Source organism: Enterococcus gallinarum, from assembly GCF_021496385.1.
GTDB lineage: Bacteria > Bacillota > Bacilli > Lactobacillales > Enterococcaceae > Enterococcus_D > Enterococcus_D gallinarum.
The window spans coordinates 607,501-722,843 of record NZ_CP050816.1 but is presented as its reverse complement, the minus strand read 5'-3'; the positions used below and the strand labels follow the sequence as shown (position 1 = coordinate 722,843).

The 115,343-nt window shown below is 40.4% G+C and carries 111 protein-coding genes, 2 pseudogenes and 1 riboswitch (1 of these 114 running past the window's edge); of the genes and pseudogenes, 24 read left to right on the top strand and 89 right to left on the bottom strand.

Annotation, left to right across the window (positions count from 1 at the left end; genetic code table 11):
- The first annotated feature begins 37 nt into the window (after positions 1-37).
- The 5 genes and pseudogenes from HED61_RS03480 (at position 38) to HED61_RS03460 (ending at position 3,993) form a co-directional block, all read left to right on the top strand.
- Positions 38-493: a VOC family protein gene (locus HED61_RS03480; protein WP_060815327.1), complete on the top strand. Its 456-nt coding sequence runs from the start codon at positions 38-40 to the stop codon at positions 491-493.
- 11 nt (positions 494-504) lie between these two features.
- Positions 505-1,017 carry a ClbS/DfsB family four-helix bundle protein gene (locus HED61_RS03475; protein ID WP_003128966.1) on the top strand — a complete coding sequence of 171 codons (513 nt, stop codon included), beginning with the start codon at positions 505-507 and terminating at the stop codon, positions 1,015-1,017.
- A 1-nt stretch (position 1,018) separates the two neighbouring features.
- Positions 1,019-1,510: pseudogene (locus HED61_RS03470) on the top strand (MepB family protein).
- Between the two features lie 445 nt (positions 1,511-1,955).
- A complete protein-coding gene (locus tag HED61_RS03465) occupies positions 1,956-2,957 on the top strand; it encodes a bile acid:sodium symporter family protein (protein WP_005469846.1) in 1,002 nt (333 codons plus the stop codon).
- Positions 2,893-3,993, top strand: a complete 1,101-nt coding sequence (locus tag HED61_RS03460; RefSeq protein WP_124019099.1) for an iron-containing alcohol dehydrogenase family protein — start codon at positions 2,893-2,895, stop codon at positions 3,991-3,993. Before HED61_RS03465 ends, HED61_RS03460 begins: the two co-directional genes overlap by 65 nt.
- Positions 3,994-4,256: 263 nt before the next feature.
- Here the strand turns inward: HED61_RS03460 and HED61_RS03455 are convergent, their stop codons facing one another.
- Positions 4,257-5,213 (bottom strand): L-lactate dehydrogenase, encoded by a 957-nt coding sequence (locus HED61_RS03455; protein WP_003128957.1) that lies wholly within the window; start codon positions 5,211-5,213, stop codon positions 4,257-4,259.
- 107 nt (positions 5,214-5,320) lie between these two features.
- Positions 5,321-6,289, bottom strand: coding sequence for a TDT family transporter (locus tag HED61_RS03450; RefSeq protein ID WP_005469843.1), 969 nt, complete (start codon positions 6,287-6,289; stop codon positions 5,321-5,323).
- A gap of 151 nt (positions 6,290-6,440) precedes the next feature.
- Between HED61_RS03450 and HED61_RS03445 the strand changes: the two genes are divergently transcribed.
- Positions 6,441-7,280 carry a LysR family transcriptional regulator gene (locus HED61_RS03445; RefSeq protein WP_021150732.1) on the top strand — a complete coding sequence of 280 codons (840 nt, stop codon included), beginning with the start codon at positions 6,441-6,443 and terminating at the stop codon, positions 7,278-7,280.
- 395 nt (positions 7,281-7,675) lie between these two features.
- Here HED61_RS03445 and HED61_RS03440 read toward each other — a convergent pair whose 3' ends face one another.
- The 13 genes from HED61_RS03440 to HED61_RS03380 form a co-directional block, all read right to left on the bottom strand.
- Positions 7,676-8,716 (bottom strand): helix-turn-helix domain-containing protein, encoded by a 1,041-nt coding sequence (locus HED61_RS03440; protein ID WP_124019100.1) that lies wholly within the window; start codon positions 8,714-8,716, stop codon positions 7,676-7,678.
- 258 nt (positions 8,717-8,974) lie between these two features.
- The gene (gene dagF, locus HED61_RS03435; RefSeq protein ID WP_003128951.1) at positions 8,975-9,715 is read right to left on the bottom strand and encodes a 2-dehydro-3-deoxy-phosphogluconate aldolase; all 741 of its coding nucleotides are present in this window, start codon (positions 9,713-9,715) and stop codon (positions 8,975-8,977) included.
- 12 nt (positions 9,716-9,727) lie between these two features.
- A complete protein-coding gene (locus HED61_RS03430; protein WP_029487397.1) occupies positions 9,728-10,819 on the bottom strand; it encodes a DgaE family pyridoxal phosphate-dependent ammonia lyase in 1,092 nt (363 codons plus the stop codon).
- On the bottom strand, positions 10,809-11,915 hold the full coding sequence (locus tag HED61_RS03425) for an amidohydrolase/deacetylase family metallohydrolase (protein ID WP_021150736.1): 1,107 nt from the start codon (positions 11,913-11,915) through the stop codon (positions 10,809-10,811). Before HED61_RS03425 ends, HED61_RS03430 begins: the two co-directional genes overlap by 11 nt.
- Positions 11,916-11,930: 15 nt before the next feature.
- A complete protein-coding gene (locus HED61_RS03420; RefSeq protein WP_029487396.1) occupies positions 11,931-12,608 on the bottom strand; it encodes a DUF4310 family protein in 678 nt (225 codons plus the stop codon).
- A gap of 10 nt (positions 12,609-12,618) precedes the next feature.
- On the bottom strand, positions 12,619-13,398 hold the full coding sequence (locus HED61_RS03415) for a DUF4311 domain-containing protein (RefSeq protein WP_003128944.1): 780 nt from the start codon (positions 13,396-13,398) through the stop codon (positions 12,619-12,621).
- Positions 13,399-13,425: 27 nt separating this feature from the next.
- A complete protein-coding gene (locus tag HED61_RS03410; RefSeq protein WP_003128943.1) occupies positions 13,426-13,776 on the bottom strand; it encodes a DUF4312 family protein in 351 nt (116 codons plus the stop codon).
- Between the two features lie 16 nt (positions 13,777-13,792).
- Complete coding sequence (locus tag HED61_RS03405) at positions 13,793-14,149, bottom strand: glycine-rich SFCGS family protein (RefSeq protein ID WP_003128942.1); 357 nt, start codon at positions 14,147-14,149, stop codon at positions 13,793-13,795.
- A 19-nt stretch (positions 14,150-14,168) separates the two neighbouring features.
- Positions 14,169-14,501 (bottom strand): PRD domain-containing protein, encoded by a 333-nt coding sequence (locus HED61_RS03400; protein ID WP_021150740.1) that lies wholly within the window; start codon positions 14,499-14,501, stop codon positions 14,169-14,171.
- The gene (locus tag HED61_RS03395) at positions 14,501-16,360 is read right to left on the bottom strand and encodes a BglG family transcription antiterminator (RefSeq protein ID WP_029487395.1); all 1,860 of its coding nucleotides are present in this window, start codon (positions 16,358-16,360) and stop codon (positions 14,501-14,503) included. The genes HED61_RS03400 and HED61_RS03395 overlap by 1 nt, the downstream gene beginning before the upstream one ends.
- Positions 16,361-16,910: 550 nt before the next feature.
- Positions 16,911-17,288 carry a hypothetical protein gene (locus tag HED61_RS03390; protein ID WP_231455948.1) on the bottom strand — a complete coding sequence of 126 codons (378 nt, stop codon included), beginning with the start codon at positions 17,286-17,288 and terminating at the stop codon, positions 16,911-16,913.
- Positions 17,289-17,424: 136 nt separating this feature from the next.
- Entirely contained in the window at positions 17,425-17,958 is a 534-nt protein-coding gene (locus tag HED61_RS03385; protein WP_029487393.1) for a DUF3278 domain-containing protein, read from the bottom strand.
- Positions 17,948-18,151 carry a helix-turn-helix transcriptional regulator gene (locus tag HED61_RS03380; protein ID WP_003128937.1) on the bottom strand — a complete coding sequence of 68 codons (204 nt, stop codon included), beginning with the start codon at positions 18,149-18,151 and terminating at the stop codon, positions 17,948-17,950. Before HED61_RS03380 ends, HED61_RS03385 begins: the two co-directional genes overlap by 11 nt.
- Positions 18,152-18,559: 408 nt before the next feature.
- Between HED61_RS03380 and HED61_RS03375 the strand changes: the two genes are divergently transcribed.
- On the top strand, positions 18,560-19,936 hold the full coding sequence (locus HED61_RS03375) for an MATE family efflux transporter (RefSeq protein ID WP_029487392.1): 1,377 nt from the start codon (positions 18,560-18,562) through the stop codon (positions 19,934-19,936).
- 244 nt (positions 19,937-20,180) lie between these two features.
- On the opposite strand, the gene HED61_RS03370 is transcribed toward HED61_RS03375, so the two are convergent.
- Both HED61_RS03370 and HED61_RS03365 read right to left on the bottom strand, forming a co-directional pair.
- The gene (locus HED61_RS03370; RefSeq protein ID WP_003128935.1) at positions 20,181-21,017 is read right to left on the bottom strand and encodes a hypothetical protein; all 837 of its coding nucleotides are present in this window, start codon (positions 21,015-21,017) and stop codon (positions 20,181-20,183) included.
- Between the two features lie 14 nt (positions 21,018-21,031).
- Positions 21,032-21,421, bottom strand: coding sequence for a hypothetical protein (locus tag HED61_RS03365; protein WP_003128934.1), 390 nt, complete (start codon positions 21,419-21,421; stop codon positions 21,032-21,034).
- A 258-nt stretch (positions 21,422-21,679) separates the two neighbouring features.
- Here HED61_RS03365 and HED61_RS03360 point away from each other — a divergent pair, with 258 nt between their 5' ends.
- The 3 genes and pseudogenes from HED61_RS03360 (at position 21,680) to HED61_RS03350 (ending at position 23,441) form a co-directional block, all read left to right on the top strand.
- Positions 21,680-22,870 (top strand): IS256-like element ISLgar5 family transposase, encoded by a 1,191-nt coding sequence (locus HED61_RS03360; RefSeq protein WP_002299749.1) that lies wholly within the window; start codon positions 21,680-21,682, stop codon positions 22,868-22,870.
- 30 nt (positions 22,871-22,900) lie between these two features.
- A pseudogene (locus tag HED61_RS03355) lies at positions 22,901-23,179 on the top strand (ATP-binding protein); the annotation flags it as partial.
- A gap of 70 nt (positions 23,180-23,249) precedes the next feature.
- Positions 23,250-23,441 carry a helix-turn-helix domain-containing protein gene (locus tag HED61_RS03350; protein ID WP_002372651.1) on the top strand — a complete coding sequence of 64 codons (192 nt, stop codon included), beginning with the start codon at positions 23,250-23,252 and terminating at the stop codon, positions 23,439-23,441.
- 44 nt (positions 23,442-23,485) lie between these two features.
- Here the strand turns inward: HED61_RS03350 and HED61_RS03345 are convergent, their stop codons facing one another.
- The 12 genes from HED61_RS03345 to HED61_RS03290 all read right to left on the bottom strand — a co-directional run bounded on the left by HED61_RS03345 (position 23,486) and on the right by HED61_RS03290 (position 36,634).
- Entirely contained in the window at positions 23,486-24,175 is a 690-nt protein-coding gene (locus HED61_RS03345; protein WP_003128931.1) for a Crp/Fnr family transcriptional regulator, read from the bottom strand.
- An 85-nt stretch (positions 24,176-24,260) separates the two neighbouring features.
- Positions 24,261-24,707 carry an organic hydroperoxide resistance protein gene (locus HED61_RS03340; protein WP_003128928.1) on the bottom strand — a complete coding sequence of 149 codons (447 nt, stop codon included), beginning with the start codon at positions 24,705-24,707 and terminating at the stop codon, positions 24,261-24,263.
- 553 nt (positions 24,708-25,260) lie between these two features.
- A complete protein-coding gene (locus HED61_RS03335; protein ID WP_003128926.1) occupies positions 25,261-26,649 on the bottom strand; it encodes a glycoside hydrolase family 1 protein in 1,389 nt (462 codons plus the stop codon).
- Between the two features lie 6 nt (positions 26,650-26,655).
- The gene (locus HED61_RS03330; RefSeq protein ID WP_002372643.1) at positions 26,656-27,633 is read right to left on the bottom strand and encodes an acetylxylan esterase; all 978 of its coding nucleotides are present in this window, start codon (positions 27,631-27,633) and stop codon (positions 26,656-26,658) included.
- Positions 27,633-28,517, bottom strand: a complete 885-nt coding sequence (locus HED61_RS03325; RefSeq protein WP_002372641.1) for an ROK family protein — start codon at positions 28,515-28,517, stop codon at positions 27,633-27,635. Before HED61_RS03325 ends, HED61_RS03330 begins: the two co-directional genes overlap by 1 nt.
- 130 nt (positions 28,518-28,647) lie before the next feature.
- Positions 28,648-29,361, bottom strand: a complete 714-nt coding sequence (locus tag HED61_RS03320) for a GntR family transcriptional regulator (RefSeq protein ID WP_003128923.1) — start codon at positions 29,359-29,361, stop codon at positions 28,648-28,650.
- An 87-nt stretch (positions 29,362-29,448) separates the two neighbouring features.
- Positions 29,449-31,671 (bottom strand): alpha-galactosidase, encoded by a 2,223-nt coding sequence (locus HED61_RS03315; protein WP_029487391.1) that lies wholly within the window; start codon positions 31,669-31,671, stop codon positions 29,449-29,451.
- A complete protein-coding gene (locus tag HED61_RS03310; RefSeq protein WP_002320611.1) occupies positions 31,664-32,269 on the bottom strand; it encodes a hypothetical protein in 606 nt (201 codons plus the stop codon). Before HED61_RS03310 ends, HED61_RS03315 begins: the two co-directional genes overlap by 8 nt.
- A gap of 25 nt (positions 32,270-32,294) precedes the next feature.
- Positions 32,295-33,119 (bottom strand): carbohydrate ABC transporter permease, encoded by an 825-nt coding sequence (locus HED61_RS03305; RefSeq protein WP_002320610.1) that lies wholly within the window; start codon positions 33,117-33,119, stop codon positions 32,295-32,297.
- Between the two features lie 3 nt (positions 33,120-33,122).
- Positions 33,123-34,040 carry a carbohydrate ABC transporter permease gene (locus tag HED61_RS03300; protein ID WP_002320609.1) on the bottom strand — a complete coding sequence of 306 codons (918 nt, stop codon included), beginning with the start codon at positions 34,038-34,040 and terminating at the stop codon, positions 33,123-33,125.
- Between the two features lie 219 nt (positions 34,041-34,259).
- On the bottom strand, positions 34,260-35,570 hold the full coding sequence (locus HED61_RS03295) for an ABC transporter substrate-binding protein (protein ID WP_003128918.1): 1,311 nt from the start codon (positions 35,568-35,570) through the stop codon (positions 34,260-34,262).
- A gap of 122 nt (positions 35,571-35,692) precedes the next feature.
- Positions 35,693-36,634: a glycoside hydrolase family 113 gene (locus HED61_RS03290; RefSeq protein WP_002372634.1), complete on the bottom strand. Its 942-nt coding sequence runs from the start codon at positions 36,632-36,634 to the stop codon at positions 35,693-35,695.
- A 149-nt stretch (positions 36,635-36,783) separates the two neighbouring features.
- Between HED61_RS03290 and HED61_RS16895 the strand changes: the two genes are divergently transcribed.
- The 3 genes from HED61_RS16895 (at position 36,784) to HED61_RS03280 (ending at position 40,139) form a co-directional block, all read left to right on the top strand.
- Positions 36,784-36,915, top strand: a complete 132-nt coding sequence (locus tag HED61_RS16895) for a hypothetical protein (RefSeq protein ID WP_021150757.1) — start codon at positions 36,784-36,786, stop codon at positions 36,913-36,915.
- Positions 36,916-37,383: 468 nt separating this feature from the next.
- Positions 37,384-37,809: an AGE family epimerase/isomerase gene (locus HED61_RS03285; protein ID WP_034705361.1), complete on the top strand. Its 426-nt coding sequence runs from the start codon at positions 37,384-37,386 to the stop codon at positions 37,807-37,809.
- Positions 37,810-38,912: 1,103 nt separating this feature from the next.
- Positions 38,913-40,139: a tyrosine-type recombinase/integrase gene (locus HED61_RS03280; protein WP_029487389.1), complete on the top strand. Its 1,227-nt coding sequence runs from the start codon at positions 38,913-38,915 to the stop codon at positions 40,137-40,139.
- 85 nt (positions 40,140-40,224) lie between these two features.
- Here HED61_RS03280 and rpsI read toward each other — a convergent pair whose 3' ends face one another.
- The gene (rpsI, locus tag HED61_RS03275) at positions 40,225-40,617 is read right to left on the bottom strand and encodes a 30S ribosomal protein S9 (RefSeq protein ID WP_003128901.1); all 393 of its coding nucleotides are present in this window, start codon (positions 40,615-40,617) and stop codon (positions 40,225-40,227) included.
- Positions 40,618-40,632: 15 nt separating this feature from the next.
- Positions 40,633-41,079 carry a 50S ribosomal protein L13 gene (rplM, locus tag HED61_RS03270; RefSeq protein ID WP_301337271.1) on the bottom strand — a complete coding sequence of 149 codons (447 nt, stop codon included), beginning with the start codon at positions 41,077-41,079 and terminating at the stop codon, positions 40,633-40,635.
- A 399-nt stretch (positions 41,080-41,478) separates the two neighbouring features.
- Between rplM and HED61_RS03265 the strand changes: the two genes are divergently transcribed.
- Positions 41,479-42,693: an argininosuccinate synthase gene (locus tag HED61_RS03265; RefSeq protein ID WP_003128896.1), complete on the top strand. Its 1,215-nt coding sequence runs from the start codon at positions 41,479-41,481 to the stop codon at positions 42,691-42,693.
- A gap of 59 nt (positions 42,694-42,752) precedes the next feature.
- Positions 42,753-44,132, top strand: coding sequence for an argininosuccinate lyase (gene argH, locus HED61_RS03260; protein ID WP_029487381.1), 1,380 nt, complete (start codon positions 42,753-42,755; stop codon positions 44,130-44,132).
- 318 nt (positions 44,133-44,450) lie between these two features.
- Here argH and HED61_RS03255 read toward each other — a convergent pair whose 3' ends face one another.
- The 11 genes from HED61_RS03255 to HED61_RS03205 all read right to left on the bottom strand — a co-directional run bounded on the left by HED61_RS03255 (position 44,451) and on the right by HED61_RS03205 (position 52,644).
- Positions 44,451-45,047 (bottom strand): SIS domain-containing protein, encoded by a 597-nt coding sequence (locus HED61_RS03255; protein WP_003128893.1) that lies wholly within the window; start codon positions 45,045-45,047, stop codon positions 44,451-44,453.
- A 15-nt stretch (positions 45,048-45,062) separates the two neighbouring features.
- Positions 45,063-45,536, bottom strand: coding sequence for a PTS sugar transporter subunit IIB (locus HED61_RS03250; protein WP_005469787.1), 474 nt, complete (start codon positions 45,534-45,536; stop codon positions 45,063-45,065).
- Positions 45,529-46,614 (bottom strand): PucR family transcriptional regulator, encoded by a 1,086-nt coding sequence (locus HED61_RS03245; protein ID WP_003128888.1) that lies wholly within the window; start codon positions 46,612-46,614, stop codon positions 45,529-45,531. Before HED61_RS03245 ends, HED61_RS03250 begins: the two co-directional genes overlap by 8 nt.
- An 82-nt stretch (positions 46,615-46,696) precedes the next feature.
- Entirely contained in the window at positions 46,697-47,587 is an 891-nt protein-coding gene (dapA, locus tag HED61_RS03240; protein WP_005469785.1) for a 4-hydroxy-tetrahydrodipicolinate synthase, read from the bottom strand.
- A 3-nt stretch (positions 47,588-47,590) separates the two neighbouring features.
- Positions 47,591-48,007, bottom strand: coding sequence for a PTS sugar transporter subunit IIA (locus tag HED61_RS03235; protein ID WP_003128886.1), 417 nt, complete (start codon positions 48,005-48,007; stop codon positions 47,591-47,593).
- Entirely contained in the window at positions 48,004-48,951 is a 948-nt protein-coding gene (locus tag HED61_RS03230) for a phosphoglycerate dehydrogenase (protein ID WP_003128885.1), read from the bottom strand. Before HED61_RS03230 ends, HED61_RS03235 begins: the two co-directional genes overlap by 4 nt.
- A gap of 21 nt (positions 48,952-48,972) precedes the next feature.
- Entirely contained in the window at positions 48,973-49,812 is an 840-nt protein-coding gene (locus tag HED61_RS03225) for a PTS system mannose/fructose/sorbose family transporter subunit IID (RefSeq protein ID WP_003128884.1), read from the bottom strand.
- Positions 49,809-50,558 carry a PTS mannose/fructose/sorbose/N-acetylgalactosamine transporter subunit IIC gene (locus tag HED61_RS03220; protein ID WP_005469783.1) on the bottom strand — a complete coding sequence of 250 codons (750 nt, stop codon included), beginning with the start codon at positions 50,556-50,558 and terminating at the stop codon, positions 49,809-49,811. The genes HED61_RS03225 and HED61_RS03220 overlap by 4 nt, the downstream gene beginning before the upstream one ends.
- Positions 50,559-50,576: 18 nt before the next feature.
- On the bottom strand, positions 50,577-51,062 hold the full coding sequence (locus HED61_RS03215; protein ID WP_003128882.1) for a PTS system mannose/fructose/N-acetylgalactosamine-transporter subunit IIB: 486 nt from the start codon (positions 51,060-51,062) through the stop codon (positions 50,577-50,579).
- Positions 51,063-51,150: 88 nt separating this feature from the next.
- Positions 51,151-51,780, bottom strand: a complete 630-nt coding sequence (locus tag HED61_RS03210) for a beta/alpha barrel domain-containing protein (RefSeq protein ID WP_029487380.1) — start codon at positions 51,778-51,780, stop codon at positions 51,151-51,153.
- Between the two features lie 375 nt (positions 51,781-52,155).
- On the bottom strand, positions 52,156-52,644 hold the full coding sequence (locus HED61_RS03205; protein WP_003128880.1) for a Dps family protein: 489 nt from the start codon (positions 52,642-52,644) through the stop codon (positions 52,156-52,158).
- A gap of 140 nt (positions 52,645-52,784) precedes the next feature.
- On the opposite strand from HED61_RS03205, the gene HED61_RS03200 reads away from it, so the two are divergent.
- A complete protein-coding gene (locus HED61_RS03200; RefSeq protein ID WP_029487379.1) occupies positions 52,785-53,435 on the top strand; it encodes a hypothetical protein in 651 nt (216 codons plus the stop codon).
- A gap of 43 nt (positions 53,436-53,478) precedes the next feature.
- On the opposite strand, the gene rpoC is transcribed toward HED61_RS03200, so the two are convergent.
- Together rpoC and rpoB are read right to left on the bottom strand one after the other, a co-directional pair.
- Complete coding sequence (rpoC, locus tag HED61_RS03195) at positions 53,479-57,129, bottom strand: DNA-directed RNA polymerase subunit beta' (RefSeq protein WP_003128876.1); 3,651 nt, start codon at positions 57,127-57,129, stop codon at positions 53,479-53,481.
- Positions 57,130-57,222: 93 nt separating this feature from the next.
- Complete coding sequence (gene rpoB / locus HED61_RS03190; protein ID WP_005469779.1) at positions 57,223-60,840, bottom strand: DNA-directed RNA polymerase subunit beta; 3,618 nt, start codon at positions 60,838-60,840, stop codon at positions 57,223-57,225.
- A gap of 439 nt (positions 60,841-61,279) precedes the next feature.
- Between rpoB and HED61_RS03185 the strand changes: the two genes are divergently transcribed.
- Positions 61,280-62,239 (top strand): biotin--[acetyl-CoA-carboxylase] ligase, encoded by a 960-nt coding sequence (locus HED61_RS03185; protein ID WP_029487377.1) that lies wholly within the window; start codon positions 61,280-61,282, stop codon positions 62,237-62,239.
- Positions 62,240-62,339: 100 nt separating this feature from the next.
- On the opposite strand, the gene menA is transcribed toward HED61_RS03185, so the two are convergent.
- From menA to pplA, 3 genes are all read right to left on the bottom strand, one after another.
- A complete protein-coding gene (gene menA, locus HED61_RS03180) occupies positions 62,340-63,299 on the bottom strand; it encodes a 1,4-dihydroxy-2-naphthoate polyprenyltransferase (RefSeq protein WP_029487376.1) in 960 nt (319 codons plus the stop codon).
- A 13-nt stretch (positions 63,300-63,312) separates the two neighbouring features.
- Entirely contained in the window at positions 63,313-64,389 is a 1,077-nt protein-coding gene (locus HED61_RS03175; RefSeq protein ID WP_005469775.1) for an FAD:protein FMN transferase, read from the bottom strand.
- Between the two features lie 249 nt (positions 64,390-64,638).
- On the bottom strand, positions 64,639-65,580 hold the full coding sequence (pplA, locus tag HED61_RS03170) for an extracellular electron transfer flavoprotein PplA (protein ID WP_003128866.1): 942 nt from the start codon (positions 65,578-65,580) through the stop codon (positions 64,639-64,641).
- Positions 65,581-65,848: 268 nt separating this feature from the next.
- Between pplA and HED61_RS03165 the strand changes: the two genes are divergently transcribed.
- From HED61_RS03165 to HED61_RS03150, 4 genes are all read left to right on the top strand, one after another.
- Positions 65,849-67,792 carry an NAD(P)/FAD-dependent oxidoreductase gene (locus HED61_RS03165; RefSeq protein ID WP_005469767.1) on the top strand — a complete coding sequence of 648 codons (1,944 nt, stop codon included), beginning with the start codon at positions 65,849-65,851 and terminating at the stop codon, positions 67,790-67,792.
- Positions 67,793-67,957: 165 nt separating this feature from the next.
- Positions 67,958-68,374: a NusG domain II-containing protein gene (locus HED61_RS03160; protein WP_003128860.1), complete on the top strand. Its 417-nt coding sequence runs from the start codon at positions 67,958-67,960 to the stop codon at positions 68,372-68,374.
- 10 nt (positions 68,375-68,384) lie between these two features.
- On the top strand, positions 68,385-68,945 hold the full coding sequence (locus HED61_RS03155) for a Gx transporter family protein (protein WP_003128859.1): 561 nt from the start codon (positions 68,385-68,387) through the stop codon (positions 68,943-68,945).
- A gap of 11 nt (positions 68,946-68,956) precedes the next feature.
- Positions 68,957-69,943 (top strand): polyprenyl synthetase family protein, encoded by a 987-nt coding sequence (locus tag HED61_RS03150; protein ID WP_003128857.1) that lies wholly within the window; start codon positions 68,957-68,959, stop codon positions 69,941-69,943.
- A 160-nt stretch (positions 69,944-70,103) separates the two neighbouring features.
- On the opposite strand, the gene gor is transcribed toward HED61_RS03150, so the two are convergent.
- The 18 genes from gor to HED61_RS03060 form a co-directional block, all read right to left on the bottom strand.
- Positions 70,104-71,450, bottom strand: coding sequence for a glutathione-disulfide reductase (gene gor / locus HED61_RS03145; RefSeq protein WP_003128856.1), 1,347 nt, complete (start codon positions 71,448-71,450; stop codon positions 70,104-70,106).
- A gap of 212 nt (positions 71,451-71,662) precedes the next feature.
- A complete protein-coding gene (locus tag HED61_RS03140) occupies positions 71,663-72,904 on the bottom strand; it encodes a peptidase U32 family protein (RefSeq protein WP_005469760.1) in 1,242 nt (413 codons plus the stop codon).
- A gap of 12 nt (positions 72,905-72,916) precedes the next feature.
- Complete coding sequence (locus HED61_RS03135; RefSeq protein WP_003128854.1) at positions 72,917-73,837, bottom strand: peptidase U32 family protein; 921 nt, start codon at positions 73,835-73,837, stop codon at positions 72,917-72,919.
- A 303-nt stretch (positions 73,838-74,140) separates the two neighbouring features.
- Positions 74,141-76,615, bottom strand: a complete 2,475-nt coding sequence (locus tag HED61_RS03130) for an ATP-dependent Clp protease ATP-binding subunit (RefSeq protein WP_219645599.1) — start codon at positions 76,613-76,615, stop codon at positions 74,141-74,143.
- A gap of 5 nt (positions 76,616-76,620) precedes the next feature.
- Positions 76,621-77,088 (bottom strand): CtsR family transcriptional regulator, encoded by a 468-nt coding sequence (locus tag HED61_RS03125; protein WP_003128852.1) that lies wholly within the window; start codon positions 77,086-77,088, stop codon positions 76,621-76,623.
- 239 nt (positions 77,089-77,327) lie between these two features.
- Positions 77,328-79,319: a Stk1 family PASTA domain-containing Ser/Thr kinase gene (gene pknB / locus HED61_RS03120; RefSeq protein ID WP_005469756.1), complete on the bottom strand. Its 1,992-nt coding sequence runs from the start codon at positions 79,317-79,319 to the stop codon at positions 77,328-77,330.
- Entirely contained in the window at positions 79,312-80,055 is a 744-nt protein-coding gene (locus HED61_RS03115) for a Stp1/IreP family PP2C-type Ser/Thr phosphatase (protein WP_005469755.1), read from the bottom strand. The genes pknB and HED61_RS03115 overlap by 8 nt, the downstream gene beginning before the upstream one ends.
- A 15-nt stretch (positions 80,056-80,070) precedes the next feature.
- The gene (gene rsmB / locus HED61_RS03110; protein ID WP_005469754.1) at positions 80,071-81,429 is read right to left on the bottom strand and encodes a 16S rRNA (cytosine(967)-C(5))-methyltransferase RsmB; all 1,359 of its coding nucleotides are present in this window, start codon (positions 81,427-81,429) and stop codon (positions 80,071-80,073) included.
- Entirely contained in the window at positions 81,419-82,372 is a 954-nt protein-coding gene (gene fmt / locus HED61_RS03105) for a methionyl-tRNA formyltransferase (RefSeq protein WP_005469753.1), read from the bottom strand. Before fmt ends, rsmB begins: the two co-directional genes overlap by 11 nt.
- Complete coding sequence (def, locus tag HED61_RS03100; protein WP_003128845.1) at positions 82,365-82,856, bottom strand: peptide deformylase; 492 nt, start codon at positions 82,854-82,856, stop codon at positions 82,365-82,367. Before def ends, fmt begins: the two co-directional genes overlap by 8 nt.
- A 10-nt stretch (positions 82,857-82,866) precedes the next feature.
- Entirely contained in the window at positions 82,867-85,266 is a 2,400-nt protein-coding gene (gene priA, locus HED61_RS03095) for a primosomal protein N' (protein WP_003128844.1), read from the bottom strand.
- A gap of 131 nt (positions 85,267-85,397) precedes the next feature.
- Positions 85,398-85,703, bottom strand: a complete 306-nt coding sequence (gene rpoZ, locus HED61_RS03090; RefSeq protein WP_005469752.1) for a DNA-directed RNA polymerase subunit omega — start codon at positions 85,701-85,703, stop codon at positions 85,398-85,400.
- Between the two features lie 5 nt (positions 85,704-85,708).
- Positions 85,709-86,323 carry a guanylate kinase gene (gene gmk / locus HED61_RS03085; RefSeq protein WP_003128842.1) on the bottom strand — a complete coding sequence of 205 codons (615 nt, stop codon included), beginning with the start codon at positions 86,321-86,323 and terminating at the stop codon, positions 85,709-85,711.
- Positions 86,324-86,442: 119 nt separating this feature from the next.
- Positions 86,443-86,724, bottom strand: a complete 282-nt coding sequence (locus tag HED61_RS03080) for a hypothetical protein (RefSeq protein WP_003128841.1) — start codon at positions 86,722-86,724, stop codon at positions 86,443-86,445.
- Between the two features lie 12 nt (positions 86,725-86,736).
- Positions 86,737-87,621: a YicC/YloC family endoribonuclease gene (locus HED61_RS03075; RefSeq protein WP_003128840.1), complete on the bottom strand. Its 885-nt coding sequence runs from the start codon at positions 87,619-87,621 to the stop codon at positions 86,737-86,739.
- 13 nt (positions 87,622-87,634) lie between these two features.
- The gene (locus HED61_RS03070) at positions 87,635-87,850 is read right to left on the bottom strand and encodes a YdbC family protein (RefSeq protein ID WP_003128839.1); all 216 of its coding nucleotides are present in this window, start codon (positions 87,848-87,850) and stop codon (positions 87,635-87,637) included.
- Complete coding sequence (locus tag HED61_RS03065) at positions 87,843-89,501, bottom strand: patatin-like phospholipase family protein (RefSeq protein ID WP_003128838.1); 1,659 nt, start codon at positions 89,499-89,501, stop codon at positions 87,843-87,845. The genes HED61_RS03070 and HED61_RS03065 overlap by 8 nt, the downstream gene beginning before the upstream one ends.
- Positions 89,502-89,581: 80 nt before the next feature.
- Entirely contained in the window at positions 89,582-90,295 is a 714-nt protein-coding gene (locus HED61_RS03060) for a class A sortase (protein ID WP_003128837.1), read from the bottom strand.
- Between the two features lie 229 nt (positions 90,296-90,524).
- On the opposite strand from HED61_RS03060, the gene HED61_RS03055 reads away from it, so the two are divergent.
- Entirely contained in the window at positions 90,525-91,307 is a 783-nt protein-coding gene (locus tag HED61_RS03055) for a hypothetical protein (protein WP_003128835.1), read from the top strand.
- A gap of 39 nt (positions 91,308-91,346) precedes the next feature.
- On the opposite strand, the gene thiT is transcribed toward HED61_RS03055, so the two are convergent.
- From thiT to ispE, 8 genes are all read right to left on the bottom strand, one after another.
- Positions 91,347-91,889, bottom strand: a complete 543-nt coding sequence (thiT, locus tag HED61_RS03050) for an energy-coupled thiamine transporter ThiT (protein ID WP_042620412.1) — start codon at positions 91,887-91,889, stop codon at positions 91,347-91,349.
- A gap of 92 nt (positions 91,890-91,981) precedes the next feature.
- A riboswitch (TPP riboswitch) is annotated at positions 91,982-92,083 on the bottom strand.
- A gap of 142 nt (positions 92,084-92,225) precedes the next feature.
- Positions 92,226-93,200 carry a ribose-phosphate diphosphokinase gene (locus HED61_RS03045; RefSeq protein WP_003128833.1) on the bottom strand — a complete coding sequence of 325 codons (975 nt, stop codon included), beginning with the start codon at positions 93,198-93,200 and terminating at the stop codon, positions 92,226-92,228.
- Positions 93,201-93,301: 101 nt separating this feature from the next.
- A complete protein-coding gene (glmU, locus tag HED61_RS03040) occupies positions 93,302-94,690 on the bottom strand; it encodes a bifunctional UDP-N-acetylglucosamine diphosphorylase/glucosamine-1-phosphate N-acetyltransferase GlmU (protein ID WP_003128832.1) in 1,389 nt (462 codons plus the stop codon).
- A 125-nt stretch (positions 94,691-94,815) separates the two neighbouring features.
- Positions 94,816-95,640: a pur operon repressor gene (gene purR / locus HED61_RS03035; RefSeq protein ID WP_003128831.1), complete on the bottom strand. Its 825-nt coding sequence runs from the start codon at positions 95,638-95,640 to the stop codon at positions 94,816-94,818.
- Between the two features lie 136 nt (positions 95,641-95,776).
- Positions 95,777-96,610: a metal ABC transporter permease gene (locus HED61_RS03030; RefSeq protein ID WP_021150850.1), complete on the bottom strand. Its 834-nt coding sequence runs from the start codon at positions 96,608-96,610 to the stop codon at positions 95,777-95,779.
- Positions 96,583-97,263, bottom strand: a complete 681-nt coding sequence (locus HED61_RS03025) for a metal ABC transporter ATP-binding protein (protein ID WP_003128829.1) — start codon at positions 97,261-97,263, stop codon at positions 96,583-96,585. The genes HED61_RS03030 and HED61_RS03025 overlap by 28 nt, the downstream gene beginning before the upstream one ends.
- A gap of 12 nt (positions 97,264-97,275) precedes the next feature.
- Positions 97,276-98,220: a metal ABC transporter substrate-binding protein gene (locus HED61_RS03020; RefSeq protein WP_219645600.1), complete on the bottom strand. Its 945-nt coding sequence runs from the start codon at positions 98,218-98,220 to the stop codon at positions 97,276-97,278.
- A gap of 235 nt (positions 98,221-98,455) precedes the next feature.
- Complete coding sequence (ispE, locus tag HED61_RS03015) at positions 98,456-99,307, bottom strand: 4-(cytidine 5'-diphospho)-2-C-methyl-D-erythritol kinase (protein ID WP_003128827.1); 852 nt, start codon at positions 99,305-99,307, stop codon at positions 98,456-98,458.
- A 169-nt stretch (positions 99,308-99,476) separates the two neighbouring features.
- On the opposite strand from ispE, the gene HED61_RS03010 reads away from it, so the two are divergent.
- Positions 99,477-99,884 (top strand): Hsp20/alpha crystallin family protein, encoded by a 408-nt coding sequence (locus HED61_RS03010; RefSeq protein WP_005469744.1) that lies wholly within the window; start codon positions 99,477-99,479, stop codon positions 99,882-99,884.
- A 68-nt stretch (positions 99,885-99,952) separates the two neighbouring features.
- On the opposite strand, the gene HED61_RS03005 is transcribed toward HED61_RS03010, so the two are convergent.
- From HED61_RS03005 to HED61_RS02995, 3 genes are all read right to left on the bottom strand, one after another.
- On the bottom strand, positions 99,953-100,705 hold the full coding sequence (locus HED61_RS03005) for a DUF6681 family protein (RefSeq protein ID WP_219645601.1): 753 nt from the start codon (positions 100,703-100,705) through the stop codon (positions 99,953-99,955).
- A gap of 8 nt (positions 100,706-100,713) precedes the next feature.
- Positions 100,714-101,139, bottom strand: a complete 426-nt coding sequence (locus tag HED61_RS03000; RefSeq protein ID WP_003128822.1) for a hypothetical protein — start codon at positions 101,137-101,139, stop codon at positions 100,714-100,716.
- A 169-nt stretch (positions 101,140-101,308) separates the two neighbouring features.
- Positions 101,309-101,860 carry a hypothetical protein gene (locus HED61_RS02995; protein ID WP_219645602.1) on the bottom strand — a complete coding sequence of 184 codons (552 nt, stop codon included), beginning with the start codon at positions 101,858-101,860 and terminating at the stop codon, positions 101,309-101,311.
- A 126-nt stretch (positions 101,861-101,986) separates the two neighbouring features.
- Here HED61_RS02995 and HED61_RS02990 point away from each other — a divergent pair, with 126 nt between their 5' ends.
- Complete coding sequence (locus HED61_RS02990; protein WP_003128819.1) at positions 101,987-102,508, top strand: type 1 glutamine amidotransferase domain-containing protein; 522 nt, start codon at positions 101,987-101,989, stop codon at positions 102,506-102,508.
- A gap of 120 nt (positions 102,509-102,628) precedes the next feature.
- On the opposite strand, the gene HED61_RS02985 is transcribed toward HED61_RS02990, so the two are convergent.
- From HED61_RS02985 to rsgA, 13 genes are all read right to left on the bottom strand, one after another.
- On the bottom strand, positions 102,629-102,922 hold the full coding sequence (locus tag HED61_RS02985; RefSeq protein ID WP_005469722.1) for a hypothetical protein: 294 nt from the start codon (positions 102,920-102,922) through the stop codon (positions 102,629-102,631).
- Between the two features lie 132 nt (positions 102,923-103,054).
- Positions 103,055-104,203: a mannitol-1-phosphate 5-dehydrogenase gene (locus HED61_RS02980; RefSeq protein ID WP_003128816.1), complete on the bottom strand. Its 1,149-nt coding sequence runs from the start codon at positions 104,201-104,203 to the stop codon at positions 103,055-103,057.
- 12 nt (positions 104,204-104,215) lie between these two features.
- On the bottom strand, positions 104,216-104,653 hold the full coding sequence (locus tag HED61_RS02975; protein ID WP_003128815.1) for a PTS sugar transporter subunit IIA: 438 nt from the start codon (positions 104,651-104,653) through the stop codon (positions 104,216-104,218).
- A gap of 12 nt (positions 104,654-104,665) precedes the next feature.
- Positions 104,666-106,429, bottom strand: coding sequence for a PTS mannitol transporter subunit IICBA (locus HED61_RS02970; protein WP_219645603.1), 1,764 nt, complete (start codon positions 106,427-106,429; stop codon positions 104,666-104,668).
- 158 nt (positions 106,430-106,587) lie between these two features.
- Positions 106,588-107,025, bottom strand: a complete 438-nt coding sequence (locus tag HED61_RS02965; protein WP_175413567.1) for a PTS sugar transporter subunit IIA — start codon at positions 107,023-107,025, stop codon at positions 106,588-106,590.
- A 13-nt stretch (positions 107,026-107,038) separates the two neighbouring features.
- Entirely contained in the window at positions 107,039-109,069 is a 2,031-nt protein-coding gene (locus HED61_RS02960) for a BglG family transcription antiterminator (RefSeq protein WP_003128812.1), read from the bottom strand.
- Positions 109,056-110,726 carry a PTS transporter subunit EIIC gene (locus HED61_RS02955; protein ID WP_219645604.1) on the bottom strand — a complete coding sequence of 557 codons (1,671 nt, stop codon included), beginning with the start codon at positions 110,724-110,726 and terminating at the stop codon, positions 109,056-109,058. Before HED61_RS02955 ends, HED61_RS02960 begins: the two co-directional genes overlap by 14 nt.
- A 144-nt stretch (positions 110,727-110,870) precedes the next feature.
- Positions 110,871-112,184, bottom strand: a complete 1,314-nt coding sequence (locus HED61_RS02950) for a C40 family peptidase (RefSeq protein ID WP_003128810.1) — start codon at positions 112,182-112,184, stop codon at positions 110,871-110,873.
- A gap of 187 nt (positions 112,185-112,371) precedes the next feature.
- Complete coding sequence (gene mreD / locus HED61_RS02945; RefSeq protein WP_060815004.1) at positions 112,372-112,881, bottom strand: rod shape-determining protein MreD; 510 nt, start codon at positions 112,879-112,881, stop codon at positions 112,372-112,374.
- Between the two features lie 2 nt (positions 112,882-112,883).
- A complete protein-coding gene (mreC, locus tag HED61_RS02940; protein ID WP_005469711.1) occupies positions 112,884-113,741 on the bottom strand; it encodes a rod shape-determining protein MreC in 858 nt (285 codons plus the stop codon).
- Between the two features lie 146 nt (positions 113,742-113,887).
- A complete protein-coding gene (locus HED61_RS02935) occupies positions 113,888-114,520 on the bottom strand; it encodes a thiamine diphosphokinase (RefSeq protein ID WP_103300536.1) in 633 nt (210 codons plus the stop codon).
- The gene (gene rpe / locus HED61_RS02930; RefSeq protein ID WP_081131189.1) at positions 114,521-115,174 is read right to left on the bottom strand and encodes a ribulose-phosphate 3-epimerase; all 654 of its coding nucleotides are present in this window, start codon (positions 115,172-115,174) and stop codon (positions 114,521-114,523) included.
- Positions 115,175-115,185: 11 nt separating this feature from the next.
- Positions 115,186-115,343: the final stretch of a ribosome small subunit-dependent GTPase A gene (gene rsgA, locus HED61_RS02925; protein ID WP_003128803.1), read on the bottom strand. It continues 727 nt past the right edge of the window; 158 of the gene's 885 nt are visible here — the last part of the coding sequence; its start codon lies beyond the right edge, outside the window — the gene reads right to left on this strand; its stop codon occupies positions 115,186-115,188.

Genomic DNA, 115,343 nt, shown 5'->3' with positions numbered 1-115,343 from the left:
TACAGTTAGTTTATCATAGAGAAAAGGAGAATTGATTTTGGCATCCATCGATGTAGCACTTTTTTTGACCTTAGAAGGAAAAGGAACAGAAGCACTGGCTTTCTATCAGGATATTTTTGATGGAAAACTATTATTTAAAATGACGTTCCAAGAATTTAAAACCCAATTGGCTCCCGATACTGTGATTGAAACTGGCACCGAGCATTGGCTTTCCCACGCAGTACTGCAAATAGGCCAGACGCAAATGCAGTTGACAGATCAACCCATTGATCCTAGGATTCCTTGCCAGCAAGGAAATACCTTGTCATTGAGTGTCATTACGGATACGATCGAAAAAGCACAAACCATTTACGAGAAATTGAGCCAACACCAATTGAGCAAGATCTATCAGTCTCCTATTCAAAATGAATTTGCGGACTTCTACGCCATCTTGCAAGATCCGTTTGGTCTGGTCATTCAAATCACCAAAGAAAAAACACTTTCTGATGAGTAGGAGGAAAATCAATGCGTCAGTATCAAACAAAAGCAGAATTGATCCAAACCATTCAAGACACGTTTCAAAAATACATCACCGAATTTGAAGAGATTCCAGAAGAATGGAGACACCAGCACCATGATGAGGTAGATAAAAGTCCCTCTGAAAATTTGTCTTATCAACTAGGGTGGCTCCATCTTCTATTAGACTGGGAAGCCCAAGAAAAAAACGGCGTTGCTGTGCAAACACCAGCAGCAGGCTATAAGTGGAATCAGTTAGGTGCACTTTATGATCAATTTTATCAGCGCTATGGGCAGCTTTCCCTAAAAGAACAACAACAGCAGTTGACCCAACTGGTGGAGGAACTATGCCAATGGATCAGCACACTATCAGATACCGAACTGTTTGAGCCCGGACAGAGAAAGTGGGCTACAACCAAAGCACAATGGCCCCTGTATAAATGGATCCACATTAATTCAGTGGCGCCATTCACTAATTTCCGAACAAAAATCAGAAAATGGAAACGATTGGTGATGGCCTAAAATGCGGCAATCAGAGAAATTGATGACTGCATTATTGAAGATGCACCATATAGCTGGCCCCACTAAGATTCAAACGGAGAGACAAAACAGCGTATATGAAGGCATGACTTTCGTTGTTGGAAACACGACTTTTCGTAGCCGTCTGGCGAAGAAAACACCAAAGAAAAAAGGCTATTTCACTGCATTGTGGGAGCACCCTCATGAAAAGAATCAAGCTTATTCATTAAGCGGCTATCCAGACAAATGAATGATTACTGTCCTTGATGGCAAGCAAAAAGGTCAATTTGTCTTCCCGTCTTCTGTTCTTGTCGCCAACGGCATCATCAAAACAGAAACAACCGCAGGGAAAATGGCTTTTCGCGTGTATCCACCATGGGTGCAGGACTTAAATCCTACCGCATCCCGAACACAAAACTGGCAAACGCCTTATTTCCTCGATTTATCTGAACCTCTCAAGCAGACTGAAACCCTAGAAAAGTTTTACTTTCAATGAAAAAGGCTTAGAAGATGTCTGCGCTTCTGAGCTTTTTTCTCTCATCCCGTCTCTAATTTCCTTTATTAGCAAAAATCTCATTTTCCCTTTGACAGATTCCAAACTATTTTGTACACTAGATAAAACAATTTAAATATTCTGAAAATTTAGACAAAGGAAGTGATTGAATGACTGTTAGTAGAAGAGAGGCAATTATTTTATTATTATAGTCGGGACTGTTTGAGTATTTTATTCAAAGAGTCCCTATTCACATTGCACCAGAAGAACAGAGAATCTTCTTGGGTGGAATGTTTTTTTATACCCTTTTTAAAGCTTTGCTTGTTGAAAACTTTTGCTGGTAGCTGTGCTGGTTTTCTATTGATTCCTCTGATCCGCAGCATCTCAGGTGTTGGAAACGGTGATAGGATTGCTAGTCCCTTTACGTCAAGATGGAAGGAAAGTCTTAATGAATACAATAAATTCGATTGCCAAATTTGTGAATAAATACCTGATTTATCTCATGGTCCTTTTGATGCTGATCTCCTACCTGTTTCCCCAACCATTTTTGTGGATACCTACGCGCACAACAACGTTACTAAGCATCATCATGTTTTGTATGGGAATGACGTTAAATGTCACTGCTTTTAAAATGGTGGTGATTCAGCCAAAAGCTTTTCTTTTAGGTTTATTGATCCAATTTACCATCAGCCCGCTTGTTGCTTATGGCTTGGCACAGCTTTTCGGATTATCCTCCGGACTGATCATCGGTTTTGTCTTGCTGGGTTCTGTTTCAGGAGGAACCGCCAGCAACGTGATGACCTTCATCGGCAAGGGAGATGTCGCATTGACGGTCTCTTTGACCACTGTCTCCACGCTAATGGCAACGGTGGTGACCCCTTTTCTTGTCTATTTTTTAGCTGGACAGTATACAGAAATCTCATTTTTCGCCATGCTTTTGTCGGTTTTGCAGATGGTACTACTGCCGATTCTTTTAGGGATCATCGTCCATAAGCTTATTGCCAACTATATCGATGCGTGGATGCAGGCTTTTGTCTTAGTCTCTTCCGTCAGCATCCTTTTGATCGTTGCAGGAACCGTGGCGAAAAATGGGGCAGTGATCGTTCAGTCTGGAATAATCGTCATCTTCCTTGTCTTGCTGCATAATCTTATCGGTTACGGTGCAGGCTACGGGATTAGCCGCCTACTAGGTGTCAGTGATCAACAGGCCAAGTCGATCATGTTTCAATTAGGAATGAAAAATACCGGATTAGCCATCTCCTTAGCGAATGCTCATTTCGCCACGATCGCAGCTGCCGTTACTCCAGCTGCTGTCGGCATGATCATTCATCAGATCACAGGACCAATATTAGCGAATATCGTCGCAAAGAAAGAAGGAAAACAATATGAGTCAAAGTATCTTTTTGCCAAATTATACGATCGGAACAGACGCTTACGAAAAAGTAAATGATATCGTTAAAAGTTATGGGACAAAAGCTGTTCTGATTGGTGGAAAAACAGCACTAGCGAAAGCAGAGCACAAAATCAAGTCTGCCTTGACACAAGACGTATTCGTCATTGACAGCCTATGGTATGGTGGAAATTCTACCTATGAAAATGTAGCACGCTTACTGCAGGAAGAAAGTGTCCAAGCAGCAGAGGTCCTATTTGCCGTTGGAGGCGGCCGTGTGTGTGATACCGTCAAAGTCGTAGGTGAGAAATTAGCCAAGCCCGTCTTCACATTTCCGACGATTGGCTCAAATTGTTCTCCCGTTACAGCCGTGTGCGTGATCTACACCGAAGCAGGCGAAATGCATGGCTTGTTCTTTCCTTCAAAACCGCCGGTCCATGCCTTTATTGATACAGCTATTATCGCCGCAGCGCCGGATAGTTACCTGTGGGCCGGCATCGGTGACGCCTTATCGAAAGAAATCGAAGCCACTTTTTCTTCTAGAGGGGATCAATTGGATCATACCGATGCATTAGGCATTCAGATCAGCAAAATGTGCACGGAGCGCTTATTGACCTACGGCACACAAGCGTTGAAAGACAGTGCCGCCAATCGCCCCTCGGATGCCATCCAACAAGTCGTCTCAGATATCATCGTGACCACCGGGTTAGTATCTGTCTTAGTCATCAATGACTACAATTCTGCCATGGCCCATTCGTTCTATTATGGTACGACTGTTCTGGAAAAAATGGAGAATTATCTGCATGGGGCTTCTGTCAGCTACGGCGTTCTAGCATTGTTGATGATGGATCAGCAAACCGAACTCTTTCAACGAGTCTATGCTTTTATGAAAGAAAACAAGCTGCCCGTCTGTTTGGCTGACATGCACCTCAATGCCCAATCGGACTTGGAAGCCATCTTAGATAAAGCCATGACCACCAACGACATTGTTCATGTACCCTATCCCATCACTCGCGAGATGTTCCAGCAAGCCATTCTTGCTGTAGAAGCCTATCATGCCAAACAAGAAAAGCAGCAGTACACTACTATTGGATAAATACCACGAATAAACCAAGAATCTTTCTACCAAAAAAGTAAGCAAAAAAGAGCAGCTCGAGTTGATTCGCGCTGCTCTTTTTCTATTACGGCTTATCAATTAACTAAGGAATTCATTCATTTTCAACTAATCGTGGTCTTATCGGCTGAACAATCGTTGCGCCATTCTACTACCTTTTGGAAATAGTCATTTGTTATGAGAGAGAAACGACTGACCAATTACTTTGGCGGATGATCGCCGATAGTGATAGCATCTCTCCTTTCTCAATGAGTCGTTTTGTCCAGTGATTGGATCACTTCTCTAAGTTGGCTGCAGGATTGGGCAAATTTTTGCTTCTCGGCTGGGTCGATATTCAGCTCAATGATTTCCCGCACCCCTCCTTGGTCAACCACCGAAGGGACACCTGTAAATAGATCCTTTTCGCCGTATTCCCCATCGAGATAGGCAGAGACGGGCAATACTGCTTGCTCATTGTTCAAGATTGCTCGAACGATTCTGGCAACACTCATACCGATACCATAGAAGGTGGCTTTTTTACGATTGATAATCTCATAAGCGCTATTTTTCACCCGATCAGAAATGGTTGTCAGATCTTCGACAGTCAATCGATGGTTTTTGACGATAAACTCTAGCAACGGTTTTCCCCCTACTGTCGTATGTGACCAGACTGCTACTTCAGAGTCCCCATGCTCGCCAATAATGTAGCCATGGATACTTCTTGGGTCAATCTCTAATTTTTGCGCCAATTCTTTACGGAATCTGGTGGTATCTAGCGTTGTCCCAGTTCCAACGACGCGGTTGCTTGGCAGACCCGATGCTTGCCAAGCAACGTGTGTCAATACATCCACAGGGTTAGAAGCAATGACTAAAATCCCATCAAAACCTGACCCCATCACTTCTCTTACAACACTAGTCATGATCCCCGCGTTGACATCGATTAGTTCCAACCGTGTTTGTCCTGGTTTTTGGTTGACACCTGCCGTGATCACCACGATATCTGCATCCTGGCAATCAGTATAGTCGCCAGCCCAAACTTTGATGTTTTCCTGGGCCCATGACATCCCATCCAATAAATCAAGGGCTTCTCCTTCCGCCTTTTCACGATCCACATCGATCAAAACCAATTCATTGATCAGCCCTTGGTTGATCATTGAGTAAGCAATACTTGTTCCTACAAATCCAGTTCCAACGACAACTACTTTTCTACTTGTATTTCTCATATGAACCCACATCCTTTTTTATTATTTAGAAACAATATGACTTTCATTTATCCCGCAATAACAACAATTTTCTTACTCGAACTTACAAAGATACGTCCATTAATACCTTAACATTCATGATCTGCGATCAAACTCTTTGTCTGACTATACAAATGAACGAAGTATTTCAGCAATACATAGCAAACCATTGCGATAGCTAATACTGTTTCAACTATACTCAATAACTCAGTCACTCCAAATAAAATTGGGCGATCCATAAAGAATTGAGAAGACTTGAACATTGCTGTTGCTGAAATGACTAATGGGAATGTGAAGGCTGCATAACTTGGATAAAAGCCAACTTCCAGCATTTTTTTCATGTAAAATACCACGCAGAAATAAATTGCTTGGGACAATACCAGCATCAAAGCTACAAATAAAGCCGATCCTTCTTTAAAGACTGACAGATAGCCAGCTAAACAAAGGGAGCCAGGGGCGGTCAAAATTGTGATCAAAGGTACTGCTGAAGCTTCTGTCATCTTTTGGAACATAATTCGTTTTAGAATCACTGGTAGTAGAGCAAAATATAGAACCAGTGCAATCCATACAACGATTTCCCCCAGTTCTTTGATAAAGACTGCTGATGTATTTGGAATCACTCCAATGCCGACAAAAGTAATAAACCAGCTTGGATACACATATTCCAACGTAATGTCGACAGGTAAAATATGAACGACAACAAAATAAGTCATGAGACCCAAATGCAACCCGATTGATGTCAGCCATAGCAAGTCATTCATCAGTAAATTAGGAAATACTCGCTCCAACACTACCGAGATCACCATCAAAGACATGGTAAAAGTAGGTGCAACAGAAGCGATGATCGGATTTTTCAAATCCGCTAATGTGTGTTTAAATGTGAAAAACAGCTTAAGAAGGAACAATCCCATAATCAAAATACCAATCAAACAAAAGATATTGCCGATTGCTTCGAACCCTTCGGCAAACAATAAATTTCCTAACGAAACCGTTCCTAAAATCAACCCACAAATAGGTATCGGAATTGCATTCAAAAAATTTTTTAGTGCTTGATTCATTGATCCATCCTTTCTGAACGATTAAAAATTTCTATCGTACTTGTGTTATCTTTTGTAGTCATCTATAATATAACCACAAATTAACTATTTGTAAAATAACGATTTTATATATCCGTTATAAATTATATTAATAGAAAAAGGTGGGATTCTTTTGTTTGAACTATTAAAAACATTCGTTGTCGTTTATGAAACTAGGAATTTTAGTGTTGCCGCCAAACAAATGTTTAAGACCCAGCCAACCATCTCCGTCCAAATTCAAAAATTGGAGACCGAGTTAGGGTTCAAACTCTTTGAACGCAAAGGAAAACAATTGATTCTACCCACGAAACAAGCAGAATTCTTGTACCCTAAAGTGGTGGATTCGTTAAATTCGTTAGCTAGTGTCTTTGCACAAGCTAAAAATGCCAAAAATTTCAAGACGGACTGCGTATTGGCTTGCTCCAATACAACTGGTGTTCACCTACTCCCAACGATCATGGGCCAGCTGATCGAACACTTTCCATTCATTGCTTTCGAAATCAAAATCATGAATTCTCAGGAAGTCATTGATGCCGTGGAAGCCAACAAAGCCCATATCGGACTGATCGAAAAAGCCATCGTCTCTCCTTTGATCCAAAAAGAGTTCGTCTATAAAGACGAACTTGTTCTAGCAGGAGATATTGATTCCGATTTCTGGATCCTCAGAGAGAATGATTCCGGAATGTACTATATCAATGAAACGTATCTTTACTCGAATCATTTGAACCCGCAGATCATTAAAGCCAACAATAGCGAAATGATTCTAGCACTACTGGAGAATAACATCGGCAAGTCGATCATTTCCAAACTTGCCCTCACAGACACATTGAATTGGCAAGAACTAGCCCCAGAATACCGTTACCGAGACCTGTTTATTATCCAGAACGTCCAAAGCCCCTACCCAGAAACAGCCGCAGTTTATGATGTGATCAAAGACTTACTGATTCAGCTGTCGGAAGAGGCAGATGCCTAAGAAAACAACACAAAAAGCAGCTCACCTACTGATGAGCTGCTTTTTATTCCTATCTCAAAATTATCTGAAAAAATGTTTTTATTAGGGTGATTAGCAAGGTTGTCAATTATAGATTTCAGCTACAAAACTTAACGCTTTTTTGTCTCTTAAGCATTGGATAATCCCCGGTACACCCTACCAAACAGCAAGAGATAATGAAGCGTTTCAATGATCTGTAAAAATAGCAAGAAGATTTCCTGAATGATTAACCAAATACATTGCCGTCAAATTAACTAACACTTATTTGCTCATTTTATCTTGTTCTTACTTTACCTATTGGAAGAACTTGCATGTCTTTTATGACTAATTGGAACAGTTCTTGTGTCGATTTTTATTACTGGAAAAGCACGCTTTCTTTATCTGCTCTTGCCTACCAACACTTGCCATCGTTCATTCGTCTTCAACCAAGAAAAGGTTTCTTCATCACTAAACATGCGGAATAAATTCTCGTAAAGTTCGTTAACGAAGTTGCTGTCGATTTCCTTAAATGTCATGTGTTCATACAACGTTGAATGGGTGAAATCGTTGATTTTAGCAACACTGGCGAGGATTTTCTCCATTGTTTCTATCGTTCGATCCGCATCCTTTTCTGCAATAGCTAAGTCAATATCACTGGATACCTCGTGATATTCCCCCATTTCAAATAATTTTGCCAATTCTGACTGTTTCTTCACTAGCAGATGCGCCTTTGCTTTATTCTCATCCTTCATCGCCAAAAGATATAATTGTTGGAATACCATACTCATCCTTTGATAACCAGAAAACAGCAGCTCCTCATAAGCTTGATAGGCTTCTGCTACTCGTCCGGTCTTACTGTAAAGATAGGCTTGTTTGATTTTTCTCTCTGGGTTCTGATTGGAAAAATAATGGAGGTAGCTTTCTGCTTTCTCGTACGCTTCTTTTCGTACGTAAAATCCAAACAAAGAATCGGCTGCTCGATTTCTGGTATCTTCATCCCGACTTTCTAACGCCCGTTCGTACCAACGATGAATGTGCTTCTGGTATGTTTCTTTAGCGGGAACAGCTTGTTCCAATAGCTGTACATCTAAAAGCAGTGCTACTTGGCCAATCAATTGTTCACAATTTGGGTAGGTATCCAAAATTTCTTTGGCCCAGCGAAATACATCTTCAAAAGGTTGTTTTTTGAGCTTATGATCCAGTTCACGAATGATCTGATTGATTTCGGTTATCGTGAGTTCTTTTTCAAATGAGAATAACGTATCAAGACTAATGTCTAGTAAGCGTGCAATTGGCGCTAGCAACAAGATATCTGGATGTGAATGCCCCTTTTCCCACTTATTTACTGCTGGCGCTGTCACACCAAGGCGATTGGCTAGCTCTTCTTGTGTCAATCCTTTCTTCTTCCGATACTGGCGAATCACTTCCCTCATCTCCATCGCTGTGGTCTCCTTTTCGGTTGATAGTGGTAACTGCTTTGATCATAACAAGAATCGGAACACGCAACAATTGATTAAATGATTCTATTTTCTAAAAAAAATTAACCAGTGGTTAGGTTACAAAGAGCAATCAAAGCGGACATAGAAAACTTGTCTCTTAGTTGTTTTTGTAGCAATCTTGACGCAAAAAAGACACCCATCTCTGAGTGTCTTACCAATGACTGATTCCCCATCTAGTAAACAGTCTTTATGCTTCACTTATTTGACGATTTTCTTGACCATGTCGAATAATGTTTTCACATCTTCTGGTCGCGTATCGCCAGTTTCTTTGTCAATAATCGAACTGTAAATATGCGGAATCACTTTTTTAACGCCTGCATCAATGGCGATTTGCAGAATTTCTTCGAAGTTTTCCAGATCAATTCCTCCGGTTGGTTCTAAATAAAAATCATATTTGGCGCAAGCTTCCGCAACTGCTTTGAATTCTTCTTTGTGCGCTAACCCTTTCATTGGGAAGTATTTAATGGAGCTTCCACCCATATCTTGCAGCATTTTAATGGCGGTCTCGATGGGAACCTCTGCCGCCGGTGCCTGTGAACTTAAAGGTCCAGTGGCAATATTGACGTACCCTACCTTGCCTGTTGGTGAAACCAATCCATTGATGACTGTATCGTTTTGTCCCAATAAAGCACGGGAAGTTCCTACACCAGTGAATACTTGGTTGACATGTTGCGGTTGTAAAGTACCAGATAGACGGGAAACCATCTGACTTTGGTTGGGATCTCCGGCGCCCAACCCAACGGACAATGCATTATCCGTTGCCGCTTGATATTTTTTCATGTCTTCGATCGCTGCTTCATCGCTAGTATAGTTTTTGGATAACACACCTAGTACGACATGTCCTGCTGCTGCTTCATAACAAGCCTTCGCATTTTCAACTGAATGAGCCAATACATTTAAACATACGCGATCTTTATAATAATTTGGAATAACTGACAATTTAAAAGCCTCCTACATGATTTCTTTTAAGCGTTTAATGATTTTTTCCATTTCGTTTTGGTTGACCGAGCGAATATCAAACTCAATAATTCCGTTATTTGCTTGATATTCCCGTGTGTAGACTGCTGGGTTTTGTGCCTTTAGTTCTTCAATGACTTCTTTCGCAGATTTCTTGCCAGCAACCGTGACACTTGCACGATAAATATCTCTCCCGGCGCCATCTTGAACGATTTTCGCTGATAAATCAGGAAGTTGATTGATCGCTGCCACGAAAGGTGCCAATCGTTGTTTCATGGACTCACCGGATTCACTGCCATTTTGCAGGTAATCTTCTACTGCTTGTGTAAAGCCTAAAATATTGTCTTTGCCGATTTTCATTGCCCGACCGATCCCTTTAGACTGTAGACGAATCCATTGAATGTATTCCTTTTTCCCTATGACCAGACCGGCACTCGGACCTTCGATTGCTTTGGCGCCAGAATAGATAACAAGGTCGGCACCCATTTCGCTGTATTTGAACAAGTCTTCTTCCGCGGCTGCGTCAACGATCAATGGCAAGTGATGGGCTTTGGCAACTTCTACCATCTCCGACACCGTTAGCATACTTTTCTGCACGGTATGATGGCTTTTAATATATAGAAGTGCGGCTGTTTCTTCCGTGATCATCCTAGCGACATGCGCCGGTGTACACATATTTGCATATCCCGCTTCGACGACTTGTCCACCCCCTTGAGCAACCATTACTTCAACCGGTGTGCCGTAGTCTACATTGTGACCCTTAGGTACGACGATCTCCCGTCTCGTGATTTTTTCCGTGTAGGGATGATAAACATGGTACAGGTCGCCTTGACCAATCAAAGCCGCGACAGATTGGGCAATCCCTGCTGAAGCAGAAGAAACAATCTGCGCATCTTCCACCTTCAATAACTGAGAAAGGTAGGCGCCAGTTTTCACAGTCAGATCACTCATTTCAAAAAAATGTTCACCGCCAAATCGTTGTGCGGCTAGCACATTTTCAGATACTTTCGAGACACCGAGTATCGTCATTTTTCCCGAGGCATTGATGACTTCCTTTAAAGCAAACTTTTCATAGCTAATTGTCATAAATGACGCCTCCAATAATTGTTTGGACTGGAACAATTTGTTCTTTCGCTATCCGTGTAACCCCATTGGAATCTTTCAGTTCTTTTTCATTTTCGACAATCTCAAAGATCGTCAAATCGGCATCAAAACCAACAGTCAATTGACCTTTCTTCGCCAAGTGGAAGTTTTTGGCAGGAACTGAGGTGACTTTCTCAATAATCTCTTCCCACGAGTAGCCTACTACTCTCATTTTTTCCAGCGTAGTAGCCAGATCAAAGACTGGCCCATTCGTACGATTGCGGATATAAATATCTGTACTGATCGAGTTGGCTTTGAGACCTGCTTTTAAGGCAGTTTCAGCAACGTGGAAATTAAAGCTGTCTGTTCCATGACCGATATCAAAGACAACGCCTTTTTTATACGCATCCCAAACAAAGTCTTTGATTTGATCCGTGGCTTGGTCTAAAATGCCGTTCGGTTTTCCATTAAAACAATGGGTCAATACGTCGCCTTTTTCCATTCTTGTCAATACTTCTTCTAATTCAGGAGGCGCCGAACCAATATGAACCATCAATGGCAAGTCATTGTTTTCTGATTGGATTTTTTTGGCTAACTCTAGTGGCGTGATGCCATTCTCGCCGACAACTGTTTTGCTCATTCTTGCCTTGATCCCTACAATAAATTCCGGAAGCTCTGCTAATGCAGCTCTGACTAGATCTTCTTGGATTTTTGTCAGGTCAGCAAGTTCATCTTGTTCCACGATCCCCCATTTAGAAATGTTCATTAGTGCGTACACATTGGTTTTGACCGATTTCGTCAGTTGATAAAAATCGCGAATATTTTCTGCGCCCGTAGTCCCTGCATCAATAACCGTTGTTACTCCCTTTTGGACCCCTATTTGATCGGGATAATCATAATACAGGTTCATCTTTTCATAACAGTGGACATGATCATCGATCCAACCGGCAGAGAGATAGGAATTGCCGGATAAATCAATCACTTCTCGTGCCGGCTCATTGATCTCTGAAGCAACTGCTTTGATTATGCCTTTTTCCAACGCAACTTCCACTTTGCTGCCATCGATTAATTTGCCATTTTTGATTAAAGTATCAAACATTTCATTGCCTTCTTTCTATTGAATTACCGCTGGGAAGATCGCACCTAAGATCATTGCGCCTAAAATAGCGCCACCGGCAATTGGTTTTTTCCAAGCATAAAAAGCCAACGCGCCTAATGTCGCCCCAATGCCAATGGGAATAGAGGCTGCACAAGCACTTAAAATGATCAATGGGCCTAAAAACCGGCCGGAGGAATTTCCGGCGCCCATCATAACATCTGCCCCAAAAGTTGAATTTGACTGATTGATGGTGAATTTGCGAATCAACACGATAATGCCGCCAACGATCAGACCCAAGACCAATCCGGTCAATAACGAGAGGGTAAAATTATCGATTGGTGCTGTTATCTTCATGCTTAGGAGAATGGCTGGAACGCCAATCCCGATCCCAGTCAAAATCGAACCGCCTAAGTCCAAGATCCCTACCAAAGAGCCTTCTAAGATCCGAGCAAATAAGAAACTCGCCCCAAAAGCTGCCGCAGCCCCATAGGAACCGCCATCCAAGCCGGCTTTTAGCATCGCAACGATCGAAACTTCATTGAATGCACCGACGCCATACACGACATACATATGGGTTCCTGAGAATACAGCCGCTGACATGATTCCTACGATCAATGGGAAAGACCAGTCTGCAAACCAAAAACTCTTTTGCCGTTTTGCTTCTACTGCTTTTACCTGTTCTTCTGTCTCCATGATTTCCCTCCTATTTCACACTAAAGATGTTGTGCAAGTTATCAAGCCAATGAGGTACTTGAAGTTGGAAACTCTTGATCATTTCCATATCAAATCCACGGAAAAATCCGCTGAAAACAAAGAGTAAAACAATCGCAATCATCATACTCTTCGTGACCCGATTCCAACCACTCTCATCGACGCCTTTACCGATTAAGATTCCTAGAACAACGCCAGGAACCGCATTGCCCATGATCAGTTGCGCAATCCCGCCAAAAAGCGTCCCCCAGAAACCTGTTCGTTTCCCTGCATCTAAAGCCGCCAACCAGAAGATCACTGGCATCACGGTATTGATCAGAATCGTCGCTGCTGGAACCAACACGGAAACAGCGGTTACTTGTAACGCCTCTGGAATCGCTGCAGCTGTCGTATTCAAGAAAGCGACTACTAACGCGCCAATAACAGCGCCAATGATCCCCATTTTTTTCGGATCATGCATTGTCTGGCTGACATCTTTGTTTTTGGCTAAGAGAGCCGCAGCTGCCCAGTTAGGCACGATGCGGTGGGTCACATCTTGCGTGAAAGCTCCAGCGCCAACTGAAGAAGCCCAAGCATTAAAGAAAAAACCTAATCCAAAGGAAAAATGGGAGGCAGCATCCCCCATGCAGGCATTCATCTCCCCTAATGTTCTAAAAGCTCCTAATCCTTGCGTACTGGGCGCATGAAACATACGAGCTGCTCCGACAGATGCAGAGAAACCGAGTAAGCCCCCGATGATGATCGATTTAGTTAAAATAATGACAAAATCCACGTTATTCCCTCCTCCTTATGATTCAAATCAAACTTTTTTCGTTACAAACGGTAAAACAATCCCATTGGGGTCTTCTGTGAGGTGTTGAGTGAAAGGTACATCTGCCAAACGTATTTCTGTCACAGTTACCGTGACAGAAAGTTCGACTTCATAATTCACTCGTTGCCGGGGAAAAAAGAAGAATAGAAAGCGTTCTGTGTATTTGTTTTCGACCGCCTTCAACACCTCCACATTGACTGGTTCGATGCGCAATAATACTTTCGCCGATGCCATTAGTTTGTTTTGGATCTCTGCGAGTGCTGATGCAAAGGCATGTTGCTTAGTTTCTCCTTTACCGGAGACGATGACTTTTTGCTGAGTTGTCTTTTGAACGCTCATCTTGTGTGCCCTCTTTCTATTTTCCGTGCTTTTTGATAAATTCTTCCGTCAAGCGTCTTCCTAGCTCTTCTTGATCCATAAAACCGAAACCTAGCACGGTTTTCCCATCTTTGATGGCGGTGATCCCTTCTTCAATCGAACGCATCCCATGACGTTCTGGATACCCATATTTATTTGCGGCTGTTAAGGCTCCAGCCCCACCGCTCCCGCAAAAAGAAATTCCCATATCGGCATTCTCTTGTTGCATGACATCACCTAAACGCATATCTGCGCCCATTCCCGGGACAACAACTGCCTTGCCGCCAGCTGCTTCTACACCTTTAGCTACGTTTTGTCCTTTTCCCATACGATCTGCAATAACTACTGTAATCATGACTGTTTCCTCCTAAATATTAATTATTTTTTGCTGTTTCAAAATGAATCGATAAAACATAGATCTCATCTTCACTTAAATGACCAATCGTTCGAACGACCTCATCGGAAATCGCAATGGCTTCTTTGGATACTTCTCGGAACAATTCCCGATCAACAGCGGGAATCTTTTCTCCTTTTTGAGAGCGTTTCAGCATCTCGTTCAAGTGATTGATCAAAATCGTCCACTGAAGTTCAGTAGGTTCAATGGCAAATTCTGCAAGTCGCTCTTCGACCAAAGCAATCACTTGTTTTAATTTTTCCTGGTTTTGACTTTCCTCGATCATAGTTATCGCTTCTGCTGACAGTTTCACTAGCTTGACGCTCCTTCTTTTATATATGAAAATAATGCGCTGATTTCTGATTTGTTGATGCCTAAATTATTTTCAGCAAAAATTGCTTCAATTTCTCCTACCAACGCTTCTCGGTTCAAAATGATTTGGTCGACTTGGCTGCCTTCTGCTAAATATTGCTGATCAAATGTGATGCGATGGACCATTAAGAAAACATGGAGCAAAAAGGCTTCTCGGTACTCTTGGATCAATTCAGACTCTAATGTGACAAGTAACTGTTCATAGATCGTATATGCCTTTAAAATCAGTTCCTTGCTGAAGTCTTCCAGAGTTTCCTTATTGATAGGTGCTTCATTGAGAACTAATTGGTGCCGCCTATCCTGACTTGTTGAAGCGAGGATTTTTTTGATCATTTGCTGGATGTTTTGCAGATCCTGCTCAGTCGGCAGTGGATGGACTTTGATGAAAGGCCGATCAATGCCATTGATCGGAAAAATACTAATGACCAGATCCGGATCCTTCGCGGCAATCACCTTTTGTGCATTTAAGACTGAAGCAAAAGCTACAATAGTAATATTGTTCAATTCTTCGTTGATCTTTTGCTTAATTAAACTTGTCACGCCTAAACCCGTTGAACAAACGTAAACCGCTCGAACACTTCGCAAGTCTTCTTCTCTTTCGTAGGAAACCAGAAAGTGCAACGCAATGTAGGCAACAAAAGAATCATTGATCAAGAGTTTCTCGCTTATTTCTTGGAGGGCTGCTTGATTGATAGCAGCAAACAATTCAGGATATTTCTGTTTGATGTCCTCTTTAAACGGATTGTACTCATTGACAAAATTTTTCCTTCTTGAGAGACGCATAGACAAATGGGCGTAGAGATTCGTCAATAATTGGGGGTCTTGATAAAACGGAAAATTGATTTTCTTGCTTACCTTATAAATCATATTCTCTACCAATTTCATGACATCTTGCTGATGGATCGTATCGAAGGTATCACTATAAATATAGTCATATTCATCTTCAAATAATGGCAATTGATAGTAATCAAACACCTGCTGCATCACCCGATACGAAAGATCGTTTTTTTCTATTTCGTGTTCAGGAATCAATTGGTACCGTCCAATCGTGGCCTCTTTGCGCAAGCGAACAGTGGCGATCGTTACGCGAATCAGAATATTTAGTAGTTCTGCATAATTTAGTTTTTCCAGATTTTCGGATTCCAGTAAGTGCCGCATCCGAATGATGACTTGATTAAAGACCTCCTGCAACGGCGTTTCCTTCGCAGAATACATTTCGAAACATTCCGTTTCTCTGCCATTTAGCAACAACGCCATTAATTTATAGATGTCATAGTCCGTAAACTCTTTTTGCAGAATCTCCTCGATCGTTAACCGAACCAAACGTTCATTGCCAGTGATCCAAAATCCCTTTCGTGTTTGGCGATTCAGAACTAAACCTTCTTTGAGAAAGTGATGTTCCAACTCATCTAAATCATTCATGATCGTATCTTTACTTACTTCTAGCGCATTGGCTAACTTTAGCGCCGTGATTGCTTCCTTGGTAACAAGAAGCATGATCAACAGGCGATTGATCCGTAAGCTTTGATCGGCAAATAGCTCCAGACGATTGACATCCATCAACTCGCTTTTTAATTTGATTCGATCAGAATCACTCACACTGAGCCAAATTCCCTGACTCCGTTTGCTGTGCAGTTCTTGATTCCGCTCAATCAACCAATCACGGATATCCTCCAGATCATATTTGATCGTTCGTACACTGACACTTTCTTTTTCAGCTAACTGTTTGATCGTTACCGGTTCTGTCATTTCTAACAAGTAAATCAAAAGTTGGCTTTCTCTTTTGGTAAGCTGCTGCATCGTTCTCGCTCCTTACACCGCTAAATATAAGCGTTTTCTTAACTAGTCACAATATGAAATGTTTGCACTTAACTTAGTGCAAATGATCGTAATTTAACAACTCATCAACTTATTCACAAGCTTATCCTCCCTCAAAACCGCAACGTGGACCCATTAATTATTGCACTAAGTCGTCCCTTTACAACATCTCGATGCCATTTTTTTTGCTTTTTTTATTTTATGACACTAATCCAACTGACAGATACCCTTCACCTCAATGTATCAGAAATCGGTTCCCCGCATGACATCATTGAACAGCAAAAAACACTTTCCAACTTTTGGAAAGTGCCAGGAAATAGGATATGAACGTGTTCATTTTCTCGATTGATTGTTATTTAATCTGGTAATTGTGCATCAATGAAACCGTTAGACATATCCATCTTGATTAACTTTGAACAGCTATTTATTGAATCAGGAGAAGAAACAGTTCAAGATCAATACACTTGAGAACCAATGAAAACCCACTAATGCTATGCCATTTGTCATTAAAACTACTTCCATTTGTACTCGCCTACTTCATTTCAAACTCTTTGCCGAATTTTATTAGATACATTTTTTCCAAAGTGTCCTCTAACAAATACAACTTCCTAGGGGAGATAAATGCATTCTTCCAGTCCCAATTCACCAAATCATACTTTCCAATGTCAGCCATCGCTCTTACTTCTTCAATCGATAAGTTCAATTCTTTTCTTAGTTCATCGATTTTTCTGATTTGTTTTTTTCTTCTGAGAGCCGTTGGTACATTGATCGAAGAAATGACCACCATAAACCCTAAGAAAGAGGTCCATTCATAATAAAAGTCAAATACCTTACATACAAATAACAGAAACAAGCCTAACAAGAAAAAAATAATCGAATACAACCAATCGATCTTTTCATTAGCTACCATCTTTTTCACGTTGATAGCCTCCCTCCTACTTCCCTTCAAGACAAACAATAAAAAAAGAAAGCAACTCGCTTGATTTCAGCCGCTCCCAGCTATATTTTACTATGGTTCTGATTGACTGTTCGTTAAATATTTTTCACTATTCTTCTATTTTTTTCAACCTTAACCGCAACACAAGATACATCATACCTCCAAAAAAGCAACCTCCGGCAATGGAAGCAACGATTCTGGCTGGTGAAACGATGTATGGAAGGAAATCTTCTTCATCCACCATCATACTAAGTACTCCATTCAATAAGTGAATCGCAATTGCAAAGTAGATACCCAGTCCAATTCCTTTAAGAATCGTCTTCTTCTTTTCTTTTGCCATCTCTTTGGCTTCTACTTCGTTTTCTGTCAATTTTAAGCGTGCCGTGGCAAACAGAACATAACCGCAAACGATAAAGACTGTAAAGAATATATTACAGCCAATAAAAATCCATAACGCCAGCTCTGGTTTCTTAGATGCAAAAACCGTTACCAGTAAATTAGCAACCAGCGTATACCCAAACATCAGCATAAACGCATTATTGCCAATATGTTCTACTTGGCTTTTTTTGTATTCATCTAAGACACCAGAAATACCATAAAACCGCTTGATTATTTTTACTGCCAATCCTTCTTTAGCCTTCATCACTTTCAACCTCCCAAAACAAAGAATTTAAATCCGTTTGCAGTACTTTAGCAAGCTTAATACATAAATCAAGAGAAGGATTATACTTATTATTTTCAATCAAATTGATCGTTTGTCTTGCCACCCCAATCTCTTTAGCTAAAGCATTCTGAGATAAATTCATCTTCTGTCGAAATTCTCGGACTCTATTCATTCTTTTCTCCTATTTAGTCATATATATGTGACACAAGCGTACTACTTATCTCTTTTTCTGTCAAATATATATGACATATTACCAAGCTAGTGTAAACTCCCAGCAATCGATCTCACAAGCTTTGTAGAGAGTATAAAATTTATAATCCATATCAGCAAATCTAGGCTAGAAGTACGTAAAAAAGACCCTTCCAATGGAACAGACCATCATTACCTAAGATAACTATTCTAGTAGAATGGAATAAGCTTTGCATGTTCCACATTCTGTAACCAGCATCTTTCGTTGAGGAGACGATACGCTAAAAACTTCTTTCTTAATCCTCTCATCATAGAACTCTTCTTTTTTCTCGAATCACTTTTTGCTATACTAATTGAACATATCGAAATTTTTATTGTTTATGGAGGAACCATGCAAAAATTTATTGGAAACAAAGCTTTTTACAGGACTGTTTTAACGATCGCCATTCCGATCATGATCCAAAATGCCATCACTAATTTTGTCGGTTTATTAGACAATTTAATGGTAGGACAAATCGGAACGGCCCAAATGTCTGGCGTGGCGATCGTTAACCAACTAATTTTCGTTTTTAACTTAAGTATCTTTGGCATTGTTTCTGCCGGTAGTATTTTTGGTACCCAATTTTATGGGAAAAAGGATTATCAAGGGATGCGAGATGCCTTTCGTTTCAAGTTAGCGGGCAATCTTTTGATTTGTTTGTTGGCGATGGGGCTGCTGTTCTTTTGCCAAGATTTTTTGATTCGCTTATATTTACACGGTACCGGTGACAGTGGGGAACTGACACTTGCTTTGACGTCTGCCAAAGAATTTCTAGTTATTCTTTTGTTTAGTCTGCCGTTTTTTGCTATTTCTCAAGCTTATGCCAGTTCTTTACGAGAAATGGGCAAAACCATGGTGCCGATGTTTGCCAGCAGTATCGCTGTCGTCACGAACACAGCATTGAATTTCTTATTGATTTTTGGTTTGTTTTTCTTCCCCACTTTAGGGGTGCGAGGTGCCGCGATCTCCACATTGATTGCCCGCATCGTCGAATGTGCTATTACGATGTATTGGGTACATCGCCATGAGGAAGAGAATCCGTTTGCCATTCGGGTCTACCATCAATTCCATGTCCCTTTGCATTTGGTGAAACAGATTCTGCGTAAAGGATCGCCATTGATGGCAAATGAAATCCTTTGGGCGATCGGGCAGACAATGATTATTCAAGCTTATTCTGTTCGAGGACTATCAGTGATTGCTTCCTTGAACATCTCATCCACCGTCTCCAATTTGTTCAATATTGTCTATATGGCCCTTGGTGGTGCCGTTGCGGTCATGGTAGGGCAACTTCTTGGAGCCGCTAAATTTGAAGAAGCCAAAGACAGCGCCCGGAAGCTGCTTTTCTTTTCCGTCATGAGTTGTCTTGTACTTGGTCTTTTGATGATCCTAGTCGCACCATTCTTTCCAGAAATTTATCAAACCGAACCCGAAGTCAAACATCTGGCGAGTCAATTCATCAAAGTCGCCGCACTGTGTATGCCTATGTACGCCTTTAATCATGCCAGCTATTTTATTTTACGTTCAGGTGGGCAAACCTTGATCACCTTCTTATTTGACAGTGTCTTTACCTGGGTGATCGTCTTGCCTCTAGCCTTTGTATTAAGCACTCACACCAGTCTTTCGATTGTCTTAGTCTACTTGTTCTGCCAACTAGCAGAGCTGATCAAGAGTGGGATTGGGTATCGTTTGATTCGATCCGATCTTTGGGTGAAGAATATTGTGCATTGAGGAAAAGTTTCAACATAGGGGATGAAAAAGATGGATAGTCTGGTGGAAATGAGTGATTTTTTATCCTAAAAATAAATAAGACATTCCTAAAACCGATTATGATTTTGGGAACGTCTTATTTATTAAGATTATATTTATTCTTTTGACCATTGAAAATATAGACATTTCATACAAAAACTGTTTTCAAAAAATGGTAGCTTTACTAAAAATGACTCCGCAAAATGATCATAGTAATTTTTTGCTATTATTGAAATAATTTTTTTCCAGTCCAACTTGAAATTTCGTAACTTTGTAAAGTTTTTGGAATCGTACTGTAATTCAAATAAGTAGCATTTTCGTACCAACCATCTGCCACTACAATAAAGTTTGCTTGTGCCCCATTCATAGTGCCCGATAATGCCCCTTGGGTAAATACCGTATGTCCTCCAATACTTCCGTTAGGTTTATAGTAAAAATAAGTAAATGCTACTGGATAACTCTGTGCAATTTTCGTTTGGATATCCGAAAACGAAGGAGACACTTTTCTCTGATATGTTAAACTAACACTTTTATCTTTTGCGTATTTTACTAGTGCTGGTCCAATTTGGTCAGGTTGTGTCCCTCCATAAGAGATTCCATTATTGGTTGAAGATACGGTAGTTCCTGAATAGTTCCACAATGAATTGTATGCCACCTTTAATTCCGAATCATTTCCAGAATTAAAGAATCTATAGGAAGAACTTATAGTTGCTAATGCATGTACTGCACAAGCGTATTTCCCAGTGGCTTTTTCAGATCTACTCTGGGATAGCGCATTAAACATTGCTAAATAATGTGCACTTGTCAAGTGTAAATTACTTGGATAATTACTAAATACCGCGCTTGCATGGTCATACTTTGTAGAACGAGAATTATATCTAGAAAAGTGTTCTATTTCCATTTCAGCAACAGGCTGTACTTCTTCTACATACTTTTCAAATTCATTTAGTGAAAAGTTCTCACCGTTGGTACTGATGACTGAATCTTTGTCTTCTACAACTAAATTATATTCAGTGGGAAAAGTCTCAATTAAATAAGATTCCTCAGTATTATCAACTTTCATTTGTGATTTATCTGCTAAAAATCATATAAACTTTTTGATCCAAGTTCTATAGAAAATTGAGCAATATAAGTACCTTCCATTCTTAAATCAATTATAACGTAACCGTGTGTCACACCCTCTTTAATAAAATCTACACTATAAGAAATAATTTTTTCTTCTGTATCATAAATGGGAATTATAGAAGAAACAACCAAATCTTCAGTTCCTTTAAATTCTTTTGCAAAGTTTAAAGCTAAATTGGCTAAGCTTTCATCAGTTATTTCAACAGCAGACTGTTCAGAATAATTTTCACTGATGTCTGCTTCTGAAATGGAAACTTCTTTTGCATTAGTACTCTTCTCTGTATATAGAAACACAAAACAACTTGTTACCATTACCCATAAAATTCTACTGATTTTCTTCATTTTTAACTACTCTCTTTGTTTGCCAACCAGCGCAACCATAGAACACAATGTATTATTCATTCCACTTAAAACCATATTCTATGACCAACATTTTTTCACTTCATTTACCTAGCATTTACAAATTTTATGACAGTTTAAAACATTCAGTAGAGCTTAATTGCTTCGAGAGTGTAAAATATTTTGTGTAAATAGAAAAAAGGAAGTCCCTTCTGTAGAATAGAGTTACCACAACACATTCACAGAAGAGAGGACTTCCCTATGAACGATTTTACTACAGAAATTCTAAAGACTCTAGCGAACAAAGGCGATTTGAATGAATTATTCCGTGTCCATTTGGAGAAAGCAGTCAATACGCTTCTCAAAACGGAGTTAACGGCTTTCCTAGATTACGAAAAGTATGATCGCATTGGTTTTAACACGGGTAATTCTCGTAACGGCTCCTATGACCGTACGGTCAAGACCGAGTATGGGGAACTTCATCTCCAGATTCCGCGCGACCGCAATGGTGAGTTCAAGCAACAGACTGTTCCTGCTTATAGACGGACGAATGACACGTTAGAGGAGACCGTCATTCACCTCTTCCGAAAAGGTATTACCATGTCGGAAATCGCAGACTTGATTGAGAAAATGTATGGGCATTACTACACGCCCCAAACCATGTCCAATATAACAAAATCATTTACAGAAGAGGTAACGGCGTTTAAAGGGCGGGAGCTTCATGACCGTTATGCTGCTATTTATATGGACGCAACGTATATTCCGTTAAAGCGGAAAACCGTCGCCAAGGAAGCTATTCATATCGCAGTTGGCATTCGCCCGGACGGATCAAAGGAAGTATTGAGCTATGCGATTGCACCGACTGAATCCATCACGATTTGGGAGGAAATTTTATTGGACCTTCAAGAGCGCGGTTTGAAAAATGTCCTCCTGTTCATCACGGATGGCTTAAAGGGGATGGTAGGAGCGATTAGTCGGTTCTATCCCAAAGCTCGTTTTCAACATTGTTGTGTACACGTTTCCCGTAATATCAGTCACAAAGTGCGTGTCGATGATCGTAAGGAAGTCTGTGATGATTTTAAAATGGTGTATCAAGCCTCATCTAAAGAGGTGGCGTTGGAAGCACGTGGTGCTTTTGCGGAAAAATGGAAAACCAGCTATCCAAAAGTGGTTGAATCGATTCTTTCGAACGATCACTTGCTCACTTTCTATGATTTCCCCTTGGCCATACGCAAGAGTATTTATTCTACGAACTTGATTGAATCCTTTAATAAGCAAATCAAGAAATACAGCCACCGCAAGGAACAGTTCCAAAACGAAGAGTCGATGGAACGTTTCTTAGTCTCGTCTTTTGATACTTACAACCAAAAATTCCTAGGTCGCAGTCATAAAGGCTTTCAACAGGCCGAAGGCGAACTCGAACAAATGCTAAGCCAACTGATTGAGAATTAGAAACAATCTGCAGTAGGGAAGAATCATTTACACAAAATTATTGACGCTCCCGGTACCGGTGGTGGGAAGACATATTTCATTCTTACAATTATTGAAGCCCTACTACGAACAAAAGCTAAATTATTTATTTTAGACCCCAAAAATGCAGATTTAGCTGATTTAGGTACAGTTATGGAAAATGTCTATTACAAGAAAGAAGATATTTCTGAATGTATAGATGATTTCTACAATCGAATGATTAATAGAAGTTTAGAGATGAAAAAAATGTCCAATTATAAAACAGGAGAAAATTATGCTTATTTAAAACTTACTCGATTTCACTTTTAATACGACCACCTCCCATAAATAATATTTAAATTTATGGAAAGGAAGATGGTCTATGAATACACTGAAAGAAGATTTTATTTTAGCAAAAGCTGGAAATGAAGAAGCCATTGAAGCCATTCTTAAAAGATTCAGCTCGTTGATGCACAAAAAATCGTGGAGAAACGGAAAATACGATCAAGATTGTTATCAAGAATGTATGATTGCAGTCTATCTAGCAATTTCAAAATTTGAAATCAAGGAATAAGCTCATTTTGGGGAGATGCATTTTGCTTCTCCCTTTCTTCTTATCTACCTCACCTTATCCATTAAATTTTTCAATTCAGTTACATTTGTTAACTCGATTATATTAGGAATTGGCTGCTTTATTAGATTATTCCTAGTGAGTTTTGTTAAATATCTACTAAGTGTTTCTGGAGTCATCCCTAAATAAGAAGCAAGTTCTTTTTTCGTAGTTTCCAATTTTATCTGCTCTGTATTTTGCTTTATATTTTCTTCTAACAAATACTGAATTAAGCGTGTTTCTGCTCTTTCAGTCGTGATTCCTACAGTTAATCGTTCTGTATTATCAAGACGTCTCGCCATTTCTGATAAAAGTTCTAGAGCTATTTGGGGATGCGATAGTAAAATCCGCTTAAAGTTGTCCTTTTGAATGGTACATACTTTAGTTGGTGATATTGCTTCTATAAAGCATCCATAATGTTGTTCTTCAAATAATGCCAGCTCGCCCACAAAATCACCCTGTTCTAAAATACGAATCACCTGTTCTTTACCTGAAGAACCTAAGCGATAAACTTTTACTTTTCCTTCTTGAATAAGATAAAGAGATTCAAGTATATCTTCTGCTTGATAGATAAACTGTCCTGCAGAAAAAGCTTGTTCTGTAATATCACTTTGGATAAATTGAATTTCAGTGAGGGACAATCCCTGAAATAAAGGCATTGTACTTATACAATGATCATATTTTGTGAAATCAATCATGTTCTTACTACTCCTCTTTTTGTGGTTAGTATAGCATAAAAAAACGTTCACTCATGTAATATCATCAGTGAACGATTTTCTATACTTATTTTTCTTTATCTGCATCATAAAGAACAGCGCGTACTGAAACTTCAATGGAATCCTTTACTGCTTTAGAATATGGACAAACTTTATGCGCTTCTTCAGCAATTTTTTGAACTTCTTCTAAATCTAAATCTTGAATTGCAACTTGAATCTCAACACTTAATTTAAAGTCCACATCGTCTGGCTTTTTGTATAATTTTACTGTATGTGTAACTTGTGAAGATTGATGAATTTTACGTTGACCCTTAACAATTTCTAATGCCCCGTGAAAACAAGCACTGTATCCTAAAGCAAATAATTGTTCTGGGTTTACTCCACTCCCAGATCCTCCCATTTCTTTAGGTGTAGAAATCTTCACTTCAAATGATCCATCATTTAAATAGCTCACTCCATCACGGCCACCGGTATTAGTCGCTGTTGTTTCGTAAATTTTTTTGTAATCTGACATATTGAAGTCACTCCTTTTCACTTTTATGGTCCTATTTTAGGAAATAAAGTTGGTGTTGGCATTGATCTAAATCAAGAATCATAAAGTTAAGAATAACTTTATGAAAAAATATCGTTGGATGCAGTATATCTCTTTACTTGAACTTTATTAGCTATGTTTATTGGTCTTTTTGTTAAGGTAAATAAATATTAACAAAGCTATTATTGCGCCTCCAAAAGAACCACCTATCGCAATAAACACATCCACTGTTCCTTGAATTCGAATGATATTTGATTTAGTTATAAAATGGATGAACTATGATATAATTTTTTGCTTTAGGTTTCCTTCAGATTCCATCAGCTACAAAGTTGCTACCCGTGCAGGGTACATCAAAAAAGGAAATGCCAAAGCATTTCCTAAAGTGTGATTTGGTCAAAACAACACCATTTGACAAAGCACTGAAGAAACTAGAATGACTTTTCATCAATAAACCCTATTGTTCGTTCAGATTTTCCATTTACTCCAACACAAAGGAGTTTTTGAAAACAAATTCACTCCTCCCTCCTAAATCTTCTTAAAAACCATTATTCTCCGCCAATGTCTTAAACCATTCCCCAGATTTCTTAATCGTCTTAATCTGAGTGTGAATATCATTAGCGATTAAGCCGTAGCGGTTACGGTAGGCATTGCTCCAGGACCAGCAATCGATAGGAGTCCATAGATGGTAGCCAAAGCAGTTGGAACCTTCTTCAATCCCTTTATGCAACCATTGGAGATGCTCTTTGATAAATTCTATGCGGTAATCGTCTAGAATTTGCCCTTTTTCATCCATAAAGCGTTCTTCCCGAGAAACCCCCATGCCATTTTCAGAAACAAACCAAGGTAGATTGCCATAATTATCGCGAATATTGATGGCAATGTCATACACTGCTTTGGGATAGATTTCCCAACCTTTGTCAATATTCATGCGACGGCCAGGCATTTGATATGCATCATAATAACGATCAGGCATCCAGGCACCCACTGAATTTGGAGCAATGTCAGGTGTCTTGACCCGGTTTGGATGATAGAAATTCACTCCGATAAAATCAACAGTATTTTCCTTAATCAAAGCTAACTCATCAGCAGTTGACTGCCACAATACCCCATCCTTAGTCAGCAATTCTAGCAATTCCACAGGAAATTCCCCTTTGATGGCTGGGTCGAGAAACATTTTATTGTTCCACAGTTCGGCAATTCGGGCTGCCTCTTGATCTGCTTCAGCATCTGAAGCTGCGTAAGTTGGCGTCAAGTTTAACACGGTACCAATCCGGCCACCAGCTTGTGGTTGACCCATTTCGCGAAACTTCGCCATGACCTTAGCGGAAGCGAGATTTAAATTGTATGCCACTTGTACTGCTTTCTTGCCATCCACCAATTTTGGATAATGAAATTGGAACAAGTACTCCCCATCTACTACCACCATCGGCTCATTGTGGGTCACCCAGTCTTTCACACGGTCACCAAACAAAGCAAAACATTGTTCAGCAAATCCCACAAACAAATCGACAACTTTCTTCGATTCCCAACCGCCATATTTATGGTAAAGCTCCACTGGCAAATCAAAATGATGGAGGTTAAAAATCGGTCGGATATTTTGAGAGAGGAACTCATCAATCACATTATTGTAAAAAGCAACACCCACTGGATCCACTTCATTGGTTTCCAAATCCTTGATGAGACGGGTCCATTGAATCGAGGTGCGAAGGGAATTCAATCCCGTTTGCTTCATCAATGCGATATCTTCTCGGTAGCTATTGTAAAAGTTCGAAGCCATATCTGGCCCCACTCGGTCATAAAAAACTTCAGGTTCAATATCGTACCAATGATCAAACATATTGGCATGTTTCTTTTGAAAACGGCCTTCTGATTGGGGACCAGATGTGGCTGCACCCCACCAGAAATCTTTTGGAAATGTCAACATAGCATTCTACTCCTTTTCTCTCAAAACGTCGGCTAAACACTGCCGCATATGATCGCCAAATTTTGGCAAGTATTCATGGCCATACTCTGGATAAAATAGCATTTCTTTGTCAGCTGCGCTACTTAGCTGATTGTACACAGCAAACTGGGTTTTCGGTGGACAGACTGTATCTGCAAGGCCAATTGCCCAATGCACCTTCCCTTTGATCCAAGGAGCAAAGTATTGCAAATCAATGTAATCCAATGTTTCAAAGAAAGCTTCTTCTCGTTGGTGCAAGGGGTCTTTAAAGCGAAACCAATAAGCCAACTCTTCATAGGCGGAGTTTTCTACATCTAAGCGATAAGCTTCGCGATAATCACTTAGGAACGGATAACAAACAAAAGATTCCTTGATTTCCGGAGCAACAGCCGCACAAATCAACGCCAAAGCTCCTCCTTGTGACGCACCATAGGTATACAGTTGGCTGGTATCCACTTGGGGTTCTGCTACCATTAGCCGAGTCAACTGGTAAATATCGAGAAACACACTTCGATAAAATAAATCATTTGGTCCAGACTCCACTCCCCGGATTATATGCCCTTTCAGACTGGTTTTCGTGGTCAATCCCACATCTTCTGACAAACCACCTTGTCCTCTAACATCGAGTGCCACTACCCAAAAGCCTTCAGCAGCCATAGCGACCTTGTCTGACCAATCCCCAGCATCTGAGTGATACCCATGAAATTGAAGCAAGAGGGGAGACTTTTTTTGCAGACGTTTAGGCCGAATGAGTTGACAATGGACGGTGGCTCCTTGAACACCTGTAAAAGTTAAATCAAATGCTTCTGCTACTGAAGAATTCAAGGGATGAGGCTCTAAATGATAGTCTGTCCCCAAATCATCTACCTCTTGAAACCCTGCCTGCCAAAAAGCTTCAAAATCAGCAGGCTTTCGCTGACTCCCTTGATAGTTTTGCCACCTTTTTTTTGCATCTATTGCATACATTAAACTTGCTCCTTTCGTAAGTGATAGTTTGCCACTGCTCCTATCAGATTAGCATCTTGTTGAAACTGACAAATCTTCACAGTAATTCGTTGGTCCTCTGAATGATGATGTTGTTGTAACAAACATAATTGGGCTTTTACCGGAGCCAATAGATCTTTGCGCATTGATATGCCACCACCGATACAGACTACTTCAGGATCGATGACCAAGCAAACATTATAAATACCAATCGCCAAGGCTCGGAACAATTGTTGAACTTCTTGTTGAGCCAATTGATCTCCAGTGTCAGCAATATCAAATAGTTCTCGACCTGTAATACCTGATACCAAACCTTTCTGTTCGCAATAGCGCTTTGCAGCATGAACAGGGCTGGCTAACTCACTTAACGTTTGTCCATTTTCCGCCAACATGTAGCCAAATTCGCCTCCAAATAAGTTATGCCCCTTGACTAGTTTCCGCTCCAACACCACGGCTCCACCGATTCCCGATCCAATGATAAAAGAAACTGAACTTTTGGCATCTTTGGCAGCACCATAAAAGGCTTCTGCTAACCCTGCACAATTGGCATCATTTTCCACGAAGACAGGTTTTTCCAATAACTCCTCTAATTCTGCAACAAAATGAATTTTATGAATATAGGGGATCGCACTGTAGCCCCCGATAATCCCCTGATCACTGTCCACTGCTCCGGGTACACTGATCGACACCGCTTCAATCGGTGTCTGACTACAACTGGTTAAATTATGCAAAGTGGCTTTTAGGTCCATCTTCATTTGCTCCCAAGTCACGGGTGTCACAAAGGAACCTTTTTCGGTCAAGGCTTCTGCTGCCCACAGAGCATATTTGATACTCGTACCCCCAATATCAATTGCTAAAATACTCAAGAATTCCCCCTACTTTCTCAGTCTACTTACCTACACTAATTTTCATTGTAAGTAGTTATTTATTTTTAGGTATATACTTTTAAAATTTGAAAATCAAAATAAAAAGCGGAAAGAGGATTTTTCCGCTTACTTATTCTCTCGTTAAGACAAACTCCACCGAAAAACTATCATAACGATGAACTGAAATGGAGTACTCAAAAGCGATGCCTGTATCAAAATAAGCAATTTGCTCTGCCACTGCCACCGGATCTCCCGAATCCAATTCTAGATACTGTTGTTCGATTTCAGTCGCCTTTCGGACACTGACGCGTCGATGCCCACTTTGGATTTTCAAACCGAGATCTTCTTCAATATATTCATAAATGGACCCTTCAATATTGGCTTTTTTCAAACCAGGAATCAAATCGATAGGCATGTACATTTTTTCCATAACCAACGGCTTGCCATCAATGTGACGCACCCGATAAATATCATACACGAAAGTATCTTCCTGCATATTTAATTTATTTTTTACCAAGTTATCCGCTTCTATTACCTTAAACTCCAAAACTTTACTTTTAACTTCTTTTCCTGGATTGAGAGCAGTCGTCCCACGAAACTGATTAGCCACCGCAATTCGTTCTATTTCATCGGTCGCCAAATCCTTGACAAAAGTACCGGATCCACGACGTTTGATAATCAATCCCTCTGACACTAACATATCTAAGGCCTTTTTCACCGTCATCTTACTAGCGTCATATTCCACACAAAGATCTTTTTCGAAGGGAATTTGTTGATTTGCTTGATATACACCTTCCAGTATCTTCTTACGGATATCACTGGAAATAAGGATATATTTTTTCATCGTCATGTTACCTCCACTTATGGCTTATCCTAATATCTTATCCTATCTGCTACCGAATGGAAATAGCCAGCCACTGTCCTTTTGAAATTATTTATCTACTCGTCGTAAATGATACAGTTGAGACGCATAATCCCCCGGCAATTGACGGGACCAATAGTCTTTTGCTCGACCGACATAGTTGCCACCCATAATCAAGCCAATGCTAGAAAGATCCTTACCGGAACGTAATTGTGGCAGTTGATTGATTTGATAATTAGCTTCCAAATCTAAACCGGCCAATAATAAACGACGATAAGCCGGATTCGGTTTACCCAACACTTGATAATCCGCCACCAAAGCTTCACTCAAATCTTTTGAAACTACCATCCAACTACACTGGGTATTATCAAAAGGACTATTGAGACGATAAAAACGCCCCTCGTGGATCAATTCTCGGTATTCTTTAAAGGTGGCAATCGCTGCTTTTACCTGTTGTAGCTCTACATCTGACATCCTCGTAATATCCAACTCCAAACCATAAGTACCAAACATCGCTACCTGATTACGAAAAGTCAGTCCTGGCGAACGCCCTACTTGATGATTGGGAATCTGTGACAAATGACTACCGATACTAGCTAATGGGTAAACCATCGAAGCCCCGTATTGAATTTTCAAGCGTTCGACCCCATCAGTATCATCACTGGCCCAAGTCTGGGGTGCATAGTAGAGTAACCCAGGATCAAAACGGCCACCGCCACCAGCGCAGGATTCAATCAACAAATCGGGGTATTTTGCTAAGATTTTTTCATACAGGTCATAAACACCTAAAATGTAGCGATGGAACAACTCTCCTTGATTACCATCGGCGAGGTAATTGGAAAATGGTTCTGAAATATAACGATTCATATCCCATTTCAGGTATGTAATTTTGCCACAAGCAAGAACGCAATCGATTTGCTGGAAAATTGTCTCCACCACTTCTGGGTTGCTAAAATCCAAGACAAACTGATTCCGTCCATGAGAGATTTGCTTCTCAGAATTACCAATTACCCACTCAGGGTGCATCTCATACAAGGGTGTATCCGTAGAAATCATTTCGGGTTCAAACCACAGCCCAAATTCCAAACCTAATTGATTGATTTTCGTCGCAAAGGCAGAGATCCCCTCTGGTATTTTGGCTAGCTGCACCTGCCAATTACCTAAAGAGCCGTTATCACTATTCCGAGTACCAAACCAGCCGTCATCCAACACAAACAGATCCACACCGATTGCTGCTGCTTTTTCAGCGATTTGTAATAATTTCTCACTGTCAAAATCAAAATAAGTGGCTTCCCAATTGTTGATTAAAACAGGTCGTTGCTTATGAGACCAGCGAGATGATATCAAGTGCTCTTGGAAAAAATGATGGAAGCTTTGACTCATACCATTAAAACCGGCCTCACTATACACCAGTACTGCTTCCGGTGTCAAAAATGTGCTTTTTGGAGTTAATTGCCAAGCAAATTCAAAAGGATTGATACCCATTTGAATTCGCAAAATGTCATAAGTATCCAGCTGCAAACGTGCCACAAAATTGCCACTATAAATTAAGCTAAAGCCATAGATCTTTCCTTGTTCTTCCGTCGCATTGGACTCACAAACAGCCATAAAAGGATTGTGGACATGACTGCTGGCTCCACGAGTACTGGCGACTTCTTGCACACCATAAGCAATGGAATTTCTACTAATCTGGGTTTCTCTCGCCCAAGCTCCATCCAAGTGTAGCCAATCATAGTGCTGATTTGGAAGATCCAGATTAAAACTCAGACAGTCCAATAACTCAAAGGTCGTCTCACTAGGATTGATGATCTTCATTTGTCTGGTCACTACAGATTCTTCACCAAACAAGGTATAGTAAAGCTCGACTTGCAAAGGTGAATAACGATCTTGCAAGGTGATAATTAAAGTTTCCCCCGCTTCACCAAAACTGCCAGGCAAGCCAGAAAGTGCCTGTTTTCCTAATTCAATCCGATAGTGTTGATAGGTAAAGTGACTAATACGATCTCCTTTTGGATAGCGTACCCGTAGCATGGGATAGCGAAAATCAGTGGTACCATAGAGGCCCACTTCTTGTTTGATATGTTCCAACGAAGTAGTGTAGTTTTGCTTGATTTGGTTGTTAGCGGGACGTATTTCTCTTTCAATCAAAAAATCATATTGATCATAAATAGGAATACTACTTCCAAAATAGAGTTGTTCCAAGACGTCTAACTCTTCCATTACCCGAAAAATATAACTAATGTTCTGATTTTTTAGGTGAAACTCTCTTCTTTCAGGATTGACACTAATCATGATTTATTCCTTCCATTTCACGAAATTTTTGCGAGCCTTTTTTCAGTAAATAGGCCACTCCGCCAGGAGCCACCAAGAAAAACAGCAAGGGACTGACCAGCAATAATAGGATCCAAAAGGCATAGGTCCCCAAGATGAAGCCATTTAGCAAACTGGGTCGTAATGTCTGAAGTAATAGCTGATACCCAATAGCAACAGGAGCTTCCTTCATTTCGTCATACGTCGCTGTTCCCAAGACCCAGTGTGCATTATAGAGTAAGAAAAGAAGCAAAGATAATCCCCCAGTAACTTTAAAAAACAAGCCTAGTGAAGTGCTACCGAGCCACGCACCAGATAAAAAGATCGCCAAGGACAAAAATACGCCCACAGATAGCACTTTTTCGCACAGTTTCGTAGGTGGTAGCTTCTTGGTTAGTCGACAGAGCTTTTCTTGTAAGGCTTCTGGATGGTCGACACAAAAAACTAACTTTTTATGGCTACTAACCCAGCCATAAATAAAGCCACCAGTGACTAACCAGCCCCAAAAATGCAAGGAACACTTTACTAGGACATAGAGTAATTCCACTGCAACTACTAATTTACTGGACTTCTCGGTCACCAGTAACCCTCCTTTTCCGGTAAGCTTATTTCACAGAACCAGCAACACCATTGTAAATGTATTTTTGCAAAGCCAAGAAGACAACCAAAATCGGTAAAATAACAATAATTACCCCGGCTAAGATCACTGGCCAGTTGGTTCCATAAGGGCCTTTGAATGCAAAGAGTGCCGTGGAGATCACTTTTAGTTTACGATCGGGCATATACAAGAATGGATTATAGAAATCATTGTAAACACCCACACCGCTGATGATTAGCATAGTGACAATAGGTGCCTTTAAGTTCGGTAAAATAATCCGCCAAAAGATACCAAAATAGTTGGCCCCGTCCAAATAGGCCGATTCGTCTAGAGAGACTGGGATTTCATCTAAGTATTGCAAAAAAACATAGATGGAAATCACATCTGTTCCCAAATTTAGTAAAATAACTGACCAAATCGTGTTGAACAAGCCAATTCCTTCAATGATTTGGAACGTCGCTACTTGACTAGTAATGCCAGGAATCAACATTGCCATCATAAACAAAGCCATAATCGGCTTTTTCAGTTTAAAATCAAAACGGCTCATAACATAGGCAAACATCGAGCCTAACAAAAGCTTACCTACCATACTAATTGAAAAAATAAGCAACGTATTTTTAAAACCTGTCAACATCTGACCATTGATAAACGCAGTTTTGTAATTACTAAAGTCCAATGACTTTGGTAGCGACAAGACACTGGTAGACAAAAATTCATTATTGGATTTGAAAGAGCCAATAAAAACTACCAGGATTGGTAGTACGGCAACCACTGCCCCGATAATCAAAATCAAATATTGAAGTATACGTCCGATAGAAAATTGTCTTTTCATCTTCTATGCCTCCTTCTCGCTAATAAATTTCCGTTGAATCAACGTCACCACTAAGACAATCACGAGTAAAATAACTGCCATCGCTGAAGCTAAACCAACTTTATTATACTTAAAGGCAGTATCGATGGTTTGGATTACAAAGGTCATGGTGCCGTTGGATCCTCCAGTCATAATATATGGAATATCAAAGACACTCAAGGAGCCGCTTATGCCCAAAATCAGATTTAGGAAGATGATTTTGCGAATACTCGGTACGATGATATAACGAAACTCATCCCAACGATTAGCCCCATCTATTTCGGCTGCTTCATAAACTTCTGGATTGACCGACTGGATTGCTCCTAAAAAAATCAAAAAGTTAAAGCCGGTATAACGCCACAAGGAAGTAAAGGCCAAAGAAATATTATTGATGGAGCGATCTCCTAACCATAGCCGAATTTGACTCTCCAAACCTAGCGCCGATAGCACTGTATCCAAAGTTCCATCACCTTTAAAGAAGTACAAGAAAATAAATCCAATTGCTACCCCATTTAGTAAATAAGGGAAAAACAAAATCCCCTTCCAAAAATTAGCAAATTTGACCTTAAAGGACAAAATCGTTGCAAACAATAAAGCGACACCCAATTGCAAAAAAGTTGCAAAGAAGTAATACAAGCTGGTTTTAAAAACGGTAAAGTATTTTGGATTGGTTAAGACTGTCTTGTAGTTATCTAGTCCGACAAATTTACTGTCTGGGGAATAACCATTCCACTCTGTCAAACTGTACTGGAACATCTTCACTAAAGGATAATAAGATAACATTAATAATAAAAATACCGGAATAATGGTAAAAGTAAAGATCAAGATTCTTTTTTCAGTTTTTTGGCTAAAACGGGATTTTTTCACCGTCTTATTCATGGTAAACTCTCCCTGTTTATTCATGTTGGCTCCTCCTTATTCTAAAACCCCTCATATCGACCACGGTCCGCAATCGCTATGTACTCCTGCAAAAGAAGTTACTACCAAGATAAGTTTTCTTTACGACACTGTGCTTTTGCCTGGCACAAGTTGCCAGACAAAAGTTAGTGCCTACAATCAAAACTTTATTTGCTATCAATCAAAAGTCTTTTCCTAACTGCTAGGGTGACTTCTAAAAAAATTTTACTCTCCCACTTCTGCTATCGCATCTGACCAGCGTGTATTGAAGTCTTTCATAATAGCTTCGAAGCTTTCGTTAGAGTTACCAACTGCTGCATCGATGATTCGTTGCTTTTCAGCATCTGTCGTACCCAAACCTAGTTCAGATTGGTCATTGATTGAACTAAACAATGATTCTTTTCCGGCTGGTGCTGGATTTTCTTCAATTAACTCAACCCCAGCATCTTGTGCAGCCTTCAATGATTCTGGATAATCTGCTCCAATTTTTGCTGACAAGCCCCCGTTTTCTTCCGCGTAGTCTGATTCATTGACTAACCAGTCGATCAACTTGCGCGCCGCTTCTTTGTGCTTACTATGAACGTTGATCCCATAGTTATAATCTGCTCCAATTGGCAAATATTGTTTACCATCCTCGGCAGTCATTGGAAATGGTTGGAAGATAATGTCCTCAGCAGTATCAGCATTGATGTCTTTGATTTGTGGTACCGCCCAACTTCCCAAAACCATGATCCCAATCTTACCATTAGCCATATCTACTTTTGATTGTTCCCAATCAGATGTAGTTGGGTCAGCCTCAATCAACCCTTGATTGCTAACATCGTATAGGGTTTTATAAATCGTATTCATCACTTTACCCGCTGCAAATGGCTCTTTGTCTGAAGTCATCTTATTGGTAAAGTCTTTATCACCAGAAGCACCACTGCGAACAAAGTCCCAGTTTGATAATGTCCAACCAGCCGCATAGTTAGTATATAGCGGCATCACATCAGTATTTTTTTCTTTGATTGTTTTTAATGCTGCTACAAAATCTTCTGGTGTTTGTGGAAATTCGTCAATACCAGCATCTTTGAAGACCTTTTGATTGACCACCATCCCAGTGGCGTTCATCTGTGACGGTAAGCCATAACTCGTGCCATCATAGGACCGATCATTTAAACCCATATACTCTTTGCTGAGCTCTTCCTTTTTACCAAGTGGTTCAAAAAAGTTCCCATAATCTTCTGGCTTGATATCTCCTGGAATCATCAAAACATCCCCATATTCTTCACTATTCATCCGGGTTTTAATTTGGCCAGCATAGTCTGTAATCGTTTGAATTTCTACTTTGATATCCGGGTACTTCTCATTGAATTTTGTCATGTATTCATCCCATTTTCCATTGGTTTCCCAGTCGGTTTTGTGGTTGATGAAGGTAATGGTCTCAGTTTTCCCACCATCCTTGTCATTAGCTGAATCTTTGTTGTTTCCACATGCCCCTAGAACTAAACCTGCTACTCCCAAGACGATCATTGAACCTAGCATTTTTTTCTTCATGTTACTTCCTCCTATAAATTAATAAAGTGCTGTTACCAAAAACTGTTCATGGCCTGTTACGTCAGAAATGGAAAACGATTACATAAATATAATACTGCATTCCCATTTCAAAGTATATACTTTTATATATATTGTTTTGTACTTTTGTAAAATTCTCGAATGATCGCCGCAGCCGGTTTACCGTAAACCCCGTAATCGTCGTCTTTGAGCGCCATCTCTCGCGAATATAACCGCGCCTTCCAGTCCCAAATACCAAAGCCTTGAATCCAGTTTCTCTTGTCACAAGCAGTAAACATCTTTTCAAACCATCGTGATTGCGCTATCATGCTAACTTCCCCTGAAAAACTCCAATCATTGGGTAGATATTGACTTCCTTCACGACTTGGACAACCCACTTCACAAAAGAAGAAAGGTTTTTGGTAGTGATTTACCACTTGTTCAATCCGATCCAATTCTTGTTCCCATTTGTCAATCGGATAATAGCCTGATGAAGAGATGACATCTACAGCATCCCACCAAGTTAGATTATTTTCTTGATACTTGTCACAATTATAAGTTAGTAGACCATTGTAATGCTGTCGAATCTGGGAAATAGTTTCCCGCCACTGAGCTTCCCGTCGATCACTATTAACCAATTCACAGCCGATTACCAACATGACACACCCTGTCTCTTCAGCGAGTTTTGCATAGTGATTCAGGTATTCACGATAGGAATCAAACCATTGGCTCCAAGTCGGCTCGCAGGGAACATCGTAATCAAAAAAATTGATGTGCGCTCGCCACGTACCATCTGCCACATTGACCATGGGTTTCAAGATTACTTTCAACCCGATTCCCTGAGCGTAAGCGATCATCCCTTTCACTTCTGCATCTATTAAAACGTTGTCACTTTGCCAATCGATTTTGGTAGACTGAGGATGAGCTTGTGTGACAGTAATTGGTAATATCACATGACTTGCAGCTAACTCTTCTTTCATCATGCGTAATGATTCTCGACTCATTGGATCTTGCCAGTCTCCCCGTTGGCTCATAAACCCAAAAGTTATCCCATTGATAGTTTCCATCTTTTCACTTCTCCACGTTTTATTTTGTAATCGATTTCAATTCTATATTATAAAGGACGAAGAAGAAAAAAACAACAAAAATATATACTTTTGATTATAATGATTTATACAATATGATATAGTAAATATAATAAAATTGGAGGTCTTTTTTGGATAAGAAAAAATTGTACACGCAGCTCACTCAAAAAATCATCCCCTTCTGGCAAGGTAAGATGGATCTAATTCATGATGGTTTTTACGGTCGTCGGGATAAGATCCCACTACTAATAAGAGCTGCTTGATGAACGCCCGGTATTTATGGAGTTTTAGTCATTGCTGCCGCATTTTACAAGACAAATCCTTAACTGAGTCTTTTTTAGCTAGCCTAAAGACTGCTGCGAATCCTGCCTATGAATTTTTCCGGTAAGTCTGTTGGGACCAGGAAAACCCAGGGGATCTTCTGGGAGCTAACCGCAACTGAAATACTCTCTGATCCCAATAAAACCACTTATGCTAATAGTTTTGCCCTCTATGTTCTTAGCGAGTATTACTTAGACTTTCATGATCTGTCTGCATTAAAAATGGCAACCACGCTCTTTAGTTTTCTCGAAAAGAAGTCTTATGACCCTCTTACAAATGGTTATCAGGAGGATTTTTCCCACAACTGGTAGCCCGTTCCCTCCCAATCAATCGGACCCAGCGATTTGCCAGATCTAGACTTTACCACTAATACCCATTTGCACTTTTTAGAGGCATATATAAATTTCTACATGACGACGCCAACATTCGATGTAAAAACTACCTTGCAAAGATTACTCATTGTCTTTACAGATAAGATTGCGACCCCAGCAAACTGCCTCCAATTTTTCAATGCTGATTGGTGTCCTCTAAGCCAAGAAATCAGTTTTAGCCATGACATTGAAACCATTTGGGTATTGCAACGGACTTTGACTGTTACTAGTATCAAAGATGTGCAAGTCAGTCAATTTATTGAAAATCTTGGTACTCAAGTAGCTACCAAAGGCTTCGATAACAACAAAATCATTTGTGATCATTCAAATACCCTTCAAACCTTGACTCGAAAAACTTGGTGGACGCTAGCAGAAGCAATCATCGGCTTTTACAACCTGTATCAATTAACTAATAGTAAGGTCTATTATGAATTGGCTACTCACCACTTCGAAATGGTAGAATGAAACTTTGTGGATACTCGATCTAACAGTGAATGGTATGCCTACCTCATCAATGATGGACACCAGATTCTACAGAAGATATCGCCAACGCTTGGAAAGGCCCCTTACCATACCTGTCGTATGTACACAGAAACAATTGCACGCCTATCTAGGTAAGAAAAACAGGACGACCTGACTTCTAGAGAATCATTCGAATTGTAGTGACATCGCAAAAAGCCAACTAAAGAACAGTTGGCTTTTTGATAGTTTATTTTAGTAATTTCTGCTTAGATGCAAATATATGCGCAAATGGTTCTTTAGCTCTTGGTTATCCTTAATACTACAACCTAATTGATTCTCTCCAGCAACTCCACCCTATTTTTCATAATTTTTGAATTAAAATAAAGGTAATCCCTTTTAATTTTCTATCTTTATTTCAATATCAGAATTTATTATTTTAAATTTTTACATACCTGTTTATGAAAAACTAAATAATCTGTCAAAAAAATATGATTGTTCATTTCTAAATATGTTTTCCAATTTTAAAATCTTTTTTAGCATTTTTGTTTCCTTTTCATATGGTTTTTCGGTGTTAATAGTGACTAGGATGATATTCCTATTTTGACCATTGACAATTAAATATAATTTTTGAATAACGTTCCCTGCTATTCGAGCTAAGAATTCAAGTACGCCATGACCTATTTAGCGATAACTACTTAGAGATTTCTTTTTGTTTTGGGAAGACAAAATGCCATGACAATAGCAGTAGATAATGATACTTCCGTAAGGCTCGCCGTAAACTGGGGAGAGGTGAAATTCCTATGTGCTTACCCAAGGCAATTCAAAAATTTTAGTTCATTTATAAGGGGATGATTTTATTAAATCAATAGTCTATCTAAACAAAAAACAAACCTGTGAGTTTTTAGGAATTGATAACAATACTTTAGATAAATGGATTCGTATATATAATTTTCCCGTAATAAAAATAGACGGTATAATTCGCTTTGATGTAGAAGATATCAAAGGCTTTATGGATACGTTCAAAAAGATTTGAATTTTACTTTTGACTGCATATACTAAAAGTAGCGAAATATACTGCCTTACTTTTTTATTAAGGAGTGAGGAAGTTGCCTACGAAGCTTTCAAATGGAAAATATAAAACTAATTTGAGATATCCAAAAAAATTTAAAGAAATTACAGGTATCAGTTCAGAAAAATTCCAAAAAACATTTCCAACTAGGCAATTGGCTATTAAAGCCGAAAATGAAATGAAAAAGAAAATCGCAAAAGTCTTAAGAGAGGAGAATGCAAATTCATTAGAGCTCAAAGGTCAAATAAAATTCAAGGAGTTTTATAAATCTAAATGGCTTCCTAGATATGAGTTAGGGCAAACTACTAGATCCCATAAAGCTCCAAGCGATATAACCATCATTAATACAAAGAATTTATTTCGATTGCATATTCTGCCTATATTTGGTGAGTATGCCATGAGCTATCTTAATGCAAATACCGAAATAATATCAGATGAACTCACAAAAAAGTCGAAGGAATATGCAAACATAAAAATCATTAAATGCTATGTTCGTTCCATGTTTGATATTGCAGAGGTTCTAAATTATATTGAATTTAATCGTACAACAAAAATAATTCAAAGTATTACTGCACCTAAGAAAGTTGCTCTGGAAGAAAAAAGAATACGAGAAGGAAAACAAGCTTTATCTTCGAAAGAACTCACTGATTGGTTAGACACTGTAAGAGATGATTTCAATGATCAATTACTTTCCTTTCACGATTACACTCTTTTTATGCTTACTTTATATCTTGGGGATAGAAAGAGTGAGACCTATGCTTTGCAATGGAAATACATTGATTTTGAAAACCAAACAGTCCGTCTTAAATATGCCTTGGATAAACACACAAAAAAGAAATTTACAAAAGGTCGAAAAGATACTATTATCCAAGTTCCGGAAATTGTAATGACACTATTGCAAGAATGGAAATCAGTGCAAGCTGAACAACTATTGAAGTTGAAAATTAAACAGACACCTGACCAATATCTTTTTAGTTACTCCAAACCTTCTGGTGAAGTAAATTGTCCAGTCCATACTGATTACTTAAATTATCGAATTAATTCTATAAAAAAAAGACATCCCCATTTGGTTCATTTAACTCCTCATAAACTTCGACATACTTACGCAACTTTAGCTAGACAAGGTGGGGCTGATATGAATCAAATTTCTAACGCTTTGACACATTCAGGTATTTCAACTACAAAAATTTATGTGAATACACCTGATTTAGTTGATAAAGCTGTGTTCGAAGCGCTTCAGCGAGGATTACAAAAATCTAATTAATGTGTTCTAGAATGTGTTCTAAATATAAAAAAAGACACTTTCCAAATAATTGGAAAGCGTCTTGAACGTTGATATATAAAGGATATTAACGTTTTGAAAACTGTGATGCTTTACGAGCTTTTTTAAGACCTGGTTTCTTACGTTCGACCATACGTGCGTCCCGAGTAAGTAAACCAGCGCGTTTAAGAGCTAGACGGAAATCAGGATCTACTTGTAGCAATGCACGTGCGATACCGTGACGGATTGCACCTGATTGTCCAGCATATCCACCACCATTTACGTTTACAAAAACATCATATGATCCTTTAGTTTCTGTAACGCCGAATGGTTGGTTGATTACTTCACGCAAGTCAGCGTGTGGAATGTATTCTTCAACATCTTTTTTGTTAACAGTAATTTTACCAGTACCTGGTACTAAACGTACGCGAGCTACTGCATTTTTACGACGGCCTGTGCCGATATATTGAGCTTGTGCCAATGAAATTCCCTCCTATTAGATTAAGTTTGTGATGTCCAATACTTCTGGTTGTTGTGCAGCATGTGGGTGTTCAGCGCCAGCATAAACATGAAGTTTCATTCCTTGTTTACGTCCTAAAGTGTTTTTAGGAAGCATGCCTTTAACAGAAGTTTCGATCAAACGACGAGAATTTTTAGCACGTAGTTCTCCCGCAGAGACTGATTTCAATCCGCCTGGGAAGTTTGAGTGACGGTAATAAATTTTATCGCTTGCTTTGTTACCTGTTAATTTGATTTTTTCTGCATTAATGACGATTACGAAATCACCTGTATCCACATGAGGTGTGAATGTTGGTTTATTTTTACCACGTAAGATAGATGCCACAACTGCTGAAAGACGTCCCATAGGAACATCCGTTGCATCTACTACGTACCATTTACGTTCTACTTCGCCTGGTTTGGCCATATATGTTGTACGCACGATTTTTTTCCTCCAATTCAATTTCACGAATGTTTGACATACACTTGAGTTTCCGGGGCTCTCGTGGGGCAAACAATACCATATAACATAATACCGTCTTAAGCGCCACATGTCAACGTGTTTCGCAGTTTTTTTGAAATTTCCCTTCAATTCTTTTCCGAAAACTTTCAGTTGTTATTCTGACCAAACAGCCTGCACTTTTATACACATTTTGCGCATAATTTGTATACTTCCTGCAATAAGTATCTCTGGTTTTTATTATTATATCAATCTGTATCTATATCCTTGCTAAACACAAGAAGAATTCATTGTATAAATATTTACTTTTTCTCTTGATTTCTTATTTTTATTCTGTTACGATAGCTTCATCTTACTTGAACTTAAGGATGGGAGTTAATCATTATGAAAGAAAAAGTAATTTTAGCGTATTCTGGTGGACTTGATACGTCTGTTTCCATTAAATGGCTGACAGATCAAGGATATGATGTGGTGGCGTGCTGTCTGGATATTGGCGAAGGCCGTGATACACAATCAATCAAAGACAAAGCACTCGATGTGGGTGCCATCGAATCCTATGCGATTGATGCCCGAGAAGAGTTTGCCCAAGACTTTGCATTGATTGCCTTACAAGGGAATACCTTCTATGAGAACTCCTATCCGCTGGTCTCTGCCCTTTCTCGTCCATTGATTGCTAAGAAGTTGGTGGAATTAGCTATCGCTACAGGAGCGACTACCGTTGCTCACGGCTGTACCGGTAAAGGAAATGACCAAGTCCGGTTCGAGGTCGCGATTGCCGCATTAGCCCCTCACTTGAAAGTCATTGCTCCGGTTCGGGAATGGAAATGGTCCCGGGAAGAAGAGATTGCCTATGCCGCTGAAAAAGGGGTGCCGATTCCTGCCGATTTGGATAACCCTTATTCGATCGATCAAAATCTTTGGGGCCGGGCTTGCGAATGCGGGGTCTTAGAAGATCCATGGGCGACTCCCCCTAGAGGCGCTTATGCCATTACGCAAGAATTGGAAGATACTCCTGATGTACCGACGATCGTTGAGATTACTTTTGATCAAGGGATTCCTACCGCATTGGATGGCGAAACACTGAATCTGGCCGAATTGATTATGAAAATGAATCGTCTAGCCGGCGAACATGGTATTGGTCGGATCGACCACATCGAAAACCGTTTAGTGGGAATCAAATCTCGTGAAGTCTACGAATGTCCGGGAGCGATGGCTCTAATGACAGCTCATAAAGAATTAGAGGATTTGGTTTTTGTTCGCGAGTTGGCCCATTTCAAACCAATCATCGAGCAGCAACTGGCCCAAGTAATTTATGATGGCCTCTGGTTCAATCCCTTAACCGATGCCTTGATCGCTTTTCTAAAAAACACACAAGTCTATGTCAATGGGATCGTACGTTTGAAATTGTTCAAAGGCAATGTCATCTGTGAAGGACGTAAGTCAGAGAACAGTCTTTACGATGAAAACTTGGCGACTTATACGTCTGCCGATACCTTCGATCAACACGCGGCGATCGGATTCATCAAATTATGGGGACTGCCTAGCAAGGTCCACGCAGAGATTCAGGCACAACAGCAATTAACAGAAACACTGATTTAGTCAATAAGGTGACTTTTTCCTTTTGAGGGTGAAGTCAAGTTTCTTTCGAGGTGAGCAAAATGGCAAAATTATGGGGCGGTCGTTTCGACGGCAAAAATGAAGCATGGATCGATGCCTTTGGAGCGTCGATTCCTTTCGATCAATTATTGGCAAAACAGGACATCCAAGGCAGTTTGGCTCACGTCAAAATGCTGATCCACACGGGGATCATTGATGAAGCAGATGGCAACAAAATCATTCAAGGCTTGTTAGCGATCCAAGAAAAATTAGCGGATGGTGAACTGACCTTTTCGATTGAGAACGAAGATATTCATTTGAATATCGAGACCTTTTTACATGAAGAAATTGGACCCGTCGCTGGCAAATTGCATACGGCCCGGAGTCGGAATGATCAAGTTGCGACGGATATGCACTTGTACTTGAAGGATGTGGTAAAGGAAGTCATCGACTTGATTGCGGCGTTCCGTCACGTACTAGTGGAGCAAGCTGAAAGCAATATCTACACGATCATGCCCGGCTATACTCACCTGCAGCATGCACAGCCGATTTCTTTTGCCCATCACTTGTTAGCCTATTACAGCATGTTGACCCGCGATCAAGAACGGTTTACAGAAAGTCTCACTCGGATCGATATCATGCCTTTAGGCAGTGCTGCATTGGCTGGCACCACATTCCCTATCGACCGTGCCTATAGTGCGGAAGCATTAGGTTTTGGCTCGATTTACAGCAATAGTCTGGATGCCGTTAGTGACCGTGATTTTATTCTGGAATTTTTGAGTAATGCCGCGATTTTGATGATGCATCTTTCTCGTTTTTGTGAAGAGTTGATTCTTTGGTGCAGTCATGAGTTTCAATTCGTGGAATTGACGGATACTTTCTCTACAGGTAGTTCAATCATGCCGCAAAAAAAGAATCCTGACATGGCGGAATTGATCCGCGGCAAAACAGGACGTGTCTATGGCAACCTTTTTAGTTTATTGACGGTCATGAAAGGTCTGCCTTTGGCTTATAACAAAGATTTCCAAGAAGACAAAGAAGGCATGTTCGATACCACCGAAACCATTGTGAAAAGCTTGCAGATCATGACCGGAATGATCCAAACGATGCAAGTCAACCATGAGCGAATGAAACGTTCGACAGAAAAAGACTTTTCCAATGCCACTGAACTGTCGGATTATTTAGCAGGTAAAGGAATTCCTTTCCGACAAGCCCATGAAATCGTTGGTAAATTGGTGAGTGAGTGCCTCAGTAAAGGCATTTATCTACAGGATATCCCACTAGAAGAGTATCAAGCAGTCCAGCCAGTGATCGAAGCTGACATTTACGATAAACTGGACTCTTATACGGCAGTCAAGAACCGGCATTCTTACGGCGGTACCGGATTTGACCAAGTCAAACAACAGATCGAAGCCGCCAAGCAATCCTTGGCATTGGCATAAAAAAAAGGCTGCAGAAGAACTAGCTAACCAAAATAATCTCAACGATGATAAATGAATGGTGTGATCCATTACCTATTTGCGAATCGGTTCTGCTAACTGCAGAGACAATCTCATCGTTTGATTATTCTGTTTGCTGAAGGGCTTCTGTCAAAGCCTTTTTTATGTCTATCAGAAATACGAAAGCCTGTGCTTTATAAATTCTGATAGTGAAAAACTTGTTATCGTTTTCCTATACAAGTACCTGTTGGATTAAGAACAACTAACCTTTTGATTGTTACCTATCTTAATCAAAAATCATCTAATCAAAATTCGTATCCTTTAGCAATTTTCCTGCTGTATTAGCGACTCGCCAATCGCTCCCCCTGGATGCCATTGCACATACATTTCTGGGGTTAACTTTCGAGCTTCTTGCAAGAGTAGCGATAGCTTTTGTAAAACAATGATTTGTACCAAAACCGATAAGCGAGGCGGCTTGTTCAATAGATCCCCTTCTTTATGAACTGCCGCGCATAGGGAAACATCCGATAAATGACTGAGCGTAGAGTCACTTCTTTTGGAGACGCCGATAATTTTTGCACCATTATTCTTAAGTGTCTCAACTGTATAGAGTAGTTCTTTGGTTTCCCCACTGTTAGAAATAGCGATCACTACATCACCAGCTTTTACTTGACCACTTGATCCATGGACCGCTTCCGTTCCATCTAAAAAATAGCTTGGCGTACCGGTGGATGAAAGCAATGAAGCAATATATCCCGCAACATAAGAGGGTTTTCCGATCCCCGTTACATGGACGCGCCCTCCGTCAGCTTCTGTTTGGAGAATCGTCTCTTTCGCAGCTTCTAAAGATCCTTCATCGATTTTGTCCATCGCTAAAGCCAACTCATCTAGTACACACTGATCATAACTCAATCCCATTCTTTCACCTGATTTCTATTTATTGAAAACCGAATAATCTTTTGTATCCATAGGTGTCGTTTGGAAGAAAAACTTGACGCCTTTTTCTTGGATTTCTCGTATAGCTGTCATTTCTTCCTGAGTGAAATATTCATCGATTTTCTTCAAGAGAATTCGACTTGCTGGATAAGGAAGTTGCACTTCTTTTGAAGAAAACCCCTTATTCACAGCCTCTCTTAGCGCACAAATATTTTTGAAAATAATCATTACATTGCATTTTTCTTCCGTGTCCTGTGCTAAAAATTCCAATAATTGATCGACTGAGAAGATACTAACTTTACTTTTATTAGAAAAGCTAAGCTGCAAAACTTTCTCCAGGAAAGGATCATCTTTATGAGTAGGATCTACAATCGCGATATAACTAGCATTAATGAAGTTGTTCCAATTCAATGCCACTGTTGCATGCAACAACCGTTTGTCCACTCTGACTAATTTCACTTTCTTACTCATAGATCTCACCTGCCTGCTCACGCTTGTCATTATCACTTAAATAGTTAGCTAGTAAATAAAACTGGATCTTACCTTGAAAACTCCCACGAATATCGATATGAAATAGTTCCTCAAATCGTTTGATTTTATACACTAGAGTATTTTTGTGTAAAAACAAACTTTCTGCTGTCTGTGTCAGATTATAATCATTAGTGTATAAATGTCTTGCAATACTGATCAGTTCAGCAGTATCAATTTTGTTGATTCCTCCATTAAAATAATCAAACAGATTCGTTACTTCTTGGTGAGGAACTCGATTTGCTAGGTAATTAAGGACGTAGTCCCAAAAATGGTAAATCTTTTGTCCTTCCATTGCAAAATTTCTCTTCAGCCAATATGTATGTTGATAGCTTGACTGGAATAGCCGCAACTTATTTTGCACACTGCCTACATAAAAATAGCAGTCACTTAATCCCCATTCTTGCAGATCGCGAATAAAACTGTTGAGATAGTCTTTGACCGTCAGCTCCATCAAATTTTTTGGGATGACTTTAAACATAATTATCTCATTATCTGCCATCAATGAGTAAATAGTCTCATCTTCATTGATTTTGTACTTTAAGTTTGTCACTTCTTGCACATCAAAAGCTGTTCCTTTGACTATACGGATTGCTACTCTTGGCTTTGTTCCATCAATGTGCAGTTCTTGAACAAGACGCAGAACTTCGTCAATGCTAAAATTCCTCTTGGCAATCAGTGCTTTGATCAATTGTTCTTCCAAACTTAAACTTTGTCTAGCAGCTTCTTGATTCATTTCATAAATAATTCTTGTTTTAAGCGACTCTGACAGCAAATTTGCCACAATACTTAAACTATCATCCTGTCCATTTACCCATAAATAACCATAGTCTTTCTCTTCAACAGCAATTTTATAGAAGTGGTCGTCTTTACCTTGTTGACTTAGGTCGATCAAAGTACCATTTTTTCTTTTATCGCTACTGGAAATAACTTTTCCATAATTATCTATAAGGCCAATCGTATATTTGGGATTTTCTTGTACAACAAAAATAAATTCTTTAAAAATTTGCTCCAAATTCATTATATTCACCTCAAGCTAAAAAATACGGATCCAGCATAAACATAACATTTCTTATCAACAAATTTTTAAAGAATCCTCACACTTAATCAATTAAATTGTAATACTTTAGCATAGACAAAATTTTCCTGTCATCGGATGCTGTTGTTTCTTTCACTGGTCGTCGAGCGGGACCTACTTCGGCAATCGCAGCCAATTCAATTGCTCTTTTTAATATTGAAGGTACTGTTCCTAATTTTAATGCACCACGTAATTCTTCAATGTCATTTTGTAATTTCTCCGCTGATTCCCAGTTATTCCCTCTGATTGCCTGATCCAAGCTCACGATCGTTTCCGTGATTAAATTGCTTGTACCAGCAATTGCCCCAGATGCGCCTAGTTTATAGCCGGCTAAAATTTTCGAGTCAGATCCAACCAACACGTTAACCTTTGTGCCCCCAGTTACTTCTAGGTAGTCCTTTAAGTTGTTCAAGTCTCCGCTGCTATCCTTGATTCCTAAAACATTGGGTAATTTTGTCAACTCTCTCAAAACTTCTTTCGAAATATTACATCCAGTATTTTTAGGAATATTGTATAGAATGATTGGGATCTGTACACTGTTCGCTACCTTTTGATAATGCTGCAAAATTTCTTCATCAGATGGGGTTATAAAATAAGGCGTTATGACAGATAAAGCATCGGCTCCCAGTGACTCCGCTTTTTGTGATAGTTCGATCGTTTCTTTTGTAGAACATGCGCCAGTTCCAATATAAACAGGTACTCGTTTTGCCACATGATCAATGACCGCTTTTGAAAAAGCCATTTTTTCTTCTGAATTTAACACATGAAACTCCCCGTTACTTCCTAAGGGGAATATTCCAGACACACCTTTTTCAATCAGATGATCCACCAAGTTTTCCATTGCCTCATAATTGATGGTTTCAGCTGTATCTCTATGAAAAGGGGTGACAATTGGGGTAATTATTCCTTCAAACATCTTTTAGTCTCCTTCACTCAATAACTGTTCATTTGTTAAAACAACACTTTCTTTTGCAACCGTAAAACAACTCTCAACAAACGCATCCAGATCAATCGTCTCGGCAGTTGTGCCTTTCATATATAAATCAATAAACATTGGCAAGTTTACACCAGTCACCACTTTATGCTGGTATTTTTTGGTCAACGCCGTCAGTACATTGGAGGGTGTTCCTCCAAATAGATCAACTAAAGCAATCGTTGGCCCACTAATGGTTTCAAATAATTCATTGGCTTCTGCCAAAAAGTTTTCAAAAGATTTATCGGGAAGCAGTGATAGGCTATAGACATTCACCGTCTTTCCTACGATCATTTCAGCCGAACGAGTCAATTCTGCGCCAAATGATCCGTGAGTTGCCACGACTAGATTCAATTTAGTCATTTTCTCTCTCCTTCATAGTTTAGCAATTTACTCAAAACAATATCCGTTGAAATTTCGCAAGTTCTGGCTTCGGATTCAATCGTTCTGGCACCTGTATGGGGTGTTAGATAGAAGTTTTCCCTCGCAAGCAATGGGTCCTCAGATTTCGGCGGCTCTGAACTAAATACATCGAAACAAGCACTGCGAATGACTTTCCCAGCTAAAGCTTTAGATAACGCCTCCTCGTCAACAATGCCTCCTCGTGCAGTATTGATTAAACAAGCATTATCTTTCATTCTGTTTAATTCAGCAGTTGAGATTAGATTTTTAGTTTTTTCCGTTAAAGGTAAATGTAGTGAGACGTAATCCGATTCCTGCAGCAATGTTTCCAATGCTAGTTGCTCTGCATCATACTGTTTCAGCTCTTCAACCGGCACATCATAAACGTCATAAATCCGAACATGCATCCCAACACCCTGTGCTTGTCGTGCTAACTGTTTCCCAATCGCACCAAATCCAATGATACCAATTGTTTTTCCATATAATTCTCTGCCGGTAGGTTTCTGCCATTCTCCTTCTTTGACTTCACGAACCGTTTCATAAATATTTTTTGATTCACTGTAAATTAACGCCATAACATGTTCTGCGACAGCGATAGAATTAGAGCCAATGGTTCGTCCAACATAAATTCCTTTCGATTCCGCGTAAGCAACATCGATGTTGTCGGTTCCGACACCGAATTTGCAAATCACTTTTAACTGTGGGCACTGATCGATAAATGCCTGATCAATAAGATCGACACCAACAATAATCCCATCCGCATCCTTTGATAATTCAAGAAATTTTTCAGGTGAATAAGCTTGACCAGTGTTGTTATAACTCACTTGAAATCCGTGAGAACGCAGTTTGTCCAATTCCTTTTCCCCATAATTTGCAAAACCGCGAGGTGTAATGACTATCTTCATTTGCGTTTTCTCCAATCTTCCTTACAAAATACCAAAAAAGGTTAGCGCGATTGCAAAGAGCATCGTCGCAATAATGATCTGCAGGTATTTGGGTCCTTTTTTCATGATATAAAAATACATTGCCATAACTAAACAGAAAGGCAGAAAGCTCGGTAGCATACCGTCAATAATTTCTTGAACCGAGGTTGTCCCTGTTTCATTGCTAAATTCAAGAATCGTCGAAAAATTGACATACGCCGCAGACAGACACCCAATCATAAAGAGACCAACAATACTCGCAATGTCGATGACTTTTTTGATTGATCCAGAATTCAAAATATTTAATACAGAACTCTTTCCTAGAGTGTATCCTTTATTAATCAAAAACCATGACCAGCCAAAACTCCATGCGATGTAGATAACTCCTGGGATAAATGCTGCTAGAATTGATCCGTTCAAAGCCATAGGTACAAAAATCGCGAGTGGTATTGTAGCTACGATACCTTGGTCGACGCTATCACCAATCCCTGCTAAAGGTCCCATTAAACCAATTTTTAACGACTCGATGACTTCAGGTGTAATCTCTTCATTTCCATTAGCCCGCTGTTCTTCTAAAGAAATGACGATTCCATGAATAATACTTCCCCAATCACAATTCGTATTAAACATTTGTACATGTCGTTTCATCGCTGCTTGTAATTCTTCTGGGTCATCTTTATAAATTTTTTGAAGTGTCTTATTTAATGAATAGCTGAAAGCTAAAGCCTGCATTCGGTCAAAGCTAACCGGAACCTCGACAGCTAATGTCCATTTCCACCATGCTTTTAACAAATCCAATTTCGTAACCTTTTTTTCAGTAGCAACTGTCATTTCTGCACTCATGCAAATTCCCCCTCATCAGAATTTTGTTTGAATAATGAACTAATCATTGCAATACATACAGCAAAGACTGCCCCTGTCAACATTGAGAATCCTAGAACTGCATACATAAAGAACCCTAAAACGAAAAATGGTAAATATTGTTTTTTACCCATCACGACCAGAGTCAATGCAAATCCTAATGCCGGCAACATTCCTCCTGCATTGGCTAATCCATTCATTAACCATTCCGGAATAACATTTAAGAATGCCTGAATGACATTTGTGCCAAATAAGGTTGCGATAAATACCGGTGTAAAGTATAGAACACCGTTCGTTAACCAAGGAATCACGAAAGAGAATAAAGACAATTGATCATATTTATTCGCTTCAACCAACGCATCAGCACGCGTATTATAAAATGAGTTGATCGTACGACGAACATTGTTGATCAATACACCAAGTACACCGAATGGTACTGCTAAAGCAACTGCTGCGCTAGCCTCTAGACCACTAGCTAAGGCTGCTGGAATAGCGATACATGCTGCTAAAGCTTGATCGCTTGGAATATTCCCACCAGCCTCGATCCCACCCATGTACATCAACTGAATCGTTGCTCCATATAATAGTCCAGCTTGAACATCCCCATATACGAGACCAATAAAAACACCTAAAACTACCGGTTTTCTAAAGGCAAAAGAAACGAAGTAACTCGCACGACCCATTGCTAACCAATAAATTAAACCGACTAAAGCTGATTGAATAACCATGTTTTCACTCCTTACTCTTTATGCTAATTTTTTTACTGCATTTTGAAGTGTTTCTGAAGGGTAATCTGGTGTCGTTTGAAAATAGACATTGATTCCTTTAGACTCAATCGCTAATAATTGATCGGCATCTTTGCGATCAAGCGTAATGGCATTGTTGACTGCCTTTCTACCAGGGCCCCCACCTAAGCCGCCAATTTGAATTTCGGGTAATGCCAAACCGGCGTTGATCGCATTGGTCAATTCTTGAACACTTTTTAGTAAAACCAAAATACGATTTCTCTCAAATTCGCCATTTTCTTGCGCTGCGACAGCTTCTTCGACAGAAAGAATCCGAATCCGAACCCCTTTAGGTGCAGCCATTTTAAAAACATCTTGCATAAACTCATCTTTGCTTAGTGCTGTATCTACTGTCACGATTTCGTTGATATCACATTGCTTTAGCCAGCGAGTGATCACCTGTCCATGAATTAGTCTAAAATCTACTCTTGTCAGTGCAATACTCATATATTTTCCCCTTTTCTTTCCTATTACTTAGTAAGCGGTTTCTAATTGTTGCTTGTTAAATTTCCTTTACCCACTCTTTTTTCCAAAACTACTTACGGTATTTTTGGACGACAGTATGAATCGCTTCCGCATTGGTCCTAATTTCTGCCACCGTTCCTTTTGTCAATAGGCTCCCGATACCACAGACATCAACGCCACGTTGTAGCCATGTTTCTATGTTCTCAAGATTGATCCCGCCACTAGCTAAAATTGGCATATCTGGAATCGGTGTTTTAAAGACAGTTACTAGTTTAGAACCATAAAAATCCGAGATTGGAAAGGCTTTGATGAAAGCAGCTCCCGCACTCAATGAATCGACAGCCTCTGTAAAGGAAGTACAGCCCGGTGCATAAGGTATTTGGTATCGGTTACATATCTTTGCAACCTCTTTTGAATAATTCGGTGCAATAATAAACTGTGCACCATGCAGTATTGCATGTCTGGCTGTTTCGCTATCAAAAACTGTCCCTGCACCCACACATAATTGATCCCCATATTTTTCTGTCAATTTTTTTATGATGTCGCCAGCACTATTCAATGTATAACTCATTTCCATCACTGGTACACCACCGGCGATACACCCATCAGCAATTTCACACGCTCGTTCAAAGGATTCCGTGCGGACAATTGCTAATGCACCGGTTTGATAGATTCTCTGTGTAACACTCATTTTTTTCATCATTTCTCCTCACCTCACCTATAATTTAAATCGAATGGGAAAATATTCATATGTTTGAACAAACGAAAAAAATCTCCTTTTTTGGATGACAGACACAATCCACTTGATACGAAAGCGTTTTCTATCGCTTTTAAAAAGGTATTTTTTAGCAAAACAACCCTGTAGTAGTGGACTTTGGAATAAAAAATTGGAAATCGAAAGAAGCCCTGATCATTAATAAAGGACAGATTTAGCGTAAAATCGTTCATTTAACCGAACTATCTGAAGGACAGGTTCTTTAGCAAAAGAAAAAAACCGGAACAGAAGTCACACTTCTGTTCCGGTTTCCACTCTATTTATACAGTTTGATCAGAAATCTTTTTTATGCTCACTGAATCAATGACGCACACGTGATTTTGCTGGATCGATTTGAGGCGCTTCACCTAGGTGCGCTTGGATCATCCAGATACGTTTTTCAGTATCTGTTTTGAAGCCGATAAAGATATCTTGTGTTGGATCATCGCCTTCTTCACCACTGACTTCAATCCCTTTTTGGTATAAGTCAGCTAGATAACGATAACCTTCAACAAGTGTAGCTAAACGTTCTGGGATCGTACGGTCCCAGTTGCCGATTTCATCAGGGATTTGTGTATTGTCTGCCATTTCCCGTAATGTTGAGTATGGTGAGCCATCTAATGTGATCAAGCGTTCAGAGATCACATCTAATTGATCATTCAAGTCATCCATAAAATCATCCATCATTGGATGTAAAGTTAAAAAGCCAGGTCCTCGCATGTACCAGTGTGTTTGGTGAACGACCATTGCCATTTGACTTAAGTCAGCAACGAGTTGATTCAACACTTCTTTTGTTTGTTCAAATTTCATTACGATTCCTCCTTTAAATTCTCTATTTCAAGCATAGTATGAATCTAAAAAAAAGTACACCAAAACCTACTACTTGAGAAAATTTCTCAGCTTTTCACGTATTTCTTTATGAGGCAAAGGAGGAGGAGACAGTGTATCTGATGTGGGGGTATATTTTAGGTGCAGCGGTATATGCGTTTATTCAAACCATTTACTGGCAGGATGATCCAAGCGAATATTTTGATGATTTTCATAGAAAACCTCCTATTTTCTATTCCGTGGCCCAGCAGCCATTTTTTCCTTTTATCAAGCATGCTCAAGTTTTATTGGATTGCACTGCTGCTAGTTTATTGGCAAAAAGCGTTTATGCTTGGCTGATCTGGCTTGCTTTCCTACAACCATCCGTAGGGGAGTGTTGGCTGGCGTTGGTCTGGTTGAACAGTGCTTACCTCCTCACTTTGACAGATCTCTACGATTATAGTGTCAAGGGAGAGATTCTCTATCCTTCTTTGTTTTTATTGGCTTTTACCAATCTCATGAACGCACAGCCTTTTCATTGGCAGAACTTCCTGCTGCTTCTGCCATTATTCTTTTTCGTTTGGCAAGAACAGCTGGGAGATGGTGACTTATTCTTGATTGGTGGTTGGGCGCCTTGGCTGTCTACTCACCAACTCCTGTGGCTGTTGATTATCGCTAGCTGCTGCGGGCTCTTGTTTTTTTCATTGCATAAGCTGTTTGTCAGAAACCAATTACGAATGCTGCCCTTTGTTCCTTGTTTGAGTTTAGCATTAGTCATCGTGCGTTTCCTTTAACAAAAAAGCCCGCTGTTTCATTAGCGAAACAGCGGGCTTTTGTTTAGTTTTGGTTGTTCAATGCATCTTCTGCAGCCATTTGCGCTTCAATGTCGGAAATACTATAGACATTTTCACTCGCAACAGTGACTTCTTTTGGTTCCATTTCACGGTAGCGAGCCATACCAGTACCTGCAGGAATAATCTTACCGATGATAACATTTTCCTTCAATCCTAGTAATGGATCTTTCTTCCCGCGGATCGCAGCATCTGTCAACACGCGCGTTGTTTCTTGGAAGGATGCAGCAGATAAGAAGCTGTTTGTTTCCAAGGATGCTTTTGTGATACCAAGTAAGACTGGGCGGCTGGTAGCAGGAACCCCGCCGGCAACTAATGTGTTGTAGTTGCGGTCTTTAAAGTCAGCGATATCCATCAATGTTCCTGGCAAGATGTCTGAATCACCTGGATCCATGACACGAACTTTACGCAACATTTGACGAACCATTACTTCGATATGTTTGTCGCCGATTTCTACCCCTTGCATACGGTAAACGCGTTGTACTTCACGCAATAGATAGTTTTCAACAGACAAGACGTCACGTACTTGCAGCAATTGTTTTGGATCGATTGATCCTTCTGTCAATGGTGCACCACGATGGATAAAGTCTCCTTCGACCACTTTCATACGTGCGGTAAATGGTACAGTATAGGTCCGAGTATCAGTTTCCCCTTTGATCGTCACTTCTTTCGTACGAGTAGACGCATCTTCAGAGATATCGATTACTTCACCGGTAACTTCAGTGATGACCGCTTGACCTTTCGGATTACGGGCTTCAAAGATTTCTTGGACACGAGGCAGACCTTGAGTGATATCATCACCGGCTACCCCACCGGTATGGAATGTACGCATGGTCAACTGAGTACCTGGTTCACCGATTGATTGGGCAGCGATCGTACCAACTGCTTCACCAACTTCAACTTCTGAACCAGTTGCCAAGTTACGACCATAACAATGTTTACATACACCATGTTTTGTATTACATGTAAAGACGGAACGGATCGAAACAGTTTCGATTCCTGCGTCAACGATTTCTTTGGCAAGGTCTTCAGTGATCAATTGATCTGGTCCGACAATGACTGCACCAGTCTCTGGATGGATCGCTGATTTACGTGTGTAACGTCCAATCAAGCGTTCTTCCAATGATTCGATGATTTCGTTACCTTCACGAATAGCTTGAATATCTAAGCCACGGTCGGTTCCGCAATCTTCTTCACGAATGATGACATCTTGCGCCACGTCAACCAAACGACGAGTCAAGTAACCAGAATCGGCTGTCTTCAAGGCGGTATCGGTCATTCCTTTACGAGCCCCGTGAGTAGAGATAAACATTTCTAAGACAGAAAGTCCTTCACGGAAGTTTGAAATGATCGGTAATTCCATGATTTGTCCATTCGGCGCAGCCATCAATCCACGCATCCCAGCAAGCTGAGTAAAGTTGGAGATGTTACCACGGGCTCCAGAATCAGACATCATGAAGATTGGGTTTTTCGCTTCCAATGATTCCATCAGTTTCAATTGGATCTCATCTTTCGCGGCATTCCAGACACCGATTACGCGTTCATAACGTTCATCATCAGTGATCAAACCACGACGGAATTGTTTCGTGATCGTTTCAACTTGTTTGTGGGCATTTTCGATGATGTCATGTTTTTCATGCAAGTTCATGATATCTGCAATACCTACAGTGATACCGGCCATTGTAGAATGGCTATACCCTAAGTCTTTCATGCGGTCAAGCATCCGTGATGTTTCAGTGATGCGGAAACGTTTGAAGACTTCAGAAATAATATTTCCTAAGTTTTTCTTCTTGAATGGTCCGACTAGTTCTTGTTCTTTGATGAAAGCAGGAATATCTGTTCCAGCTTCGACAAAGTACTTATCTGGTGTTTGGACTGTCAAGTTGAAATCTGTTGGTTCATTCAAGTAAGGGAATTCTGTTGGCATGATCGAGTTGAAGATCACTTTCCCAACAGTCGTTACCATCAAGCGTTCTTTTTGTTCTGCAGTAAATGGTTTGTCCCCTAATGTGTTTGGATTGATCGCAATACGGGTGTGTAAATGCACGTAACCATTGCGCCAAGCTGTTACTGCTTCGTCCATGTCGCGGAAGATCATGCCTTCCCCTTCGCGGCCTTCTTCTTCCATCGTCAAGTAGTAGTTCCCTAGGACCATATCTTGAGATGGTGTTACAACTGGCTTACCGTCTTTCGGATTCAAGATGTTTTGTGCTGCTAACATCAACATCCGTGCTTCGGCTTGCGCTTCTTCATTCAATGGCACGTGGACAGCCATTTGGTCTCCATCGAAATCGGCGTTGTAGGCTTCACAGACTAGTGGGTGCAAACGAATCGCACGGCCTTCAACCAATACAGGTTCAAATGCTTGAATTCCAAGTCTGTGCAACGTAGGTGCCCGGTTCAAAAGAACAGGGTGTTCTTTGATGACGTCTTCTAGGACATCCCAAACTTCATCTTCTTGGCGTTCGATTTTACGTTTCGCATTTTTGATGTTTGACGCGATTTCACGAGAAACCAATTCACGCATCACAAATGGTTTGAACAATTCGATCGCCATTTCTTTTGGCAATCCACATTGATACATTTTTAGGAATGGACCAACGACGATAACGGAACGACCAGAATAGTCAACACGTTTACCTAGCAAGTTTTGACGGAAACGACCTTGTTTTCCTTTCAACATATGAGAAAGAGATTTCAATGGACGGTTACCTGGTCCTGCAACTGGACGACCGCGACGACCATTATCGATCAAGGCATCCACTGCTTCTTGGAGCATCCGTTTTTCATTTTGAACAATAATATTCGGTGCATTTAAGTCTAATAGACGTTTCAAGCGGTTGTTCCGGTTGATTACACGGCGATAAAGATCGTTCAAGTCACTTGTTGCGAAACGGCCACCTTCTAATTGGACCATTGGGCGCAAATCAGGCGGGATAACTGGAATAACATCCATGACCATCCAGCTTGGTTTGTTTCCTGAAGCACGGAAAGCTTCTAAGATATCCAAACGACGGATCGCACGTGTCCGTTTTTGTCCGGTCGCATTTTTCAATTCTTCTTTTAGTTCGGCCACTTCGCCGTCTAGATCCACACCATCCAACAATTGTTTGATGGCTTCAGCACCCATCGCTGCTGAAAATTCTTGACCGTATTGGTCACGTTTTTCACGGTATTCCCGTTCAGTCAATAATTGTTTCTTCTCAAGACTAGTGTTTCCTGGCTCGATCACGACATAAGAAGCAAAATAAATGATTTCTTCCAAGGCACGTGGGCTCATGTCTAACACTAGACCCATCCGTGAAGGAATGCCTTTGAAGTACCAAATATGTGATACAGGTGCCGCTAATTCAATGTGACCCATCCGTTCACGACGAACTTTTGAGCGAGTGACTTCAACACCGCAACGGTCACAAACGATTCCTTTATAACGAATTCGTTTGTATTTTCCGCAGGCACATTCCCAGTCTTTGGTTGGGCCGAAAATACGCTCGTCAAACAACCCTTCGCGTTCAGGTTTCAACGTACGATAGTTAATGGTTTCAGGTTTTTTTACTTCACCGTAAGACCAGCTTCTGATTTTTTCAGGAGAAGCCAAACCGATTTGCATACTTTCGAATTTATTTACATCGATCAAAAAAGGTTCCCTCCATTTCATTTCATGGACATATCCGATAGAACACGAGGTTGAGACCTCCGTCTGATTTTGACGGGTGTCCCCTCGTTTCTATTATTGCAAGCGATCTTCTGCTGTCTCGATTTGTTGGTTCAAATCATCGGCGGCATTTTTAGCTTCTGTTTGTGCTTGTTGCTCAATTTCACGAGCATTTTGTTGTTCGGCAAATTTTGTTAAGGCGTCCACGGTGATCAAGTCATCATCGTCATCATCCATATCACGCAATTCAATCTCTGCATCATCAATGTCTAAGACACGCATGTCTAAACCAAGTGATTGCAATTCTTTGACTAATACGCGGAATGATTCTGGTACGCCTGGTTTTGGAATTGGTTCCCCTTTAACGATCGCTTCGTATGTCTTCACACGACCAACAACGTCATCTGACTTGTACGTCAAGATCTCTTGCAAGGTATAAGCAGCACCGTATGCTTCCAGTGCCCAAACTTCCATTTCCCCGAAACGTTGTCCACCAAATTGTGCTTTACCACCCAATGGTTGTTGCGTAACCAATGAGTATGGTCCAATTGAGCGGGCATGTAATTTATCATCGACCATGTGGGCCAATTTGATCATATACATGACACCTACGGAGATTCGACCATCAAATGGTTCTCCAGTACGGCCATCATACAAAACGGTTTTGGCGTCGCTAGCCATGCCGGCTTCTGCAACTGTTGCCCAGACATCTTCATCGCTGGCACCATCAAAGACTGGTGTAGCAACGTGGATTCCTAATTGGCGGGCAGCCATTCCTAAGTGTAATTCCAATACTTGTCCAATGTTCATCCGTGAAGGCACCCCTAATGGGTTCAACATGATATCAACTGGTGTACCGTCTGGTAAGAAAGGCATGTCTTCTTCTGGCATAATGCGAGAAACGACCCCTTTGTTTCCGTGACGGCCGGCCATTTTATCCCCTTCATGGATTTTCCGTTTTTGAACGATATACACGCGAACGAGCATATTGACACCTGGTGACAATTCATCGCCAGCTTCGCGGGTAAAGATTTTCACATCATGGACGATTCCACCACCACCGTGAGGTACGCGCAGAGAAGTATCGCGGACTTCGCGGGCTTTTTCACCAAAGATTGCATGAAGCAAGCGTTCTTCTGCAGATAGTTCCGTTACCCCTTTAGGCGTTACTTTACCAACCAACAGATCGCCATCTTTGACTTCCGCACCAATGCGGATGATACCCATTTCGTCTAGATCTTTCAATGCGTCTTCCCCGACATTCGGGATTTCACGAGTGATTTCTTCAGGTCCTAATTTTGTATCACGAGCTTCTGATTCATATTCTTCAATATGCACAGAAGTGTAGACATCATCTTTCACCAAACGGCGGCTCATGATGATGGCATCTTCATAGTTGTACCCTTCCCAAGTCATGAATGCGACTAGAACGTTTTGTCCTAATGCCATTTCACCATTTTCCATGGATGGGCCATCTGCAAGGATGTCGCCTTTTTCTACTTTTTCGCCAAGGGCTACAAGTGGGCGTTGGTTGTAACTTGTTCCTGAGTTAGAACGACGGAATTTCGTTACCGAATAAACATCTAATGCGCCATTGTCGCGACGAACGCGAATTTCAGCAGCATCCACATATTCGACGATTCCATCTTGTTTACACAATAATGCAGCACCTGAGTCATGGGCTGATTTGTATTCCATACCAGTACCAACCCATGGTGATTTAGGGTTGATCAATGGAACTGCTTGCCGCTGCATGTTGGCACCCATCAAGGCACGGTTGGAGTCATCGTTTTCCAAGAATGGGATACAAGCTGTTGCGACTGCGACTACTTGTTTAGGTGAAACGTCCATGTAGTCCACTTTGTCGATCGACACTTCTAAGTTTTCAGAAGTCGCACGAGCCATAACAACATCATTCACGAATGTACCGTCTTCATTCAGCAAACTGTTTGCTTGGGCAACGACGTAATGGTCTTCGATATCTGCAGTCAGATAGTCGATTTGATCTGTCACACGGCCAGTCTCCCGATCAACACGACGATAAGGGGTTTCGATAAAGCCATATTTATTGACTTTGGCATAAGACGCCAAGCTATTGATCAACCCGATGTTCGGTCCTTCAGGCGTTTCGATCGGACACATCCGGCCATAGTGGGAATAGTGAACGTCCCGTACTTCATATCCAGCACGGTCACGCGTCAAACCACCAGGTCCTAAGGCTGATAAACGACGTTTATGGGTCAACTCACCCAATGGGTTGGTCTGGTCCATGAACTGTGACAACTGAGAAGAACCAAAGAATTCTTTGATACTTGCTACAACAGGACGAATATTGATCAATTGTTGCGGTGTCAATGTTTCTGTGTCTTGGATTGACATCCGTTCACGAACGACACGTTCCATCCGAGCAAGTCCGATTCGGAATTGATTTTGCAATAATTCCCCAACTGAACGAATGCGGCGGTTTCCTAAGTGGTCGATATCATCAACATTGCCGATACCTTCCATTAAATTGAAGAAGTAGCTCATAGAAGCAATGATATCCGCTGGACGTACTGTACGAACGGTCGTATCTGGATAGCCATTACCGATAACATTCACTTCTTGTTCTGGATCTTTTGGTGAAAAGACTTTGATGACTTGAACAGTCATTGGTTCTGTAACAACACCGTCTTCTGATGGGTAGTAAGTAACACTATTTAAACCATTATCGATAAAGGCACCTAATGTTTCCATCACTTGGTGAGTCAACACAGTTCCTTTTTCGACGATGATTTCGCCAGTTTCAGGATCAACCAATGTTTCTGCTAATGTCAAATTCAATAGACGTGTTTTCAAGTCTAATTTTTTGTTTACTTTGTAACGACCAACATTTGCTAAGTCATAGCGTTTTGGATCGAAGAAGCGAGCATTCAACAAGCTGCGTGAGCTGTCAGCCGTTTTGGGTTCGCCTGGACGCAGACGTTCGTAAACATCTTTCAGTCCTTCTTCTGTCCGAGAGTCGCTTGCATTTTTGTGCAAGTCTTTTTCGATTGTGTTGCGTAACGAATCACTGTCTCCAAAAATTTCAAAGATCGTGTCATCTGAACCAAACCCTAAGGCACGCACTAACACAGTCAAAGGAATCTTCCGAGTACGGTCAATACGTACATAAGAGATGTCTTTCGCATCTGTCTCCATTTCTAACCACGCACCGCGGTTAGGGATCACAGTTGAGCCGAATCCTTCTTTTCCGTTCTTATCGACTTTCCCATGGAAATAAACACCTGGTGAACGGACTAACTGAGAAACGATGACCCGCTCTGCCCCATTGATGATAAACGTACCTTGTTCCGTCATTAATGGAAAATCGCCAAAGAAGACTTCTTGTGACTTGATTTCGCCAGTTTCACGGTTTGTTAAACGCAATGTGACATGCAAAGGTGCCGAATAGTTGGCATCATGTGCACGAGCTTCTTCCACTGTATACTTAGGTTCTTTCAATTCATAGTCTACAAATTCTAGGGACAAATTGCCGTTAAATCCTTCGATTGGCAAAATATCTTCAAACATTTCTCTTAGGCCCTCATCTAAGAACCATTGGTAAGAGTCGGTTTGAATTTCAATCAAATTCGGTAATTCTAATACTTCACTGATCCGTGCGAAACTTCTACGTTCGCGGTGCTTTCCGTATTTTACTACGTGTCCAGCCAAGCTCTTCACCTCTTCATAAAGTCTTTCAAAAAGGCTATCCGATTATTTACAAAACTGTAACAAATATTAAATATATATTACAGAAAGCATTTTTTGCGGCTTTTAGGCAAAAAAAAACCAAAAATAGAACGGATGCATTGGGCATTTTCTACTTTTGTTTCCTTATTCCCAAGCCGAAACGGACAATATTTCGTTTCTGCTTTTTTCTTTCAGATAGTTTTTGCAACTCCTTATTATACAGATGAAGCACATTGATGTCAAGCTTTCATTGAAAGTTGCAACGCTTTTCCGATGCATGCAAATTCTAAGTTTTCTTTAAGAAAGGATTCTCTAAAATTAGAAAAAATGACGAGAAATTTCTTTGCATTTTCTTGTTTTCTTGCTATGCTAGCAAAAAAAGCATGAGCGTTACACGTGAAACATTTTGAAAGGAGCAACTATGACAACTAGAGAAAAGATTTTGGCATTGTTGCAACAAGAAACCTCCGTTTTATCCGGAGAAAAAATTGCCCAAAAATTGGACATATCACGGACTGCCGTCTGGAAAGCGATTAAAGAATTAGAGAAAAAAGGCTACCGCTTTGAACATTCAGCCAGCGGCTATCGCTATTTATCAGCAGATCGTTACGAACAACGCGCGTTACAGGAAGCACTGCCGATGGTAGCAACGATCCAGATCGCTGACCAAGTTGAGACCACGATGAAAGAAGCAAAGCTAGCTGCTTTATCTGAACTTGCGACTCCGGCTCTATTTTTAGCAGAAACACAGGTAGGCGGGCATGGTCGATTCAATCGTCCTTTCTTTTCACCCAAAGGAAAAGGAATCTATATGAGCTTATTGCTGAAGCCAAATCATACCTTCAGCGAGTTGCCTCAATACACATTATTGGCAGCGGTAGCTGTGGCACAAGCAATCGACGAGTTGACCGGCAAAGAAACACAAATCAAGTGGGTCAACGATATTTACTTAGAAGGAAAAAAAGTCTGCGGTATTTTATCTGAAGCCACTAGTGACTTTGAAAGTGGCCGCATCGCTTCGATCGTCATCGGCATAGGCATCAACTTTGCGATCCCTCAGACAGCTTTCCCAGAAGATATCCAGCAAAGGGCAACCTCTCTCTTTCCAACTGGGGAAGCTCCTGTCAATCGTGCGCGCTTGATCGCAGCAGTATGGACACGCTTCTTTGACTTGTTGGATCAATTACCGGCTGATGATTATCTAACTATTTATCGTCAGAAATCATTTGTTCTTGGTAAAACCGTTTGCTTCACACAACAAGGCATCCGCTATGAAGGAGTCGCAGAGTCCATCACTGCTACTGGTGAATTAGTGGTTCGGACAACAGATGATGTCAAAGTCCTTTCTTCTGGTGAAATCAGTCTGGAGAAATATTCTTAGCAGCATTTTTTTCAAAAAACCAAACAAAGACCCGTCAGATCAAGAAAGACTGCTCTTACGATGCAGCCATTCTTTGTCTGACGGGTCTTTGTCTTGCTATTTAGTGAACGAGCATTTGCCAGATCAGGCATAAAATTAGGCCTAGAGCATAGCTACTGTTAAATAAAATCATGTTTTTGATTGAATAACCAAAGCTTCTTGGGTGCGGCAAACTTGCTTGATGCTCTTTCAAGTTTTGGCGAATCTTCGGTAAGGTTAGAAAGACGAGTAAGATCGGCCACTGATAAAGACCAAACAAAAATCCGATCAAAATCGCACCGTAGGATGCCAGCATCAATCCTTGGAAAAGATGAATGCCGTTGGTCCGACCAATGTAATAAACCAATGTGTACCGGTGGTTCTCAATATCTGTTTCTAAATCACGCAAGTTATTTGCCAACATAATATTGGCAATCGTAAATACAAGGGGCAAGGATGCTAATACAATGGCACATACCGCCCACAGATGACCCACTAATCCGAAGGTTCCGGTCGCAAAATCAATGTCTAAATAAAAAACTTTTTGTGTGACAGTGTTCAGATAGATGGTGATGGCAAAAATACCTAATCCCATCGTCACTCCACTAAAGACTTCCCCCAATGGCATCCGAGATAAGGGAACCGGCCCAAAGGTATAAAACACCCCGATAAAGCATACGACTAATCCCATCAGCAATAAAAGCCAGCCTGTCATCCAAGTCAGATAAAGACCGATCAACAACGTCAGCGCCAACATGCCAAAAATCATGTTCCGTACAAGGGTTTCGGGAATCTTTTCCCGACCGATCACATTTTGTTCATACTTATAAACCTTAGACTTTGCTTTTTTGAAATCCATGTAGTTATTGATCGATGTTGTCGTTAAATCAAACAAGATCATCCCTACAAAAAATATAATGGTGTTCAATGGATGGAATTCATGGAAGTATACGAGAGAAAACAAGATTCCCATAATAAACGGAAAAATACTTGCAACCTTAGTCCGAATCTCAACAACTTCTAAAAATACTGCAAGAGACACAAGATCCCTCCTCTTATTTTAAATCGGCACGATCGCCCATCGTGTAACCTGATTCTTCAGACAGCTTAAAGGTATCTTTGATTCCATCCGTAACATAGACGATCCCTTCTTTCGTGATGAAGATCGCATCTGTTCCTTTGTCGGTGTGCTGCTCGATATATTCTAAACCAGCTTTGATCCCTTTATCAAAAACCACCGTCGTCAAACCATCGCCATCGATCGATTTATCTGTGATCACAGATACACTGGCAATGTCATTGTCATACGGATACCCTGTTTCTGAATCAAAGATATGGTGATAGGTTTTGCCGTCGACTTTCAAATAGCGTTCATAGATTCCTGAAGTGACCACCGTTTTGTTGGTTTCTTTGATACTGCCAATAATGGAACCGCGGGCTTCGTTGGGATCTTGGATCCCCACATTCCAAGGTTCGTCTTCACCACGATTGCTATGTCCTAACACATAGACATTGCCGCCTAAGTCAACGATTGCCGAGGTAACCCCTTGTTCCTTCAATACTTTGACTACTTCATCCGTGATATATCCTTTAGCGATCGCTCCTAAGTCAATGATCATATCTTTGTCTTTTAAATAGACGGTCTTCTCATCATCATTGAACTCAACTTTCCGATAATCGATATGTTTTAGTGCTTCATCAATTTCCGATTGTTCCGGTTTGCGAGCATCATCAAATCCAATCCGCCACAATTGGGTGATCGCACCGATAGCCATATTGAACCCGCCATTAGATTTTTTGCTATAGTCATAGGCATCCTTCAATAGAAAATAAATATCATCAGAAACTTTGACTGGTTTGATTCCAGCTTGGGCATTGATCTCGTCAACTTCTGATCCTGCTTGGTTGATCGTAATCTTGTCTCCCAATTCTTTGATGCGGGCAAACGCTGGTTTCATCGCAGATTCTTTGCCTTCATCGTAAATTCTGATGCGTGTATACGTGCCTAATAAAAATTCTTCTTGAAAATATGGTTCGTCTCTTAATTGAACAGTTTCTTTTTCACTGCCGCAAGCGGATAATATTGTGATAAAAAAAACAATCAATGCAAAAAACGGTAATTTCTTTTTCATGGTCTTCCTCTTTTCTGTTGTATTCAATTTTATTATAATAGCTTTTTTTTTCTAAAATGAAAAGGGTTGGCGCCAGAATCTTAGTTTCTTTTGCGATTCTTTAATCTCTTCTGTTTCTTTATCAGACAGAGGGAGTCCACGTAGGAAGGTTTTCTACTAGAATTTTTTTATTATTGGTAGGTTATTTAGCGCTTTTGAACATAAAAAAAGCGGTACTCTACATCAGAATACCGCTTGTTCATTTATGAATTATTCAGTGACGATGTTGTCCACTTGGATAGGTGTTTCGTCCCCTTTTTCTGCTGCGTTCAACAATTGTTGTGCATAGATCACGAAGCTGTGGAAGCTGTGTGTCGCACCAGAAACAACATCCATATCAGCAACTGAACCATCTTCAGCATTTACTGCTGTCACGAATGCTTCGTTGAAGTTTGGAATAAATTCTTCTGGGTTTGTACCAGATTTTGCTTTCATGTTTTCGTTGTATTCCGCATCATCTTTTTTAGATTTGCCATCTTCGTTAACATAGTCATAGTTAGATTCAGACACTTTGCCGTCTTTGACAGTGATTGAGAATGCTACACGGTAGCCATTTGAATAGTTCTTTTCTTCTAAGCTATACGTACCATCTTTCAAGTCTGCACCGTTGTCGATCTCGATTGTATCTGTGTTGCCTGCTTGAGCAGCTTGGATCAATTGTTGTGCATAGTTTTGGAATGAATCGAATGAGTGTGTCGCACCAGAAACAACTTCAATTGCTGAAGGGCTTTGTGCCGCAACCAATTCTTCATTGAATTTAGGAATAAATTCTTCTGGACTGATTCCTGCTTTGGCTTTCATGTTTTCGTTGTATTCCGCATTTTTTGTTTTTGATTCGCCGTCTGCATTGATGTTGTCATATTTAGATTCAGTGATTTTGCCATCTTTAACAGTGATTTCAAAAACTACGCGGTAATCATTTGAATAATTTTTTTCTTCTAATTTATATGTGCCATCTTGCAATGGTGCTCCTGCGACTACTTTCGCTTCTGATTCAGAAGTTGCTGTTGCTGATTCGCTGCTAGCGACTTGTGAAGTACTTTCTTTTGTTGACGAAGAAGCTGACGTGTTGTTGTCAGATCCACAACCTGCTAATACTAACGCTGAGAATGAAAATACCGCCATACCTACCATTAATTTCTTTGCTTTCATAATGCTCCACCTTTTACTAATTATTTTCCCACAAAAAAAGTTTGTGATTCATCTAACATTTTAAAGTAAATTAGAAATATGTCAACCGCTTCCCTATAGCTTTTGTGAATATTTTTGAACTTTTTTTGATTTTCGCAAATTTTCACGAATTTCATGAAATATCGTATTTTCCTATCAGAAAAGTTAGACAAACGATGGATTTCTATATATAATAGGAACGATTGTGTATTTATTATCATAGATTATTTTTTTTAAGGAGAGATTTGCAATGGCAAAGAAAAGCATTGTCGTTGTCGGTGCAGGCTATGCCGGTGTTTCAGCAACCAAGTACATGGCAAAAAAATTGAAAAAAGACAATGATGTAGAAATAACATTGATCGATCGTCACTCTTATCACACCATGATGACCGAACTGCACGAGGTTGCCGGGGGACGTGTCGAGCCGACCGCAATCCAATATGACTTGCAACGTTTGTTTTCACGTAAGAAAAATGTTCGCTTAGTAACCGACACGGTAACTGCTATCGATAAAGAAAAGAAAGTCGTACAAACAAAACAAGGCAGCTATTCCTTTGATTACTTGATCTTAGGTATGGGTGGCGAACCAAATGACTTCGGCACTCCAGGAGTAAAAGAACATGGATTTACTCTATGGTCATTTGAAGATTCTGTTCGCATTCGTGAACACATCGAAAAAACTGTTGCTAAAGCAGCAATCGAGCCTGATGCAGCACTTCGTAAAGCAATGTTGACTTTCGTTGTCTGCGGTTCTGGCTTTACCGGTATTGAAATGATCGGTGAACTGATCGACTGGAAAGAGCGTTTGGCTGAAGACTACAAATTGGATCCAAGCGAAATCACGTTGAAAGTGGTCGAAGCAATGCCTACGATCCTTAACATGTTGGATCGTAACGATGCTGCCAAAGCAGAACGCTACTTGAAACAAAAAAATGTCGAATTAGTTCTGAACGCACCAATCGTTGAAGTGGCTGAAGATCACATCAAATTAAAAGATGGTTCAACGATCCCAACTTATACACTGATTTGGACAGCTGGTGTGAAAGGAACGAGCGACGCTGCAGACTTTGGTCTAGAAACTGCTCGCGGTTTCCGCCTTGTTGCTAACGAATATATGGAAGCAAAAGGTTATGAAGACAAAAATATCTATATCATTGGTGACTTGGTCTTCTATGAAGAATTTCCAAATACACCAACACCACAAATCGTTCAAGCCGCTGAACAAACTGGTCATACAGCTGCATCAAATATCGTCGCAGCGATCAAAGGCGGCGAAAAACACAAATTTAAAGGAAATTACCAAGGATTCATGGTATCGATTGGCGCTAAATGGGGCGTAGCCAACTTATTCAATAAGATTCACCTTAGCGGTTTCTTAGCAATCATTATGAAACATATCGTCAACTTGAAATACTTCTTTGACATTCGTTCTGGCTACTACATGTTCCAATACTTGATGCATGAAATCTTCCATATCAAAGATGATCGGACAGTGGCGCGTGGTCATACTTCACGTTACGGAAACGTTCTTTGGAGTGTTCCACTGCGAATCTTCTACGGTCTGGTATGGTTTGTTGAAGCTTTCAAGAAAATTCTAGGTACAAATGGTGAAGTCTTTAAGCCAGGAACATGGTTTGGCGAAGGTTCTTGGTTCCAAGGAAACAGCGTATTCCCTTGGACTTGGGAATATCAAACTGTTGCTGATGCAGCAAGCGGCGCGAGTGAAGCAGCTGACGCTGCCAGTGCGGCAAGCGGTGCAGGCGATGCTGCCGGCGCAGCAGCAACCCAAGCAGCTCACTTTGGTTTAAGTTATGCCTACGGCGAACAACCAATGGTCGTGATCGAAAAATCACCAGATTGGTTTACAAAAGTGATGCAATTTATTATGCCTAACAACGATGTAGCAATGTTCTTCCAAAAATTCATGGTCTTCTTTGAAATTGCTTTAGCTTTAGCATTGATGGCTGGTTTGTTTACTTGGTTAGTGAATGCAACGACAATTGTTTTAGTCTTGACATTCTGTATGTCAGGTATGTTCTATTGGGTTAACATTTGGTTCATCCCAGTAGCCTTTGCATTAATGAACGGTTCTGGCCGTGCCGTTGGTTTGGATCGTTGGGTGATCCCATGGTTACAACGTACACTTGGTAAATGGTGGTACGGTACACCGCGTTCCTTATACGGTAAAAAATAATCGCTTTTTAAACGAGACTGAGGCAGCCTGATCCTTTGATCAATGTCTCAGTCTCTTTCCAAGTTAAGCACTTTTTTATCTACTAGAAAAACCTTCTCTTAAAAGTAGTAGAAAACCAGCGGATTATGCTAGAATGAGACACAGAACTTCAAAGGAGTCTTTCTGATGAAAGTAAAAGAATTTATCCGTCGTGCCCACCTGAAGCCTTGGGACGGGGTCATCATTCTGGTACTGATACTTAGCTCGTTTTTACCAATTTTGATTTTTGGGCAATCACAAAGTACCCCTACTGCCGCCAAACAAGCTGTTTTGCGAGTTGATGGCAAGGAGATCAAAGAGTTTGATTTGATCGAAGGACAAGATAGCTACACGTATCGATACGAAGATCCAGATGGTGATTACAATCTCATTGAAATCGCTGGTGACCGCATCCGCATCAAAGAAGCTGACTGTGGCGATCAAATTTGCGTCCGCCGCGGCTGGGCCTCAAAAAATGGCGAAACAATCGTATGTTTACCACATAAATTAGTGATCGAAGTTCGTGCAACAGATGGGAGTGAGACAGACGATCTAATCTACTGATCGTGATACTATGAGTCGTTTACAGAAAATCATTTTCATCTCATTATTAGTTGCTCAAGGAGTCGTTATCGGTTTGATTGAAAATATGATTCCGTATCCTTTTGCCTTTGCTCCCGGAGCTAAATTAGGTTTAGCCAATCTGATCACGATCATTGCTTTGTTCACTATGCCTAAACGAGACAGTTTTTTGCTGATATGGCTACGTTTAATCTTAACTACACTCTTAGGCGGAACTGTTTCAACATTCTTATATAGTATGAGTGGTTCACTTTTGAGCTATTTCGGTATGTTGCTAGTAAAACAACTAGGACCTAAGCGCGTCAGCATTATCGGGATCAGTGCAGCTGGTGGTTTTTTACACAATGTTGGCCAATTGGTCACAGCTTCTTGGATTGCTCAATCCTGGAGTGTCATGCTTTACCTACCCGTTCTCGCATTTTTCGGTATTCTATCAGGGATCGCCATCGGCATCGCCGCCAACTATCTTTTGCAAAGAGTAGACACATTACGGCGATTTCAGCTTGATTATGAACGGCAAACCAATGTCAAGTGGCGTTCTGATTCAAAATAAAGGAGTCATTTATGAAACTTCATCCAATGTGGCAAGCATATCCTGCGTTGCAAAACGATTTATCTGAATCGCTGCAATTAATGGAACAATCCTTGAAACTAAAAAATAAAGCAGTAGAACAAGCGATATTAGCGATGATCCATTCTGGCGGCAAGATGCTCCGCCCGGCCTATCAGTTGTTGTTCTCTGAATTCGGAGAAGAGAAAGATTCTCAAAAAGCAGTAGCACTATCCGCAGCGATCGAAATGCTCCATACTGCTTCACTGATTCATGATGATATTGTTGATCAAGCCGATACTCGGCGAAGCTTGCCTACTATCCGTGCACAATTCGGTAATGATGTCGCCGTTTACGCGGGTGATTATCTCTTTGTATGCTGTTTTAAACTACTGGCGGATTACGCTGGTTCTCTCAAAAGTCTGCAAATCAATTCTCGCAGCATGGAAACAATTTTAGCTGGAGAATTAGGACAAATGAGCAAACGCTACGACCTGAATGTGACGATTGAGGACTATCTGGAAAACATTTCTGGTAAAACAGCTGAACTGTTTGCTCTAAGCTGCTTTATCGGGGCTTATGAAAGTGGGGCTTCTCTACGTTTAGCCAATCAGGCAAAAACGATTGGTCAATCCATCGGGTTAGCATTTCAAATCATGGACGATATCCTTGATTACAGCCAAAGCGAAAGTGCCTTGGGTAAGCCTGTCCTTGAAGATGTCAAGCAGGGGGTCTACTCACTGCCGTTGTTGTTGGCACTGAAAAAAGAGCGGGCAGTGCTAACACCATTACTGGAGAAAAAAGCCGAGATGACCGATCAGGAAGCGCAGCAAGTCTACCAAATCGTTCACAACAGCCATAGCGTTGAAGAAGCACATCAATTAGCTGCTCGTTATACAAAAAAAGCCCTGCAAGGAATCAAGAAATTACCTGATCCTGGAAAAAATACCAAAGACTATTTGTATCAGATCACAAACCAAATCCTAGCTCGCACAAATTGAGTGGTTTTTCTATAAATAATAGTTTGATAAGTGATTTAGAGGTAGCTGCTTTCAACTAGCTGTCTTTCAGACAAAAAAGAACGATCTCCGATTGATTAGACGACACGTCTTCTATAATCGGAGATCGTTCTTTTTCTTTACTTCACTTTCTCTTGACTGTTTATCGCATTGTAACGAACTCTTCTGCTCCAGTCGGATGGATTGCAACGGTATTGTCGAAATCTGCCTTAGTTGCTCCCATTTTGATGGCGACGGCGAATCCTTGCAGCATTTCATCAACACCAATTCCAATACCGTGTAGACCAATGATCTTCTCTTCTTTTCCTAAACAAACAAGTTTCATTTCACATTTTTGACGATAGTCATTCAATGCAAAGTACATTGGTGTAAAGCGTGAATGATATACTTTGATTTCTTCTTCGCCATATTTTGCGATTGCAGCTTCTTCTGAAAGACCGATCGTTGCAATTGGTGGGTGCGTAAAAATGACTGTCGGCACCAGATCATAATCTAAATGTGCCTCAGTTTGACCATTGAACAATCGTTCAGACAAGCGACGACCCGCTGCAATCGCTACTGGCGTCAACTCTAATTTGCCGATCACATCTCCAACTGCAAAGATCGATTCAGCAGTCGTATTTTGGTACTTATCAACAATGACAAAGCCTTTTTCATCTAGAGAGACATCTGTATTTTCCAAACCAAGGTGTTGGGTATTGGGCACTCGTCCCCCAGCAAACAATACACAGTCCCCCGTCAGTGTTTGACCATTTTCAAAGAAAACCGTATATTGTCCATCACGTTCTTCGATCCTTTCAGCTACATAGCCGGAATAAAGGTCCATTCCTGCTTCTCGATAAATTTCTACTAAATTATCAGTTAACATATGATCAAACGCCCGTAATGGACGTTCTTTACGATAAGCCCAAGAAACGTGACTGCCAAATTGCTGACTCATTCCGCTAAGTTCTGCCGCAATGTACCCTGCTCCTAAGACGATCATTTCTTTAGGCACTTCTTCTAAGGCAAAAAAGCCATTGGAATCAATCGCATGTTCACCACCAGGAATCGACATGACACTAGGTTTTCCTCCTGTAGCAATTAAGATCTTTGGCGCTCTGTATTCTTGTCCATCGACCGTCACAGTATGGTTATCCACAAACTGTGCATAACCGTGGATAACTTCTACTCTGTTGCTATCTAAGCCTTTTTGATATGCTGTGTGTAAAAAATCAATATATTTTTCACGGTTATCCACAAGTTGCTTGAAATCAAATTTATCCACATGTGGATAAATACCATAGCTCGTGGCATCACGCTTAATCATTTCTAACATTTCACTTGCTTGCCACATCACTTTTTTGGGTACACAGCCCACATTGACACAAGTACCCCCCAGCTCATTGCCTTCAATCAATAAAACTTTGGCTCCATGCATTCCTGCACGGTTTGCAGAAGCAATCCCGCCACTGCCACCGCCAATCACTATGTAATCATACTCTTGCATTATTGGTCTCCTCCTTAGGAACAACTTCATTTTGGTGTATATCGAAGGATTTTTCAAATCTTACAAAAAAATGCGACAGAAAGCACCGAGTCAATGATAAAGGGAGAGGAACATAACATGTACGAAATTCAAACTCGCTTTTAGCACAGTGCGCTACCCCTCGAATCTCATTATTTTTCCTTTATCAGCCTTGGATACTTCTGTCACAGTTTTTATTTTTTCTTCCGGATCATGTCGCCAACCTGAACAGGTTCAGCGACGGGCATCGTTAGAAGCATCATCGGATTTGGCGCGCGATCGATCGATTCACCGTCTTCATTATACATGACTTCCACCTTTTGATGGAAATGATGGAATCCAGGTCCATAAAACTCGATCTCGTCCCCCACCGAAAACAAATTCCGCTGCCGGATCGTGGCCATCTTTGTTGCGTCATCATAGGCCATGACTTCCCCGATAAACTTGTATTGCGGGATTTTACGCCGAGGACCAAATAATTGCTCATTTTCACTCGGTGTATGGTAATAAAATCCGGTAGCTAGTTCTCTTTGCGCTACCTTCCATAATTCATCAATCCACTCTTGTTTGCAGACATAGTTCTCTGGATCTTCCATATAACTGTCAACTGCCGCTTTGTACACATTCGCAACAGTTGAAACATAGTGGATCGATTTCATCCGTCCTTCGATCTTAAAACTATCGACGCCGTTTTCAATCAAGTCAGGAATATGTTCGATCATGGACATGTCGACTGCACTCATTGAGAATTCTTCTTCGATCGTTCCATTCTTTGTCAAACTCTTTCTTTCTTGTGCAAAAGGCATATCAAAAAGATCATATTTCCAACGACAAGATTGTGAGCAACCACCACGATTGGCATCTCGCATCGACATGTGATTGGACAATGTACAACGTCCAGAATAAGAGATACACATCGCCCCATGAATAAAAGCTTCAATCTCCACACTCGTATTTTTGCGGATTTCGGCGACTTCTTCCATGGATACTTCTCGAGCCAAGACAACTCGCTCAAGCCCTTCTTCTCGCCAAAATTCTAGCGTTTCATAATTTGTCGCGGAAGCTTGCGTTGAAAGATGGATCGGCAATCCTGGTGCTTCTGTCGCACAGATCTCGATCAAAGCAGGATCAGACACGATCACCGCCGAAATTCCCACATCCCGCAATTGACGGAAAAATTCCCCAGCTCCTTCTTGATTGCCTTCATGGGTGACCATATTTGCTGCTACATATACTTTAGCATTATGAGCTTTAGCAAATGCAACCCCTTCAGCCATCTCTTCATAGGTAAAGTTTCCGGCACGACTTCGTAAGCCATAGGCGTTGCCGCCTATATAAACAGCATCCGCCCCGTAATGAATGGCTGTTTTTAATTTTTCTAATGTACCGGCTGGTGCCAATACTTCTGGCCGTTTCAATTTTTGTTTGACTGTCATTTCCATTGCTCCTTACTTGATATCCTCTGGATTGATCGCATAAAAACCGGTATCTAACCCCCGTTGAGCTGGATGTAGCTGACGTACTTGTTCACTCAAGCTAGCTGCTTGTTCAGCAGTCCATGTGCCTTCAGTAAGCAATTGCTTCGCCTGTGCAAAACAAGCTACGATCGAGACAAACGCTGTCCCTGGAGTAAATAAACCGTCTAACTTCCAAGTCTGGTACCCCGTTTCAAAAAGAGACTGCAATTCATTCATCAAATTGATGTCATTATTGGCGAAAATATGCGTGCCATGACTGTCTTCATAAATCGAGTAGTGGGTATCCTCCTTCTTGGGTTCTGATAAAAATAAACCTCGCTCACGAGATTTTTCATCTTCCTGTTGCGTATAATTATAATAATTTTGAAGCAATGGACGTTTCGACTGATGGATGCACGTTGCCCCATAGACAAGCACTTCCGCAGGAATCGTTAGCTGTGGTGCTAAAACTGTCATTTCTCCAAAGGGGACTTCTCTTGCTAAAACTGCTCCAATCGCCCCTTTTTGCCCCCAAAAATTGATTTGTCTAGCACTGGTGACCAGCGTCTCTCCATCGTATACAAACGGCAATGCCAATTCCGGATTCTTTTTCATACGATAAATGATTCCTGGATCGCCGATAGAAATTTTATCAACATGGTTGGCCTTCAAAAAAGCCAAGTATTCTGGAACTAGCGTCATTTTTTGCGGGTGCATGATGCCATTGACTGCCGCCATCGCTTGTTTTCCTTCTGCTTGCGCTAAGCGGATCAATTCGCTTTGTTCCTCTCGTGAGAAAGATGTCGGCAAACGCAAACCGAAAGTTTCTTCTCCGAAAAAAATAGTATCTACATAAGGTAAGAGCTGTTTTGCTTGTTCAATCGACTCCACCGTTGCGATAATCTCAACCATGATATTCCTCCTCTATAACTCACTAATAGTATCACAGGCAACACGGCTTTCCAAGACTTCCTTTTGAACTTTTTTCACTAAAAAAAGGAATACTCAGCGATGAGAACTGGTAATCCAACTTTAACGCTCTTTTAAATTTGTGAACTTTATGAGTTTTTATCTCCATTTCAATTGTTCGAAATCCAACAAATACTATTTGCCCACAAAAAAACTATCCAAGCAGCAAACGATGGTTCAGCCTGCATTCTGCTGACCATCAGTCGTTTGCTAGTTAGATAGTTTCATTTTTCTTTCTAATAGAGCTTATACTTGTTGAAGAATACGAGATTGGCCTTCTCTTACATTCAATGTAATTGAGCCTTTCGATGCCCCAATCGTCACCCGGTCACCTAAATGGATCTGTCCAGACAATAGTGCTTCGCTTAAGCGGTCTTCGACCTCTTTTTGCAATGCTCGACGAATTGGGCGAGCCCCATATTCTGGATCAAAACCAGCTTTACCGATGACATCAATCGCTGCAGATGTGATCTTCAGTTGAATGTCTTGATCACTGAGACGTTTGATGATCGCTTTACTCATGATTTTAACGATTTCATGAATTTCATCTTCGCCTAATGAACGGAAGACAACTGTTTCATCCACCCGATTCAAGAACTCAGGACGGAATGCTTTCTTGAGTTCTTCCAGAATCCGTTTTTGCATCGCTTGATGGTCTTTGCTAAGATCCACCACATTGAAACCTACATTCTTTTCTTCACGAATCTGTTGTGCGCCGATATTTGAGGTCATAATCAGGATTGTATTACGGAAATCGACTTTCCGCCCTTTGGCATCTGTCAAATGACCATCATCAAAGACTTGTAAGAGAATATTGAAGACATCTGGATGAGCTTTTTCCACTTCATCTAGTAAAATCACTGAATAAGGTTTTGAACGAATCTTTTCAGTTAATTGTCCACCCTCATCGTAACCAACATAACCAGGAGGGGAGCCAATCAAACGACTTGTACTGTATTTCTCCATAAACTCAGACATATCCACACGAACGAGTGAATCCTCACTGCCAAACATTGCTTCTGCCAAGGCTTTTGCCAGCTCTGTTTTTCCGACACCCGTAGGACCTAGGAACATGAATGAACCAATTGGACGATTCGGATCTTTTAGACCACTACGTGCTCGACGAATCGAACGTGCGACTGCTTTCACAGCTTCTTCTTGACCAACAACTCGCTGATGCAGGATTTTTTCTAGATCGAGAAGCCGTTCACTTTCTTTTTTCTCCATTTGCTGTAAAGGAACGCCCGTCCATTGCGACACGACTGCCGCAACATCTTCGCCTGTGACACTGTCTGCGTAGCCAGAAGCTTCTTTCACTTCCATGAACGCAACTTCAGTCAACTGCTGGGTCAATTTCTTCTCTTTGATGCGCAAACGAGCTGCGGCTTCAAAATCTTGTTGGCGAATCGCTGCTTCTTTTTCTTCAATCAGATTGGCGATTTCATTTTGCAAATCGGCCAACTCAGAACTTTCGTCTGTTTTATCCAAGCGCACTTTTGCTGCCGATTCGTCCATCAAGTCAATGGCTTTGTCCGGCAACTGCCGTGAATTGATATAGCGTACCGACAATTGGACAGCGGCATGCAGGGCATCATCTGAAATCTCTACGCCGTGATGCTCTTCATAACGGGGACGTAATCCTCGTAAAATTTCTTCTGCTTCTTCTGGCGTTGGCTCATCCACTTGAACACGGGCAAACCGTCTTTCCAATGCAGAATCTTTTTCGATATACTTTTGATATTCATCTAAGGTCGTAGCACCAATTGTTTGTAATTCTCCGCGGGCTAATGCAGGTTTTAATATATTCGATGCATCGATAGCACCTTCCGCACCACCAGCACCAATCAGTGTATGCAGCTCATCAATAAATAAAATGATCTGTCCATCTTGGTAAATTTCGTCGATGATTTTCTTCATTCGATCTTCAAACTCACCGCGATATTTCGTGCCAGCTACTAAAGCACCCATATCTAACATCATTAAGCGTTTGTTCTGCATATCTTCTGGTACTTCACCGTGAATGATTTTTTGTGCCAATCCTTCAGCAATAGCTGTTTTACCAACCCCCGGTTCCCCTACTAAAACAGGGTTGTTTTTGGTCCGGCGGCTTAGGATTTGAATCAATCGTTTCACTTCTTTTGCTCGACCCACTACTGGATCTAAGCGTTTATCTCTTGCCAATTTTGTTAAATCTCGAGCTAGTGAGTCCAGCGTCGGCGTTCCTTGTGCTTTTCCTTGAGGACGACGACGACCCGCACCACCGGCATTTTTTGTGTCATTGATACCCATTTTTTTCTTTAATAACTGCCGCATTTTAGCCAAACTCAAACCTAAGTTCAACATGATTCTTGAGGCTAAAATATCTTCATCCCGAAGCAATCCTAACAAAAGATGCTCTGTGCCGATTTGAAGAGCGCCTAAACGCTTAGCTTCATCTCCAGCGTAAACAAATGTTTGCTTCGCTCGTGGGGAATAGGCTAGATAGGCATTCTCTGGATATTGGCGAACAGTTCCGTAACCTGTTAAATGCTCGATTTCTTCGCGAATATCATTTTCAGTGATATTCATTTCCCGTAACGTTTTGCCGGCAATGCCATTTTGTTCAATGACTAAGGCAAGCAAGATGTGTTCTGAACCTACGGACTGATGTTTAAAGTACTTTGCTTCTTCCTGTGCGATCGTCAGCACAGCTTTCGCTCGTTGTGTAAATAGTTCATCCATCTCATTCACTTCCTGTCTTCATAACTTAAACGTTCTAAAATTGCATGGAGCAAGTCTGCTCGTGTTCGATTTTCATAAGGAGAACGTCCTAATACTGACTTCGCAATGACGGTCAACAATAAATTGCCCTCACGCTTCGACAGGATTCCTTCCTCATAAAGTTTTTGGATTATTGCATAAGCATCTTTTTCCGAGATGGTTTCATCAAATAATTGATTCATTTCTTCAAGGTAGTGGTGGTTATCCGTGATCTTTACTTTTTCGATACGGATATATCCTCCGCCTCCACGTTTGCTTTCAACAGTATACCCTCTTTGAATAGTGAAACGGGTATTGATCACATAATTTATTTGTGAAGGCACACAATTGAATAAATTCGCCATTTCAGCTCGGCGAATCTCGATTGTTTCGCTGTCTTCAAGAATTTTCTTCAAATATGCCTCAATCAAATCGGAAGTGTTATGATGATTCAATTCATTCCCTCCCTTGACTAATTCTGACCTTCATTATACCCAATTTTTGAAAACTTGAAAAGATGTACGCCTAGAGATGCGGAATTACTAAAAGAAACTTAAACAGCTAGCTCTTTTTTCGCATCACAAAAAAACTATCCGCATCTTCAAGTGGTTACTTCTACAGTCTTTGGTTGCCATCTCACTGCGACCTATAGAGTAAACTTAAAAATCATTCGGATAGTTTTTTCAGCTATTGATTAATCTTCAGAGCTCGTTGAACTCGTACTTGTTGATTCACTGCTAGCGGAGGATTCACTCGTAGAGGACTCTGGTTTTGGTCCTTTAGAAATAGTAACATTTACTGAAGAACCAACAGCCACCGAAGTCCCTTCACCTGGCGAAACATCTGTGACTTCTCCAGCCGGAACAGAATCATTGTAGCCCGATTCTTCTTTGATCGAATATTTTAACCCAGCCTCATTTAGTGCTGCTACAGCATCATTTCGACTCTGTCCAATGATTCGTGGCACATTAACCATCTCTTGACCGCTGCTGACTGTCAGCGTGATAACAGTTTGAGAGGTAATGACTGATTCTCCTGCTCCTGGCGCTTGATTAATGACAGTCCCCACCGGTTCATCGCTTGGCGCTGATTGTTCATAAATATTTTCGGTTGGAACTCCTTTTGAGGTCAATGCCGCCCGTACATCTTCGATTCTTTGACCATAATAGTCTTCCATTGCAAACGATTCAGGTCCCGTGCTGACTACAAAAGTAATGTCATCCTCTTTCGGAGAAACTTTCTCGCCGACATCTGGTGATTGGCTAATGATCAGACCTTCTCCGATAGCATCACTGGATTTGGTCTCTTCTTTGATTTGGTCTTCTGAAAAACCTAACTTGATCAACTCGGCTTTTACATCTTCAAAATTTTTCTCTTCATAGTTTTTTAAGGTGATTTTTTCAGTCCCTGAGCTGATATACAAAGTGATCTCGCTATTTTTTTTGACTTCGGTTCCTTCTTGTGGATCCGTTTTAACGACATTGCCTTCTTCAATCTCATCGTCAGCAATTTCTTCGGTTTCATCAGCAACTTTTAATCCTGCTGCTTCCAGCTTTTCTCGAGCAACGGTCTCTGTGTCTCCGCTGACTTTAGGGATCTCAACATCGCCGCGCCCTCCGCCAAAAACAAAATAGCCGCCAATGACCAGCAGCGCTGCAATAACTAGTATTGGCAGGATCAGCCACCATTTCTTCCGCTTCTTCTTTGGTTTTTCTTGTTTCTGGTCTGCGGTCTCTTCTACTTCTGGCTCCGTCACTGCCGGTTCTGCAGGCTGTTCAGCTATCATTTCATCGGTAATAGGGGTCAGCGCTCGAGTTTCATCGTTTAGCGCATGTGGCTCCCACCTTGGTTCATTCAAGCGCTCAGGTGACAGGGCTGTTGAAAGATCTTCTCGCATTTCATCAGCGGTCTTATAACGATCGGCTTGCTCTTTCGCTGTTGCCTTTAATACGACATTCTCTAATGATTGAGGAACATTTTTATCATAGATACGAATAGAAGGGATCTCATCTTGAAAATGTTTTAAGGCAATTGTGACAGCGGACTCACCATCAAAAGGAACTTTCCCCGTCAGCATTTCATATAGGATGATTCCAATCGCATAGATATCAGATTGGTTAGTAGCCATACTTCCCCGTGCTTGCTCTGGCGATAAGTAGTGCACAGAGCCTAACATCGAGTTGGTTTGGGTGATCGATGTTTCCGATAAAGCAATCGCGATCCCGAAATCCGTGATCTTAACGACGCCTTCTTCATTGATCAGAATGTTTTGTGGTTTCAAGTCCCGATGAATGATTCGATGTTGGTGAGCCAATGCCACTGCTGACAAAATTTGTTGCACGATATCGACAATCTGTAGATAAGGAACTGGGTAATGGGTTTGAATATATCGCTTCAAGTCCATGCCTTTGACATATTCCATCACCAAAAACTGCATCCCATCTTCTTCGCCTACATCATACACTGTTACGATATTGGGATGAACCAACTCTGTGGCAGCCAATGCTTCACGCTGAAAGCGGCGAATCGCATTTTTATCATTTTGGAAGTCAAATCGCAATACTTTGACGGCAACTTCTCGATCAAGAATCAAATCATGAGCCAGAAATACATTTGCCATGCCGCCACTGCCGATATTGCCAATGATTTTATAGCGGCCATTTAACTTTTTCCCTATTTCAATCATGGGCAGTTCCTCCAACTTTGATCAGTAACACTGTGATATTATCGACTCCGCCTTGTTGATTGGCTGCATCGATCAACTGCTGAACCGCTTCTTTAAGGGACGACGCGCCTTCAATGATGGCTGCGATCTTTTCATCTGCCAACATGTTTGTCAGTCCGTCTGAGCAAAGAAGCAAGTAATCACTTTCAGCAAAATAATGAATCGCTACATCTACTTCTACTGTATTAGGCATTCCAACAGAACGAGTCAAAACATTTTTGCGTGGATGGTTCAGTGCCATTTCAGCAGTAATTTGGCCAGATTTCACCAATTCATTGACAAGAGAATGGTCTTCAGTAATTTGTATCAACTCATGATCCCGCAAAATATAGGCGCGGCTGTCGCCAACATTCGCAATCGTAAATTGATCCTCAAAGAGTGCTACAGCAATGATCGTTGTTCCCATGCCATTCAGCGCCTCATCCTCGATGCCTTTTTCATAGATCGAGACACTTTCTGCCTGGATTTTTTGGATCAGCCATTGAGCAGCCTTTTCACTATCTGTCAATTCTGTTTTTTCCCAAGCGGTTCCCAAGCCACTCACAGCCTGACGACTCGCTACATCACCTGCCCGATGTCCTCCCATCCCATCAGCTAAGATCGCCAATGTGATACTTTTTTTGTTGACATACACAGCAGCAAAGTCTTGGTTCGTATTCCGACGTTTACCAACATCTGTTTGAAAATGGATTTCCAACTTCTTTTCACCTCATTACTTTTTGCGAAGGCAGCTTATGAAAAAGCCATCTGTCATAAAATCTTGCGGATAAATCGTTAGCATCTGATCATTGATATTCGCAGCAATATCAGCATTTACCGATACATCGATTCGTTCGAATTCTGGATGATCCGCTAAGAATGCCTCCACTACTGCCTGATTTTCTTCTAGCATTATAGTGCATGTACTGTAGATCATTATACCCGAATTTTTTAGCGTTGGGGCGGCACTTTCTAAAATCGCTAACTGAATTTCGGGTAAACGCTCTAGATCAGCTGCCTGCTTGTTGTATTTGATGTCTGGTTTACGACGCATCAATCCTAGACCGGAGCAAGGAGCATCCACTAAGATTCGATCAAACTGTTGTTCCTCAAAATGTTGAGCGACTTCCCTTGCATCCATCACTTCCGCTTGAACCACCTCTGAGACCGCAAGTCTTTCAGCATTTTCAGTGATCAATTTAACTTTATGAGGATGAATATCCAATGCAGTGACTTTCCCACCTGCTTCTGCAGATAGAAAGGACGCGATATGGGTTGTTTTACCTCCAGGCGCTGCACAAGCATCCAATACTTGGTGCTCTGGTGCAATGTGCAGTGCCGGTGCTACTAACATCGAACTTTCATCTTGTATTGTCAATAATCCGTCATGATATAAAGAAGAGCCGGCTAAAAATCCTTTATCAGCCACAATCCCATACGGAGATAGTTGGCTTTCTCGAGCTTCGATTCCTTCTTCCTGTAGTTGAAGGATGGCTTCGTTGCGAGTAATTCTTTGTAGATCAAGGCGTCCACTAGCATGGCTAGGTACTAGTAAAGACAGCCCTAACTCCCGGGTTTTATCGCTGCCGATCTGCGCTACGAATCTTTCAGTTAGCCATAATGGCATACTGATTTCTATAGCTAACCGCTCCAAGGGATCTTTGATTTGATCAAGTGCCGGCACACCCTCTCTTTGAATCGTACGCAACACGCCGTTAACAAATTTTCCGATTCCTGGATTTCCTTTTGCTTTCGCGATTTCCACGGCCTCATTTAAAATAGCATGATTAGGTACTTTGTCCAAGTACAGCATTTGGTAAAGAGAAAGACGCAATAATGATCTGACCCATGGATCGACTTTTTTTGCATTCTTGATAAAGTTCGCTAAATAATAATCCAATAGCAGCTGCCGACTAATGGTTCCATAGACCATTTCTGTCAATAAACGTCCATCTTTATCATTTAAACGGCCTTGATTCATCAGTTCTCTCAATAATAAGTTCGAATAGGCACCGCCTCTTTCGATACGAACTAAGGCCTCTAATGCAACAAAGCGAACAGTATATTGGATTTTTCCTATTTTACGCTTCATGAGTACCAACCTTATCACCTAGTTGAATGTGTTGCCCAGTGCCATTTAGAAAAGCCGCAATGGATTGACGACCTTTTCCAGCTGGTTGTAGCTCTTCTAAAGCTAAAACTGTCTGTTGACCACAAGCGATCCATAGCGCCTTTTTCGTTCGTTGTATGATGGTTCCTGGCGCGGCATCTGTTGTTTCATCGACTACTGCTACTGACCAAATCTTCCAACGGCTCCCTTGGTAAGTCGTGAAAGCAATTGGCCACGGTCGCATCCCTCGGACCTGATTGTCGATCTCCTGTGCTGTCTTTGTCCAATCAATTGCTTCTTGTTCTTGCGTAATATTGGGGGAGAATGTTGCCTGCTCTTCAGCTTGAGGCATTGGTTTCAGTTCTCCTGATAGGATCTTAGGTAATGTTTTCAGCAGTAATTCTTTACCCAATAAACTTAATTTCTCAAACATAGTCCCCACATCGTCTTGATTAGTGATCGGCAGTTTAGCTTGAGAAAAAATACCCCCAGCATCCATTTTTTTAATCATTTCCATGATGGTGACACCTGTTTCCGGTTCGCCTTCCATGATGGCATAGTGCACTGGGGCACCACCCCGATACTTTGGTAATAAGGAGGCATGGACATTGATCGCTCCAAATTTTGGTACTTGCAACAGCTTTTCCGGTAAAAATTGGCCAAAGGCCGCAGTGACTAAAATGTCTGGTGCTAATTCTTTGATCGTTTCCATTTCAGGTGAACCGCTGATTTTTTCTGGTTGCAAAACCAACAATTGGTGCTTCAATGCTGCTTCTTTGACAGGCGTTGGCGTGATTACTCGTTTTCGACCTACGGGCCGATCCGGTTGGGTCACTACCGCTGCAATTTCATAGCCTTCTGCCAGCAATCCTTCTAAGATTGGTACAGAAAACGCGGGGGTTCCCATAAAGACAACTTTAGTCATTTTCGTGTTCCTCCATATATTGTTCTAGTTCAGATTCTGGGATCTTATCGATCATTTTATCAATAAATAAGACACCATTCAGATGATCAATCTCATGCTGGATAGCCCGAGCCAAGTAGCCAAAAGCTTGAACCTCCATTTCTTCTCCTTCACGGTCAAAGTAGCGAACCGTAATCTCATCTGCTCGCTTGACCGTACCATAGGTATGAGGAATACTCAAGCACCCTTCTACATCAACAGATTCTCCTGATGACTCGATGATTTCTGGATTAATCAGTTCGAAACGATCCTCTTCATCTACTTCAACGATTGCCACTTGCAGGTTTTTACCAATCTGAGGGGCCGCAATACCTACGCCGTCATGCGCCACCATTGTTTCATACATGTCTTCTAGTAGTTGTACCAGCTCATCTGTAATCATAGATACCGGTTTTGGTTTTCGACGAAGCTGATCGTCGGGATGAATAATAATCGGATAGCGCATAATATCTCCTTTAAATAAAATTCAACGGTTCTTGGTCAATGGAAACATAGAGTCCTTTTCGCTGATCGATCTGACTTTGTTCCAATAACCGGGTCAACAGTTCAGGCAAATGTGGTTCATTTTTGTATTTAATAATCAGTTGGTAGTAATAGCGATTTTTGACACGCATGATCGCGCTAGGTGCCGGTCCAAGCAAAATACTTTGACCCGATAATTCTTTTTGTACTTCTTGGTAAATGGCAAACATCTTTTGGGCAGCTGCCTGCTCTTCGAGATGACTGCAGGTAATTTTTACCGTGTAGTAATAAGGGGGATATCCGCTTTGATGCCGAACCCACATTTCTTGTTGGTAAAAAGCTTCATAGTTTTGGGTTTGTGCTAGCTGAATCGCATAGTGTTCCGGATTAAATGTCTGAATGATTACTTCGCCGGCTTTCTCCGCCCGGCCAGCTCGGCCGCTTACTTGCGTCAGCAATTGAAATGTTCGTTCACTAGAACGAAAATCTGGCAGATTCAATGCTGTGTCAGCATTTAAGACCCCTACCAATGTAATATCCGGAAAGTCTAACCCTTTGGCAATCATTTGTGTTCCTAGTAAAATGTCTGCTTTCTTTTCGCCAAATAAAGTAAGTATTTTTTCATGTGCTCCTTTTTTGCGGGTAGTATCCACATCCATCCGCAATACCCGTGCTTCTGGAAATCTAGCAATTAGTTCTTCTTCAACTTTCTGCGTACCTGTTCCATAGTAACGGATCTTATCTGCATGACAACTAGGACAGCGGTGAGGGATCTTTTCTTCATGCCCGCAATAATGACAGCGCATCGTCTTGGTATCCATATGAAGCGTCAAAGAAATATCACAGTTCGGACAAGGCAGAACATACCCGCAATCACGACACATAACAAAAGAAGAATACCCGCGTCTATTCAGCAGCAAAACGATTTGTTCTTGTTTATCTAAGCGATCTTGAATTTTTTCCTGTAATTGGCGAGAAAAGGTCTGGTAGTTTTTGTTGGCAAATTCTTCCCGCATATCTACTACATTGATCTGCGGCAAACGAGCACTGAGTTTTGCTCGTTGATTCAAACGCAACAATTGATAAACGCCTTTTTGCGCCCGAGCCCGTGACTCGAGAGAGGGAGTGGCACTCCCCAAAACAACAGGACAATGATGATATCCTCCGCGCCATATCGCTAAATCACGCGCATGATATCTTGGTGCCTCCTCCTGCTTATAGCTTGCTTCATGTTCCTCATCGACAATAATGACGCCAATGTTTTTTAAAGGAGCAAAAATAGCTGAACGTGCGCCGACTACTACTTGGGCTTCTCCCCGTTCAATTTTTCGCCATTCATCATATTTTTCCCCTTGTGACAGTCCACTGTGAAGCACAGCCACAGCGTTACCTAAGCGGCTCTTGAATCGTTCCACCATTTGTGGGGTTAAAGCAATCTCTGGCACCAGCATAATGGCAGTCTTTTTTTGTTCCAACAGCTCAGCGATCGTTTGAAGATAGACTTCTGTCTTCCCACTGCCAGTGATGCCTTCTAAAAGAAAGGTTTGTGCCTCTTGTCTTTTTGCTGCTGACAGAATTTTTGAAACCGCATCGGTTTGTTCTTCGTTCAATGCTAATGCTGCAGTTTGGGGAAATGATCGATCTTTGAAGGGGTCCCGATATGTCTCAACCTCATGAAATTCAAGCCAGCCTAATGCTTGCCCTTGATTCAAGACAGCTGTCGAAATGCCTGCTTCTGCAAAAAATGAAACAGGAAGCTGATCAGATTCTTGTAAGACTGTCAATAGTTGTTGTTGCCGTTTAGCCCCTTTCCTGATTTGCTTCATTGCCTCTGGAATTGCTTCTGGAGAGATCAGGCGTTTCACCATACGGATTTTCTTGGCTTTATTTTTATTTTTTACCACATATTGCAATTCAACGACTGCTTCTTCACGCAATACTTTCAATTGCGACAATAATCCCGCTTCCTCAGCAGCTTGCCAGCTCAGGCTATTCGTCTCAGGAAAATGCGCTTTTATTGGGTGCGTATCATCCAATAAAAGAATATTCTTCTGGTATTCTGCTTTCATCACACTAGGCAACATGGTCTGCAAGCAGGTAATCTTAAAAGCAAATGTCGTTTTTTTCATGTAATCAGCTAACTGTAATAATTCTTCATTCACCACAGGAGAAAGATCCAGCAAGCGAAGAATAGGTTTCAATGGTTGACCTGGCGGTGTATCCGTCAATCCTACGATAAAGCCTTGGATATGCCGATCCCCATTACCAAATGGCACTTCGACTCGCATGCCAGTCTCTGCTACAGCGCGCAAATATTCAGGTATTTCATATGTAAAAGGTTGATCTGTCTGCATCGTTGGTACATCCACGATCACTTCTGCTGCATAGGTCATCTTCTCACCTCCTCCAGGCTTTATTTTACTAAAATGACAGACATTTGTCTGTAAACCTTACGAAAATTTAACGGCTATCGACTCAAAAGAAAAAGCCAGAACACGCATTGTGCTCTAGCTTTTTTAATTGTCTACAGATTCTGTTCGTCACGAATCCGGGCTTCCAGTTCTTTTTGCTCTTGGTCTTTTTGCGCTTTGCGCTCTTCTTGTTCCATTTTCAAGCGAGCACGTTTGATTTCTGGATGCGGATCATTAACAACAAGCTCTGCTTCGATTTCTTCCAATGCTTGTCCTACGCTTTTCACCGAATCAAATTGTTCCAATGTTGCTTGGGCGCCTGCATCTAGTTCATGCGCGCGTTTGCTGGCTAAAATCACAAGGGAATACTTTGAGTTCACACGATCCAATAATGAATCGATTGAAGGTTTTAACATCATTCGTTTTACAGCTCCTCTAACATTTTGATATACTTGCCGATTACTCGATCAACGCGAAAATGTTCACTTGATATAATTTCTCGAATCCGTTGTACTGCTTTAGATACTTCATCATTTACGACTGCGTAGTCATATAAAGCCATCATTTCGATTTCTTCTCTGGCAACACGCATTCGTTCATCGATCACTTCAGCAGAATCTGTCCCCCTGCCAGTGATACGTGAGCGTAGCTCTGCTAAATCAGGTGGGGTAAGAAAAATAAAGACCCCATCAGGCACTTTTTCTTTGACTTGTTTAGCTCCTTGAACTTCGATTTCCAAGAAAACATCTTTCCCTTGGTCCAATGTTTTTTGAACATAAGACAACGGGGTGCCGTAGTAATTGCCAACGTATTCTGCATATTCCAACATTTCGCCTGCTTCGATCAAGGCTTCAAATTCCTCACGGGTGCGGAAATAATAATCAACGCCTTCGATCTCACCTTCACGCTTGTTGCGTGTTGTCATCGAAACAGAATATTGAAAATCGTTGTCATCACTTTCAAAAATTGCTTTTCGCACAGTGCCCTTGCCTACACCGGAAGGTCCTGATAAAACTATTAGTAATCCTCGCTCTGACATAATGACGTCCTTTCACTGACTTTTGCTTAACGTCTATTTTGCACTTTTTTTCAGCAACTTTCAAGAACTACTTTATTATAATGGGAAATTCATGAAATTACTACTCATCTCTCCTACTTTTAGAACCCCATGTTGCTTAGCGTATTGATCACACCTGCCAACTCATCTTTTGTCGTGATAGCTTTCTCCGTAGGATCTTCTACTTCCTGGCAATCAATCCGAACGATATACCGACGATTCAACGATACCGCATTTCCATTGACCAAAATTTGCAAGAACTCTTGATCAATCGCGACACAAGCATCTTGCCAAGCATCAAAGTTTGCTTTATCTGATGGGACGCTCCGCTTGATGACGTTTTTTCCGCTTAATTCATGAAAAGTAATATCATAGTATTTCATTGTTGATCACTCCTATTCGATATTTTGGACTTGTTCTCTTATTTTTTCAATAATCGTCTTCATCTGTACTACACTATTCTTGATTTCAATTGGGCTTGACTTGGAACCTATGGTATTTACTTCTCGGTTCATTTCTTGAATCAAAAAATCCAGCTCCCGGCCGATCGGCGATTTTGCCTCTAACAAAGTAGTCATAGAATCTAAATGAATCATCATTCGATCCAACTCTTCATGAATATCTCCCCGCTCCAACAGGATGGCCATCTCGGTCAACAAACGTTCTTGATCTACTTGCTCGCCTAAATATTCCGTCAGCTTTTTCTCAAAACGTTGGCGATGATCGGCTTCATAAACGGCAATAAACGTCTGTAATTCCATGATTTTACCAAGTAATTGCTGCTGATTTTCTTTTAACACTTGATAAATCCCTTGTCCTTCAATTTCACGGCTTTGATCGATAGCTGTTAGAGCCTGAGATAAAGCATCTAACACACCTTGCTCTAACTGGGTATCTTCTTGTTGTTTTTCTCGGATATCAAGAAATGCTTCATGGACGATTAATTTTTCCAAAAGATTTTTTTTCGACAGCTCTTTTATATCCAACCTTTGAGCAGCTTCTTCTTCGACCTGCTTCAAAAAAGGCACCAATAAATCCCATTGGACTATAACTTCTTTATGAGCCGCATTCTTTTCGTTCAATGTCAGATAAAGCTCCACCCGACCACGCTGTAATACTTTTTTGACTTCTTGTCGAATTAGTGCTTCCAAATCATTCAATTGTTTGGGCATGCGCAACTGCAAATCCATAAATCGCTGATTGACACTTTTAATCTCAATCTCTATTTGATAATCAGCTGTTTCTCCATTCCCTTTTCCAAAACCTGTCATGCTTTTCATTCATTTCTTCCTTTCACATAGAAAGCAGTGCTTTTTTCAATTCGGTGAATTCTTCATTTGATAACGTTAAGCCTTTACCCATTTTTTCATGTCCTGGACTCCAGTCACGCAAGTCAAACTTAGGCGGGCGACCATTCCAGCTGACTAAATTAAGCTCTTTACGCCACCCTTTAGGATTTTCCGAAAGAACGGCGATCTCCTCTACGATCTCATAAGAAAAATTATCCATTGTGTTCCTCTCCTTTTAAAAAATAAGCCAGATAGGCTGACAGCACAGCCAATTCTGGATACCGCGCACGAATCTGCTGAAATGCCGGTGTTTCAATTTGTTGGGTTCGATAGAAAAACAAGAACCGTTTTTGTTCAGATAACAAAAAGAACTGTTCGCGATAGTAATACAACCATTCTGACACTGACCATACTTCTGTTTCTTTCGTTGGTTCTGCCATGATTTTCTCACGTATCGCTTGCAGGAAAGATTCCTTTGTATAAATGACGGTCGGTGTAAGATGTAGTAATCTGCCTATGCATTCAAAAAAGACGCGCCCACAAATTTCCAAGGGGACCTCTTGCTGATATAACTTACGCACTTTCTTCCAAAATTCCTTTTTTTTCATAAATGCGTACAATCGCGGTGCATCTTGTCGAAGCAAATGAACGAATGGCTTCCACGAATCGTTGAAGACCTCTTCATCAAAAGTATACCAATAGCCACTGAACTTGCCAAAGTATTTCATCGTTTCTAAATACCCAAGAGTCATGTTTTCTAGAGAACGTTTGGCATCAAAAATCAAAAAACTACCTAGAGTCCAAGGTGAAGCAATTTGAATCTGCGCAATTGATTCTGAGACCTGAACCTTCTTATTGATTCCAGGCCCTTGGACATCGACGGCAATGACTTCTGTAGCGCCTCGCTCAATGGCTACATCAATTGGCAGATTGTTGCGGTACCCTCCATCAATATAATAGATCCCATCAATCAATTGTGCCTGCATTGCTGGATAAAAAGACGCTGATGCTAGCAACCATTGCAAACTATAATCAATTTTGCTGGAATCAAACTGATAAACAACCTCTTTGAAATCCGGCAGACGAGTCGTACAAAGTAAGAGCTGGCTTTTGCTGGCATTAAATTTTTCTGCATCAAAAGTCGCTGCTAACAGCTGTGCTAATGGTTTTGTACTCGCACCATTGTCTTTAAGTGCTGTCTTTACGAGTGAGCGTAATTGCTCCATCATATCTAATAAGGTTTCTTTTTTAGCAGCAGCTTTTGGGTATTGGAGGACCTGTTCACTAGAAATATTCGTCCATAATTGCTCAGCAGCTTCAATATCGTCCATTAAAACCAATGCACCATTCAATGCACCAACTGACGTCCCCGCTACCCACTCAAATATGATTCCATGTTTTTTCAGCGCTTGCCATACGCCAATTTGATAGGCGCCATGGGCGCCTCCTCCACCTAGGACGAAAGCTGTATGGTAGTCCAGTTGCTTGTGGTACCCCTGTGTCACCCTACCATATCCACGTCCCACAAACCACTGATCCATGATGGGGTTTCTTGTCATTTCCCAAAGTATCTGGTCTACGAAACGGCTTCTAGCAAAACTCTCAGTCATCGAAACAAGTGTCTCCCAAGTAAATGCATCACTTGGCACCTGCAACAAATTCTGAATGGTCAGAAGCGGCCCTTCATGGACACAAGACAGATAGACTGTGCCGTGTTGACTCGTCAATCGCCACCCCTGTTCGTTGACCACTGATTGAAAAGCGGCTCGCGCCTCCGAATGACTAGAAAAAAAAGGGAAAACTAGTCGGCTTTGTTGAAACACATCTTGGGATACATATAAATCAGAAAAATAAATTTTTGTTGTCTTCATCCGACTCCTCCTCAAATGCAAAAAAGAAACCACGGATGATCAATGAAAATTTCTGACATCATTCGTGGTATTCTTATCATTTAAAAAGTCCGCTGTTCCATATTGAATGCGGCCCGCATCTCGTCTGTCGCATCAGCAACTGGTGTAACCGATTCAAGATCACCCTGAACCACACGTCTGGTTACTCCACCCATTTCACCACATGTAATTAATGTGATCATTTTTCTCCCTGCTACTTCATCCAATAAATAAACATCTGTTGGTTGAACCCGCACGGTTGAAGTTGCTGTATATGTATAAATATTTTCTAAATCCGTAATATAAATTGTTGCGCCAATAGCCACATCATCTAAAGGTGTGAACAAAAGGTCTGGCGACTGCGCACGATGGCTAGCTAGTGCATAATTTCCTTCGCCCATTTTTTGTGTTGGGCTAAGAGTTCCTGCTCCATATAGCAAAGCTTCATTCGATAACCCCTTAAAAATCGGCAAATTAATCGCTACGCTAGGTATCGCAACACCACCGATCACTGGTAATGTGCTGTTACTTAGTTGCGCTTTAAGAACTGCTTCTGAGCTGGCCGGTTCAACGGCATCAAAATCAAAAGTAGTATCTGCCTCCATATTTTTTTTGACATCGGCTCTAGAGATCTCGGAAACTGCGTAAGCATCTCCGTTGTGTTTGATCAGAAAATTTTTGATTTGATTATTAAAAATCAAAGCAAGACCAATCAATAACAAAAGGACCAAAAATAGATTCGAGAGCCAATGGAACAAAGTTCGTTTCTTTTTCATCGTTTTTCGTCTCCAATTTTTATTACTCCTATCATAACAAAATCATTGCAGAAGCGCCAATTTTGGATTTTTTTTAATAAAAAAGCAAAGTTTTTTGCTTCATAAAAAAACGTAATCTTAAAAATTGTTTTTTCCGTTATTTTGTAATATAACTTTAAACGAAAAGATACAAGCAATTTGATACACTTTATTGTAGAATGAACTTATTATCAGGGAGGGATTAATTGGCATGTCGAACACGATTTATGTACATATTGATACAACCAGCAATGCCGTTTCGACTCGCGGAGTGGATGCTCAAGATTTCAACAAGAGCATCGTTCACCAGCCAAAAAATCTGTTGTTGCTTGATCCCTCTAGTGAATTTGGTGAATTTGAGTCGCATACAGGGCTAAAGATTATCCGAGGCATTGAAGATGTCCACCTTTTCTTTCAACAACTCAACCGCGGACGGATCACAGAAGAAATCAAATGGATCGACTTTAATGATTTAGAAATGGTAAAGGAGCTAACACCGCTAGAAATTTCAGAATTGTTATATTTTGGGCATATGAAAACGCATCTTCATTCTCCGTTTTTCTACAAACTGCAAAACAACTTTGTTTATTTCGACCTCAAAGATCAGCGTTCCCGTGTTTACTACCGCTACCTGGAAGAATATTACCGAATTTTAGCTGACAAAATCACGCACATCGTTCTAGAAAAAATAAATGATCGACTTTCTTTCTTCAAAAAGCCTACTCCGGTCTCTAAACTTGATTTAAATCTTCTCAAAGACTTGCGGGGGGTCATGCAGGAAGGAATCATCTTATGTTTCCATCAAGAACAATTGGTCGATAAAACCTACACAATCCCGATTTACTTAGTCGAGGAATCTGGGCTCAAAAATAGTCACCTCTCTCTGAAAGAAGACTATCAAGTGGCAACGCTTCGCTACTTTGCAAATAAAAAAGAATGGCAGTTGGAATTGGATCAAGATGATCTAGCTTTTGGTTTTATCGATAAAAAATGACTTGCTCTCCTATTTTGATTTTGGAGAACAAGTCTTTTTTTACGCAGTCCGATTTAAATAATCGTCCTTAGGTACAAATACCTCTGGGGATGTTCGATAAGCAATTAGTAAGATAATTGCCGTGACGATTGCCGTAGCAAGTCCGCTGGCGGTATTCATTACCAGAGAGAAAAGCCAAGGTTTCATCCCCCAGAGAGCATATGCGCCCCAGTAAACCCAACCGGCAAGGAAATGCCAAAAATAACGAGCAAATGCGCCTGTGAATGTTGCTTGTACAAGTAGTCGTTGCACGCTACCCTTCGAACCATTTCTAATCGCCAAATGAATTTTATTTGCATAAAGTCCGGCAAAACCAACAAATGTAAAAGCAAATGGGTACTCAATCAATACTTGAAGAACACTCAAAAACCAGACTTTACCTAATGGGAAATGCAGCAATCCCCAAACCAATCCGGCCATTAATCCTGGCTTCCAGCCTCTACGGATAGCAAATATTGTTAATGGAATCTGTCCTAAAGAAATTGAAAAACTACTTCCAAAGTCTAAAGGAATCAGCGATAGTACCATCGCCAGTGCCGCCATAATCGTTCCCTCTATCCAAATTTTTGTACCATTTCCCACAAAAAAACTCCTCCTTTAGAATCATCACAATTCACAAAGGAGAAGTGTTAGACACTTCAACTCGTCACAATTCCTACGTTCGCATGATCGAAACAGGTACGAAGGGTTTAGAGTACTCTCATTCTCAGCCTTTTCAGACTCCCCTTTGTGATTAGATTCTATTTTATTTTGCTTGCACTGCTGCAAGTCATCTTCAAGAATACCACAAAATAAAAAAAAGAAAAGAAAACTCGCTCTGATAAAAAAAGAAACATCTCAACCGCGTCTAGACGAGATGCTTCTTTTGGGTTATCATTTTTAAATCGATAATTTTGATTCAAACAGTGGACTAACAGGTTTATTCTCATGGATTCGTTTGATTGCTTCTCCCATCAATGCACTAACACTGATTTCGTCAATTTTTTCAGATTTACGATCTTCTGGCAAGAAAATTGAATCAGTAACTACTAAGTGCTCGATAGCTGAATCTTCGATCCGTTGCAAAGCAGGTCCTGATAAAACAGGATGAGTACATGAAGCATAAACACTTTTTGCACCAGCTTGTTTTAATGCGTTCGCTGCTAGAGTAATTGTTCCGGCCGTATCGATCATGTCGTCGATCAAGACACACGTTTTGCCTTCTACGTGACCAATGATATTCATTACTTCAGCAACATTTGCTTTTGGACGTCGTTTATCAATGATCGCAATTGGTGATTTCAAGAATTCTGCTAATTTACGCGCACGAGTCACTCCGCCGTGGTCTGGTGAAACGACTACAACGTCATCTCCTTGAATATCTCTTTCCAAGAAATAATTAGCAATCAATGGTGCACCCATCAAGTGATCTACAGGAATATCAAAAAAACCTTGGATTTGTGAAGCATGTAGATCTAAGGTAACCATACGATTTGCGCCAGCTTTTTCGATCATGTTCGCCACCAATTTAGCAGTGATTGGTTCGCGGGAACGAGCTTTACGGTCTTGTCTCGCATAACCATAGTAAGGCATCACTACATTGATTGTTTTCGCACTTGCACGTTTCAAGGCATCAATCATGATCAGTAGCTCCATTAGGTTATCGTTTACTGGACTGCTTGTGGATTGAATAACATAGACATGTGAACCACGGATACTTTCTTCAATGTTAACTTGAATCTCGCCATCGCTAAATTGGTTCACTGAACACTTACCTAATTCCACACCTACTGCAGCTGCGATTTTTTCAGCTAACGGACGATTAGAATTCAGCGAAAAAATCTTCAATCTTGGATCAAAATAATGATTTGACATGAGAACCTCCACTTTCTTTGCGTTCATCTGGCAAAAAGACTACTAGTTCACCAGAATCTTCTTCCTAGTAAATAGTAGTCATTTTTGCTAAATAAATCAAGTCATTTCGCAGTTTCTTCATTCAAATAAGGCAATTTTTTTGCATAGCCTTCTTTGTTTTCCTGCCTTGCTCGGGCAATCGCCATGCTATGTTTAGGAATATCTTTTGTGATTGTAGAGCCAGCAGCGATCATGGTTTCTTCCTCAATCTGCAATGGCGCCACTAAATTCGAACCAGAGCCGATAAAACAATTGTCTCCGACAACTGTCTTGAATTTATTTTTGCCATCATAATTTACAAAGACGACGCCGCAACCAACATTGATATTTTTCCCTAGCGTTGCATCTCCGACATAAGAGAGATGCCCTACTTTTGTTCCCTCACCGATCGTTGCATTTTTTATTTCTACGAAATTACCAATATGGGCTCTTTCTTTAATGTCTGCTTTTGGACGCAGATGTGCATTTGGTCCGACATCTGCCCCGTTGTAGATTCGACTTTCTTCCACCACAGATGCCTTGATCGTTACATCATCACCGATTTGACTGTCTATGATTTGAGAAGATGCAGTGATGACACAGTCTTCACCAATTTTCGTTGCACCTTTGATGACGACACCAGCTTCAATCAGTGTGTCTGCTCCAATTTCCACGCCATCATCAATATAAGTAGTATCAGGGTCAATCAATGTCACACCATTGCGCATATGCTGCTGATTGATACGCTTGCGCATCAAACGATTCGCTTCTGCCAGCGCTAATCGATCATTGACTCCTAACGACTCATTGAAATCATCCGTTTGATAAGCAGCTACAATCTTCCCTTCTGCTTTCAAGATCTCAATAATATCTGTTAGATAATATTCCCCTTGTGCATTATCGGTATCTAATTTTGCCAATGCATCAAATAATAATTCATTGTCAAAACAATACGTTCCCGTATTGATTTCTTGGATCATCGCCTCTTCCACAGAGGCATCTTTTTGTTCCACGATTTTTTCTACGACACCCATTTGATTGCGTACAATCCGACCATATCCGGTCGGATCTTCAGCTTGCGCAGTTAAAATCGTTGCTGAGGCTTTTTGTTCCTGATGGAACTCAAAAAGATTATTCAATGTCTCAGTCGTTAACAAAGGGGTGTCTCCACTGATTACTAACGTTGTTCCCCGTTTTTCTCTTAAGAAAGGCTCTGCTTGAACAACTGCATGGCCAGTTCCTAACTGTTCTGCTTGTAAAGCATACTCACTGCGGTCCCCTAATTGTTGCTTGACCATTTCTGCTCCATGTCCGACGATTGTTACGATTGCATCAGGTTCTGTCTCCACTACGCGATTCATGATATGTTCTACCATAGGTTTTCCGCAAACGGGATGCAAAACCTTGTATAACTTGGATTTCATTCTAGTACCTTTGCCTGCGGCAAGTATAATTGCAAAACGTGATTCCACGTGTTCCACTCCTATCGATTCCGACTGATTGATTTCTGTATATGTCCAGTTTAGCCCAACTAAGGATGGTTTTCAATATATAAGGAAAAACACAACTAGACCAATTAAAAAAGACTGATTCAAAATCAGTCTTTTGTTTCAAAATAATTCCCCGGCACGACCGAGATCGTTTTCGTCTGAGTATCAACGTCTTCAACAAACAGCAGCGAACTATAATCAGAAATAGCACGTTTTCCTTTGAATTTAGCTTCCGCAAAAACCGTTATGCCAACAAGTTCAGCTTCAAATTCTTCGATCAAGCTCTTCATACCGTTCACAGTGCCGCCGCCTTTCATAAAGTCATCTACGACTAAGACTTTGGAACCGCGTTTTAAGCTACGCTTTGATAATTCCATTTTCTCGATTCGTTCAGATGACCCAGAAACATAGTTCACGCTGACTGTTGACCCTTCCGTAATTTTAGAATCTCGCCGAACGATCACAAAGGGAACATTTAAATAATAAGATACCGCTTGTGCGATTGGCACTCCTTTAGTAGCAACAGTCATGACTGCATCAATTTGTTTATCCAGATACTTCGAAGCAATGATACGGCCTACTTGCCGCAGTAGCTCAGGTTCTCCAAGCAAATCCGAGAGATAAACGTAACCACCAGGCAGCAGTCGATCTTGCTCAGAAAGGCGTTCCGCTAACCCTTCAACATAGGCATAGGCTTCTTCTTTTGAAATCTCAGGCACAAAAAAAACACCGCCAGCTGCACCTGGAATTGTATCGAGAGTTCCCGTACCACGTTCTTTGAAGGTCTTTTTGATAATCGCTAGATCTTCACTGATCGATGATTTAGCAGAAGCATAGCGTTTTGAAAAAAATGACAATGAAATCAATTCATGCGGATGATTCAATAAATAATGTGTCATATCTATCAATCGTTCACTTCGACGAATTTTCACACATGCCCACTCCTTTAATTTATTCGTCTTATTATAAGGCTTTTTGCGTATAAATGCGAGCATTATCTTGAAAATCTAAAGAATTGTTCGCTTTTCATTCAATCAAAGAAAAAAAGAAACGAAAAATTTTCGTTTCTTATCGTTTTAACCGTTGTTTTCGTTGGAAAAGAATGACAATACGCTTGACCACATTGATGACTAAAAACAAACCGATAAATACTAATGTGATCGTAGCGCCTGGAGGTGTATCGAGATAAAAAGAGCTAGTCAATCCCGACAGCATACCGAATAGACCAATCAAGACACTGATCAAAATCACCGCATTAAAACTCTTGCCTAAACGCATACTGATTGCAGCTGGCAATACCATAATCGCAGAAATCAGTAACGCACCAGCGATGGGAATCATCATAGCGATAGCAATCCCTGTCAAAACATTAAAAAGCATCGACATTATCCGCACTGGCAAACGGTCTACATGAGCCGTATCCTCGTCAAAAGTCAGGACATACATCGGACGTTTGAATAGAAAGAAGAGAACGAATACAGCTAAAAATAAAAAGCCTAGAAACCAAACTTGATCCTGAGTAATGGTCACGATGGAACCAAAGAGATAGGATTGGATACTGGTCGCTGAGTTTCCTCCACTCAGATTCATAAGGACCAATGCTAATGCCAAACCGCCTGACATCAAAATCGCAATTGAGATCTCTGAATAACTCCGATAAAGTGTTCGTAAATATTCCAAAATGACCGCGGCGATGATTACGATTAATAAGGTCGTGAGATCTGGATTCAAATTAAGAAAAAAGCCTAATGCTACACCAGCTAATGAAACATGTGAGAGTGTATCGGCCATCAAAGACTGTCTTCGGATCACAAGAAACACACCTAGCATCGGTGCGATTCCGGCAATAAAAATTGTAGCCAAAAAAGCACGCCTCATGAATTCATATGAAAGCAACGCCATGGTGAATCCTCCTTTCGAACCAACCGAATTTGTCGATCCGCATACTCCTTAATATCTTCGTGATCGTGGGTGATCATCAAAATCGATTTCCCATGATCGTGTGCATTGTGACGCAGTAATTCATAAAATAAATTTCGTGATTGCTCATCCATCCCTGTCGTTGGTTCATCCAAAATAAATAAATCTGGATCAGTCGCAAAGATACGTGCTAAACTGATTCGCTGTTTTTGCCCTCCGGACAGTTCGCCAATCCGTTTTTTGCGCATTTCCCACATACCTACTGCATCCAATGCTCGCCGAACATGTTCATGATCCCGCTTTGTCAGCTTCTTAAACCATCGGTCTTTCGGATAACGGCCAGATTGGACCAATTCTAAGACTGTACTTGGAAAGCCTACATTGAACGAGGCAATCTGTTGTGGAATATAGCCTACACTTAGCTTTTGTCCTTCTCTGTTTTTGGTAGCCAGTATTACTTCTCCCTTTGATGGTTTCAACAACCCTAATGTTGCTTTAATCAAGGTAGATTTTGCAGCCCCATTTTCTCCTGTTAGAATGACGAATTCCCCATCTTCAACAAAATAAGAGATATCCTCTAATACAGGCTCATCATCATAATAAAACGTTAGTCCTTTTACATCGATATAACGCACAGATGTGCCTCCTTACTTGATACTTTTTTGTAAAGCTTGCAGATTTTCCTTCATTACTGTGAGATATGTTTCTCCATCACTAATCTGTTTTTCCGTCAAACTTTCTAACGGATTCAATACAGCCAATTCAACCCCAGTCTCATTCGCTAAAGTTTCCGCGACTTTAGAAGAAGCATTTTCTTCAAAATAGATAACTTTGACTTGATGATCCTCAACATATTCTTTTAGCTCTGCTAACCGACTAGGAGTTGGTTCTTGATCTGGAGATAATCCAGCAATCGATTCTTGGACTAGATCATATTGTTTTGCCAAATATCCAAAAGCGGCATGTTGTGTGACAAATGTTCGATTGACCGCATCTTTCAAAGCAGCAGTGTACTCTTGATCCAATGCGTTCAATTGCTCAATATAAGCAGCGGCATTCTTTTTAAATGTAGCTGCTTTCGTTGGAAATTTCTCGCTTAACTGATCTCGAATCGTTTCAACTTCTTTGATTGCCATTACTGGATCTGTCCACACATGCGGATCTAATTCATGGGTATGGGCGTCTGTCCCATGTTCTGCTTCTGCTTCCGTTTCTCCATGGTCTTCATTTTCAGCTAAATCAATCTCTTTGGCCGCTTCGATCACAACTGTTTTGTCAGTATCGATCAAATCTGTCATTGTTGGCACCCATGTTTCCAATTCCGGACTATTGTACACAAAAGCATCTGCATCCATAATTTTTGCCATATCTTTCGCACTAGGTTCATAATCATGGGGTTCTGTGCCCGCCGGTATAAGCAAAGATACTTTACCTGTATCTCCAACAACCTCTTTGGTAAACTCATACATTGGATAAAAAGTCGTAATAACCTGCAAATCCTGACTTTCTTCTGCGACTTGTTCTGATCCTTTTCCGCAAGCCCCTAATAAAACAGTACTGGTAAGCAAAAATAGAGCTAGTAATTTTTTCATGATGATTCCTCTTTTCTTATTAAAACGGAACTAATCCGATTTATCAGCAAAAATTACTCTACCAAAGGAAACCTCATTCGTCAAGACAAATCGTATGTTTTCCGATTTAGAGCGTTCCTCTGCCAGTAAATCGGAAAACATGGGAAAATTGATTCATATATCCGCTAAGCAAAAAACAGATGTCACATTTTTTGAATGTGTGCATCTGCTTTTTAATTTGTCCTTTTGTTTCCTACTATTTTAATGTGCGAACTAGATAAACCTCTTCACAAAAACCTTTTAAAGCATTATACACTCGCTGAGCCCGTGAGTATTTCTGGCACAAGGCAAAAACAGTCGGTCCACTTCCAGTCATCAGTGCCACATCCGCACCATATTTCATCATTCGTTCCTTGATTTGTTGTACGACTGGATGCTTAGGAATCGTGATCGATTCCAAACTATTTCCCATTGCAGCAATCATTCGTTGATAATCTTCAGCAAGAATTGCATCAGAAAGTTCTTGAATATCTGGATGATGCAACTGATCTAGATCAACTTCTTGAAAAATTTTACCTGTTGAAACACTTAGTCGGGGCTTGACTAAGACCACCCAGCACTGCGGCATCGGGCGCAACGGCGTGACTTTCTCTCCTTTACCAGAGATGAACGCAGTCGTTCCATAAATGCAATAAGGGACATCAGTACCTACTTCCATTCCTATATCGATCAATTCCGGCATCGTCAGACCTAATTGCCATAAGCGGTCCATCCCCCTTAGCGCTGCTGCACAATCTGTACTGCCACCGCCAAGGCCTGCTGCTACAGGGATATTTTTCGTGATCCGAATCAAGATACCTTTATTGATACCATAGCGTTTTTTGACAATACTGGCTGCTTGATATACATTATTGCGTTTATCGATCGGCAAGAAGGCCTTATTGGTTTCGATAATGATTTTATCTTCTTCTAGCTCTTCCATTATCAGACGGTCGGCTAGATCAACACTGGACATCACCATTTCCAATTCATGGTAACCGTCTGCTCGCTTACCCAAAACATCAAGTCCTAGATTTATCTTAGCAGGCGCTTTTTCAATAATTTCCATCTTATTCACCCAATCATCTGATAGTTAACTAGTTCTATCATAGCAGATTCTTTAGAGATAGTTGAGATATTTCTCCTGTTTTTGATCTTTATCAGCTTTTGGGTTGCTCTTTGAAATCGTTCCTCGTAAAATAAGAGTAACAAATTTGATCAAGAAGGCAGGGGAAATTATGGCAAATCTAATTCCTAGAGATCTACCTGGTGGAGAAGAACTATTAGGCAAATTGATGAACAGTTTCTGGCAAGAACGACAAATGAATACAGATATTAAAGAATATGAAGATCATTATGTAGTCAAAGCTGATCTTCCTGGTATAAAAAAAGAAAATATCCGTGTTAGTTTCGTGAATGATACTCTAACAATTTCTGCTTCCCAAATTGAAGAAAGCGAAGAGAAAGATGATCTTGGTCACTACTTGCGTAAAGAACGATCTAGCAGTGCTTATCAACGTGCATTCACTATACCTGACATTGATGAAGAAGCGATCAAAGCACGGTTCGAAGATGGTGTCCTTTCCTTGAATTTACCAAAGGCAAGTTACAAAGACGCGCCAGGTAAGCATATTCCAATCGAATAATTGAATTATCGCAAAAAGTAAAAAAGACTTCAGAAATATCAGTTTCTGAAGTCTTTTTTGTTGTATTTCTACCTTGCCTTACCAGTTTGACGATAAGCTTGTCGAGTTGTTGCTGTGGGTATTTCTTCTTTTTTGACATAAAGCTTCAAACTATAAGGTTCATGATATTTTACATCATTTTTGACAAAATCTCCACCAGTAATGAACAACCCAACTGGTTCCAAAGCTTTTTCCCCGTTCCAATGAATACGGCCAATTGTTGTTAAGTCACTATAGCTCGTACCAATTTGCAACGAGTATTCAGAATCTGACCGTTGTTTGACAAAGTAGTAGGGATAAAGGGTATTTTTAGGAATCACAAATCCTTGTGCGATAGCATTCGTTGCTAATTCATCTTTTGAAATGAGTTTCTGTAAATAGTCAGCCAATACCAGGTGATAGTCTTCTTCAAAATCAATAACTGCTTTCTCTGTTGATAAACGATCGATTTGTGTGGTGCTAATTTTTTCTCCTTCAATATTGAATACTTCATCAGGTAAATACTTCACAAAAAGCTGAGTAATATCTACCTTAAGATTTTTATCAAAAAAGTAATAAAAAATATTTAGAACCCAGAAATAGAGCAACACGCAGAATCCTATCCCGTATAAAGCCATCTGTAAATAATTTTGATTGAGATAGAGACCATAAACAATACGCAGAATATAAGCCGTTGGAATCAAACTAAGTAATGTATAGGCCCGATTCAAGTATTTAGGACTAATATCCAGATAACCTAAGAACTTATGAATCCCATTGATCATATCTAATAAAAAAGTCATTTATTCACCTACTCATTTTCTTGATCCTCATTGATGACTGCTTCTTGGTCAGCCGCATTCTGATCCTGACTTGACGGCGTCGTTTCCTCGCTTTGCCCGTTCTCTGAAGAAGGGACATCTGTAGCTGGTGGTGTAGAGCTATCCTCTATCGAAGATGAAGGAACAGTTCGCTGATTATTTGTTGTGGAAGATGTAGTGCCTCCATGATCTTCAGCTGATGTTGAAGGTTCTGTGCTTTCAGACACAGGTTGACTGTCTACCGATTGCGAGTGACTAACATCGCTGGTTTCGGTCGTTTCAGTAATCTCAGTCGAGTGACTAGTTCCATTTGACTGCCGATAGCTACTGGAATTCACAACACCAGTTGCAGTAGCGATGATGGTTGAAATGGTCAAGAGAGCAATTGGTTTCAAAATAGGAGGTACTTTTCGCATAATTTTCCATCCTTGTCTTGATTCTTATCTTTTTTGCACTCATTGAGTACTTACTTTCTTTATAGTTCTTTCCTTGGAAATGGTCAAGACTACGAAGGATTAACGGAACAGATTTAAAAAAAAGTAAAAATGTTTTCGGTTACAAACAAAAACTAGCTTTTGCTAGGCTCTAAATAAGAAATTCGTAAAACTTTTGTACAGAACGAGTTAACGCAGAGTGATAATCCACTATCAGCTCTTTTAATAAGATCGATTCTTGTAGCTCAAATGGCTCAGTCAATTCTAAAGTGATCCGAGAACCGTCGATGAAATAAGCATAGGACAGTTCATCATCAGACAATTCGGCTAGTTGATTGCTCCACTCCTCGAAGAATTTCTCCGCGAGCACATCTCCAACTTCCTCAAGAACAGGTTGGAGAGTCTCTTCTACTTGATAAAAAGGTCGTGACAAAATAGATGCCGTTGTCTTTGAGTGGGTTGTATTTTGAAAATCCAAATAAAGCAAGTCAATGTAGTCTTCTTCTTCACCTGTTTCTTCCAGCCATAGAATGCCTTGCTTGACCAATGAGACACATGTAGATTCTACTTCCTTTGATAATTCTATAGTAGCATCTTTGAACCTCAGATTCTTTTCGACTATTTGCTCTTCGCCCATAAATTGCAAGACAGCTTTTTCAAAAACGAGCGGCTCATCTGTAATAAATAATTGAATTGTTGCCATTTTTTTCTCTCTTTCTTTTTTATCTAATTTATTTTTGCTCTAAACAGATTATTTGTCAACGGTATGAATCTTCGTTAGCATAGAAATTGAAGATGAATAAAAGCTAATTTTTAAGGAGGAGATTTGATGAGTAAAATTGCCACTATCATTACCGATCTAGTTGAAGATATTGAAGTAACCTCACCAAAAGAAGCACTGGAAAATGCTGGACATGAAGTTGTCATTATCAGTAATGAAGGCGTGGACTCTGTCACAGGAAAAAAAGGAACCACTTTTGCAGTTGACGCGTCTATTGATACAATCAATTTTTCCGATTTTGATGCTTTGTTGATTCCTGGTGGCTTTTCTCCAGACCAATTACGTACAGATGAACGCTATGTCACTTTGACCAAAGAGTTTCTGACATCTGAAAAACCAGTTTTTGCTATCTGTCATGGACCTCAACTCTTTATTCAAACCGGATTGACAAAAGAATTAACATTGACTGGCTATGATTCCATTCGTCCAGATTTAACATATGCAGGTGCTACTGTCAAAGATGAGCCTGTGGTGATTGACGACACGTATCATTTGATCACTAGTCGTAATCCTGATGATTTGGATGCATTTAATCAAGCCATTACAACAGCACTTGAAGGCAACAAATAAAGCCTAAATTTTAAACGAAGAACTCACAAATAGGGTGTACGAATATCGTACTCCCTATTTTTCTATCCTTTAGCGATTTTACCTGCTGTTTTTGTTCGCAAGTTCTTTTAATTAATATTTCTATTCATCCATAGAAATGTCAAAACCATCAAATGTCTCACCATCATAATATTTAAGTAATTCATCGAGTGATAGCAAAGAAGAAGTCATCTCCTCTTCTTCCGTTTGTTGGTGTTTTTCCCAATAGATCTGATAGGCTTCCGCCAATTGTCGATAGACATCTTTCCGTGAACCACCTTCTGCCTGCAGCATTGGCAATTCTCGAATAAACGCACTATAACAAGGACGACCATCTTGCCAACTGATAGGTAATTCAATCACATGTAGTTGGGCTTCTTCAAACCATCTCTCCATCCCGATCCCTCATTTCTCCCTTTATTATCACGTGAATGATTCAGAAGGTCAAACTTCCTGTCAAAATAGACTAAAAAACACTGGCTACCGATGGCTTATCCATGATTTGGAATAGCAATCGGCAGCCAATGATCATGCAGCTACATAAGCATATTTTTCAATGTTTTGTTTGATCTTCTCAATGATTCTCTGATCCTCTACACCTGTGACTTCTGTGATCACTTGAGAAAGATTAGCTGCTTCCAGTAACTCTCTCAATTGTTGACTTTGCTCGTCCTCAGGATCATGATAGTTGAAAATCATACCAATCGTTTCATAGAGATGGAACGGTTGCACATTTCTCATTTGCAATTCAAGGACGGGGCGGATAAATCGTTCTTGTGCGCTTAATTTTCGCAAAGGGGTGCGGGCTACTCGAGCAATAGCATCCGAAATGTAGTTATTTTTGAATCGTTGAATAATTTTTTCAATATACTGTTCATGTTCATCAGGATCAAAATCCCATTTGGCGACTAAAAGTTGACCAGTTTCTTCTAGAACGGATTTCAGCTGAATCACAACTAGATGGTCACGCATGGCTTCATCGATGGTCTCATAGCCTTGTAGAGCTCCTGTATAAGCTACTGTAGCATGACCTGTGTTCACACTAAACAATTTACGCTCGATATAAGGTTTCAGATCTGGTACGTATTGTACGCCTTGTAGACGAAGCACTGATTTCATTGCTGTTTCTTGAACTACCCACTCACAAAATGGTTCTACTTGAACCAACAAAGGATCATCATGTTGTTGCATCGGAACAATGCGATCCACTGCTGCATCTGGAAAACCAACACTATTCTCCAGGTAAGCGAGTTGTTGGCTATACTTTTCTACTTCCTCTTTTAGAAAAGTGGATCCACCGATCATATTTTCGCAAGCGATGACATCAATTGCTTGCTCCTTTTTCTTGATTGCTCGCTGATCCAGCCCTTTTGCAATGAGCGGTGCAATGCGAGGCAATACTGCAGGACCAATGGCAGTGGTTAAAATATCGGCTTCGACAATTGCTTGAACAACCGCATCCGGTTCTTTTGCGTTATTGATTCCTGTCACGTGTTCAATAAAAATCTGTTCGCGGTTCTCATCTGCTAATTCAATTGTATAGGATTTACGTTGCTGAAGCGCAGCAATAATCGTTTCATTTACATCAACAAAGGTTATTTCAAAACCGTTTGCTGCCAAAATCTCTCCGATAAACCCTCGACCAATATTCCCTGCACCAAAATGAACTGCTCTCATCTTTTTCCCCTCCTATGCCACTGTTAGATTAGCAGCGACTTCTTCTTTGCTCAAAGCATCCGCTAATTCGACCACATTATCGATATCGCTACAGAAGAGAGCGATTTGTTGTACCAACTGCAAATGATCTTCACCTATTCCAGCAATGCCAAATAATACCGTAACGATTTTTTCATCCTCATCTGTCCCGAAATTTACGCCTTCAGGCACTTGAACAATGCAGATACCAGATTTTTTGACATATTTTTTTGCTTCATCTGTCCCGTGTGGTATAGCTATGAAATTCCCCATGTAGACAGATAACATTGCATCTCGTTCGATCATAGCGTTGACGTATTCCGGATCAACATATCCGGCCTCAACAAGTTTTTTCCCACAATAACGAATCGCTTCTTCTTTGTTCGCAAACTGTTGATTCAGCTCAATCATTTCTTTTTCTAATAGTTTCATTTTTCTTCCTCCTTAAAGAGCTTCTTTAAGTGTTGTGATTACACGCTGGTAGTTTGACGTTCGCATCAAATTGCTGACAGATAGATGGACTGCATCTGGTGCTAGCGACCGCGCTTGCTTTGTCAGCTCTTCTTTGGTAATTACCAATGATGAAGCATCCGCTTTTAGATTATCGATATGAACCTTTTTAAGTGATAATGAGAGAGATTCTTTCGCTAATAAGTCTTGAAAAACCTTTCTCGCCATGGTCGCTGAGCCTTCACGATCGTCATGGGCAAGAATAACTTCATGAATGCCCTTTAATTCCTCTAGAGGCAGTGGCTTATAATTTACTGCTTTAGTTTTTTTCTCTTCCTCAACTCCTGAGCCTGACAATGTGGCCACGATCTCATTATATTTAGGAGAATTCAAAAAATTTTCTACAGCAACAAATGTTGCATTTGGTGCTTTTAATTTTGCCCGCTCTTGTAACTCTTTTTGTGTCACAATCAATGTATGCGCATCATCTGTCAGATTATTGATTGCTTGATTGGTGACTTGTTGAGCCAAACCAGCATCTTTAACTTTCTTACGCAAAATGGAAGCCCCCATTGCACTTGAACCCATACCAGCATCGCAGGCAAAAATAATCTTCTGAATGCCTGTTAACGATTCTAGAGCCACTCCTTTTGAACGCTGTTTTGCTTGGTGTATTTCCTGTACCTTCTCATCAAAATTATCTACAGTGTCTTTGGCATCGGCTTTTAGAATTGCTGCCGCCACAAGAAACGATACGGTTGCTCCAACAGCAATCCCTGCTAAAACAGAGACGACACTCATCACCGAATTCAACGGTGTCATCGCTAAAATAGCAATAATCGAACCTGGAGAAGCTGGTGCCCTTAAACCTGCACCTAATAATTGAAAAGTGAAACTCCCAGAAACACCTCCTGTAATAACAGCTAAAAACATTAATGGCTTCATCATCACATATGGGAAATAGATTTCATGAATACCACCTATAAAGTGGATAATGATTGCTCCTGGAGCAGATGATTTTGCCGCGCCTTTGCCAAAGAAAGTGAATGCTAATAAAACACCTAATCCAGGCCCTGGGTTTGCCTCTAATAAATATAGAATTGATTTACCAAACTCGCTTACTTGTTCCGTACCTAATGGAGTCAGAATTCCGTGATTGATGGCATTATTCAAAAATAGGATTTTGGCAGGTTCAATAAAAATATTTGCTAATGGAATCAGATGTGCATTGACAATCACTGCAACGCCTGCTGCCATTACTTCTGTCAATGTGTTTACAACAGGTCCAATGACAACAAAGCCTAACAGAGCCAAAGCAAAACCTAGAAGACCCGCAGAAAAATTATTGACTAGCATCTCAAAGCCTGCCCGCACTTTATCTTGAAAAAATTCATCGAACTTCTTAATCGTATATCCGCCTAATGGCCCCATAATCATTGCACCTAAAAGCATTGGGATGTCTGTTCCCACAATGACCCCCATTGTAGCGATTGCCCCAACAACTGCGCCCCGATCTCCAGCAATTACTTTCCCGCCCGTGTATCCAATCAGTATCGGTATTAGATAAGTCAGCATCGGACCGACCATTGAAGCAAAGGATTCATTTGGCAGATAGCCATCTGGAATAAAGAGAGCCGTTAACACGCCCCATGCAATCAATGCGCCAATATTGGGCATTACCATACTCGACAATGTACTACCTAGTTTTTGGACCCTCGACTTTAAAGACGCCTTCCTGTCTGCTTGTACTTGTTCCATCTTCATTCTCCTCCCAACTTGTTTTTACACCTTGATTGTAGGCGCTTTCCGAAAGCTTCGAAAGTCGTACTTTGTCACAGGAAACTGTGACAAAATTTATCTCTTATCTACAAAAAAAAGCCATGCATAATGCATGACTAATCAATAAATGCCCTTTTCTACTCTTCTAGCGATAGTATTTTTTGGACTTCCTCTATTGTAGCGGCGTCGCTTAATAGTTTTACATTTTGGATATCTGAACAAAAAAAAGCAATTTCTTGCAAGCATGACAACTGCTTTTCTTTGAGAACAACCACAAACAGAATCGTAGTAACCTTTGATTCTTTTGCATCGCCAAAATCGACACCGTCTGGTACTTGAACAAGACAAATCCCTTCTTCATTAATCCATTTGTCTGCCTCTTCTTCTCCATGAGGCAAGGCTACAAAGTTTCCTATATAAACACCATATTTTTTGTGTCGCTGAATTAAACTGTTTATATACTGAGGTTGAACCATTTTTTGGTCTACTAAGAATGTACCTATCTCATGCAATGCTTCTTCTGCACTTTGGAATCGCTGATCTAACAAAATATGTGTTGCTGGAATATCCACTATTTTCTCCTCCCCATTATTGTTTGATTTCTTCAATCAAAAGCGTAGCAAGCAATTGATAAATGATGGAAAAATTTCCTGAATTAAATATTTCTGTATTGAGATCATTCATAATGATGGAACCGCTAATCCTCCCTAAGATTTTACTGCTTTGCTCATCGATTGGATAAGGAGCGAGCATAACTAACAAGCGAGTTACGTTAATCTCTTGTTTATCCATCGCATAAAGTGATAGTCCTTGTGATAAATCAAAGATTTTGAAAACTGGTTGCAAAATTTCTGTACTTGACGCATGAAAAAGGGCAAAGTGAGTCTTCGGTATTCCAACAGGGGCTTGTAAATAGCGCTTCACTAATTTATTGGCTACTTTTTTTCTGTCTTGCACTAACGCTTTGGAAAAATGTTTCATCACTTCAGATAATGTTTCTTCTAAGTTGGGGCCATTGTCAATCGTTTGAAGAGTAAACAATTCTAATAAGCGGTTAATCTCCTCAATAAATGCTAGAACATCTTCATAGGTATCTTCCCTAGTAGAAACTGGCGTAGGTATTGCATGAGAAAGTCTCTTTTTCTGACTAAGCAGACGAAATTCTTCTTTTAGTTCCTGAATGTCTTCTTCCAATAAAATAGGAGATACTAGCTTATATTTTCCTCGATAACCTGGCAACAAAGATGTGGAAATCACCAAGTCGTAGTTGCCCTCAATTTTATCCTGTTCGATATCCCCCACACGGAAAAAAGTAATTTTATTGATAAATGGAAATTGCTTTCTTAGCTGCATCTCTAACAAACTAATTGAAGCCAGTCCGCTTGGTGATACACCTGCAATATTGACTTCCATCACTTTAGGATTCTTTTCTAATGAGTTTGCGAAGTGCAATACCATATAGGCAATTTCTTCTGTTGAAAACTGCTGTTGTGGGAAAACAAGCGGTAAGCTTAAACGGATTGCTTCTGCAATTTCCTCATATTGTTTCATTATTTTTTCTAAAATTGGATTGTTTAGATGGTTCTCCTCCAAAATCGCTCGGGTCATTACCCCAGAAATATGTGTTAGCAACATTTTATATAAAATTTCATCTTCAAAAAAATCAACCTCAGTGTGCTGGCTAATCAGTTCGATCAACCGTTTTACCTGATATGCCAAAGTTGTATCAAAATTCTCTTCAAAAAAATCGCGGTCAAAAGAATTAGAAAAATCCCCTAATAAAATCGCAAAAAAAACTATTTCATTAACCGAATACAACCGCTTCGTTTGTTCAGCAACTTGAGCAAAAATCTGTTTAGCTACCTTCAGCAAATCTTTGTTGATTTGACTTGGATAACTTTCTTCCTCTACTGAAAATCCTGTTGCTACTCGCTCCATGGCTAAAGCAAGCATAATACCAATAAAAGCCAACTTGCGATCACTTAACTCAGGATATTTAGGTTCAACCACTTCTCTTATAAGATCTTGCGCTAAAATCAAGTACTGTTTTTCAATAAACTCAAATAAAAAATGCGCCGTTTGTTCTGCTTCAGGAAAATGAAAAAACTGGTATTCATTTATTTCCATCATCAACGTATTTGCTGCTACTAAACGTCGATGTTTTTCTGGTCCTTTGAGCTCATAGCCTTGATTACGGACAATTGTCAACGGAAGGCGCGCCAAACTTTCTTCTAATTGTTTAATATCAGAAAAAAAAGTAGTATTACTGATTTGATAGAGCTCTAAAAAACGATGGCTACTAATCGGCTTAGCAGTAGTTGCTAATTGCAGCAAAATCCTATGTTGTCGCTCTATTGACGCAAACTCTTGGGATGGATCAGACATAATTGCTTCTTGCAGCTGAGTGATACTATTCCCGACAATGACTCGAAAATGTCCACGACCTTCTTTTTCTAAGGATGCCCCTACAGTACGCAACGAATTCTCTAAATTGGCTAGTTCGCGGTAGACAGTCCGCTTACTTACTTTCAAAAGCTGCATCATTCGGTCCATAGAAACAGGACCGTTACTGTTCATTAGCTCAGTCAACAAAATAGTTTCACGCTTAGTCAAGAACATAGGCGACTCCTTCTGTCATCAATTGACGATATTTGGAAGTTGTCACTAAATCATCGACAACTAAGTGGGTGACATTTGTTAATGCAGCCATTTGCTGAAAATCTTTTTGAACGATATATAATGCCTCTGGATTAAACTGGGTTGTCTCAATATCTTCTTTCTTTACCTCAATAGGTATGGCTAATTCATTGGCAATTTTACGAACGATTGCAACAGCCATCGTTTGAGCGCCTCTTTTCTTGCCTTCATACAAAAAAATCAATGTTGGGATTTTTTCCCCAACTTTAAAAGAAACATTTGCTACCGTTTCTTGCTCTTGCTTTAAAAGTTTAACTAGTGTTTCATACTCTGATTCCGCCAAAAAGTTACTCAAGAAGTAATGTTGTGCTTGAGGTGTCTTTGTTTGAGCTAAAGCACCAAGCCCTGATTGAGTAATAACTAAAAGATCTTCTCCATCCTTCAACTGATAAATTGAATTATAATCGACAGGTATGGAAATGGCTGCTTCTTCTAAATGTTTAGTTAATAAACTTGCCCCAATTGCGCTAGATCCCATCCCTGCGTCGCATGCAACGATAATTCTCTTTACTTTATCCATACATATTGTTCCTTCCGTACTTTTTTCATTCACTGAGTGATAGGTCAAAACAAAATAGGCAACAAAAAAAGAAACAAGCGTGCTTACCAATACTCCAGCTAATACGCCTGACCACATGTGATTTGGCGTATTTGTTAAGATAGCCAAAATAGAACCTGGTGAAGCCGGTGATCGTAAGCCAACTTTACTCATTTGAAAAATAAATGTACCAGTAGCTCCACCTAAAATCGGTGCGATAATCAATAATGGGTTCATTAAAATAAATGGGAAATAAACTTCATGAATACCTCCTATTGCTTGCACAAATGCAGCAGCAGTCGCCCCATTTCTTGCTTTTTTAGAACCATACCTCATACATGCAAACAAGACGCCTAAACCAGGACCAGGATTGGCTTCAAGCAGAAATAAAATCGACGTTCCATGAATACTAGCGCCTTCAACACCCAACGGCGTAAATAGACCATGATTGATAATATTATTAAAAAAAAGAACCTTTAGTGGCTCCAGAAAAAGATGAATAGCAGGAAATAAATTCTGCTTGAGAAAAAAATCAACTAAATGATAACTTTGTTGACTAAGCTGATCGAGCAAAGGGCCAAATACAAAAAAGTTACATAAAAATAGAAGACCTCCAATTAAGCCTGCAGAAAAATTACGAAAGAGCATCTCATAGCCAGTCTTTACTTTTCGAGAAAAGATATGATCAAAGAATCGAAGCATACCACCCGTTAGCGGACCGATAATCATTGCTCCAAAAACTTGTGGAAATTGAGAGGTTAAAATCATCCCTAAAATTGCAATTGCTCCTGAAACTCCACCTCTTGTTGGTTCAACCATTTTTCCGCCAGTGTAAGCAAGCAATATTGGTAAGAGAAAATGTAAAATAGCTTCTTCTGACTTGATCAAAACCCCCTGATCCGCATGTAGTACGGGTACGGCAAACGCAATGACTGCCCATGCAATAAAAATACTTACATTTGGCATCATCATATCAGAAAAATAATGAGTATAGAGTTTTAAAAATTGAATTGTTTGTCCTCTGTCTTTTATTCCCTTCATCCTCCTCACCTACCTAACACTAGTATAATTTGGTTTTCTCTAAAAAGGAATAACCATAGATTATGCTTCCTCCTTTTGAATGTACCAAAAAAGCTGACGAAAAACGTCAGCTTAAGTTATTGCCTTATTTTTACCATTTTTTATTTAATTAACACGCACAGCAAAACTTGGTGCGTAATAAGAGTAGCTGCTAACTGAAACGCTTTGTCCAGTGGTAGGTGCATGAATGTATTGTCCCCCACCAAGTGCAATAGCCACGTGGTGCGTACTTCCGCGCGATCCCCAAAATAATAGGTCACCAGCTTTTGCTTCATTGATTGAGATAACCGTGCCAGAATACTCTTGATCATAGGTCACACGAGGTAATGAAATTCCTACTTTTGCAAACACATATTGAGTAAAACCAGAACAATCGAATCCGTTCGGTGTCGTTCCGCCCCAGACATATGGTGTACCAAGATATTTCATTGCTTCTGAAACAATTGCTGACCCGTTTACAGATTGTGAAGGAACGTTTGTATTGTTTTCTGGTTTATTTTCAGGCTTATTTACAATTGTTTCTTGTTTTGGTGTATCATTTTCTACTGAGTCACTTGTTCCGGTACTGTTAGTACTGGAAGATTCATTTGTTGAGCTTGATTCATTTGAGCTTGACTCATTCGACGAAGTTGATTCGCCTGTTTTTGTTGTACTACTTGTGCTTGATTCGGCTTGCGCAGCTTCTTCACGTTCTCGAGCTGCTTTTGCCGCTTCTTTTGCGGCAGCAATTCGTGCCTGTTCAGCCTGATAGCTTTCTTTTTGTTTTTCTAGGTCGGCTTTTTCATCTTCTTTAGATGATTGTTGCAAAGCAAGATCTGCTTGCAAAACATTCAAGTCTGCTTGCTTCGATTGAAGTGCTCCTACTTGTTTCTCAAGCTCAAGTTGATTTGCTTCAATTTCTTTTAGTTTTTTATCATTTTCATTTTTTTTCGTTTTAACCGCTTCTTGATCCGCTTTTTGTTGTTGAACCAATTCGTTATTAGCACTAACAATCGTCGTCATAGCTTGAACGCGACCGATAGCATCCGTTAAAGAATCTGCTTCAAGAACGGCATCGATAAAATTGGTGCTTTGTCCATTCACTTGGACATCTCTTGCTTGTTCTTGAATCGCTTTTTCCCGTTTTTCAATACGAACATTCAAGTCGTCGATTTCTTTTTGTAATTTTTCTGAATCAGCATGTAAAGTAGATTGTTGCGTCAATAATGCTTCAGCTTTTTCATTGATAGCTGCAACATCATTTTCCAATGCTTTGATTTGTGCTTGAGCATCAGCTTGTTGATTTTTTAAGTTACTGATTTCTTGATCTTTTTGTTCAATTTTGCTATCAAAGTCGTCTGCTGCGACAAGTGTTGGTGCTACAACTGAAGTAAGCGCAATGGAACTCACTAATATTACTGATAGAATACGTTTTTTCACCCTTCATTCCTCCGCCTGACTTTTCATTGAAAGTTTAAGTTAATTTTAAAATATATAAGAATATCTAAAGTCTTTTTACGATAAAGCGATTGTAACATAGATACATGTCAAGCAGATAAAAAGAATGTTACAAACAGATTTCAAATAATCTACCAGATTCGATATAAAACATAACAAAAAAATGAAGCTATTCTTCTTTGAATAGCTTCATGAATGGAATAACTAAAATAACAAATAAAATAATATTTAATAGCAGTGTCGGTGCTAAGAAACGAGAGACAAAAAATGAAGTATTGACTGTTGCTATTTTAAATAACAACTGTATCCCCAAAGTTACCATTTCAAGACCCGTAACGAAAATAATCATTCCAAAAAACATGGTGAATATGTTTTGGTATAGCGTTTTATTTAAAATATACATGATCCACACAATCATCGGGAATGCGACAGCATAAATACCAATTATGCCAATATAGTAAAGGTCATACAAGCATCCAATGATCAATGCAGTTATAATCAAGTAGTTTTTAGGCAAATATCTGGCACCACATAGGAAGGCAATCAATAGTAAATGTGCACTCGCTATATAATTATCTTGCGTCCAGCGCTCAAGTAAACGGGTTAATTGTCCATCTAACAACATCATCAAGAAAAAAAATGCTCCGGCAAAGTACTTTAAATACGTATTTTTTTTCATGCCTATTTGTCACCCGCCAAACGTTTGATAATAGTAACTGCTTGAATATCATACATTTGTGCATAAGGTTTTACATATACTTTTGTATCTAATCCAAATTCATCTTTGGTGGTACTAACAACTGTCCCAACAGCAAGGTCGGCTGGAGAATTCCCTCCTAATCCCGAGGTTTGTACAACATCGCCTTCTTTCAATTGTGTACTTCCAGTCAATTGACTGATAACCAAGGACTTCTCTTTTTGATCATAACTACTTAGAATTCCAAAAGTTTCGCCGTCTTTCCCGCTGATTCGAACAGGAAAATGATTTGAATTTTGATTTTCAGAAGTCAACAATTCGATTTTTGAAGATGCTGCATTCACTTCAATCACACGCCCAATCAAACCTTTTTGGGACATAACCGCCATATTTACTTCGACACCATCTTTCGTGCCACGATCCACAACAAGCATGTCTTGCCATGTATCTGGTGAACGATTAATAACATTGGCAGTAATTTTTTCATAGTTAGTCAATGTTTCGTTTAACTCAAGCTCTTCTTTCAATGATTCGATTTCTCGCTTGTAATTTTCATTTGATCGAGCAATCTCATCATAACTATCGATTTTCTCTTTTAAACGTTCGTTTTCTTCATACGTGACAAAAAGTTTCTTTACAGAGTTTGCACCGGTTTCGATCCACCGTACTGGAGCTGTAATCACCTTGTCCACGATACCAATCGTGTCGTTGACTGCCGATTGCACAAAACTGGATGAATTCCCAACTGCTCTTCTAGCAATAGTCACACTCAACACAGAAACAACTAAAATCACAATAATTAATGTGATTATGATATTTTTATTAGGATTAAACTTTTTCACAAAGACACCTCAATGAGTTCCAAACTGATAGCCTTAATTTTACCACTAAAACGATGTAAACAAAAGTTAAGTTGTACGTCTTAATGCTTTTTTTGTAATTAGCTTTCTGAAATTTTCAAAAATAAAAAAAGAGACTTGAATGTCTCTTAATCTTTGCTTTGAATAACAGCAATAATTCCCGTTTCAAATATAAAAGATGCTTCATCCGTTATGAATTCGTTACTAGCAAATGATGTAGGATGTTCAACCTTCACATTTTCCAATAGGTATTTGCTTTCCAATAATGAAAGATTGTCAATGGGAGTCAGACAACAATATGCCAGATATTTCATGCCCTTTTCTTTACGTATGGAATACTTCCCTGGCAAAAAGAACCGAATGACATTTTGCTTATCTAATAGACTAATATTATGAGCGAAAGGCTGAAACCGTTTCTCCAGTACAATCCATAAATTTGCTAAAAAATGATCGATTCTTCCACCAGTTGCACCGATAATATCAATCTTTGCATTGGGAAAATGCTCAATAGCCATCAATAATGCGAGTTGCGTATCCGTATCGTCTTTTTCTGCCGGAGCTTGAAAAAAATTTTTTGCATTCTGTCGCACTCGTTCTCTTTCTTCAGAAGAAAGAGAGTCAAAATCACCAATCGCAAAGTCTAAAGGTAAATCCTCCTCAAGCAGATAAAATGATCCCCGATCAATACCAATGTATTTATCATACTTCTTTAGAGACGGCCAAGTTTGCTTTTTGCCACCTGCAACTAGAAGAATATTCATTTATTGCAACACTTCTTTCAATGCTTTGATTTGATCAGCAGGACTGTCCGCGTCATAGATGTAGCTACCAGCAACAAACACATTGGCACCAGCTTCTAAACAGATCCGAGCTGTTTTTGGAACGATTCCACCATCTACTTCGATATCATAATGATACCCGTTTTTCTCTTTCAATTGTGCTAATTCCTTGATTTTAGCAACTGTTTCTTCGATAAAAGATTGTCCACCGAATCCAGGGTTCACAGTCATTACCAGTACTTGATCACACATGGATAGTACATGTTGGATAGCAGCTACTGGCGTACCAGGATTGATAACAATTTCCGCCTTTACATTTTCATTTAAAATCATTTGAATTGCGCGATGAATGTGGGGAGTAGCTTCGGCATGAACTCCAATTATATCGGCACCAGCTTCGGCAAACGCATGAATATAATTTTCTGGCTGAGTAATCATCAAATGAACATCCAGTGGCAACTTAGTTATCGGACGAATAGCTTTGACAACATTTGGTCCTAAAGTAATATTAGGAACAAATTGGCCATCCATTACATCTATATGGATGTAATCCGCGCCGTTTTTTTCTACAAGTTCAATGTCCCGTTGCAGATTCGCAAAATCCGCACTTAAAATTGATGGTGCTAGTTTAATCATATTCGTTTCCCTCACTTATTTTTCTTTTTATAAATTGGACGACGATTTTCAATCTCCTCTAAAAATTGAACATAGTTTTTATACCGGGTAAGTGCAACTGTTTGCTGTTCAACTGCTTCTTTTACAGCACAATTTGGCTCATTTAAATGCATACACTCACGAAAACGAC

What these genes read in the sequence shown, in the direction of transcription:
- HED61_RS03475 (WP_003128966.1), top strand. Translation starts at nt 505, where the DNA reads ATGCGTCAGTATCAAACAAAAGCAGAATTGATCCAAACCATTCAAGAC.
- HED61_RS03465 (WP_005469846.1), top strand. Translation starts at nt 1,956, where the DNA reads ATGAATACAATAAATTCGATTGCCAAATTTGTGAATAAATACCTGATT.
- HED61_RS03460 (WP_124019099.1), top strand. Translation starts at nt 2,893, where the DNA reads ATGAGTCAAAGTATCTTTTTGCCAAATTATACGATCGGAACAGACGCT.
- HED61_RS03455 (WP_003128957.1), bottom strand. Translation starts at nt 5,213, where the DNA reads ATGAGAAATACAAGTAGAAAAGTAGTTGTCGTTGGAACTGGATTTGTA.
- HED61_RS03450 (WP_005469843.1), bottom strand. Translation starts at nt 6,289, where the DNA reads ATGAATCAAGCACTAAAAAATTTTTTGAATGCAATTCCGATACCTATT.
- HED61_RS03440 (WP_124019100.1), bottom strand. Translation starts at nt 8,716, where the DNA reads ATGGAGATGAGGGAAGTGATTCGCCAGTATCGGAAGAAGAAAGGATTG.
- HED61_RS03430 (WP_029487397.1), bottom strand. Translation starts at nt 10,819, where the DNA reads ATGACAATTAGCTATGAAAAGTTTGCTTTAAAGGAAGTCATCAATGCC.
- HED61_RS03425 (WP_021150736.1), bottom strand. Translation starts at nt 11,915, where the DNA reads ATGTTTGATACTTTAATCAAAAATGGCAAATTAATCGATGGCAGCAAA.
- HED61_RS03420 (WP_029487396.1), bottom strand. Translation starts at nt 12,608, where the DNA reads ATGGAGACAGAAGAACAGGTAAAAGCAGTAGAAGCAAAACGGCAAAAG.
- HED61_RS03410 (WP_003128943.1), bottom strand. Translation starts at nt 13,776, where the DNA reads ATGAGCGTTCAAAAGACAACTCAGCAAAAAGTCATCGTCTCCGGTAAA.
- HED61_RS03405 (WP_003128942.1), bottom strand. Translation starts at nt 14,149, where the DNA reads ATGATTACAGTAGTTATTGCAGATCGTATGGGAAAAGGACAAAACGTA.
- HED61_RS03395 (WP_029487395.1), bottom strand. Translation starts at nt 16,360, where the DNA reads ATGCAGCAGCTTACCAAAAGAGAAAGCCAACTTTTGATTTACTTGTTA.
- HED61_RS03390 (WP_231455948.1), bottom strand. Translation starts at nt 17,288, where the DNA reads ATGGTAGCTAATGAAAAGATCGATTGGTTGTATTCGATTATTTTTTTC.
- HED61_RS03385 (WP_029487393.1), bottom strand. Translation starts at nt 17,958, where the DNA reads ATGAAGGCTAAAGAAGGATTGGCAGTAAAAATAATCAAGCGGTTTTAT.
- HED61_RS03380 (WP_003128937.1), bottom strand. Translation starts at nt 18,151, where the DNA reads ATGAATAGAGTCCGAGAATTTCGACAGAAGATGAATTTATCTCAGAAT.
- HED61_RS03375 (WP_029487392.1), top strand. Translation starts at nt 18,560, where the DNA reads ATGCAAAAATTTATTGGAAACAAAGCTTTTTACAGGACTGTTTTAACG.
- HED61_RS03370 (WP_003128935.1), bottom strand. Translation starts at nt 21,017, where the DNA reads ATGAAAGTTGATAATACTGAGGAATCTTATTTAATTGAGACTTTTCCC.
- HED61_RS03365 (WP_003128934.1), bottom strand. Translation starts at nt 21,421, where the DNA reads ATGAAGAAAATCAGTAGAATTTTATGGGTAATGGTAACAAGTTGTTTT.
- HED61_RS03360 (WP_002299749.1), top strand. Translation starts at nt 21,680, where the DNA reads ATGAACGATTTTACTACAGAAATTCTAAAGACTCTAGCGAACAAAGGC.
- HED61_RS03350 (WP_002372651.1), top strand. Translation starts at nt 23,250, where the DNA reads ATGAATACACTGAAAGAAGATTTTATTTTAGCAAAAGCTGGAAATGAA.
- HED61_RS03345 (WP_003128931.1), bottom strand. Translation starts at nt 24,175, where the DNA reads ATGATTGATTTCACAAAATATGATCATTGTATAAGTACAATGCCTTTA.
- HED61_RS03340 (WP_003128928.1), bottom strand. Translation starts at nt 24,707, where the DNA reads ATGTCAGATTACAAAAAAATTTACGAAACAACAGCGACTAATACCGGT.
- HED61_RS03335 (WP_003128926.1), bottom strand. Translation starts at nt 26,649, where the DNA reads ATGTTGACATTTCCAAAAGATTTCTGGTGGGGTGCAGCCACATCTGGT.
- HED61_RS03330 (WP_002372643.1), bottom strand. Translation starts at nt 27,633, where the DNA reads ATGTATGCAATAGATGCAAAAAAAAGGTGGCAAAACTATCAAGGGAGT.
- HED61_RS03320 (WP_003128923.1), bottom strand. Translation starts at nt 29,361, where the DNA reads ATGAAAAAATATATCCTTATTTCCAGTGATATCCGTAAGAAGATACTG.
- HED61_RS03315 (WP_029487391.1), bottom strand. Translation starts at nt 31,671, where the DNA reads ATGATTAGTGTCAATCCTGAAAGAAGAGAGTTTCACCTAAAAAATCAG.
- HED61_RS03305 (WP_002320610.1), bottom strand. Translation starts at nt 33,119, where the DNA reads ATGAAAAGACAATTTTCTATCGGACGTATACTTCAATATTTGATTTTG.
- HED61_RS03300 (WP_002320609.1), bottom strand. Translation starts at nt 34,040, where the DNA reads ATGAATAAACAGGGAGAGTTTACCATGAATAAGACGGTGAAAAAATCC.
- HED61_RS03295 (WP_003128918.1), bottom strand. Translation starts at nt 35,570, where the DNA reads ATGAAGAAAAAAATGCTAGGTTCAATGATCGTCTTGGGAGTAGCAGGT.
- HED61_RS03290 (WP_002372634.1), bottom strand. Translation starts at nt 36,634, where the DNA reads ATGGAAACTATCAATGGGATAACTTTTGGGTTTATGAGCCAACGGGGA.
- HED61_RS03285 (WP_034705361.1), top strand. Translation starts at nt 37,384, where the DNA reads ATGACGACGCCAACATTCGATGTAAAAACTACCTTGCAAAGATTACTC.
- HED61_RS03265 (WP_003128896.1), top strand. Translation starts at nt 41,479, where the DNA reads ATGAAAGAAAAAGTAATTTTAGCGTATTCTGGTGGACTTGATACGTCT.
- argH (WP_029487381.1), top strand. Translation starts at nt 42,753, where the DNA reads ATGGCAAAATTATGGGGCGGTCGTTTCGACGGCAAAAATGAAGCATGG.
- HED61_RS03255 (WP_003128893.1), bottom strand. Translation starts at nt 45,047, where the DNA reads ATGGGATTGAGTTATGATCAGTGTGTACTAGATGAGTTGGCTTTAGCG.
- HED61_RS03250 (WP_005469787.1), bottom strand. Translation starts at nt 45,536, where the DNA reads ATGAGTAAGAAAGTGAAATTAGTCAGAGTGGACAAACGGTTGTTGCAT.
- HED61_RS03245 (WP_003128888.1), bottom strand. Translation starts at nt 46,614, where the DNA reads ATGAATTTGGAGCAAATTTTTAAAGAATTTATTTTTGTTGTACAAGAA.
- dapA (WP_005469785.1), bottom strand. Translation starts at nt 47,587, where the DNA reads ATGTTTGAAGGAATAATTACCCCAATTGTCACCCCTTTTCATAGAGAT.
- HED61_RS03235 (WP_003128886.1), bottom strand. Translation starts at nt 48,007, where the DNA reads ATGACTAAATTGAATCTAGTCGTGGCAACTCACGGATCATTTGGCGCA.
- HED61_RS03230 (WP_003128885.1), bottom strand. Translation starts at nt 48,951, where the DNA reads ATGAAGATAGTCATTACACCTCGCGGTTTTGCAAATTATGGGGAAAAG.
- HED61_RS03225 (WP_003128884.1), bottom strand. Translation starts at nt 49,812, where the DNA reads ATGAGTGCAGAAATGACAGTTGCTACTGAAAAAAAGGTTACGAAATTG.
- HED61_RS03220 (WP_005469783.1), bottom strand. Translation starts at nt 50,558, where the DNA reads ATGGTTATTCAATCAGCTTTAGTCGGTTTAATTTATTGGTTAGCAATG.
- HED61_RS03215 (WP_003128882.1), bottom strand. Translation starts at nt 51,062, where the DNA reads ATGAGTATTGCACTGACAAGAGTAGATTTTAGACTAATTCATGGACAG.
- HED61_RS03210 (WP_029487380.1), bottom strand. Translation starts at nt 51,780, where the DNA reads ATGAAAAAAATGAGTGTTACACAGAGAATCTATCAAACCGGTGCATTA.
- HED61_RS03205 (WP_003128880.1), bottom strand. Translation starts at nt 52,644, where the DNA reads ATGAAATTTGAACAAACAAAAGAAGTGTTGAATCAACTCGTTGCTGAC.
- HED61_RS03200 (WP_029487379.1), top strand. Translation starts at nt 52,785, where the DNA reads ATGTGGGGGTATATTTTAGGTGCAGCGGTATATGCGTTTATTCAAACC.
- HED61_RS03185 (WP_029487377.1), top strand. Translation starts at nt 61,280, where the DNA reads ATGACAACTAGAGAAAAGATTTTGGCATTGTTGCAACAAGAAACCTCC.
- HED61_RS03175 (WP_005469775.1), bottom strand. Translation starts at nt 64,389, where the DNA reads ATGAAAAAGAAATTACCGTTTTTTGCATTGATTGTTTTTTTTATCACA.
- pplA (WP_003128866.1), bottom strand. Translation starts at nt 65,580, where the DNA reads ATGAAAGCAAAGAAATTAATGGTAGGTATGGCGGTATTTTCATTCTCA.
- HED61_RS03165 (WP_005469767.1), top strand. Translation starts at nt 65,849, where the DNA reads ATGGCAAAGAAAAGCATTGTCGTTGTCGGTGCAGGCTATGCCGGTGTT.
- HED61_RS03160 (WP_003128860.1), top strand. Translation starts at nt 67,958, where the DNA reads ATGAAAGTAAAAGAATTTATCCGTCGTGCCCACCTGAAGCCTTGGGAC.
- HED61_RS03155 (WP_003128859.1), top strand. Translation starts at nt 68,385, where the DNA reads ATGAGTCGTTTACAGAAAATCATTTTCATCTCATTATTAGTTGCTCAA.
- HED61_RS03150 (WP_003128857.1), top strand. Translation starts at nt 68,957, where the DNA reads ATGAAACTTCATCCAATGTGGCAAGCATATCCTGCGTTGCAAAACGAT.
- gor (WP_003128856.1), bottom strand. Translation starts at nt 71,450, where the DNA reads ATGCAAGAGTATGATTACATAGTGATTGGCGGTGGCAGTGGCGGGATT.
- HED61_RS03140 (WP_005469760.1), bottom strand. Translation starts at nt 72,904, where the DNA reads ATGACAGTCAAACAAAAATTGAAACGGCCAGAAGTATTGGCACCAGCC.
- HED61_RS03135 (WP_003128854.1), bottom strand. Translation starts at nt 73,837, where the DNA reads ATGGTTGAGATTATCGCAACGGTGGAGTCGATTGAACAAGCAAAACAG.
- HED61_RS03130 (WP_219645599.1), bottom strand. Translation starts at nt 76,615, where the DNA reads ATGGATGAACTATTTACACAACGAGCGAAAGCTGTGCTGACGATCGCA.
- pknB (WP_005469756.1), bottom strand. Translation starts at nt 79,319, where the DNA reads ATGATTGAAATAGGGAAAAAGTTAAATGGCCGCTATAAAATCATTGGC.
- rsmB (WP_005469754.1), bottom strand. Translation starts at nt 81,429, where the DNA reads ATGAAGCGTAAAATAGGAAAAATCCAATATACTGTTCGCTTTGTTGCA.
- fmt (WP_005469753.1), bottom strand. Translation starts at nt 82,372, where the DNA reads ATGACTAAAGTTGTCTTTATGGGAACCCCCGCGTTTTCTGTACCAATC.
- def (WP_003128845.1), bottom strand. Translation starts at nt 82,856, where the DNA reads ATGCGCTATCCGATTATTATTCATCCCGACGATCAGCTTCGTCGAAAA.
- priA (WP_003128844.1), bottom strand. Translation starts at nt 85,266, where the DNA reads ATGACCTATGCAGCAGAAGTGATCGTGGATGTACCAACGATGCAGACA.
- rpoZ (WP_005469752.1), bottom strand. Translation starts at nt 85,703, where the DNA reads ATGATGTTAAAACCTTCAATCGATTCATTATTGGATCGTGTGAACTCA.
- gmk (WP_003128842.1), bottom strand. Translation starts at nt 86,323, where the DNA reads ATGTCAGAGCGAGGATTACTAATAGTTTTATCAGGACCTTCCGGTGTA.
- HED61_RS03080 (WP_003128841.1), bottom strand. Translation starts at nt 86,724, where the DNA reads ATGAAATACTATGATATTACTTTTCATGAATTAAGCGGAAAAAACGTC.
- HED61_RS03075 (WP_003128840.1), bottom strand. Translation starts at nt 87,621, where the DNA reads ATGAAAAGCATGACAGGTTTTGGAAAAGGGAATGGAGAAACAGCTGAT.
- HED61_RS03070 (WP_003128839.1), bottom strand. Translation starts at nt 87,850, where the DNA reads ATGGATAATTTTTCTTATGAGATCGTAGAGGAGATCGCCGTTCTTTCG.
- HED61_RS03065 (WP_003128838.1), bottom strand. Translation starts at nt 89,501, where the DNA reads ATGAAGACAACAAAAATTTATTTTTCTGATTTATATGTATCCCAAGAT.
- HED61_RS03060 (WP_003128837.1), bottom strand. Translation starts at nt 90,295, where the DNA reads ATGAAAAAGAAACGAACTTTGTTCCATTGGCTCTCGAATCTATTTTTG.
- HED61_RS03055 (WP_003128835.1), top strand. Translation starts at nt 90,525, where the DNA reads ATGTCGAACACGATTTATGTACATATTGATACAACCAGCAATGCCGTT.
- thiT (WP_042620412.1), bottom strand. Translation starts at nt 91,889, where the DNA reads ATGGCGGCACTGGCGATGGTACTATCGCTGATTCCTTTAGACTTTGGA.
- HED61_RS03045 (WP_003128833.1), bottom strand. Translation starts at nt 93,200, where the DNA reads ATGTCAAATCATTATTTTGATCCAAGATTGAAGATTTTTTCGCTGAAT.
- HED61_RS03030 (WP_021150850.1), bottom strand. Translation starts at nt 96,610, where the DNA reads ATGGCGTTGCTTTCATATGAATTCATGAGGCGTGCTTTTTTGGCTACA.
- HED61_RS03020 (WP_219645600.1), bottom strand. Translation starts at nt 98,220, where the DNA reads ATGAAAAAATTACTAGCTCTATTTTTGCTTACCAGTACTGTTTTATTA.
- ispE (WP_003128827.1), bottom strand. Translation starts at nt 99,307, where the DNA reads ATGGAAATTATTGAAAAAGCGCCTGCTAAGATAAATCTAGGACTTGAT.
- HED61_RS03010 (WP_005469744.1), top strand. Translation starts at nt 99,477, where the DNA reads ATGGCAAATCTAATTCCTAGAGATCTACCTGGTGGAGAAGAACTATTA.
- HED61_RS03005 (WP_219645601.1), bottom strand. Translation starts at nt 100,705, where the DNA reads ATGACTTTTTTATTAGATATGATCAATGGGATTCATAAGTTCTTAGGT.
- HED61_RS03000 (WP_003128822.1), bottom strand. Translation starts at nt 101,139, where the DNA reads ATGCGAAAAGTACCTCCTATTTTGAAACCAATTGCTCTCTTGACCATT.
- HED61_RS02995 (WP_219645602.1), bottom strand. Translation starts at nt 101,860, where the DNA reads ATGGCAACAATTCAATTATTTATTACAGATGAGCCGCTCGTTTTTGAA.
- HED61_RS02990 (WP_003128819.1), top strand. Translation starts at nt 101,987, where the DNA reads ATGAGTAAAATTGCCACTATCATTACCGATCTAGTTGAAGATATTGAA.
- HED61_RS02985 (WP_005469722.1), bottom strand. Translation starts at nt 102,922, where the DNA reads ATGGAGAGATGGTTTGAAGAAGCCCAACTACATGTGATTGAATTACCT.
- HED61_RS02980 (WP_003128816.1), bottom strand. Translation starts at nt 104,203, where the DNA reads ATGAGAGCAGTTCATTTTGGTGCAGGGAATATTGGTCGAGGGTTTATC.
- HED61_RS02975 (WP_003128815.1), bottom strand. Translation starts at nt 104,653, where the DNA reads ATGAAACTATTAGAAAAAGAAATGATTGAGCTGAATCAACAGTTTGCG.
- HED61_RS02970 (WP_219645603.1), bottom strand. Translation starts at nt 106,429, where the DNA reads ATGGAACAAGTACAAGCAGACAGGAAGGCGTCTTTAAAGTCGAGGGTC.
- HED61_RS02960 (WP_003128812.1), bottom strand. Translation starts at nt 109,069, where the DNA reads ATGTTCTTGACTAAGCGTGAAACTATTTTGTTGACTGAGCTAATGAAC.
- HED61_RS02955 (WP_219645604.1), bottom strand. Translation starts at nt 110,726, where the DNA reads ATGAAGGGAATAAAAGACAGAGGACAAACAATTCAATTTTTAAAACTC.
- mreD (WP_060815004.1), bottom strand. Translation starts at nt 112,881, where the DNA reads ATGAAAAAAAATACGTATTTAAAGTACTTTGCCGGAGCATTTTTTTTC.
- HED61_RS02935 (WP_103300536.1), bottom strand. Translation starts at nt 114,520, where the DNA reads ATGAATATTCTTCTAGTTGCAGGTGGCAAAAAGCAAACTTGGCCGTCT.
- rpe (WP_081131189.1), bottom strand. Translation starts at nt 115,174, where the DNA reads ATGATTAAACTAGCACCATCAATTTTAAGTGCGGATTTTGCGAATCTG.